The following is a 115,343-nucleotide window of genomic DNA, read 5'->3' as shown; positions in this document are numbered from 1 at the left end:
TGTTGCGGTTTTGAGGGTTTCGCTGGTTTTTGGCCAGCTGGTTGAACTTGAGCTTTTCTCCGGGCATTCACGATCCAGACACGAAGATGCAAATAGAGCTGGTTTTCAGTGTGGCCCTTACCGTGGTTGTTGCGGTTGAAGTCTGCAAGCTGATCGTCCAGCTCTGTCTGGCCAACAGGTGGATAATTCCTTTCGGCCATCAAGCTGTTGAGGTGCTCAAGGTTAGGTACCCACAATGCACTTGCCTGCTCTGCCGTTAAAAACCCATCGGGATTTTTTTTATTTTTTTCTAAAGATATATTATCCCTTTCCCTATCCCTTACTTCTCCCTTTCCCTTAAGAGCATTTTCCGTAGGATTTCCACCGGAACTATTTTTATTTCCAGTGGAATGATTACCGGATTCTTTGGAATTAGGCTTGGAATCTTCGGAAATAGTTTGCCATTCTGCTGGACTTCCTGCGGCAATCCATAATTCAAGCGTTGGAATTTCTACGGATGGCAGTCCGCTTTCTTCCAGTTTCTTATTGGCTTTCCGTAGGCGATCTGCAAATTTAGCGTAGTGATGACGTTGTTTGCCTGCCCAGCTTTCCTGTGCTTTTTCACAGATAACTGGATGATAATAGCGGCCGTCCTCGCATAGTACCCAGCCATGTAGTGCCTCGTCTTTAATATTGAGCCATTCTTTAACGACACGGCCATAGCCGGCCAGATTGGATAACACACGGTCGTCAGCTGGCAGGCTGCCTGCTGGAACCTGGTGCCAGGCTGCACACCACAGCAGCAGGCCTGAACGAAATGCCTCGGCACTGGTGAGCGCGGTAAAGTCACTATCACGCAACCTCACCACATCCAGTGGCATATAGGCAAAGTCCCGCAAATCAATGTTGTCGGGTATTAATGGTGCTGTCATTGCAAACTCCCTACTTGACAGCCTGGGCTGTAAATAAAACGGTTACGCCGCCCTGCTTCTCACATTCCAGAATGTAAGCATCAATGGCTGCGATTTTCTCTAAATTGATCTTTTGGAAATAAGTCTGCTCCCGGAGTTCACGAGCTGATAATGGCCGGGGCTTATTACCTCGACGGGGAATTCTATGGAAGCTCATGCAGCACGCCCCTTGACGCTACGGCAGCGTGCTCGATCTCGCTCGGCCTGTTGGCCAATGGTGAGTTTTCCGGAATTGGTGGCTGGACTAATTTTGCCACCGGTGGCGATAAACTCGTCCACGTGATTGTTGACTGTAGGTTTAATAGGGTGCCTTAGCATTGAGCACCCCCTGGCAAATACTCTGGATCGATGTCACACCAGCACTGGCCAAAACTGCTATACATGAGTGGTGTGGGTGCCCAGATCGGGGTCACGCTATCCATGTGCTGATGAACATACCGAGTAGCTGTGGCTATCTCGAACATGCGGCCGATAATGGCCTGAATGCTGCCCACCTGATTTGTGGCAATACCACCAGCCTGGCCTTTTTGGGTAAAGTTAACCTGGTCGCCCACGTAATAGCGACGGTAGCTATGCGGGATGCCTTTATATTTTTTGCAAGCCTGACAAAAGAATTTTTCGGCCAGTGTCAGCTCAACTGACTTGGCTTCCTCTTTAACTTTTGGGTAAGTGTATTGCAGTGAAAACTCAATGCAATCATGCTGGTGAAGGCTTTTTTCAATTAACAAGGCCTGTTCGTAACCCACCTTGAATTTCTTAACCATCTGTTTGCGCCAGGCATCCCGCAGCACCATGGCATTTTTAACCGGATGGTCATTTTTACGCAGGTTAGCGCGGCAAACTTCCATCATTTCTTCCAGCAGGTTTAAGGCCAGCTGGTGATACTGGTGCACCTCAAGTAGCTGCAAATTGGGTGCTTTAGTCGGCCGTTCTTCATAACGATTCATAGTGACCATCCTTGGCCAGTGGCCATCTGGATAATATTTAGAGCAAAGAAAAATATGGCAGTGGCGCGCCACCACCAGCGGCCATTGCACTTGTTGAGGTTCTGCTCGGCAAGCCGTACAACATGATCCTGGCATGCAGTCAGCAAAACTTTGGTGTTACTGCATTTAGGGCAATCCGGTGTTTTATCAAGATTGGCAGCTGGCAATGATTCCAGCGCTTTATGCAGATCGCGTAACTCGCACTGGGTAGTAAACATGCTGTTGTTTTTGATACCGGCATATTGCTGAATACCCACAAAAGCCCAATGGCCGTCTTGATAAAGTCGGAACCGGTCATCGTAATAATGGGTAATGCGACCACCAGCCAGCTGATACTGGGCGATATATGCAGCGCCCACTGGGGCCTGCTTGCGGATCTGGTGAGCTGCCGCCCGTCCACCCAGATTCGCTATTAATTGACTTGCTTGTATGCTCATGCTGCCCCCTGGCTCACTTTGCCACCTTTAGCAAAAAAGGCTTCCATGTCAGCTGCCAAGCGCTCACTGACTGAATATCTATCCGCATCAGTTGTTGGCTGCTTTAACACCCCGCCTTTTTGCACAGGTTCAGGCTTGGCAAATAATGCAGAATTAATGGCATGCGCTTCTGCTGATGGTTTGGGTGGTGTGCCGGGTTTTTTGGGTGCCGGCACTGGTTGTACTACTGGCAAGGGCTTAGACTTTTGCTCAGTCTTAGGATGCTTGGCCCTATAGGCTTCACGGTTCCTGATCCGGTCACATTCAATACAGGCATTTGTTTTAAAATTACGGACAAAGGTGCCGCATTTCTTACACGGAGTATCGACCACATGCTGCTTGTTGGTGAGTGGACGGATGGTTGATTGACTTGCTTCTATACTCATGGTTAAATTTCCTTTCGACTAGCTGTACTGTTCGTTGTTGACGCAACGAACGTAAAAAGCCCTGTTAGCTTGCTAATGGGGTTTTTTATTGCCTAGATTTGTTGCGGTCGCTGTGCTGCGCATCGTTTTATTCGTTCCCTGTTAAACCAAAAATCTTTTGTCTAACCTTCGTTTCATGTTCGATTTGTTCGAGATGAGGAATGATTAGATTTTCAAAGGTGTACTCACTGGCCCCTTGGCCTGCACGCTGGCAATCAGCCAGACCGACTAAGCGATCCTTTACGCCTTGCGGCATGTGTACGGTGATAGAGGCGTCTTTCTTGCCCCGTGCGACTTGGCGCATGTTGTTTCCCCTGTTGCGGCGACGTCCTTTCCCCATGGTGAATCCTTCCTGTGGATGGTTAGGCGGTGGCTGGTTTTGGCCGACCAATTTCTAGCAAGGTTTCTGGGGCAAGCTGGCCAGAGGTGAGCTCAGAAATTTTCTTTGAATATGTGGTTTCACCTGTGTACTCAGAACGAGGTAAAGAATTTCTGTTTATCCACTTATAAATTGCCCGCTCAGACAAATTTACAGCTTCTGCAACTACAGGAACCCCACCAGCCTGACTGATGACCTCTTTGATAGTTTGCATAATTTAAACCCAATATTGAACTTTAGGTTCAACAATATCAGGAACTGAAAGTTCTTTCAAGATAATTCATGATTGAACCTATGGTTCATTTGAATAAATGAAGAAAAAAGTATTTGAGTATTTTTTATGAAAAGTGAACTTGAAAAAGTCAAAGAGGAATTTGCCAGTCGTCTTAACTTGGCAATGGATGAACAAGGATATCCAGTACGTGGGCGTGCTCGTGTTTTAAGTAAAGAATTTGGTGTCTCTGATAAAGGTGCTGGTAAATGGATTAATGGTGAGGCAATTCCAGAAACGTCTAAGATTCCCCTTATTGCAGCTTTTCTTGGAATTAATGCTGAATGGTTACTTTCAGGTGTAGGTGAGATGCGCCCACTCTCCCAATCCCAAAGCATGGGCAACATGACCCAAAGCCAGTCTGGCCAGTCGCAAGGTCAAATTCAAGGTGAACCATGGAAAAGTCATTTAATGGCCTTGGAGCCATGGGAAGATGGTGATGAACCTGATCCAGATGAAGTAGATCTGCCCTTTTTTGATGATGTGTCTTTTGCTGCTGGTGATGGGTCTTTCCTGATTCAGGTGGGTATGAATGCCCAACGTAAATTACGTTTCCTGCGCGCAACACTGGAAGCAGCTGGTGTGCGAATTGAAGATGCAGCCTGTGCCAAGAATAGTGGCACGAGCATGGAAGATTTGATCCGGGATGGCGCGACCATTGGCATAGACATCAGTAAAGCCCAATTGCCCATTAGGGATGGGAAAATATACGCCATGTTCCATGGTGGCATGTTGCGGATTAAATACCTGTATCGCCTGCCTGGTGGCGGTGTAAGACTGCGTAGCCATAACCGTGATGAATATGAGGACGAAGATTTATTCGGCGATAAGCTCAATGATTTTAGGGTATTGGGCTGGGTATTTTGGTGGTCAACGGTAGATCGCTGGTAAGTTTAGAAATGGGTTACAGGTAAAAGGTTAATTCATTTTTACACAATTGCTTCAAAATTTGGATGTATTAAGCACTTATTTGCAACTAAAATCTAGTTGCAAAACTTACACTTTAAAGAGAGAATAAGTGACCAAAGCTGATAAGTTATTAACTCGCTTTTTTGCTGATCCACCCCCTAAAAACTTTAAGTGGAAAGATTTTGTCACGCTGATGAACCAGCTTGGCTTTACACTTGAGTTTAATGGCCGGGGAAGTTCTCACTGCATTTTCTATAAAGCCGACAACCCCGCCGTAGTTCTACAATTTCTTAAGCCGCATCCAGACGATCAGCTTAAGGTTGAGTATGTCAAAAAAGCGAGAATGTTTCTTAAATCTTTAGGTATCGGAGCATAAACATGAATAACATTTATAAATATAAAGGTTTTACCGGATCTATTGAACCAAGCGTTGAGGATAACTGCCTGGTAGGTGAAATTCTTTATATCCAATCCAAAATACTGTACTGCGGCGATACGATGGATGAACTAAAGGCAGCGTTTAAAGAAGCTGTGGATAGTTATCTGGACTATTGCCAAGGTAAAGGTATTCAGCCAGAAAAACCGTTCAGTGGAAGTTTTAATGTACGTTTAGGTGCCGAATTACATCGCAAGGCCGCTGAAAAAGCCTATCAGGATGGTATCAACTTAAATGAACTGGTGGTTAAGGCGGTCACGACTTGCGTTGAACATGAAATTTTGCATCAACATCACCACCAGCACGTTATTGAAGTCAAGGTACAGGATCAGGCTATGGTTACTTTCAGTGATCAATCACAAAAATTAGGAGTTAAAAATGTCACATTCAGTTAATGACTCTGCTAACGACTCTGTGCCCTCTCTATCTATACAAGAAATTGTTACGCTTATTCTTAAGGCCAAAGGCATACATGAGGGATTTTATGTGCCGCAAATGGAGCTGGGCTTTGGGGCCGGTGCCGAGGAAGTGGATAATATATTTGTACCCGCCATTAAAGTAGCCATAAAACGCATCGGTATTGCTAAAGTTGATTCTGAATTACCTTCAAGTGTAAATGCCGCTTTGGTTAATCCAAGACCAAAGCCTCGCGCTCGCAAAGAAAAAGTAGAATAAAGTTATTATTAAACTAAGCCTGCCTTGTGCAGGCTTTATTATGGAATTAAAAATAAGCCGCGAACCCAGCGCGGCCTTGACTGAGTGGAGAGAATAAATGGCAGCTTACTTAGTAAGTTATGATTTGATAAAAGATAAAGATTATTCCGAGCTTATAGATGCAATAAAGGCTTATCCCAATTGGGCTAAGCCTTTAAAATCTGTATTTATAATCATATCGCAAACAACAGCATCTCAAATACGCGACAATCTCAAAACACATATAGATGCTGATGATGAAATTTTGGTTGTTAAATTATCTACAGATGCTTCAAATTGGGCAACCTATGGCATTAGCAAAGAAGTTACTGACTGGATGAAAAGCAACCTTTAGCTTTAACAGTACCTATTCCATTCTCAAAGTCTTGTTGAGCCTTTAGAACATAATCAAGGCTCTCCTGACTCGTTGCAACTTTGGTATCTTCTAACAGGGTAAAGCGGCAGCCCATAATGCTGACATAACTGCCTGCTGGGATAATTGCCACTTCCTGATCTTGATCTAATTCACTCATATCCTTCTCCTATACCCAGCCACGCGCTGGGTTTCTTTTTTTAATATAGCAGAAAAATAAAATAATTGAACTTTCAGTTCTTGACTTAATTGAACCATTAGTTCATATTAAGTTCACAAGCCAGTAAACAGGCAAAAAGAAACCTCCGCGTTGCTGTCACAACCGGAGGCCTGACCCCAACCAAGCTGGAGTAAAAATATTATGTCACCAATGCAAAAGTTTGTCATCAGTAGCGAGCAATCGCTACTGGCCAAGCGTCACCGCCGTAATGTGTTCCGCGCCCGTATCATTTCTGCATGCAGCGTTAAAAACGTGGTTGCCGTGTTTATTCATGCAGGCCTGATCGTGTTCTTTGTGGTGATCGCTACTGCCCTGTATGCCTTTATGACCACCCTTGTGCGTGGAGGCGCTTAATATGACCACTGCATCTCTCAAGGTTTATCAGGCCATCAATGCAGTACAGCGTGCACTGGCCAAAGAAGGGATTTCAAAAGACCGGCAAGCCTCTGGCTTTGGTAATGGCTATGCGTTCCGGGGCATTGATGATGTCTACAATGCGATTGCTCCGTTGCTGGCTGAGCACAAACTGGTAATCATTCCACGCTGTGTTGAGCGTACTGAAACCCAACGACCCAGTGGCAATAAAACCCTGTATTTTGTCCTGGTCAAGATGGAATTTGATTTTATCAGCAGTGAAGATGGCTCCAAGCACGTGGCCTGTGTATTTGGTGAGGCCATGGACGCGGGCGACAAAGCCACCAACAAGGCCATGTCTATTGCCTATAAGTACGCCTGTTTCCAAACCTTTGCCATTCCGACTGAAGGTGACAACGATCCGGATGCCACTGTGCATGCTCCCGGTAATGCCCAGGCTAAACCTAAACAAGCAACTGACCAGCAGCAACAGCATCAACCCAATCAACCAGCTGGTGAGCAGGCAAAGCCATTGGCCACTATTCTGGCTGATATTAATAAGGCCCGGAATGTGGGTACGCTGGCCATGATCCGCGACTATGTAGCGGCTCGGCAATATAGCGAGTCTGATATTGGCGAGATCAAGCAGGCGCTAAAATCACGCCATGATCAGCTAATGCAAAAACAGCCAGCCCAGGCTAGCCAGCAGCATGGCCAGTCACAAGGATTCAAACCGCTTCAGTCTGTGCTCAAGGACATTCTGGCCACCAAGACGGTTCACGATCTTACTGACATCAAAAACTATGTTTTTAATGTTGGCCATGGTGAGGAAGGTTACACCGAGCATGATTTCCGCATCATTAAAAACCAGCTCGCAGCGCAACACGACAAGCTGGTCAAATACCCGACCAAGGACCCTGCTCCAGCTGTCCGGCCCAACCTGGATGATCCAATTCCGTTTTGATATACCCGCCCTGCTTTGGCGGGGCATCCTGCCCTATTGAAGGATGTAAACATGAGCAATAATTTAAAAGAGTTAAACGATATTCTGTTTGGCCAGTTACGCAGGCTAGATAGTGCAGCAGTTGGCGGCAACTTGGATGCTGAAGTACAGCGTGCTGAAAGCATGACAAAAGTTGCTGAGCCAATCCTGGAAGGTTCACGCCTGGTGCTCGAGGCAACCAAGCTTAAGGCTGAATATATCGGCTTAAAAGGTGACAAGGGTGATATGCCACCTATGCTGGAGGTCAACCAAAATGTCTAAAGGTGCATCTATCAAATATAGCCCTGACGAACTAGCGTTTATTCAAGTCAACGCTACTTTGTCCCGGGCAGCACTTACCCAGCTGTTCAACGCTACGTTTAATCGTGACATTGCAGTGGATAATATTAAAGCCCTATGTACTCGTAAAGGCTGGAAAACTGGCCGTGATGGCCGCTTTCCAAAAGGATCAGTCCCTCCCAATAAAGGTACCAAAGGTTTAACAGGCGCCAACAGTGGTAGCTTTAAAAAGGGGCAACAATCCCATACCCAAAAACCTGTTGGTTATGAACGAATAACAGTTGACGGGTATGTTGAGGTTAAGGTGGCTGAACCCAATAAATTCAGGGCAAAACACCATATCATTTATGAGCAACATTTTGGCACCATCCCCGCTGGCCATGTCGTAAAGTTTAAGGATGGTAACCCACAGAATTTTGCTACAGACAATCTGGTGCTCATGTCACGTGGTGAGCTGGCTGTACTGAATCATCTATATGACCATAAAAATGCGTCTGATGAAGCCAAGCCGGTATTAATTACACTGGCTAAGGTTAAAGCCAAAGTTGGAACCATCAGGCGCAAGGCAACCAGCGAGGTGGCCAGCCAATGACCCATTATTATGCCTGGAAGAACAATGAAAAGCGTGCACAGATGTACGGCAAGCCCTGCCGTATCATTGCACGCGGTACACAGAACAGCCGCGAGATAGAATTTGAGGATGGTACACGCGAAATTGTAAGCGGCAATGCTTTAAGAAAGTTAGGAGGTAAATAATCAATGGGAGCACAAATTAATCAGCAATCAGCAGCAGCTGGCCAGACGGTACAAAGCAGCTACACCACGACAGACCTGTGCATAAAGTTTAAACGCACTGCCCGTACATTTCTGCGCTGGCAATCTGAAAAATGGCCTAACCCCTTCCCTAAACCGATTTCGGCATCAAAGGGTGCGGATAATGTATATAGTGCCAAGGCTGTAGACGCATGGGAAGCTGCTGGCGGCTTAAATGCTCAAGTAGCCACATCCAATGAGTGATTGTTTAAAATCACCTGTAATCGCTCATACCATGCCTTATAGGCCTCTGCCTGCTCTTTTAAATAATCGTACCGGTCATACGTCTGCCACATCTTTGGCAGCGCATGGCCAAGCATGATCTCACACACGTGAGGTGGTGCCAGTTCTGACATATTGGTGCGCATGGTGCGGCGCAAGTCATGGAAAGACCAATGCAGCATTTCATAGTTTTTATGCCGTTTCAGCCACTGAAAAATATTGTTCGGCATTGATAAATGCCCTGATTCTTTCATAGGTTCAGTAGAATTTAATGCTGTGAAAATATAATCAGAATTATAGCTAATCATCATGGCCTGCCGGATCAGGCTCTCAAACTCCGGAATAATCGGCCGCAGTAATGGTTTTTTGGTCAGTTTGCCAGTCTTATGATTTTCAGCCGGTATAGTCCACACGCCTTTTTCAAAATCAAAATCTTTCTTCTTGGCTAGCTTTAACTCACCGACACGGCAGCCATACATCAGGCACAGCTTCATAAATATTTTGTTTTTTACGGCCATTCTGGTTTTATCCAGGGCATGCCAGGACAAATAGATTTCCTGATTAGTGAGTGCTCGCTCAGTGGAATTTTTAATAATATTTAAATCATGCTTTGCTGATATATCTTTTAAGTGATTCACGCTGGCCAGTTCGCGTTTAATCGCCCAGCGGTACACATGATCCGAATTTAACAATATCCTGGATGCAATAGATTGAGAGTGCTTGGTTATATCTTCCAGCAGTAAGACCCACTGCTGAAGGCTGATCTCATCTGCCAGGAACTCGCCAATAATAGGCAGTGCATGAATTTCAAAGGATCTTAAAATCTGGTGATGAGAGGCCTTTTTGGGCTTGCATGAATTTTCATACCACATGTAAAACAGGTCATTAAAATTTTTGGCATTAACAATATTGGCTTTTTCCTTATGCCGGATATTCTTAGGATCGTGGCCCTGCTCCAGCTGGGCACGCAAACGCTGGCCCTCTGCCCTGGCATCCTTCAAAGACATAAGCGGGTATGAACCCAGATCCAGACGCTTGGCCTTGCCGGCATAGTTATAACGCAACTGGAATACAATTTTACCCTTGGGTGACACCCGGACACTGAGCGCATCACGGTCTGCCCGTTCTTCCGTCTTTTCCCGTTCTTTTTTATGGTTGGCTTTTAGCCACGCTTCAGATAATGCCATGATCGACTCTTGTACATAATTTCCAAAAATTGGCCAGCATGTACAAAACAGCCTGATTATGTACAAGGCTATGTACATAATTTTAGTGTCTTGTTGTGGCGCTTGGTGGCTGATTATGTCCTGTAATGTCGCATAGTGGAATACAGAAGCTAGGGAAATAAAGGTTTTTTTGTCGTGTGGTGACGGATGGTGTCGCGTAGTGTCTTATTGTTTATTATTAATATGGGCTATGATAGAAAAATTACGAATGTTGCGAATATCGGTCACAGTGCGGCCAAAATATAAAGTTATTGAAAATGGCGCATTCTAACGCATTTTAAGCAAGAAAACTTGCAGGAAATGAGTGCTTGACGTGATTAAAGTACGATATAGGCTTTTTTAAACTCAGGCGGCATACGGATGGGCCTGCCACTGGAAAGGCGGATGCAAACCCAATGGGTTTTGGCTTCAAATACTAGCTTTTTATCTTGTAAGCGTATGAATTCATACTGCCGATAGAGGTTAAAACCATCCGTTTCTGTAAGCCATGTTTTTAATAACAATTGATCCCCTGTAAAGCAGGAGGCCAGATAGGTCATTTCATGATGACGCGCTACCATTGCAGCATCAAGTTTTTGATAAGCAGTAAAGTCAAGACCCAGCGCCGCAGAATGCGCCCAGGCCACATCCTGCATCCATTGCAAATAAATAATATTGTTCACATGACCAAAGCTGTCGAGGTGTTCCGTCTGCACCACAATTATCATTTCATAATGTGGCAATTAAAATTTAACCTTCTGAGAGGACAAGTTTTGCAGATCCATCGGTGAAATCTGGAGATTAGAAGACTTGGTCATCCAGGGAGAAGCACCATAAAATGAACCATTAAGCTGGGAATAATGCACCAGTGCATAACGGAAACGCCGGTAAGCCAAGCGGTTAACCCGACCCGGATTTTTCCAGAACTGGTTCAGTTCACCCTGATAAGTCAGTTTGGGTAGGTTGTAAATTGCTCGACCAGTAACCTTAACCGGCTTATCGTGAAACAAAGCCTGCAAGCCTGTGGTACTGTTAATTGCAACCAGACCAATACTATGCTTTAAAAGCGTAGGCAGATGTACATCACAAATATAATGCACCCGGTCCATAATGCCTAAGGCCAACGCATGTTTAGTCAACAAGTAATTATAATTACGGTAACCACGATCCATCGGATGATGTTTAAATACCAGGTGCTTATCTGCTGGCGCACTGCTGGCAAATGAAGTTAATACTTCAAGAATAAACTCTTCCACATCATTATAGTCACTATGAACGCGCACCTGACTGTCATTGTGTACCTGTAGTGCGACAATAAAATAATGCTTGTCATATTTTTTGATAATGTCTAAAAAGCGGCGCGGCTCGACCTGATAATTAATTGCACGCCGGATAAACGAGCGCATCCAGTAAAATAATTCAGCCAGCGGAGAAATCTGGCGATGATGCTTATAGAACGGAAACAGCCAGAAAAATACGGTCCACAGCAAATAATACAGGCATGCAGAAAATACCATCTTTTTATAACTGGAATTGACCACCTCAGGTTTATCTGGAAATGGCAACTCATTGGATAAATTTATAAATTTCTGCTTAATGCAGGAAAAGTCATTGACGCCATCACGCTCAAGCGTAATGTAATCCGGCCGAATATAACCTTCCTCAAAAACAAAGAATTTTAAGCCAAGCTCTTCTGTTAAACACTTGGCTTTTTCATGGTAAAAACGGCAGTCTCCAAAACACACTACACTATCAATTCTTTTATCCTGAAGATGTTGTTTTAACCAGATTTTAAAATGATCAAGACGCCCATAATAATTTACCGCATTTCGTCCAGAATAAAAAAACCAGTCACCTGCATTGAAATTAACTTTATGGCATTCAATAGCATAAGACTCTAGCCAACTTCCTAGCTGCTGAAAAAAGTCGCCCATCGGTCCCTGCAGTAGAAGTACTCTACGCGCAGCCAATAACTCATCAACAGGCAAGCTCATACTGCTCCTCAATTCATCCCAAAAGAACAGGATTAAAATTTAACGTTTATAGATTAGTAGCGCTCTTAATCTGGCCAGCCATGATTTTTTCTGCATCAGACTTAACCCAGCATTCATTTGACGCTGTTTAACAATATAATCAATTACATGTTCAGGTGTCGCCAAATAGGCGTTATCGTCATCTGGTAATTTATATAATGGATATGATACTAGAGTTCCATATATTAATTCATCCAGCGTTAATCGTTTTTTACGTCGTTCACATCTGGTACGATCTTCAGTCAATCCCCATCCTGCATAAAAAGGCAATCCATAACAGTATACTTTTTTTTGCCGAAGTAACGCCTCAAAACCTGTTAAAGAGCTAATCGTATGTATTTCATCAACTTTATTCAGACAAGAAGGCATGTCCATTTTATAAATTACTGAATTAGCATATTTATATAACGTTTCATTAACAATTTTACCTGGTCTTAAGCCAGCCTCCACATCTGGATGAGGCTTATAAATGATCCAAGCATTTGGCTTATTTGTACGAACTACTTTTAATAATTCCAAATTAGTAAAAATTCCACATCCACCCAACTGTACAGAAGCATCGTCTTCCACCTGCCCAGGTACTAAAATTACAGTTTTATCATTAGGAATATCAGGCCAGCTTTCCTTCTCTCCAATATTATACTTACTTAAATGCTGGCTTACTATTTTAAACCTTAGCTGTTGGGCACGTTGCTGCTGTTCTGGCAAAAGCTGTATATTATTTAAAATAGTTTCAAGCCGTGAAGGCTGATTAGGATCATAATAAATGCCTTGGTCATCTAATACCAGAGATAATGGCCGGATTAAATTTGCCCCAAGACCAATAGAACGAATAAATCCATCTTCCATACGCCAGACTTTTGCGTGTCTATTTTGCTCTAGCTGCTGCCGTTGCTGTGGCTTTTTATTCCCCCAGATAATGTAGTGCTGATCTGATAGCGCTTGCTTTGGATACCACCATTTAAAAAAAATCCGGTTAGTCGGCTGCGACAAATAACTCTGAATAAAATTTCTTTTCCAGCGGCTAAAACCTAACGCATTTACATTACCACTTAACTGGTTGGCCCAGGATTTTTGCAATATCAGCAGCTCTAAAATTTCCTCCAGCTCACAACGCTTGCCAGTATTGGGATTAACGTAACGGGCATATTGAAAATAGGCGGCACTAAACAACTGGGTTAAACTTCGCTTAACCTGACGCCTGCCCTGCAATATCCCTGTAGGCGCAAAGTCATCATTTGTAAGACCCCAGCCTGCATACCAAGGCAATCCAAAGCAGTGAACGGTTTTACCCAACATTAATGCTTCAAAGCCCATTTGTGAACTAACGACATACACTTCATCCATTTGCTTAAGCAATGCAATCGGATTGCAATTCTGGGCAATAATCTGGATCTGTGGATCATCCCGTAGTTGATTAATATTAAAATGACCCTGCTTCTTGCCTGAAATCACATCCGGATGAACCTTTAACCAGATTACCGCTTCTGGATAATCAGATTTTGCCTGTTGCAGCATTTGCACAAATGATTGTTCACTAGCACCGGAAAATTTAATGGATTGATCACCAAATGTCTGGTCAGCAATTAAAATTTGTTTTTTCCCTAATGGAATATTTAATGCCAATTCAGGCGCATGATTATATTTTGAAATCTGGTAATGCCTAATTTTTTCAATAGCCAAAAGAGCACGGCCTTGATCTTCCTGCCCTATATGAATCAGGTTTTCCAGAGTAGAGATTTGATAAGCATCAAAATAAATTCCTTGATCATCTATTACTAAGGAAAGTGGCTGATATCCCTGTACTCCCAACCCAATGGAACGGATGAAACCATCTTCCAGTGTAATAAGTGGAATATTATGTTTTTTTGAATAATTCTGGGCTCTATAAAAACTAGTCTTACGTCCCCAGCCTGCAATTGCTTTTAACTTTTCATTATTTATATAGCGAAAAAAAACTGTTTCATTACCTAAAAAGCTTTCAAGATGCGAAATATAGTTAATTCCTAAAGATGTTAAACCAATCATATACGTAGAAATATACCTTAATAACAATATACCTTAGAGGATTTACTATAAAATTTAAAAAATACTTTTGTTAATTATTTCAAATAGGATCAATACATTGAATATCTTTAGCCTAAAAATACTCCCTTATGCCTTGCTCCTTCCTGGAGTATTCTTACCAGTATATGCTAAACCACTCGATGAAAGTTTACTACAAAAAGAGATTCAAACTTTACCACAAGCGCAAGCATTCAGTAAGAGCATAAATACTAGTATACCAAAAACGCAGTTTATGCTAAAGCGAGTGGGAGCCGCAAAAAATGCAGTTGTACAAGGCATTGCTATCGACCCCAGAACAAAATATCTTTATACCACTAACGTTACTGGCAAGCCTTCTAAAGGGGTTATTAATCGTTATAAGCTAGACGATAAAAATAATAAAACTGCCCTTGATGCACAGCAGCCTACTGATTATATCGGGCATCAAGGTATTACTGTGGAACCTCAAAGTTCAAAATTATGGGCCTCTGCTGGTCCAGGTATTAAAAACCACGGATGGTATGCGGTACGCTTTGCCTATCAGCCTAATGGAGAAGCTAAAAATATTCAAATCATAAAGCTATTTGATAAAGGTTATAGCAAAGGAACTAATAGCATGCCAACCTTTTCCCCTGATGGTAAATACCTTGTAGCACGGAGTGCGGTAAAAAAAGATGGGCAAAGTTTTAATGTTATTCGCGTATTTGACATGAATAAATTTAATTTAAATATGACTGCTGATTTGAGTAAAAGCTATTTATATGAATGGTCAGTTGATAAATCCCTAACTCCAGCCGGCTTTCCTTTTCAGGGTATGGCAACTGATGGTAAATATATTTATATGATTAGCGGTTATGGTAATCCTAACAATAAAAAACTTCATGTTTACACCTTACAAGGCAAACAAATACAAAACATTCAAAATCTGACATTAGGCAAACATGAAGCCTTTAATGACGGTATTAAAAGTACTTGGGAACCTGAAGGACTTGCGGTACGTACTACGCCACAAAAACAATTAATGGTGATCTTTGCAACCGGTGACAAAGGTAAACGTAATGCGCGGGTTTATTCGATTGATATAATTGATTGATAAAATTTAATTTTAGGCGAATAAAACTCTGCCCTTAGTGTGTATAGACATGGTGACATAGCCACTCTAGGCGTTCATGTAAGGGCATGCTGGCTATATTAGGAAAACTATATCCAAATATGTAATTATAAAACTCATTTACCAATATACTCTGATAATCTGGAATATCTTGTTCATTAAAAATAGCAGTATGCCGATAATAATAATTTAAAAACTTATCATTAAAGTTATACTGCTTCTCTTTAATAAAAGTTCTAACAGGAATAAAACTCGCATAAAGCTGGGCTTCCATGGCGGAAATATCAGTAAATGCCTCCTTAACTGCTATAGGCTGATTTTTTGTTTGGGCCTTAAAAAGGCTTTTAAACTTTAACCTTAAATAATAATCTTTTAAATCAATCTCATCTTTAACCAAGATAATATTAACACCTTGTTGTAGCAGAAAATTTATACCTTTGTATAGTCTATCTTTATATTCTACTACCCGATGTCCGAGATTAGGGTGAGGCTGAATAACTAAAGTTATCAAACCCTTTGTTCTCATATAAGTAAGTAACTTATAAAAAATATCCGGCCATTCCAGACTGCTATAATTTTCTTCTGGTATGCCCCCTTCCCAGGTAGGCGCAAACAATAAATTCTTTGCTCCAGAGCTATACTGATAGGGTGCTTTCCCTGTAAAGGTATTTCCCATCATAATAACTCTGCCATTCTCCACATCCATTTGATTAAATATTTTATGCTCTAAATAACGATTTATCCCCATCCTTCCAGCAGTAACCACATAATCATAAATTCTTATAATAGGTTTGATTGAGGAAATTTTATTACTTTCCCCATGCGTGACAAATATATGTTTGAGACTGCGGTTAGCAACTATCCTGCAATTAGACTGCGCATTAAAAAGATAAAATACTACCGTATTTGGCAGCATTCTAATTTCAGAATATTTTTCAAATGTACAAAATTTTATATGATTGCTAATAAAAATTTTAGAAAATTCAGTAAAACTTTCTTTATACTTTTTAAAATAAATGATTGTGTTATAGCGATCAAATACATCTGTATTAAAATATTGAACAATTTGATAAGCTGTACCAATAATTTTACTGTCTAGATAAATGTAATTAGGCACAACTGATCCTATTATATAAAAAGCCTGCATCAAAAATGCAGGCTTTCACACATATATATAACTGGCTATAAGGCTAGCTAGCGTCCATCTTTTCTCACATCAACAATGATACCAGTTTTATTGCTTAATAGCACTGCCAAACTAGTTTTACCAACTTCATCAGCTGACAGAAGTAAAGAAGGATCTTCCTGCCCAAAATTTGCGGTACGCATAGGTGTACTAGTTCTCTCCGGGTTTACACAATTTACCCGAATTCCGTAAGAACCCCACTCTTCTGCCAAAGCCTGAGTGAAATTAACAATCGCGCATTTGGTTGAAGAATACAACGCATAATACGCACGTCCACGCGTGTAAGAGCTTGATGTAAAGTTTAGCAACATCCCTTTAGATTTCTCAAGAAATGGCTTGGCTGCTATAGCAACATTTACAGCACCCAAATAGTTAATATTAATTAATGACAACACTTCGTCTTGAGATAAATTATCTAAAGGTTTTTTAATTAATAGCCCAGCTGTATTTACCACAGCATCTATATGGCCCACCTGTGAGGTTACATCAGCAAGATAAGTACTTACACTAACTCTATCCGTAATATCTACCGCGTTATGGCTACGACTGGCTACAAATACATTAGCACCATGCAGTATTGCTAAATTTCGCATGGACTGGCCAATACCACTGGTGCCACCGAAAATAACTATATTTTTTCCTGCAAGTTGTTGTAAATCAATATGGTCTAACAGACTATGTGGGTCACCAGACTGTAATAGCTTCTCTGCTATAAATAAATCTAAAGGATGCGTAATTTTTATATTACGCTCCGAACCTTCTACAGTAGCTACCCGAATATGAGGCAACATTGCTCTGATTACACCGCAATCACAAGTAAAGATATACCGATCACGTGCTATCGCTTCTTGGTAAGCTTGCTGAATAGTAGAAAGTATAAATGCCTGAGGCGTTTGTCCTCGACGCATGTTTACCCGGTTAGGAATATTGGCAATACATCCATCATCATATACTTCAACCAAAGTATCACTTGATGGAATCACCACATCAACGGCTTCGAACAAATCAAGTTTATCAATGCAATCTTCAATTATCTTGTTATTAATTAACGGCCGTACTGCATCATGAAAAATGACTTTACTAGTAGGATCATAACTTTTCATGCTATGTAAGGCAGATAAGGTAGAGTCAAAACGCTGATCACCACCCACAATTACTTTAGATACTTTTTTCCAGTTATTATTTTTTATAATGTCCCAAGTACGCTCAATATACTCACCTTTAGATACGATGATAATTTCATCTATTAAGGGCGCATCCTCAAAGATCTGAATGGTGTACTCAATAACAGCTTTTCCAGCAAGTTTGGTAAATTGTTTTGGTAAACTGCCGCCGAAACGTGAACCAGAACCACCTGATAAAATTACACCAACATTTTTCATTAATAAACCTAATTCATCTCAAAAAATTTCTATGTCACATCTTACTGCTGGACAAACATACGCATGTTATCAATCAAATAATTTTTTTCAGCTAATTTTCGTAACTCAATTGCAAATTGGTCTTGAGCAATAGAATTAGCGCTTAAAATATACTCCATTGCTTGCCGCCGACTTTCCCTAAGATAGTCATCGCCTTGCAATACTTGTTCTATCTTTGCTAAAAGCTCAGGAACTGTGGAGAAAGTATAACAATAATCCTCATAGTTCATATCGCTTTGAGAAACATTAATTTCCCTATCCTTAGGTATATAAACAAAAATTGGCGCATCAGCTGCCAAGCATTCTGAGACCACTGCTGAAATATCACAAATAAATAAATTCGAACGTAAAACCAATTCACTAATATTTATAGAGGGTCCATGAAATAAAATCTCTTTACCCTTTGATTCAAGGGCAAGTTGCAATTTTGATTGAATATTTTTCAAACTAGGATCACGTGACCCTGTGACTGGATGTAGTTTTGTACTTACTAGTAGGCCAAATTTTTCAATGATACTTTGAAGCATGACCCCGCTAAGCCGCAATGAAGAATAATTACTTTCTTCATAAACGCCTTCCCAAGTTGGTAAATATAAAACATTATTAACCATTCGCTTATGCCAAGGAGTCTTTGAAACTTCCAAGACACTAGACAAGTTAGGACGTCCTACCTTAACAAAATCAATATGATTAGTATTGAATTGTGCATTTTTAAAGCGGTCTATATGAGCTTGGCCTGCAACCCAGACTTGATCATACACCCGAAAAAACTTGTGAGCACTTGCTGATTTGTCACTATCCCCATGGCCAATAAAGATGTGCTCATAGACATTGAATCTTAAACAGTGAATATTATTTCCTGTATTAGAGGGATAAAAAATTCCCTTTAGAAAGGCCATATTGTTTAATAGATTTTCAATATCTATAGGTGTTTTAGCATAGGCAACATTAATAAAAGGATATTTTTCAACCACCCAATTATATAAATCTACGTTACGAACGATGACAGCAAAAGATATTTGTGTGGTCAAAAAAGTTGGAATCCATAAACTTAAATGTGATGGACCATGAGTCATACCTTCTCCGGTATGTATAATATGATAAATAGGTGACAGGAGATTAATATGACTCAAATTTATCGAGGAAGGTATTATAGTTTTTGCTGCTACTGAATTATCTGCTTTAGTTGAAGAAACAGGTCGCTTAGTCACAGGTACTTTTTTTGCGGGGCTCGGGCTTGTGTCGAAAACTTCTAGTCTATTGCCTAAATTGTCTAATAACATAGGCAAACGCTGGGTCAGAGTCTTGTAAGCCATATCTTTAAAAAAAATGTTAGGTGTGTTAATTAATTTTGTGATTTTACTCATACAACTAATTCCCGCTACGATTGCAAAATTTTAAAAGTTAATTGTAAAACAATTTTGTCTTAAGATTAGTAGTAGAAAGATTACAATATAGTAATGAAAATTTATACATAAAAACTTTGTAATTTTAGCTATTTACAATAATATTTCCCTCTCATGAGGGATAAAACATATATTTTTAGATATAAAGTAAGTGAATTATATTAGGTATCGATATCATTATATAATAATATATTCTAGGGTAATAAATACTTCTAAATTTTACTATTACCCTAAGGAAAATTATTTTTTAATTAATTATCTTAACCTACTTAACTTCTAAAATTAAATTTATATAGTTGCTCCCATTTATTAATTTTTTCTGCTTTAAATAAAACCTCACAACTAGGCTTCACTGTTATATATTTATTATCAATTGATAATGAAAAATAATTGTTATCAGTGAAATAATTTAATAATTGGGCTTTATTTGATCTAAATATTATAATTTTTCCATCTCTATCCACACATAAATATTCTATTTTATAATTATATTCAAAATATAAAAAAGCCTTTGATTCTATATCTACACGTTCTTTATTTATTGCAATTTTCACAATTGAATGTATAGAGGAAGAAATATCCTCTTCTTTTAAAGCAATTACAATATCTTTTGAATGATCATAAACTAAAACACTATGGTGGAAAGAAACTATTTTATGATCAAATACATAGTCTGAAGTAGTCTTGTCCGTAATTTCTAATATATATCCATCATTTAAAATCTTATTAATTTTTTCTTTTGAAAAAACATGCATATATAAATATATATCTAATAAGGCTAATTCACCTTTTTCTTTATAGATACTAATTATATTATTGGTACGTTTGACACTTATCTCATCTAGAAAACCAACATTAAACTTTTTACTAGACCTATTAATAATTTTTTGAGAAAACATCTCAAGTGTTTGAGATTCAAAATGCATAATATTCATATTTTCTTCAATAAATGCATAACCTAAATCACGGTCAAGTGGTTTATTTAAATGACAAGATGGTTGCATTATTTCCTTATTTACCCGAGTAAAAGATTTCCCGGTAACATGGCCGAAAAAACCAGATTTATGATAGATTCCTTCCCTGTCATATATTTTATTCCAATACTCATAGTTTACTTTTTTTCTTGTTTTAAAAAAGTCTGTATCAAATACTTCTTTAAAACTAACTGGAGGATCATCCTTGTAAACCGCTTCAATTGGCATCAATAAAATTGAAAAAATATTATCAGGATACTTATTTAGCAAATTTCCTACGTCTGATCTTGTATATAATAGCTCATCTATATCCATCATAAGCAGCCACTCGGCGTCACTAATTGAATGAGCATGTAGCATATTATGGTATTGACGATATTCTACTAATTCAGGACGCACTCCTTTTTCATATCTAAGCATATGAAAATGTGGCCTTGATTTCCAAAATTCTGGCGTACATTCAATTATTCTTAAACTATCAGCTTTGACTAAATCTTGTGAATTATCAAAGTCATCAGGAGCGTCTAGAAATAAAAAAATTTCTTTAGGATTAAGCTTTAAATGGTGTTCTATAAAAATATTAATATTTTCTGGTAATGCTTTTGCAGTTACTACTATCGACCAAGAATTTTTCATTGCAGAGCCCATTTCTCCAATTTTCATGTTAACTATTTTAATTAAAACATATAATACCAACTAGTTTCGCTATCACACGTATTTAACTGATAGTCCCTATCATAACAAATGTGTAGACACTATAAAGCTTTTTGTTTTATTTGAAAAAGTGTTAATTTTAACAAATGCAAACTACCCATTTTTTATTTCCAATTGATAGAAAGCTTCTATTAAAGATTCTTTATTAAAATATTGGTTAAATTTTGGCAGATAGGCTTTATGTATTAGTTGGCTAATATTTTCCTGACTGATATCGGAGATATTCAAATCGTGCCTAACAATTTTATCATTTTCTAAAATGGAAAAGAAATCATGAAATTTGAAGTGCTTGCCTGAATGAAGGGGTTTATCTTTAATATTCAACCATACCCAAGGTACATTGTAGGCTTGTGCAACTATAATTCCATGTAAAGAAGTAGCAATACAGAATTTAGCATTAGCAATATCTGATACAACCTTATGGGCATCATCTCCTACATTTACTAATTGAATATTATCTATTGAAAGATTCTCAAATAATTTAAATTGACTCCAATGAGGAACTAATACACCTCTATCTTTTTTAATAATGTCAGGTGTAAAGTATTCTGGAAGTAATAAAGCAGGGTCACCGAAAACCTCAGGTATAACATATCCCAGCTTTTGCGTAAGTTCATGGTGAGTATGCCTACCTCTTACTGCCGTAATCTTTTTAATATTAATCTTTGCAAGTTTTTCTCCTAACTTAGGAATACTATTTGTATTGATAAGCCCGCTTCCCCAAATACTAGGGTTAATATGATCTGTATTCATCATATTAATAATTGAACCGATTGAAAAGATAGCATTAGATGACTTACTTCCACGAACATTGACTATAGGCCTTTTAGTCATCATACTAATGAGCCAAGGCCCTAAAATATCTCCAAAATTAGCAACTCCATCCCACCAGAAGACTTTGATAGCTTCCTGTTTTTGCAAAAAATTACTCTCATCAAGCATATATATTTTAGGACTACCATAACAGTTTTTCTTAATTACGAATAAATTTTCTAATTTTAAAAATTCGCTTTTTATAAAATCAGCTATTAAAGCAAATTCATTATGTACTGGAACTTTATAAATTCTTGATTTAGGTTTAGTTAAAAAATCATTGTAGAGAAGCGCTAAAATTTTACGTGTATTAGCGTTACGGGCTAGTAAATCAATAGCATAGTAGCCATGCGATTGCTTGATATCAAAAGCCACACCAAAGTCAATGCACTCAATTACTGCTATATCTTGCTGGTATTTCCATATATGAACATTTTTATAGCCTACAATTGCAAGCATTTCTTGAAGATATTTTATCAGCTGATCCATTTTAGGCCTAAAGATTAACAAAAGAATCTATACTATTAATATAGAGTAAAATTGCAATCTGGTTGCAATATTTTTTACAAAATTAGAAAGATAGAATTTTTAGCCAATTATTCAAGGCCACAGAAATTCCATAAATGTTAATTTGCATTAAATCTATACAGTTCTAATTTTCAAAAATTAGAACTGTACAGATATAGATTTCATAGATAAAAAAGATTCACTGGCTATTTACTTAAATACTTTTTTGCTCTCCTAAACAGTTTTATCAAGTTAGAGCCAGTAGTTGTTCTATGCAAGGGTTTAGCTGGTGGTGAAACAATAGACTTAGGAAATTCTTCCAATAGAAACTGATGAATCTTCTCAGCACTACTTGCTTTAAAAGCAAAACATTCTTGGATGATCTGTTGCCTTACACTTAATAATGGATCATATTTTTGGATAACTACTTGGTTAAAGACGCTTTCAAGCTCTTCAAGGTTATGTACTTTGTAAAATCCATCTGTAAGACGTTTACCAAAATCATTAAACTTCATTTTACTGCGTGCAGATACTAGCCAAATAATTGGTTTACCAGTAGGGAAATACTCCGCCAAAAACGAACTGCTATCAGTTATTAATACGTCAGAAGTTTTAAATAGATCAAAGTAATTCCCATTATCGTAAATAATACTATGATTTGTCGCCCAGCGTCCCAGATAATTTTGATACTGCTCATCAGTCATAATATTATGTTCAGCCACCATATAACGCAAACGCCCATGAGGTTTATATACCCATGCTGTATCTAGATACTTTAGCATTAAATCCTGAATTTTTTGATGATTCCAATCAAAAGTCCCTATCTTTAATAAAGAAGGTCCTACAGAATGATGGGGAGCGTAAATAATTCGACTATGAGCTGACTCAACATTTGTCGGCCAAATTGAATCTAAAGAAGACTGGACTGATACTTGATAAGCATCCATTTTGGCATAGCCAGAAACACGAATTCTCTCTGAAGCTGCTGGGGTAAATTTAATGTGATTAAGTTTATGCAATTCATTTTGTGCGAAGAAGCGCCAAATGAATGGATGAAAATCATCAATACAGTAATCAAGTTTATCTTCGAATATTAAATAACCATAATGAGTAAAACATCCAAGGATTTTAGTATGTAGTGATTTAACCCAATATCGCATTCCCCATGGTTGCTGGTAAAACATTATATCAAATTGATCAGCAATTATATTTATACGGCCCTTCTGATCCATTTCACTGATGTATAAAATATTATTATCAATCTGTCTAAAAAATTCTTTGTTTAATTCATAATCTTGATCATCAAAGCTAGGTAATCGAGCTAGCAGAATCCTTACACTAAACTCTTGACTCTGATTTAAGCTATAATACAGACTTTCATAATTCCATTTTGTTCGATCATTAACGAGTAAACCAACAGAGATTCTTTCTCCCTTGCTACGTTTAGCAATGATTTTACTCGTCAAGGCTTTATTGCCTAGAGTAAACTTTTCATGGTAAGAATAATCATTAAACTTTTGAGTAAACTGCCTATAAAACTCTCCTATATTATCATTTAAATAACTATAAATGTTTGATATAGATTTTCGTTGAACTTTTACTATAACTTTCTGATTTTTTAATTGTGAAGAACCAGATAAATTATTTATAATTTCTTGAATTTCTTGTGTAAAAATACGGAATTTATCGAAATAACGTATCTCAATAGTTTCATTCCCTTCTACTACATCAATAATCAAAGTGGATATTTCATTCTCAAAATGCATAGCCAAAATATTATCTTTATATAGCCATATTTTGCCAGATTTTTTAAATTGTTTCTGAAAAATATCTAATTGCTGACTTAATGACCAATTACTAATAGCTTTAACATTAAGTGTAATACCATTAGATTTACTACTAATTTGGTAAACATGACCACATGAGGTAGCTGTTAGACTCAGGGGCTGGCTAGTGCAAAGCTTTACATTTTTAGTAATACCTTGACAGCAAACTTCAAGATTAAAATGATATATACCTGGCTCTACTATATTAATAAGATGAATTCCATTATTTGTTTTGTAATATGCTTTATCGTATATAACTTGGTCACCATTAAAATACTTTTGTGTTAAATAAGGCCGATTACCTTTATTTAAATAAAAAGAATAATTACGTTGGGCATTTTTTAAATATAATGTATATTTTACATCTTCCCAATTAGCAGCTTCTAGACCTCTTAATAATGCCACACCCTCTATAAATAAGCATTCCTCTTTTAAAGATAATGCTTCAACAGTAACTATAGGTTCTGCTGATTTATCTTTAATACTATACTGATTATTTTCAAATTTTTGGTTGTTTAGATAAACAGATAAATTATCGCTTAATAAACCTAATAGATGTATTAGTAAAGGACTATTATGTCTTATAATATGTTCATGGTTTTTTGCATAAACAGACTCAGAAACAATCAAATTAAAGTTTTGGTATTTACGTAATAGGGGTAATATAGGTTCTATTTCAGTATAATATTGCGGATCAGCCTTGCCTGTTAATAAATAAATATTCTTATTAAGTTGTTGATCTTCTTTTATAAGACTTGGGATCAGATTATCTAGCTGTACTATATGGTGTGCCTGAGGATGCTCTCCTAGCATATGCTTTGCAACTACTGATGCTTTTTTTGCAGTGACTTTTGTTTTTCCTAACACATAAGAAGCAATTTTTATTTGAGGTACTGCACATACAATATTAGAAAAATTATACTTCAAACCATAATACAGAGCTGCACTTCCTCCCTTTGACAATCCTAATAACGTTACATTTTTTTGGTTAAGATTCAGCTCTTTTATTTTTTGTTCAATAAATTGATAAATTATTTCTTCGATGTAAAAATCCATATCTTGGCATAAATAATAACAAGCATGTTCTTTAAAATCGTCTTTGATCCATAATACATTAGCACGGCTTACAGCCAATGAGTTTTCAAAATCATAAGTAAACTCTTTATAAGGCGCAAATCCTGAAAATATAATAATTAAATGTTCACAATCATACTTTTTTTCTTTAAATTTATATTTAATTTCTAGCCCATTTAGAATTAAGGTTTGCTCTTCCATCATGCCCTACATAAATTGATTTAAACTATTGTAAAATTTCGGTTATGAACTTAACAATCATTTGAACGTAAAACTATAATAATAGAATTATTTAAGCAATAAGTACTATTGATCCAGTGTTAAACATTACCTTTAAGATTAAAAATCCTAGATTAGATTCAAAGTCAGGTATACCATACAACGACATGGTACACCTTTAAGGATTTTAAAGATCAAACACAACTTTAGCCGCAATAGCGATTTGATAAATAATCTGCGTTAAACCTCTACCAATTTCAACACTTTTTGTAGAAACTTTTGGCAAGACCATAATTTCATCGCCTTGTTTGATAATATAACTATTACTGACCTGTTCCGCTTCACCATTTTGATGAACAACTATTAACTTGGATTTATTCGATTTCTGTGTATAACCACCCACCTGTTTGATATAATAATCAATTCGTTGATCAGGCTGCCAGCTTAGAGCATTTGGGAACATAACTTCACCATGAACCATGGTAACAGAGGTTTTTTCAGGAATATTTAACACATCACCTTGCTCTAAAATAATATTATCCCAATTATTTTTATTTAAGATAACCTGACCTTTAGGCTGTACTACACGTGCTTTAGTAATAAACTGTTTAATTAACTCTGCATCTTTCAAACGAAGTTCTGCCTCTTCACGGGTAGCCGAACGTACCGATAAAGTCGACTCCTCAAGCTTATCTAACGACAAGTTAAGCATTTCCTTTTGACGTTGCGCGACAGAAGGACGGAACAATTGGATCGCATTAATTTGCGATAATGCATTAGGCTGAATTTGCTGAATAACCTGTTTTAGTGTGGCACCATAAGGCAATACAACTGCATGCGCACCTTGATGGGCTCCCTCTACTCTTACCTGAATAGTGCCAGCATAACGATCTGCTGTTACCGCAACTACATCGCCATCCTGTAATACAACATTTTGCGCTTGTGCAATGCTGTAGTATTCACTACGATACTCTGCACCCTGACGACGGCTGATACTAATGTGTGTTGCACCTGGTTTAAGGCGAGCCACTGATAGTGCCTTGCCTACGGTAAGTTGGGGTACATCAAACTCAAAATCGTAAGCATTGTAGACTTCTCCATTAATAGAAAATGTATGCTTACGTGGGGCCACTACAATTACATCACCATCCTTAAAGGCAAAATTCTGTAACTGCCCGGCCAGCAGGAAATCATAAAGATTAACCTGCTGAACAAATCTTCCATTTCTCAGAATTTGAATATCAACATAACTGCCACGATCTGGATCAACTCCACCTGCACGGTCCAGATATGCCAGTATAGAATCGCTTGAAACGCCACCATAAGAGCCTGGCTGGACTACTGCGCCTGTAACTAATACCTTAACAGGTTGGGCTTGCTCCAAAGCAGCATAGACACCCACATTGGATACATATACGCGGCGTACTGCTTGCTGAACTATATTTTGTAGCTGACCATTGCTGACCCCGGCAACTTTAAGCGGCCCAACGTTTGGTACAAAAATATTGCCTTGAGGGTCTACAGTTAATGTACCAGCAAACTGATATGCCCCCCAAAGTCGCAATTGAATATTATCGCCGGGATTAATAATGTAGCTTGAATTAAACGTACTCCCAGAACTACTGGCAAAAGCACCCTTAAATAACTGGGCACCAAACATACGCGAATTTTGATTTAAAGAAACTGGCCTTGAATTACCAAGATTTAAAATTGCATTTGGTTGCAACATAGCAGCAGCTTGCGCCTGAGCTGTATTTGCCTCTGCAGTATTTAATGGGGTCTGACGGGTAGTATTGGCAGGACCAGCCACGTAGTCATTCGTATCTGGAAGCAAATCGTCAATAACTGCAGCATGGCTATAGGTACTTATAACAATCGCAATACCTAGGAACAAACTTGAATGCTTCATGAGAACTTACTCCCGATGCTCACGGATAATAGAAGCAACCAACTGCCCTATTCCAAATATAATGGTAAAAATTAAGAAACTTGAGAGTAAAATATAGCCCTTGCGTGGATAATACGCATCCTGTGCTAATTGGGGACTTGTAATAATAACGACATTCTTTAATTTACGCACTGCTTCCAATCGAGCTTTTTCCAGGGAACCAAGTGCAAGTTTATAAAGATCCGTGCTAAATTCCACTTTGGCTTTTAATTCTTCAAAATCAGCAGAGCGTCGGTTTAACTTGGTACCGCCCTGCGGTGAAGTTAGCTTGCCTTGCTCTTGGGTTATTTGTTGCTGTACAGCATTAATCTGGCTATGTAATGCCACTACTTGTGATGCCTCTGGATTGAGGTAGCTGAGTAACGTGCGTTCCTGAGTTTGCAAATCTGCTAACTGGCTCTGAAGTTGCATTACTAATCTTGAAGTCGCCAGAGCTGTAGTTTGCGGATCCAGCATCTGATTCCTGTTTTGATAACTAATCAGATTTTCACGGGACTGCTTTAGATTACTAGCTGCCTCTTGTAACTGAGTCTGCGCAAACACCAGCTGATCACGCGCTACTCGCTGTGAAATCTGGTTAATAAAGCTTTCACTAAGTTTTAAAATAGCCTGATTCAATTTTAGTGCAAACTGAGGTGTAAAGCCTTCTGTTTTAACCGTCAACATCGAGTTTTTTTCATCAAACGTTAGGGTAACCCGTCTATTAAAATACTTTACCAAATCCTCTTTGGAAGCATTAGAAGATAATTCAAAAATCGGATCACCTCCATTACCTGCAAATGCTTTACGTAAATTCAACTGTTTATCCAGCGCATAAATCAGGTCAGGAGATTGAATGTAAGCTTTAAGGAAATGTGCATCTTCACTACTGGTATTATTAACCCCTAATAAGATACCTAAACCGTTGGTTTGGCTTCCACCTATATCTCCAATTTGCTTCACCACTACTGTAGAAGTAGAAACATAACGATTTTCAGCTATGGTAAACAAGTAGAAAGCTATAAACAGTAATGGGATGATTACTACTGCAATAAAACTCAACCAGGTAGAATTATTTCTGAGCCAGTGCATATTCTTTATAAACCTCTACTGCTTCCTCAACACTATCAAAATAATAAGCATTGCCTTCCTTAACAAAGAGGGCGACATCACAATGCTCTGTCAGGTCATTTAAATTATGGGACACCATAATAATGTTAGAGTTCTTCTTTAGATTATCTAATAAAACCTTACTTTTGGCTTTAAACTGCGCATCACCAGGAGCGCCGACCTCATCCAGCAAGTAGTAATCAAAGTCAAATGCCATACTTAAGCCAAACCCCAAACGTGAACGCATCCCCGATGAATAAATTTTTATTGGCATATCAAAGTATTTGCCTAACTCGGCAAAGTCTTCCACGTAGCGTACAATATCATCAACTTTGCTTTCTGGGACAAATAATCGGGAAACAAAACGGACATTTTGCCGACCCGTTAAGCTACCCTGGAAACCACCTGCTAGCCCTACTGGCCAAGAAATAGAAGCATTAGAAACTACTTGGCCAGAATCTGCATGATCTATACCGCCAATAATACGTAGTAGTGTACTCTTCCCTGCACCATTTTTACCAATCAAGGCAACGCTTTTTCCACCAGGCAAAGTAATATTTAAATTACGGAAAACGAAATGTCGGCCTTTTTTTGTGGCATAGGATTTTGTCAAATTCTCTAGTTTAATCATTTTGACGTCAACATTATTCTTTCGCGTGATTTATAAATTAAAAGACCAGTAAATAAAACAACTAATGTGCTTATTAATAGATAATTAAAAGATACGTAAGTCACTGGATATTCGGGTGATACGGCATGACGCATAAATTCTAGACAATGTAATAGCGGGTTCCATAATAGATAAGGATGGAATTGCACTGGCACATTATTAATTGAAAACATTACGCCAGACATTAAGTAAAATATAATAAAGAATGAAGAAACAAATTTTGCGACTTCTTTTGAGAAATCACCCAGAGAACACATAATTAATGCAAAGCCAAAAGTAAAAATATAAAGTAAAAACCAGCAAACGAATAAATTTGGTAAATAACTTAGACTAATAGGTTCACCAAAGTAGAGTAAGCCCACCATAAAAAGGCTGTATACCCCAAAATATAATGTCATTTCTACAGATATACGGGCAATTACTGCATCAACTGGCATTACAGGACGATAATTTAACAAGCCCCTATTACTAGATACTGCATGTAGGGATTGCGTTGACGAACGCATAAACATACGAATTGGTAGTACACCATTAACCAGAAAAAGTGTATAGGACATATAAGGAATGGCACGTTCCATGATACCGCCAAACAATACAAGCTTTAAGAATACCAGCATACCTGGTTCTAAAATGGCCCATACATAGCCAAGGCGATAATGTCCAAATCGAGTTTGGAATTCCCTTAAAAATAAGGCCCGGATTGCAGCATACTGTACAGCCAGTCCACTGCGGGGCTTAAGCCGGTATATCGGTTTGTTTACTTCAGCCATAATATCGGTATCAATTAGTCAGCAAGCGCTATTCGTATAAATACGATTTTATTAATAATTCCCGGTGACTATAAAGAGGAACTTTATATTAGTCCATATAGAATTTATAAAACTGAAGGAGCGGTACATGGAAAGCTATACCGCTTGAATCATTTTCATTCAACCCTTAACCCAACAATTGCTGGAACGCCATCGCGCTGAATTGCAACCCGAACCACACGGTTTGAAGGAAGACTACGAATGGCAGTCAGTAATGCTGTGGCTGTTGGTGTTTGGGTATTGTTCAGGCTAGTGATCACATCTCCCGGCAGTAAACCCGCATGAGCGGCCAAACCACCCGGCAATACATCAGTAATAATGACGCCTTTTATTTTTAAACTCTGGCTTTCTGCTGGTGTTAAGTCACGCAATTGCATGCCGAGAGAAGGCCCTTTGCCCTGATCGGTTTTCATGCTTTCAGCAGGTGGTGTATCGTCAGGCGCACTGGTCAATGTGGCACTTAAGGATAACTGCTTGCTATTACGTTGTACGACCATGCTTGCTGTCTGGTTTGGCCGGGTGCGATTAATCAGGTTAATTAGATCGGTAGTGCGATTAATTGGAGTGCCATTATAGGACAGGATAATATCCCCTGCCTTTAAACCTGCCTTGCTGGCTGGTGTGTCGTCAGAAACCTGTGTTACCAGCGCTCCCTCTGGACGTGACAACTCATAAGCTTCGGCAAGGTTTCGGTCGATATCCTGCAACATTACACCCAGATAAGCACGGGACACCTTGCCAGTTTTTATAATCTGATTGGCAACATCCATAGCAACATCAATTGGAATAGAAAACGATAAACCCATATAGCCGCCGGTTCCACTAAAGATGCGTGAGTTGATACCGATTACTTCTCCGTCCCGGTTGAATAATGGGCCACCAGAGTTACCAGGATTTAGGGCAACGTCAGTTTGAATAAATGGCACTGCGTTTTCACGAGACATGGTCCGTGACTTTGCACTCACAATACCTGCGGAAGCAGAATAATCAAAACCAAACGGTGAGCCAATGGCCAGTACAGGTTCACCCACTTTCAGACTGTTGGCATCACCGATACGCAAGGCTGGAAAATCACTGCCTTTTACTTTCAGCACAGCAACATCGGTACGTGCATCGCTACCCACTAGCTCGGCATCAATTTCACGGCGGTCATTTAATGTTATGGTTACCTTGCTGGCATCGGCAATCACATGGTGGTTAGTAAGCAAATAACCATCTTTAGTGATAAAAAATGCACTGCCATAGGCATTTTGTTCCTGTGGCAGACGTTGATTTGGGATTTGCACATTATTACCGAAAAAACGGCGTAATAATTCAGGCATTTGTTGTTGTAATAACTCTTCCTGACTCATTTTTTTAGATACATTAACGCGTACTACGGCAGGACTTACTGTCTGAACTAATGACGAAAAATCAACAGGCGCAGCTGCAATGCTGGGTTGACTAATGACAATAGAACATACTGCTGCAACAACACCCCGTTGAATATAATTGATACTCATTGACTGCCTTCCTAGTGAGTCTATGTAATCAGAAATTTAGTTAACTGTTTTAACAGAGTTTTTAAGGATTTTCTGTTAGCAATCGTTTCTATTTGAGCTAAATCCCCGCTTTAATTGAGATTATGTAGAAAATGTGAAATTTCATACAGTTAAATCTATATTTCCAATCATAATTTTTTTGGTAAAAAGCTTGCGTTTTTTATCATTTTGGCGTGTTATTCGCCTCTGTTTTTTATTCAATTTCAGGCTTTTTACAATGCGCGACCAGAGCCAGGCATCTATTTACGATGTGATTATTGTTGGAAGCGGGGCAGCCGGGTTAACCCTTGCCTTATCCCTTCCTACTCATCTTAAAGTTGCCGTACTGGCAAAATCAGTATTAACAGAAGCAAGTACCTACTATGCGCAGGGTGGTGTTGCTGCTGTGCTGGATGAAACTGATTCTGTAGAACAGCATGTTGAAGATACCCTAATTGCAGGCGCACATTTGTGTCACCCTGATGCAGTGGCATTTACAGTAGAACATGGCCGTGATGCCGTTAATTTCCTGCTGGAACAAGGTGTACGGTTTACGCTGGACGAAGCCGAACAACTACATTTAACCCGTGAAGGTGGTCATTCACAGCGCCGGATTATCCATGCGGCGGATGCAACCGGCATGGCAATTTCAACCACACTGGTCAAGCGCGTGCGTGAATGCCAGCATGTGACGTTGCTAGAAAACTATGCGGCTATTGATGTAATTACCAGCCAGCGTCTGGGGCTTGCAGGCAATAACCGGGTCGCTGGTTTATATGTACTGAATATTCACACTGAGCAGGTTGAAACCCTGCTGGCCCCATTTGTAGCATTGGCCTGCGGTGGTGCCAGTAAAGCTTATTTATATACATCCAATCCGGATATTGCGACCGGAGATGGCATTGCCATGGCATGGCGAGCGGGCTGCCGGGTAGCGAATCTGGAGTTTAACCAGTTTCACCCAACTTGCCTCTATCACCCGCAGGCACGTTCATTTTTGATTACGGAAGCAATGCGTGGTGAAGGCGCGTATTTGCGCTTGCCTGATGGAGAACGCTTTATGCAGCGTTTCCATGAAAGTGCTGAACTGGCTCCACGTGATATTGTGGCCCGTGCCATTGACTATGAGATGAAGCGGCTAGGTATTCGTCATGTCTGGCTCGATATCACCCATCAGCCGGAAGATTTTGTTAAATCCCACTTCCCTACTTTGTACGAACGCCTGCTGGAACTGGGCATTGATATTACCAAAGACATGATTCCTGTCGTGCCTGCCGCGCATTACACTTGCGGCGGAGTAATGGTGGATCATCATAGCCAGACTGATATTGCAGGCTTATATGCTATTGGTGAAACATCCTTTACCGGTTTGCATGGCGCCAACCGTATGGCCAGCAATTCCCTGCTGGAATGTTTTGTTTATGGGATGAGTGCGGCACGCCATATTGCCCAGTTGCACCCAAATACGCAGGCTATTACCAGTGTGCCGAAGTGGGATGCATCCAAGGTGCAAAACCCGGATGAAGACGTAGTGATTTTGCAGAACTGGGATGAGCTGCGCAGCTTTATGTGGAACTATGTGGGTATTGTCCGTACCACAAAACGCCTACAACGCGCGCTAAACCGGATTGAGTTACTCAAGCGGGAAATTGAAGATTACTATCAGGGTTATGTCATCACCAAAAACCTGATTGAACTCCGCAATCTGGTACTGGTTTCAGAAATGATTGTGCGCTGCGCCTTGCAACGTCATGAGTCCCGGGGCTTGCACTATACGCTGGACTATCCGGAAATCTCTACTGAAATCCGTGATACCGTTCTGCTACCACCGGACTTTGTTGCACAGTCACCAATCGTAGTTTAAAGCAACCTTAAAAAATACAGTAAAAAACTGCTGATAGATCTAAAGGCAAACTCAGGTTTGCCTTTATTTTTTGGTTTTCACGTTTCAGTTTGCTGTCAGCAGTTGATTTTGCCTGAGCACTGCAATGGCCTGCTCCAGAATTTGTGCTGGCGTTTGGCTAGCATCTAGCCGTACAAAACGTTCCGGTTCTCCGTTGGCCCGGTTTTGGTAAACTGCACGCACTTTTTGAAAGAATTCCAGTTTTTCCTGTTCAAAACGATCCAGTGCTCCGCGTTTTTGCGCGCGTTGCATCCCAAGCTCTACTGGTGCATCCAGCCAGAAAGTCAGATGTGGCATTACAGGTACAAATTGCTGGCGCAGTAACTCAATCGTGTCTACATTCAAGCCACGGCCACCGCCCTGATAGGCAAAACTGGCGTCAACAAAGCGATCACTCAGCACCCATCGGCCTGCATTGAGTGCCGGTTGAATCACCTGTGCAATATGCTGGGCACGTGCAGCAAAGATCAGCAACAGTTCGCAGTTTTCGCTCATAGCTTCATCCAGCGGGCTCAGCAATAACTGACGGATTTGTTCAGCCAGTGGAGTGCCACCAGGTTCGCGTGTCAAAACCACTTGCTTGCCCTGTTGCTGCAAATAATTTACCAGACTTTTAATCAGGGTGGTTTTGCCTACCCCTTCCGTACCTTCAAAACTAATAAACATCAGGGGCTACTCCTGCTGGATTGCTAGCTGGATTGGCATTAGCCGCACGTTTCTGGCGCAAGACTTTCAGGTAATTGGCCACGGCCTGATTATGCTGCTCCAGTGAGCTGCTAAATACATGCCCACCAGTGCCGGTTGCTACAAAGTACAGGCTGTTTCCTGTTGCCGGATGCAAAGCTGCTTCGATAGAAGCCTTGCTGGGCAATGCAATCGGTGTTGGCGGCAAGCCATCAATGGTATAGGTGTTATACGGCGTTGGTGTGAGCAAATCCTGACGACGGATATTGCCCTTATAGTTATCTCCCATGCCATAAATAACTGTAGGGTCGGTTTGCAGGCGCATGCCCACTTTCAGGCGGCGCACAAATACGCCAGCGACGTCCTGTCGCTCACGCGGAATGCCGGTTTCCTTTTCCACAATTGAAGCCATGATCAGGGCTTCATAGGCATTTTTATACGGTAAATTGGGCGCGCGTTTTTGCCAGGCTTCATCTACAATCTTTTTTTGCGTGCGATATAAATGCTTTAAAATTGCGGCGTCGGTTTCGCCCTTGGCAAAATAATAGGTATTGGGGGCAAACCAGCCTTCAGGATGCGACTGGTTAATCTCCAGCTTTTTCAGCAGTTGCGGGTTATCTAGTCCTTTTAATGTATGGGTGACATTCGGATCACTGTCCAGACGCTTACGCAATTGACCAAACGTCGTGCCTTCAATCACCAAGACCCGGTTTATCTGCGCCAGCTTGCCATTACTCAGCATTTGCAAGAGTTGCTGAACCGTTGTGCCTTTTTCAACCTCATAAACACCTGCTTTTAAGGTATCGTGAATAAACAGGCGCTGGTAAATTTTGGCCATAACGGGGAAACGAATCTGTCCTTTTTCGCTCAACTCGGCAATCAGGCCTGAATAGGTTTGTCCCTGTTTGATATTGAGCATCTGGCTCTGGGTACGCATGGGAATTTCACGCCAAAGCCCTTGCCACAACAGTAGCCATAACCCCAGCAAGCCGACAATCATGATAATGACTAAAAATCGTAGACCTTTAGACTGCAAAATGCCTGCCCCGGATGGCGCTGCTTTGGTTTTATAGGCCCCACTGGTTTTGGGTTTTGCTTTCGTTTTAACAGGACGTTTTGCCATAACCGATTGATGCTGAACAAAGGTAAGCAAGCATAGCAGAACTTGATGGCAAAATTGAGCGGTTCAGATTGCTGCCTGCCCAACTCATTCAGGAAATCATTGGAAATCGCAAAAAATTTAATATCACAAGCCACGCAATTTTTGTTTTAACTGTTCGACAGGCTGAGTGGTTAACGCACGTCCATTCAGGCTTTTGACTGGCACAATACCGCTTAAGGCATTACAGAAAAACAGTGCTTCAATCTGGTCAACCACAGTTTTTGGAATGTGGGTAATTAAATGCGGGATATTGTCGCTTAGCATTTGTGCCAGAATTTCGGCACGCATGACGCCTGCAATGCCTGCCTGATCCAGCAACGGGGTGTACCACTTGTTATCCATATAAAAAAAGCAGTTACTGTAAACGCCTTCAATCAGGTTACCCTGAATATCAGACACCAGTGCTTCAGGCCATTTTGTTGCTGCCAGCTCCTGCCGGAGTAAAACCTGCTCCATACGGTTCAGGGTTTTTAAGCCTGCAATGGCAGGCATCACATGACCCAGCGTAAGCTGTAATAAACCGCTATCAATAGGCTGCGCTGACTGAGCCATAATTTCCGGTTTCTCAGCAGGGAAAAACTGGATATAAATATCGGCACTTTGTTCGGGTGGCAGATAGCCACGTTCGCCCAAGCCACGGCTAATGATAATTTTAACCGTACCAAAAGAGCTGTCGTGGTTTTTGAGAAAATCCTGAACCTGCTGCTCTAGTATTTCAATGTCCAGGTTAAAACCCAACTGATCGGCACACTGAATTAATCGTTCGATATGGCGCTGCCACAGGCAAAGCTTGCCCTCTTCCAGCCGGATTGTGGTAAAGAAGCCATCACCGTATAAAAAAGCACGATCCTGACAGTCAATATGCTGACAATAATTGCCATTCTTAATACTGATCATAGTTATTTCCCAAACTGGCTTCACGAGTGATAAGCCTCACTAGTATTTCCTGAATTGCTATTTCTTTAAATCACATTTTTTCATAAGAATTGCTTTTTTTATTGTTTTTTTATTTTTACAGAAATTTTTATCCTTATTCCAATGATTGATGAAGAACACGTTTTTCATCTCAAAAAGTGCAAAATTCTGGAGAAATAAAATGGCAATTCGTTTTAGCACCGCTTTGACCGCTGGTCTAGCTGCTGTCCTGTTGAGTGGCAGTGCGCTGGCAGCAGCCCCTATCAATTTTTTAAATGTGTCGTATGACCCAACGCGTGAACTATACGACGATTTTAATAAGTCTTTTGGCAGCTACTGGCAGAAAAAAACCGGACAGGAAGTTAATTTCCGTCAGTCACATGGCGGTTCTGGCAAGCAGGCCCGTTCAGTCATTGATGGTTTGGAAGCTGATGTGGTGACATTGGCACTGGCTTCTGACATTGATGCGATTGTTGATAATACTTCTTTAATTAAAAACAAAAACTGGCAAAAACAGTTTCCACAGAATTCCACACCTTATACCTCAACCATTGTTTTTCTGGTACGCAAAGGTAATCCAAAACAAATCAAGGACTGGGGTGACATCGTAAAACCCGGTGTTGAAATCATTACACCTAATCCAAAAACTTCTGGCGGCGCACGCTGGAACTATCTGGCAGCATGGGCATGGGCCAAGCATCAAAAAGGCGGTAATGACACGTCAGCGCGGGAATTTGTTCGTCAGGTTTACCAGCATACCAAGGTGCTGGATTCTGGGGCGCGTGGTGCCACCACTACGTTTGTAGAGCGTGGTATTGGTGATGTATTGCTGGCCTGGGAAAACGAAGCCTACCTGGCTATTCGTGAGCAGCCGGACAAGTTTGAAATCATTACCCCTAGCCTGTCTGTGCTGGCTGAGCCACCCGTAGCCATTGTTGATAAAAACGTGGAAAAGCATGGCACCCGCAATCTGGCCACTGGCTACCTGAATTATTTGTACTCTCCTGCCGGGCAGGAAATTGCAGCCAAAAACTTTTATCGTCCACGTAATGCACAGGTTCTGGCCAAATATAAAAATGTGTTCAAGCCTCTAAAACTGGTCACGGTGGACAAGGAATTTGGCGGCTGGAGAAAAACCCAGAAGGCGCATTTTGATAATGGCGGTGTTTTTGACCAGATCGTGGCTCAGAACTCAGGCAATCAATAATTCCAACTGGTAGGTTTAGCAAGCAAAACTTGGGCACACTTTGGAGTAATGTGATGAAACGCTTGATTGTTCCAGGTGTTGGCGGCAGTGAAGCACAGCACTGGCAAAGCTGGCTGCAACAAGTTTTGCCAAATGCCGAACGCGTTGAACAGCAAAACTGGCATCAGCCGATATTGCAACAATGGGTAGCTCAATTGGCCAAGGTTTTGCAGCAGCAAAATAAGCCTGTGCAAATTGTTGCCCATAGTTTTGGCTGTCTGACCAGCGTGGCTGCGCTAAAACAGCATCCAGAATTAGCTAGCGCTGTTGATTCCCTCATTCTGGTTGCGCCTGCCAATCCTGAGCGGTTCTCCAGCACTGGTTTACGCCAGTCAGGTCAGGCCAGTATTGCTGATTTTTTACCCAACGCACTTGCTGGTACTAGCTTGCTGATTGCCAGCCAGACTGATCCGTGGCTGGATTTTAAGTCTGCCAAAGCGCTGGCCAGCCAATGGCAATCTGCTTTGGTTGATTTGGGTAATGCCGGGCATATCAATGTGGCTTCCGGGTTTGGTGCATGGCCACAATTGTTGCCCTATCTTGACCTAATAACATCAGGCGCCACTCCTTTTGCTTCAGGCCCTGTACGCCCCTCATTAAATCATAACCCCCGAATGCGGGACTTAACGCCACTACAGCAATTTCAGTTTTCCCGTTCGTTTTAGCAGTTTATTTTGAGGTTATTTATGGCAAATGTTAGGGCTAAACAAACCCGCGTCCTGCCAGGTTTTGGGCTATCACTGGGTTTTACCCTGCTGTATTTGTCACTGGTGGTACTGGTGCCATTATCGGCTGTGTTTATCCGTTCAATGGGTATTGGCTGGGATGGCCTGATTGACATTCTGACTTCCGAACGAATTTTAAAAGCCCTGCAACTGAGCTTTAGTACTGCATTAATTGCGGCGCTGGTGAATGTGGTGTTTGGCCTGTTACTGGCATGGGCACTGGTACGTTATAGCTTTCCCGGCAAGCGCATTGTAGATGCACTGGTTGACCTGCCATTTGCCCTGCCAACCGCGGTTGCCGGCATTGCCCTGACCACACTGTATTCCAAAAATGGCTGGCTGGGTCAATACCTTGAGCCTTTAGGTCTTCACATTGCCTATACAAGTATTGGCATTACCCTGGCGCTGACTTTTATTGGCTTGCCCTTTGTGGTACGTACCGTACAACCTGTACTGGCTGATCTGGAAACTGAACTGGAAGAAGCCGCTGCCGCTTTGGGTGCGTCACGCCTGCAAACCATTACCAAAGTTATTTTTCCCATACTTTTTCCGGCATTGCTTACCGGTTTTGCGCTGGCCTTTGCCCGTGGTGTTGGCGAATATGGATCAGTTATTTTTATTGCAGGTAATCAGCCCTATAAAACTGAAATTGCCCCGCTACTCATTATTTCCCGGCTAGAAGAATATGACTATGCCGGAGCAACCACCATTGCCGTGGTGATGCTCATTATTTCATTTGCACTATTACTGCTGATTAACTTTTTACAGGCTTGGGCCAGTCGTCGTACCGGGAGGGTTGCATCGTGAGTTTGTCCATTACTAACGGAAATGCCCTGTCAGACCGCCTGCAATCGCGTGATGCTACTCGTGAATCACCACTGGTACGCTATATCGTTTTAACTATTAGCCTGATTTTCTTTGCAAGCTGCCTGTTATTGCCGCTCATTTTGGTGTTTGTTGAAGCCTTCAAGCAAGGCGTTCAGGTGTATGTTCATGCCCTAATTGACCCTGATACTCTGGCTGCCGTCAAACTGACCTTACTAACCGCAGCCATTGCTGTGCCAGTAAATGTGATTTTTGGTATTGCAGCAGCATGGAGCGTGGCCAAGTTCAGGTTTCGGGGCAAATCCATTTTAACTACCCTGATTGACCTGCCGTTTTCTGTATCCCCAGTGATTGCCGGTTTAATGCTGGTATTGCTATTTGGTGCACAAGGCTGGTTTGGGGAAAGCCTGCGGGATCATGACATCCAGATTTTGTATGCAGTGCCTGCCATTGTACTGGCCACCGTGTTTATTACGGTTCCCTTTGTGGCACGCGAACTCATTCCCCTAATGGAAGCACAAGGCACTGAAGAGGAAGAAGCGGCAATTGTACTGGGTGCGAATGGCTGGCAAACCTTCTGGCATGTCACCCTGCCCAATATTAAATGGGGCCTGCTGTATGGCGTGATTCTGTGTAATGCACGCGCTATGGGTGAGTTTGGTGCGGTATCCGTTGTGTCTGGTCATATTCGCGGTGAAACCAATACCCTGCCGCTGCATGTTGAGATTTTATACAACGAATATACCTTTAGTGCCGCATTTGCAGTGTCATCCCTGCTGGCACTACTGGCAATTTTAACCCTGATTCTTAAGGTGTGGATTGAATCCCGTACCAATCGTCAGGACAACCGTACCGATTCGACTGGCTAAGGCCAATTAATTACGGCGAACTACGCTTCTCCATTATCGTACAGATGTAATTACAGGATTATCATAGGACATTTGCCATGAGCATTCAGGTTAAAAATATTGACAAGCACTTTGGCAATTTTCATGCCTTAAATAACATTAGCCTTGATTTTCCCGAAGGTGAACTGGTGGCGCTGTTAGGGCCGTCCGGCTGCGGCAAAACCACCCTGCTGCGTATTATTGCCGGACTCGAATCAGCCGATGGCGGGCAAATCCTGCTGGAAGGTGAAGATGCCACAGATACACATGTACGCCATCGTCAGGTTGGCTTTGTGTTTCAGCACTATGCGCTGTTTCGTCACATGACCGTGTTTGACAATGTGGCTTTTGGCTTGCGCGTGCGTCCCCGTAAAACCCGTCCTTCTGAAGCAGAAATCAAGAAACGGGTGAGCAAGCTGCTTGATCTGGTACAACTGGGTTTTCTGGCAGACCGCTTTCCTGCCCAGTTATCCGGTGGTCAGCGCCAGCGGATTGCACTGGCTCGGGCGCTAGCCGTTGAACCGCGAGTGTTGTTACTGGATGAACCTTTTGGTGCCCTTGATGCGAAAGTACGTAAGGAACTGCGCCGCTGGCTGCGCAGCCTGCATGATGAACTGCACATTACCTCAATTTTTGTGACGCATGATCAGGAAGAAGCGCTGGAAGTAGCCGACCAGATTGTAGTGATGAACAAAGGCAATATTGAACAAATTGGTAGCCCACGTGAAGTCTATGACCATCCGGCAACCCCTTTTGTGTTTGACTTTTTGGGCCAGGCCAACCGGCTTGAAGGCCAGCGTCAAGGCAATCGGATCGTATTTTCAGATGATCAGCTTGTGTTGCCACAGCACTATCAGTCTCAACTGCCTAAACAATCTCAGGAGCGCAGTCAGGATAATGTGATTGTGTTTGCACGTCCCAATGAGCTGCATATTCATACACAGGCACCTGTCGAACCAAGTTTGCAGGCCAAAGTAATTCGTGATGTCTGGCTGGCAGGACAAATCCGGGTTGAGCTTCAGGATCGGCAAGGCCGCTTGCTTGAAGTTGCCCTCACACCGGAGCAGCAACTAAGCCTCACCTTACAGCCGGGGCAAACGGTCTGGGTGACAGCCAGTAATTTGCATCTTTTTGATGATTATGCCGCTTAACTCAGGCCATTAACTTAGAAAGTTAAATCAGGCAGTTAAATCACTAAACAATGAATTGACTGCTTAATTCAATTTATTGCTAAGGCATTGTGATTTATCATTCAGGCGTTCATAAGTGCCTGTTTGACTATCAATCATCCTGTTTTATACCGCAAAAATGACAGAAAATCTGGAGATAATCGACAATGAATTTTCAACAATTACGGATTATTCGTGAAACAGTACGCCAGAACTTCAACCTGACTGACGCTTCCAATGCCCTGTTTACCTCTCAATCCGGAGTCAGTAAACACATTAAAGACCTTGAAGATGAATTGGGCGTGCAACTTTTTATTCGCAAAGGCAAACGTATTCTTGGCCTGACAGAACCCGGACAGGCTTTATTGGGTATTGTGGAACGTATGCTGCGTGATGCCGACAATATCAAACGCTTATCGGATGACTTTAATCGTGTGGATCAGGGTGAACTGATTATTGCCACCACGCACACTCAGGCACGCTATATCCTGCCGCCAATTGTGGCCAAATTTAAAAAAGCCTTTCCCAAAGTACACCTGATTTTGCAGCAGGCCAGTCCGGTTGAAATTGCTGAAATGCTGATGCATGGCGAAGCCGATATTGGCATTGCTACCGAATCCCTCACGCAAGAGGAAAGTCTGGCCAGTGTGCCTTATTATCACTGGTATCACAGCATTATCACCCCACAAGGTCATCCCCTGTCACAACAGCAAACGGTAACTTTGGATGAACTGGCAAAATGGCCACTGATCACTTATCACGGCGGATTTACTGGCCGTTCTAAAATTGACTCAGCCTTTAGCAATGCGGGTTTAAGCCCGGATATTGTAATGTCTGCACTGGATGCCGATGTGATTAAAACCTATGTAGAACTGGGCATGGGTGTGGGTATTGTGAACTCCATTGCCTATGATGCCGACCGTGATCGCCGCTTAAATCAGCTACAAATTGATTTGTTTGGTGAAAATACCACCTGGATTGCAGTGCGTAAAGGTCACTTGTTACGCGGCTATGGTTATGAGTTCATTTCCCTATGTTCGCCAGATGCAGATATTAAAGCGCTGAAAAAAGCAGCACAGCCTGAGGTTTAATCTTGGGCTGTTAATTTTGGAACTATTTCAAAAATTTTAGTTTTTAAGCCATAAAAAAAGCAGACCGAAGTCTGCTTTTTAATTTTACAGGAGGCCTGTAGATTAGAAGCGGAAGCTTAAACCTACTTTACCAACTGGCATCCACTTGTATTTGTCATCATTGCGGATATCGCGCTCTTCTTCATCCAAGGCAGCACGCAGGGTTTGACCGTTATTACCAGTAGCTAATGGTGTATCAGTGTCTAAATGAACTTCTGGGTTCCCATTATAAAAAGCACCTACCTGAGCGAACAGGCCAATGCGGCTGGTGATTGAAGGAGATACGCCAAAGCCGATGTATGGAACGATATCATTTTTATAGTTGATACGGCCACGAACGTTGGCAGTAGCGTTATCAAACTTGGTACCGTTAATAGTAATATCACCACGGTTGTTACGGGTGCTTACTTTATATTCGTTGTCGTTATAGGCTGTACCTAACGCAACATGGAACCAGTTGCCAAACGGACGAATTTCAGCGTTCAGGTAAGCAGTATTGTTATCCTGCTCCAGATCGTATTCAACGCCATTATATTTTACTTCACCGCCAACCAGATCAGCAGCGTCACCGCCGTTATAACCCAGTACCACATCAGTATACTGGTTTACGCCGTAAGCAATCGCACCACCGTAACCTGTAGTACCACCCTCAATACGTACAGAAGCAGGCTTAAAAAAAGAGAAAGTAGCAATACCTTCATCAGTTACTACTTTTTCGTCAGCAAATGCTGGGCTGGTTACTGCAAGTACAGCAGCAGATACTGCTAAAACACGTAAAGTTTTCATATGATTAACTCCTCAAAGGATTTTTGCGTCTATCTATCGGTCAAGTGCTATTAAACACAGGTTGAAGATGAATTTCAGTCACCGAATTCACTATTTTTATAGAGTTTCTGTAAAGTTTTGACACAATTTATAAAAAGTGTTTAATTTTCAGTAGGCTATTTTTTATTATGAAAGCCAAGCAAACTTCATAATTCCCTTGTGTTTGTTACCTTACATCAAAATTATGCGCTAAAAGTGCTTATTTCTCAATTTTTTAACAAAACCCTTCCGTTTTAGATTTTTAATTTATTTATTTCTTCTGTAAGTCTTGGAACTGCGTTAACAATTGCGTAAAATTGGCGGGTCTTGAGGGGTGCTGCAACAGTAAAACCAATATACTGCCAGGCTCAAGCACGTCATTTAGTGAACGGCATCCGCGAATTGATTGATCTTAAGGAGATCCTCATGAACGCGGTTAGTGCGTCTTCTATTTCAAATTCCTCTGAATTTACTGATTACAAAGTTGCTGATATTCGTCTAGCCGACTTTGGTCGCAAGGAAATCTCGCTGGCTGAAGCAGAAATGCCTGCCCTGATGGGTCTACGCCGTCGTTATTCCAGTGAAAAGCCACTTGCAGGTGCCAGGATTCTGGGTTGCATCCACATGACGATCCAGACTGCGGTATTAATTGAAACCCTGATTGATCTGGGTGCCGAAGTACGCTGGACGTCCTGCAATATTTTCTCGACACAGGATCATGCTGCTGCTGCCATTGCTGCCAGTGGTGTGCCGGTATTTGCCTGGAAAGGTGAAACCGAAGCTGAGTATGAATGGTGTCTGGAACAGCAGATTCATGTAAATGGCACAGATGAGTTGTGGCCAGCCAATATGATTCTGGACGATGGCGGTGACCTGACGGGTTTAATCCATAAAAAATATCCGCAACTGCTGGACAATATTCACGGTGTGACCGAAGAAACCACCACTGGTGTCATGCGTTTAATTGAAATGCATCATGCGGGTTCCCTTAAAGTACCTGCCATTAATGTGAATGATTCTGTCACCAAATCCAAGAATGACAACAAATACGGCTGCCGTCATTCCTTAAACGATGCCATTAAGCGCGCTACCGACATGCTGCTATCTGGCCGTCGTGCGCTGGTGATTGGTTATGGTGATGTAGGTAAAGGCTCTGCACAGTCTTTGCGTCAGGAAGGCATGATTGTACGTGTTTCTGAAGTTGATCCAATTTGTGCCATGCAAGCCTGTATGGATGGCTATGAAGTGGTTTCTCCCTATAACAACGGTATTGTTACAGGTATAGAAGCAGACATTAATCAGGCGCTGCTTAGCACAACTGACCTGATTGTCACCACGACAGGTAATGACAAAGTGTGTGACAGCGCCATGTTAAATACCCTGAAAAAAGGTGCCGTAGTTTGTAACATTGGTCACTTTGATACCGAAATTGATACCGCTTACCTGCGCAAAAACTATCGCTGGGAAGAGGTGAAGCCGCAGGTTCATCAGGTATTCCGCTCTGATGCCAGCGATGATTATCTAATTCTGTTGTCTGAAGGCCGTCTGGTAAACCTCGGTAATGCAACAGGTCACCCTTCCCGTATTATGGACGGCTCTTTCGCCAATCAGGTACTGGCACAAATGCACCTGTTCAAGGAAAAATTTGCTGATTTGCCAAGTGATCAGAAAGCTGGCCGCATTCGTGTTGAAGTTCTACCGAAAAAACTGGATGAAGAAGTCGCAGCTGCTATGGTTGCAGGTTTTGGTGGTGTACTCACCCAGTTGACCCAGGCACAGGCTGACTATCTGGGCGTTCCGGTTGAAGGGCCATTCAAGACTGACAGCTATAAGTATTAATTTTAAAATAGCTACTCTGTTTTAAAGTTACTGTCTTTTAAAGTCACTATGTTTTAAAGACAACATGCCGCCAGCAGTCATTTCTGTCTGGCGGTTTTTAAAATTCGTATTTATTTTATCAATGGTTGAGACATGGCAACTTCAATTTCTTTTGAGTTTTTCCCGCCCAAAACTGATGTAGGCGCCGAAAAGCTGATTGTGGTGCATCAGGAGCTGCAACAGCTTAATCCACAATATTTTTCAGTCACTTATGGTGCTGGTGGTTCTACCCGTGAACGTACCTTGTCTACCATTGATGCACTGCATGGTCAGGGTGCGCCTGTAGCGCCTCACCTGTCCTGTATTGGTGATGATAAGGCACGCATTGCTGAACTGCTGGACATTTATAAGGCCAAAGGCATTAACCGTCTGGTGGCATTGCGGGGTGATTTGCCATCTGGTCAGGTTGGCTTGGGCGAACTGCCTTATGCCACTGATCTGGTACGTTTTATCCGTGATCATTCAGGCGATTATTTTCATGTTGAAGTGGCAGCTTACCCTGAAATGCATCCGCAAGCGTCCAGCTTTGATCAGGATATTGAGCGCTTTGCTGAAAAAGTCCGGGCAGGAGCCAATGCGGCGATTACCCAGTTTTTCTTTAACACAGACAGCTACTTTTATTTTATTGACCGCATCAAGCAACTAGGTATTGATGCGCCAATCATTCCCGGCATTATGCCCATTACCAATGCCAGCAACCTGATCCGTTTTGCTGATTCAACGGGTGCCGAGATTCCGCGCTGGATTCGCAAGCAACTGGCCGCCTATGGTGATGACAGTGCCAGTATTCGTGCATTTGGCCATGAAGTTGTGGTCAAGTTATGCCAACGCTTAATTGAAGGCGGTGCGCCTGCGCTGCATTTTTACACCATGAACCAGACCGAACCAACGCGTCAACTGGTCAAGGATTTAGGCTTGGCTTAACAGTAAATCAACTGATCAATGTGCCTTTCAAATATTCTCAAGGTATTGCGGCTTACATGCGGCATTACCCTGATGATATTTGGCCTGTTGCTCATGCTATTGATGATTGTATTGCCCGGTTTGGTCATGGTTGTTCTAGGTACAGGACTTATAGTCAATCAGCTATTGCGCTGCATCCGGTTGCTGGCTGCGCTGAGCGCATTGCTTATTTTTTATCAGTTTATCGTTAGGCAGTCTCACTCTCTTACATATTCTCTGCTATGGTTTGGGCTGGCACTAACTCTGATGCTATATGCCTTATTTGCCCTAAAACTTCAGCACATACTTAGCAAATCAGCTCATCAGTTTTTCAAATCCCGATTTTATTGAAAAGACCCGCTATGCAAACCTCTGCACGCTCTTCTGCGCTTTGGCATCCTTGTACCCAGATGTACCAGCAGGATATTAATCCTGTACCGAAGATTGCCCGCGCCAAGGGAGCTTACCTGTATCTGGATAATGGTGAGCCGATACTGGATGGCATTAGCTCATGGTGGGTGAATCTACACGGGCACAGCCATTCGGCAATTAATGCAGCCATTACTGATCAACTGGAACAATTTGAACAAGTGATTCTGGCGGGGTTTACCCATAGTCCTATTGAACAACTGGCTGCTCAATTGGTTGCAGTCACTTTACCACCGCTGACCCGTTGCTTTTTTGCCGATAGCGGCTCGGCAGCAGTGGAAGTGGCGCTAAAAATGAGTTTGCAATTCTGGCATCAAACAGCAGGGCCTCAAACTGTAGGACATAAATCAGGACAACCTGAGCGTAATACCTTTATTTCCCTTGAAAATGGCTATCATGGTGAAACACTCGGCAGCCTGAGCGTGACCGATATTCCGCTGTTTTCCAGCCAGTATCGGCCTTTACTGATTCAGCATTTGCGTGCACCTACCCCAGATTTATCTTTAAAAGCCCCTAATCAAAGCGATGAAGAATTTTTAGGGCAACGCTTTAGCGCGCTTAAAGCACTGGTTGAGGAAAATCAGGGACGCATTTGTGCCATTATTGTTGAACCGCTGGTACAGGGTGCGGCTGGCATGAAAATGTATCCGCCAATATATCTAACCTGGTTGCGGCAACTCTGTGATGAGCATCAGATTCACCTGATTCTGGATGAAATTGCGGTTGGCTTTGGCCGTACCGGTACCTTGTTTGCCCATGAGCAGGCTGGCATTTGTCCTGATTTTCTTTGCTTATCCAAAGGCTTAACCGGCGGCTATTTGCCCATGTCCTGTGTAATGACCACTGATGAGGTTTATCAAGCATTTTATAGTCCGGATGTGGCCAAGGGCTTTTTGCATTCTCACAGTTTTACCGGCAATCCACTGGCAGCCCGTGCGGCACTGGCCTCGCTGGCTATTTTTGCACAAGAAAATACCTTACAAAAAAACCAGCAGCGCATTCAGCAGTTTAAGATCAAACTGGCGGAACTGGCCACCCATCCTCATGTGGCACATTGCCGGCAAACAGGCATGATTGCAGCCTTTGATCTGATACAAGCCAATGGTCAGCCCTACCCGGCAGTACAGCAACGCGGACGCCTGATGGCACAATATGCTTTGCGACATGGCTTATTGATTCGCCCAATTGGCAACCATGTTTATTTTATTCCACCCTATTGTATTACTGCTGATGAAATTGACCAGATGTTTGACATTACAAGCCGCGCTATTGACTGGGCGGTTCGTCAATCGGTTTCATTGGCTGAGACATCAATGCCTGCTATGTTTAACCTTCCGTAAATTTCATTCTTGATTACTGTGACCCGACACCTGATTCCCGAAAATAGAGCTGCTCATGAACCGTTTTTATGTTGATCTGCCTTTAAGCCTGAATGAAACACTGAGCCTGCCTGAAAATGTATTTCACCACTGGGTGCGAGTGCTTCGGGCACAAACTGGCGAACAGGCGATTTTGTTTAATAGCCAGGGCGGGGAATATATTGCAACGCTGACCGATGTCCAGAAAAAGACAGCCAGCGTGCTATTGGCGCAGTTTAACGCAGAGGATCGCACACCGGGTTATCAGGTTACGCTTGGTCAGGTGATGAGCAAAGGTGACCGGATGGATTATGCCATTCAGAAAGCCACGGAACTGGGTGTGCATGCGATTCAATTGCTGGTGAGTGAACGCTGTGAAATGCGCCTGAAATATGAACGCGACCAAAAGAAAATTGAACACTGGCAGCAGGTGGCCATTGCGGCGTGTGAACAATGTGGCATGAACCGGGTTCCACAAATTTTGCCACCTTTGTCATTACAGGAATGGTTTATCCAGCTTGAATCCATTGAAGCACGCAAGCTGGTTTTAGCCCCAGCCCGCAATCCTGTAAGTTTTACCACACCTTTTCCGCAGTCGTTATATTTGCTGGTGGGGCCGGAAGGTGGGTTAAGCAGCGCAGAAATAGAACTGGCCAGTTCCAACAATTTTGAATGCTGGACACTGGGTGAGCGAATCTTAAGAACAGAAACTGCGCCCGTGGCTGCTATGTCTGCGCTTTTATTTGCTTATTCTTCCTGCAATCAGGCAAAACAGTTTTAAAAATTACATCATTTGCGGAGAGTTTATGAGCATAATGATTGAAGTTCGTTAATCAACAAGCTATGTTATAGTCAGGCGGTATGGTAGGGATTACCAGAAATTGATCTGTTCGTTATCGCGTTCAAAATCAAGAAGCACTATTTAGGATAAACATGTTTAAGTCAGCGCCAGAAAATCGGATTTTAAATAAATCATCCCTTCATTCAGCAGGAATGTCTGGAGCTTAATCAGGATGATTGAACAGCGCCTCGACAAGGATCTCTATCAGCGTATTTTTAATATGCAGATTACAGAAACCCAGCAGCAGCAAAACCTGCAACTTCTGGGCGCTGTAGGTCTCATTCTTATTACTTATCTGTTTTATAAGCAATCTTCTTTGGTGAATTATAAACACCTCACCACATGGTGTATGGTGTCTACCCTGGTGGTGGCCCTATCAGCCATCATCAATGTTCAGCTCAATGCCAAAACCTATAAACTCAAGGCTGCCTTTGCTGATTTATACCTGCAAATCAATTCGTTTATTTTTGGCTTGATCTTTGCCTTTGGGCAAATCATTATGGGCCTGCGGTTGATTGATGTACCAACCAACACTCCGCTTGAACCTAATTTTTATGTGTTTTATACCATTGTGGTATTTGCGCATGTTCTCGGCCTGATTAGCCTGACCATCCGTATTCGCTGCTTTTATCTACTCGTTCTGACCAGCATGGCTCCTATCCTGACCATGCAGCTGAGCAACTGGCCCAGTTTTTCATTAAATGACCCGTTTTATCTGATTAATGACATTTATATTCTTTTTATGCTGTTTTGCGGCCATCACTTGTACAAAACCCGTGACCGCTTAACCTGGCTGGTAATCCGCAATGATAATCTGGTTGAGCATGCCGAACACCAGCGCAGTATCACTGAACAGGCGTATCAGCAACTGGAACAGGAAATGCTGGAACGCCGTGCCGTAGAATGGAAACTGCAACAAACCAACCAGCGCCTTGAAGAAAAAGTCCGTGAACGCACCTTTGATATTCAACAAATCAACTCCAGCCTGGAGCGTTCCAAGCAAAGTCTGGAAATGGCGCACCAAACCGCTGGCATTGGCAGTTGGGACTGGGATATTAAAAGCAGAACCATTCAGACCACCAACTTTGACCAGATTCTGGGTTATCAGAACGAAGAAATTAATGATTACAGCGGCAATATTCGCCGGCTGATTCACCCGGAAGACTTCCCCAAGGTAAAAGCTGCTATTTCTACCCATTTACGCAACCACAGTGACCGCTACGAAAGCGTGTACCGCATTCGACATAAAAAAGGCTACTGGGTGTGGGTGCATGACATGGGCCGCGTGATCCAGCGTGACTCCAAAAACCAGCAGCCATTACGTATGGTTGGTATTCGCCGCAATATTAATGATGAAAAAGTAGTAGCCGAACGCCTAAAACTGTCTGCCAGTGTGTTTGAACGAGCGGCTGAAGGGATTTTCATTCTGGACAGCAAACTGCATTATCTGGATACCAATCCACGCTTTGAAGAAATTATGGGACTGCCCCGTGACTATTTTATTGGCAGTCATGTGTTCAGCTATCAGCATAATGGTGAAAAAATCCAGAAACAGCATGCAGAGATTCTTAAGGCACTCATGCAGACTGGCGAGTTTGAAGGCGAAATTGTTGAGCGTGATGCCAAGGGTGAAGAGCTACCACTGTGGATTCATATCAATTCCATTAAAAATGAAGATGAACGCATCACCCACTATATTGGGATTTTATCTGACCTGACCCAGCGCAAAAATGATGAGCGCCGCCTGTCTTATTTATCCAACTATGATGCGCTCACAGACCTGCCCAACCGCAATCTGTTCAAGACCCAGCTGCATCAACTGATGATTGGCAGCCATGACAAGAAAGAAAAATTTGCCCTGATACGGCTTAACATTGACCGCTTCCGCTTTTTAAATGATTCACTACAAAATGATGGCGGCGATATTTTGCTGCAACAGGTGGCCAAACGCCTGCTCACCCTCAATGGTGATTCCATTATGGTGGCGCGTCTGGGCGGTGATGATTTTGCCATTATTTATGAGAGCAACCGCTTTAGAAACTCTGATATTAAATCGCAGTGTAAAAAAATTATGCATGCGTTCGAGCAACCGTTTATGGTGCAGGATCAGGAATTGATTGTTACCCTGTCCATCGGAATTGCCATGTATCCAGATCACGGCCGTCAGGTGGATAGCCTGTCTAACCATGCTGAAAAAGCCCTACAGGAAGCCAAACGGCTGGGCGGCAATACTGCGCGTTTTTACACCAAGGATGAGCGCGTTCCTGCCAGTAACCGGGTTAACCTTGAAAATGCGCTACGCAAGGCACTCATTAATGATGAATTTGTGGTGTATTACCAGCCCAAGATTAATACGGCAACAGGCAAAATCACTAGTTTTGAAGCACTGGTCCGCTGGCAGCATCCGGAACATGGTCTGGTACCACCAATCCAGTTTATTCCACTGGCTGAAGAAACTAGCCTAATTTCTAATATTGGTGAAGTGGTGCTGAAAAAAACCTGCCAGCAAATCAAGGCATGGCTGGCACTGGGATTTCATGACATCAAGATTTCTGTCAACGTGGTGGCGCAGCAGATCCAGCGCGGTAATTTGATTGATGAAATAGATGATATCCTGAGCACCTACCAGATTAGTCCAAGCTCGCTGGAGCTGGAAATTACTGAGTCTTCGCTGATGGATGATTCGGAAGTGGCCAGTGAGGTGTTGCAGCAACTCAAGGCACGTGGCATCACTATTGCTTTAGATGACTTTGGCACGGGCTATTCCTCGCTGTCTTATCTGGGTCAATACCCGATTGATGTGCTCAAGATTGACCGTTCATTTGTTTCTAAAATTGGCGCCCACTCCCATCAGGAAGCCATTGTCAGGGCTATTCTGGCTATGGGACATTCACTCAATATGGAAGTGGTGGCAGAAGGCGTGGAAACTGAAGCACATGCCAACTTCCTGATTCATGAAGGCTGCGATGTATTACAGGGTTATCTGATCAGCAAACCACTGAGTTCAGCAGATGCAACTGCGTTCCTGCAACACTCACATTCGCTTGATCACTTCATGACCGCAGCGCGTACCTAAGTCGCTCAGGTCAATGTTTTAAGGCAGTCATTCACAGAAAGCTGTTCGGAATAAATCATCCATAATAATTTGCGTTAGCTAAAAACTGACCAGTAAACAGATAATTGTGTATAAGTCCTGACATCAGTCTGATCTAATGCTATAGTTTCGCACTTGTTTAACCGTGTATACCTAGCCTTTAAGTGGCTAGCCGATACCCTTGCGAAACCAGAGAACGAGATGGATGATCAAGCATTAAAAAAAGCTGCGCTGCATTATCATGAATTCCCACAGCCTGGCAAAATTAGTGTCACTCCAAGCAAACAATTAGTCAATCAACGTGATCTGGCACTCGCCTATTCGCCTGGGGTCGCAGCACCCTGCCTTGAAATTGAACGTGATCCTTCAACCGCTGCCTTATATACTGCCCGTGGCAATCTGGTGGCAGTGATCAGTAACGGTACTGCCGTACTGGGCCTGGGTAATATTGGCCCGCTGGCGTCCAAACCCGTAATGGAAGGCAAAGGCGTTCTGTTCAAAAAATTTGCCGGTGTCGATGTATTTGACATAGAAATTGCCGAAAATGACCCGGACAAGATTGTCGATATTATTGCAGCACTGGAACCCACTTTTGGTGGAATTAACCTTGAAGACATCAAGGCACCTGAATGTTTCTATATTGAGCGCAAACTGCGTGAACGCATGAATATTCCGGTGTTCCACGATGACCAGCATGGCACTAGTATCATTGTGGGTGCCGCTCTGCTTAATGCACTGGAAATTGTTGGTAAAAAAATCGAAGACATTAAAATTGTAGCGTCTGGTGCAGGTGCCGCAGCCATTTCCTGTCTGGATTTGTTATGCGCTATTGGCGTGAAGCGTGAAAATATTACCGTTGCAGACTCGCGTGGCCTACTAACCACGGCACGTCTGGGCAGCATGGATGAAAGCAAGGCACGTTATGCCCAGGATATCCAGCAAACCCAGCTGCATGAAGTGATGCAGGATGCGGACATGTTCCTTGGCCTGTCTACTGCTGGCATTCTGACTCCGGCAATGGTCAAGCAAATGGCCAAAGATCCGATTATTTTTGCGCTAGCCAATCCAAACCCTGAAATTCTGCCGGAACATGCGCGTGAAGCCCGTCCGGATGCCATTATTGCCACTGGCCGTTCTGACTATCCAAATCAGGTCAACAATGCGCTGTGCTTCCCGTATATTTTCCGGGGTGCTCTGGATTCTGGCGCTACTACCATTAATGAAGCGATGAAAGTTGCCTGCGTGTATGCCATTGCCAAAATGGCACATGTAGAGCCTGATTCCAGTACCTACGGCGAAAATGCACAAACATTTGGCCGTGAATATCTGATTCCGGGGCCACTTGACCAACGTCTGATCATGGAAATTGCGCCTGCCGTAGCCAAGGCTGCCATGGAATCGGGCGTAGCAACTCGCCCAATTCAGGATTTCTCGGCTTATCGCCAGCGCCTGTCTGAGTTTGTCTATAACTCGGCTTTCCTGATGAAGCCCATTTTCACTCAGGCCAAAACCGATCCAAAATGTATCGTGTTCTGTGAAGGCGAAGATGACCGGGTATTACGTGCCGTACAGATTGTAGTGGATGATGGCTTGGCAAGACCAATTCTGGTGGGTCGCCCAGCCGTGATTGAAAGCAATATTGCCCGTCAGGGTTTACGCTTAAAAGCCGGGGTCGATTTTGAAATGGTGAATCAGGATGATGATCACCGCTACAAGGATTTCTGGCAGCATTACTACAATATCATGCAGCGTCGTGGCATTGGCGTAGAGCTGGCCAAGCGTGAAGCCCGCCGCCGTACTACCCTGATTGGTTCGCTGCTGGTGCATTTTGGCTATGCCGATGGCATGATTTGCGGCACCTTTGGCTATTATGACCTGCATCTGGGCTATGTCCGTGATGTGATTGGTACCAAGTCGGACAGCAAAAACTTCTATGCCATGAATGTGGTGATGCTGGGTGACCGTAACCTGTTTATTGCAGATACCTATGTCAATCCAAATCCAACTGCTGAGCAATTGGCAGAAATGACACTGCTGGCTGCTGAAGAAGTTAGACGCTTTGGCATGACACCTAAGGTGGCATTGCTGTCGCATTCCAGTTTTGGCAGTGCACATGATGACGCCAGCGCCGAGAAAATGCGTGAAGTCTATCGCTTACTGTCTGCTCAGGCGCCAGAGCTTGAAGTGGAAGGCGAAATGCATGGTGATGCAGCCATTGATGAATCCATCCGTCTGGAACAGTTTCCAAACTCGCGCTACAAGGGTTCAGCCAATCTGTTGATCATGCCAAGTCTGGATGCAGCCAATATTGCCTTCAACCTGCTCAAAGCAACAGCAGGCAACAATGTCACTATTGGGCCAATTCTGCTGGGTGCAGCCAAGCCGGTTCATATCCTGACACCTACTGCAACCACACGTCGTATTATCAATATGACTGCCTTAACCGTAGCTGAAATTCAGCATGCAGAAAAGCACCAAAATCAGGCAAAAGGCTAATTAATACCCTTTTTGCCTTGTCAAAGCCCCTATTGTCCTGCATTCTGTAGCGGCATATAGGGGCTTTTTAATGCAAGTGTATTTGGTAGGTGGTGCTGTTCGTGACCAGCTTTTGGGCCGGACAGTGGTTGAGCGTGATTATGTTGTGGTGGGTGCCACCCCCGAGCAAATGCTGGCTGCAGGCTACAAGCCGGTTGGCAGTGACTTTCCGGTATTTTTGCATCCGCAAAGCAAGGAAGAATATGCCCTGGCCCGAACCGAACGCAAGTCCGGTGTGGGTTATGGGGGTTTTACTTTTTACACCTCCCCTGACCTGCCGCTAGAAGAAGACCTGATTCGCCGTGACCTGACTATCAATGCCATGGCACTGGCTGAAGATGGCAGCATTATTGATCCTTATGGCGGCCAGCAGGATTTGCACAACCGCCTTTTACGTCATGTTTCACCTGCCTTTATTGAAGACCCGCTACGGGTGTTACGGGTTGCGCGCTTTGCGGCCCGTTATGCGCCACTGGGCTTTAGTGTCGCGCCGGAAACGCTGGCGTTGATGCAGGAACTGGTCAATCAGGGCGAAATTAATCACCTGACACCGGAACGGATCTGGAAAGAAACCCAGCGTGCGCTACTCGAAGACCGTGCAGATGTGTATTTTGAAGTGTTGCGTCAATGTGGCGCGCTACAGATCATCATGCCAGAGGTCGATGCCCTGTTTGGCGTACCCCAGCGACCAGAATATCACCCGGAAGTGGATACGGGCATTCATACCCTGATGACCCTGCAACGTGCCTGTGAAGCACACTATAGCGACCGGGTACGCTTTGCTACTGTCATGCATGATCTGGGTAAGGCGCTTACCCCTGCTGACCTGCTGCCACGTCATGCCGAGCATGAAGCCCGTGGTGTCGAACCGATCCGCGCACTGTGCCAACGTCTGAAAGTACCCAGCCAGTATCAGCAACTGGCGGAGCTGGTTTGCCGCGAACATTTGCTATGCCACCGGGTGATGGAATTACGTCCCGGAACTATCTGGCGACTATTGCAAAGACTGGATGTATTACGCCGTCCAGAACGGGTAGAAGAATTTATACAGGCCTGTGAATGTGACGCCCGTGGCCGGCTTGGGCTGGAAAATCGCCCCTATGAACAAGCCCATTTTATGCGTGAGGCGATTCAGCAGGTGAGGAATATCCGGGCTATTGATCTGCCGCCGCATATTCAGGGTGCAGACATTGGCGAAGCACTGATTGAGGCACGCATTGCTGCCATTACTGTACTCAAGAATAACTACACTCAACAACAACTGCCTGACTAGTTAAGTTAGTCTAATGGGTAATAGATGAGGTTTAACTTTCCGTATTTAAGGCTGGAAATTTTACTTCCATAAGTCTTCATAATCAGGTTGTAGTGTAGCAACAGGTAAAATTCAACTGATTATATTTAAACCATATATTGATGGCCTTAATATCACTGCTGCAATAATTATTTATTTTTTCAATATTTTTAGTTTTTCATATTAATATTCTTGCTCAAACAATAATCAACTTCATTTTTTTGAAAATTTACTTCATCGCAACAGATAATCCAGACAGTGAATTTATTTTCATATAACTAACCTATTGTTACTGTTGTAGAGCCGTTTTAATCGCTCCTTGTAAGGAAACACATCAGACCGGAATGTCTGGTGTCTGTTCTTTAGCTGGCTTTTAAGCATGAAAGCCAAGAGACGGAGCTTTAGATGAAATTGAATAAACTCATGATTCCCCTGTTAGGGTTATCCATTCAACATACTGCCTTTGCAGATTCTTCCTTGTTCAGTATTAAAGACGGTGATGGCTTTAAGCGCTTTGCCGTATCTGCTGGCTGGCTACATGTCATGCCTCAAGGCAAGCCCAACAATTTTACCAATAAAACCGTTATTCCTGAGGGCTATGAAGCCGGGGTTGGCCGTATTCGATTAAATGATATTACCGAAAATGCGGTTGATAAAAATGGTTTAACTGCCCTACTAGGTTTACTGGATGATACGCAGATTACGGGTGGCTATTTGCCCGATCTGGGCTTAAAAGCCAATGTTTACGGCCTGGAGCAATGGCAATCATCCAATACCGGTCTGGAAGCGCAGGATGTTGATACGCTGGGTCTGGTGTTTAATTATTACTTTACCGATCATGTGTCCGTAGAGCTGGTGGGAGGTATTCCGCCCAAAGTGGATTTAAAAGGCCTCGGTAATGTCACTGCCCCTTTGTCTACGCATACCAGCGTACTTGGCCTTGCCGATCTGGATCTGCAAAAAGACCTGCAAATTACCAATCTGGATTCTTATGACAAAGCTGCATCAGTACGTGCCTGGACGCCGGCTGCTACCCTGCAATATCACTTTGGCCAGACAGGCGTTAACAAATTCCGTCCTTATATTGGCATTGGCGCCATGTATGCGTGGTTTGATGACATCAAGCTCAACAAGGGTGTAGAAGCTGACCTGATTGCTGCGGGTCACCAGATTCAGAATGTTCTGGATGGCAAGGCGGGTGCAGCACTGGCAGGCGAAAAATCATCTATCAATCCCTATATAAAAGTTAAGGCTGATACTGGCATTGCACCATTTGCCACAGCAGGTTTTACCTATGACTTTAATGAGCGCTGGTTTAGCACTGCATCCGTATCCTATGCAGCGCTAAACAACAAGGCCAAGATTCTGGTGCTTAGTGACAAGGATCAGTCCGAGCTAATCCGCTCGGAAACCAAAGTGGACATTAATCCGGTGATTACCTATCTGGGTATTGGCTATCGTTTTTAGCCAGCTTTTTCCACCGCTGACAACCACAAAAATCCTGCCGCTTGCACTTCCTACCGATCAACTTTTCCTCCTTCGTTGATCGGTTTTTTTATTTTCAACTGTAAACCCGCATAACACTATTTTTAAGGTATGAGGCAAGGCACTTAATGCAACATTGCTTTTTTAGAACAGCCGGTTCATGCCATTGAGTGCCGCCACCCGATAGGCTTCTGCCATGGTGGGATAGTTAAAGGTGGTATTGGCAAAATAATGCAGGCTGTTGTTGGCCTGACTCAGCATGGCTGCCTGCCCAATATGGATAATTTCAGCTGCATTATTGCCAAAACAGTGAATACCCAGAATTTCCAGCGTTTCACGGTGGAAAAGAATCTTGAGCACGCCTACGGTTTCACCGGTTATTTGCGCACGTGCCAAATGCCGGAAGGAAGCCTGACCGACTTCATACGGGATTTTTTCATCGGTAAGCTGTTGCTCGGTTTTACCAATCGATGAAATTTCCGGAATGGTATAAATCCCGGTTGGCACATTCAGCACGGGCTGTACATCCTGCTCGCCCACCATATTGGCTGCTGCACAGCGTCCTTGGTCATAGGCCGCCGAAGCCAGTGAGGGCCAGCCAATCACATCGCCCGCTGCATAAATATGCGGCACATCGGTCTGATACTGGCTATTAACAGCCAACTGGCCACGACTGTTTGGTGCAAGCCCTACGTTTTCAAGGCCCAGACCATCGGTATTGCCGGAACGGCCATTACACCACAAAATCGCATCTGCCTTGATTTTCTTGCCACTTTGCAGGTGCAATACCACATAATCATCATGCGTTTCCAGATGGTCAATTTGCTCGTTATGCCGAATCAGTACACCCAGCTCACGCAGGTAATAGGACAAAGCATCGGCAATCTCATCATCCAGATAATTCAGCAATTGCGCCTGCGTATTGATCAGGTCGACCTTGTAGTCCAGCCCAATAAAAATGGATGCATATTCGGAACCAATCACCCCTGCTCCATAAATAATAATTTTATGAATTGGATAGTTCAGGGTCAGGATTTTATCGCTGTCAAACACCCGGGGATGGTTAAAATCCAGACCTTCGGGCTGATACGGACGGCTACCAGTCGCAATAACCAACTGATCAAAACTCAAGGTTTCACTGCCGCCATCCAGCATGTGCACAATGACAGTATGCTCATCCTGCAGGTATGCACGGCCATGGTGCACATCAATCTGGTTACGCTCATAAAAGCGGGTATGGGTGTCAACCTGTGCTTCAATGACCCGGTGTGCATTACGCAATACTTCCGACAATGGCACCTGCTTCCATTCCCCCACTTTCTGGAATAACGGGTCTCGCTGGTAGCGCATAATATTAAACACGGTTTGCCGCAATGCCTTGCTGGGAATTGTTCCCACATGGGCACAATTGCCGCCGACCTGATGGCGCTGATCAATGACTGCAACCTTCTTGCCGGATTTGGCCAGCTTCATGGCAGCTCCCTCACCGGCAGGGCCAGCGCCCAGCACAATGGCATCATACTGGTAAGACTGCTTTTTGGTGGTTTTTTCCCGGCGCGCCATCAACTGATCTCCTGATGAATGCTAAAATGACAACTCTTTCTGGTCACTGATTTATGCTGACTGGATTCAAGCAAATGCAGACGTTTAGGCTATGGTACGCCAATTGCATTGGCTTGCGATGCAAAATTTTGAGTTCAAGCTACTACTTTAGTCGGTTGTACGCCACTAACTCTGCAATATTTATGCAAAAATGATACAAGCGTCCTACGTCAGCCTGTGCATCACTTGTCGTGCATTCAGACCAATTGACGTATACTGTACGCCTGAATTTTTCTGACATTCTTCTGCTCAAAATGCAGGGCTCGGCTGAAAGCAGCAGCTTTATTTTGACCCTTGCAAGGAATAGGCATGACCTCATCCAATGCTCCTATCAATACGACTGGCCAGCGCGCCGTTCAGGGGGAAAAGCTCCGTGGTGCTGAAAAAGTAGCGCGCATTCCCATCAAGATTATTCCCACCGTTGACATACCACGCAAGCCTGACTGGATTCGGGTCAAGATGACCGCACCAGCCGAGGTACAGCGCATTAAAGATACTTTACGTGCGCAAAAGCTGCATACGGTGTGTGAAGAAGCGGCCTGCCCCAACCTGCCGGAATGTTTTGGCGGGGGCACAGCAACCTTTATGATTATGGGTGATATCTGTACCCGTCGATGCCCGTTTTGTGATGTGGCACATGGCCGCCCCAATCCACTGGACGCTAATGAACCGCGCCACATGGCAGAAACCATTGCTGGTCTTGGTCTTAAATATGCGGTCATTACTTCGGTAGACCGTGATGACCTGCTGGACGGCGGTGCGCAGCATTTTGTTGATTGTATTCTGGAAACCCGTAAAACAAGCCCAAATACTTTACTGGAAATTCTGGTGCCGGACTTCCGTGGCCGCATGGATGTTGCCCTGCGCATCATGAGCGAATGCCCACCAGATGTGTTTAACCACAATATTGAAACCGTGCCGCGCCTCTATCGTGCCATGCGCCCAGGTTCGGATTATCAGCATTCACTGAACCTGCTGAAAAAATTCAAGGAAGTGTGCTCAGATATTCCCACTAAGTGCGGCCTGATGGTTGGCCTTGGTGAAACCGAAGAAGAAGTCATTGAACTGCTCAACGACCTGCGCGCACATGATGTGGATTACATTACCATTGGTCAGTATTTACAGCCATCCAGAAATCATGCGCCTGTAGACCGCTTTGTCACCCCAGAAGAGTTTGAGCGCTATGCCGAACATGGGCGCAACCTGGGCTTTCGCAATATCTGGTCTGCGCCAATGGTTCGTTCCAGTTATTTTGCAGATCGCCAATATTATGGTGAACCCTGCCCGCCAGTGCGCCGTGGTGTTAAGGCGGTTGAAGCCTGATATTTAGTGCTGGCTCTGTTTTTCCATTATTTTTCAGGATTTGATTTATGCTATCGACTGCTTTAAAAAATAGCTTGTTTAAAACTGGCCTGCTGAGTCTGGTATTTAGCATTGCAGCCCCTGCCACAGCTTTTGCAGCCGATAATCCGCTTAGTGTGCATGTGCTTAACCTGCAAACTGGCTTGCCTTCTGAGAATGTAGCCGTCATCCTGGAGCAGCAAAACAAGGATGGCTGGAAAAAACTCAACGAAGGAATAACCAACCAGCAGGGCCGTATTACAGCGCTTTACCCTGCAGATCAAAAACTGGCCAAAGGCATTTACCGGGTCACCTTTAAGACTGGCGACTGGTTTAAGGCACATCAGCAGCCGTCATTCTTTCCTGAAGTGCCAGTGATTTTTGAAGTGGATGGCAGTGTACTGCATTATCATATTCCACTGTTGCTCAGTCCTTATGGCTATTCAACTTATCGCGGCAACTAGTTACGATAATGAGGGCTTTCCCAACTTCTTGCTTCTGCTTGCTTCCATTTAGTGCTTAAAATTATTCTGAAAAAAGAGATGTAGCAGGTTGCTTTTTAGGAACCTGTTTTTTTGCCATAAAATTAAACTGGTCACTCAGGATTAACCCACCCTTAATGACTTAGTTTTTCCTGAGTTCTGCATTTCATGTATAATCAGCCCCAATTTTAAATCACAACATGGATTTTTAAATGAGCCAACTTGCCCAGCTTATTGAACAAGCCTTTGAAGACCGCATGCAGTTTTCACCCACCAATGCCCCAAGCGATGTGCGTCAGGCTGTAGAAGAAGCACTGGCTGGCCTTGATAACGGCAGCCTGCGCGTTGCGGAAAAAATCAATGGTGAATGGCAGGTCAATCAGTGGCTTAAAAAAGCCGTGTTGCTGTCTTTCCGCCTGAATGACAACGTGCCGGTTGATGGCGGTGAAGGCTTGCAGTATTTTGATAAAGTGCCGACCAAGTTTGCCGGCTGGACTGAACAGCAGTTCAAGGATTCTGGCATTCGGGTTGTACCACCTGCCACTGCCCGTAAAGGCAGCTTTATTGCGCGTAATGTCGTGCTGATGCCGTCTTATGTGAACATTGGCGCTTATGTTGATGAAGGCTCCATGGTAGACACCTGGGCGACTGTAGGTAGCTGTGCACAGATTGGTAAGAACGTACATTTGTCTGGTGGTGTTGGTATTGGTGGCGTGCTGGAACCGCTTCAGGCCAACCCAACCATTATTGAAGACAACTGCTTTATTGGTGCGCGCTCTGAGATTGTGGAAGGTGTGATTGTCGGTGAAGGCTCGGTAATTTCAATGGGTGTTTATATCGGTCAATCCACCAAAATCTTAAACCGTGCGACTGGTGAAGTGACCTATGGCCGTATTCCGCCATACTCAGTCGTAGTTTCAGGCAATATGCCGTCTGCTGATGGAACACACAGCTTATATTGCGCAGTGATTGTTAAAACTGTTGATGAAAAAACCCGTTCCAAAACTGGTCTGAATGAATTACTGCGCATTGATTAATTAAAGTAGGGATTAATTAATCCACGTTTATTCATGGTTTATGCGCCTTGTTTTGCTAAAGTTATAATATGGCAGACAAGGCGTCATTTTTTGCTAAATAGTTTTATGCGGTTTGCTAAAAGTTTTGGTTTATAGTTTGATATCGTTTTCTGCGGTATTTTCATCCATTTTCAGGTCTTGACACCCCATATGCGTTCTGCACAAATTCCTGTTACTGATCCGGCTGCCGGCCTGCGCCTGACCGAAATCTTTTATTCGCTGCAAGGTGAAGCCAACGAATCAGGCTGGCCATGTGTGTTTGTACGGCTTACTGGCTGCCCGCTGCGCTGTACCTATTGTGATACCACTTATTCCTTTGAAGGGGGTGAACGGGTGTCGCTGCAAGCCATTATGGATCAGGTCAACGAATTTGGTGTCAGGCACGTATGCGTAACTGGTGGCGAGCCGCTGGCCCAGCCGAATTGTATTCCCCTACTTAAGCAGTTATGCGATGCAGGCTTGCATGTGTCGCTGGAAACCAGTGGCGCGCTGTCAGTTCAGGCGGTTGATTCACGGGTTTCCAAGGTGATGGATCTCAAAACCCCATCCTCGGGCGAACAGCACCGCAACCTGATGGATAACCTGAATTTTTTAACCCCGCACGACCAGATCAAGTTTGTCATTTGCAACCGCGAAGACTACGACTGGGCCAAACAGCAATTGCAGCAGTATCAACTGGATAAGCTGGTGAGTACGGTATGGTTTTCACCTGCTTTTGCCATTGATAAGACCAAAGCCACACTACCTGCCTTTGCCTGGCAACTGGCAGACTGGATTGTGGCAGACCGTTTGCCCGTGCGTTTTCAATTACAGCTTCACAAGCTGTTATGGAATGATGAAAAAGGCCGTTAAGCCACTCACCCAGCTCATAACGGCTAAGGTAATATTATGACTCAGTCTTCTTCTGATAATTCAACCTCCCCTATTTCTCAAACTACTGCGCAAAAGCCGCGGGCGATTGTGCTGCTATCTGGCGGACTGGATTCAACCACCTGTCTGGCCTGGGCACAGGCACGCTATGAATGCTTTGCCTTGAGTTTTTCCTATGGCCAGCGTCACTCCAGCGAACTGGATGCAGCGCGGGCACTGGCCAAGCGTGCCGGTGTGGAACATCGCATTATTGATATTGACCTGCGCCAGCTGGGCGGTTCTGCCTTAACTGATGATTCTATTGCCGTGCCGCAGGACTGTGAAATTGAAAGCCAGTCAGAAAACTACCGGCAAAATCAGCCTGGTGCTATTCCGGTAACGTATGTGCCTGCACGCAATACTATTTTTATGTCTTATGCACTGGCCGCAGCCGAAGTAAAAAATGCTTCAGCCATTGTGATTGGCGTGAATGCGGTTGATTATTCCGGCTACCCGGATTGCCGCCCGGAATATATTGATGCCTTTGCAAAAATGGCAGCGCTGGCCACCAAGGCAGGCGTCGAAGGTAACCCAATTACAATAGAAACTCCATTATTACATTTAACAAAAGCAGCTATTATACAGCTGGGTCTGGAACACGGGGTAGACTACGCGCAAACCATTTCCTGCTATCAGGCGGATGACAACGGTTATGCCTGTGGTCGTTGTGACAGTTGCCGCTTACGTCGTCAGGGTTTTATTGATGCAGGCGTTGAAGATCCTACCTTATATCAAGCAGTTATCAACTAAGATTTAGGCAATTAACATCAAGGATTACTATGATCAAATTTTCTGCTGTGCGTTTAGCATTCATTGCCGCTGTTATGGCATCTTCCAGCATGAGTTTTGCTGCACCAACGGATATCAAGTCTGCCATGATTGAGCGCTGTGCTGATGAAGCAGTACAGTTGAAAATGACTGACTCTGCCAGTGCCAAAAAGGTGTGTAGCTGTACCATCAATGTTCAGGCCAGCCAGCTTAAATTAGGCGAGTTCTGGGATATTCAAAGTGCTGCCATGAAAGGCCAGAATCCCAATAATCTGCCTGCATTAAAACGCATTAAGGGTGATCTGGATAAATGCCGCGCTGGTGTCAAAATGAGCGAGCCTCAATTCCCTGCTGCCAGCAAAAAATAATTCGCCTTTTCCAGGCTCAAAGTTATATTTTTTAAAGCCCGTTAAAATGAACGGGCTTTATTATTTTAAGTGTTAGTGTTTTATACTCGCTATTATTTATCTGGTTTCCTTTAAAAAAGCTTATGTCAACTTCTATTCCTGTCAGTACGCCTGACGAAAAAAACTCATCCGAACAACCATCTAAACTGCCTAATTTAATGGTCGATAGCACGCAAGGCAGTTTTAACCTGCAAACACTTCAGGGCCATTACACATTACTGTATTTTTATCCGAAAGATTTAACCGCAGGCTGCACCACACAGGCACAGGATTTTCGTGACTTGTTGCCTGAATTTGAAAAACTGGGCGTCAAAATTTATGGGGTGTCACGCGATAGCCTGAAATCACATGATAAATTCACCTTAAAGGAAAGCATTCCATTTGCATTAATTAGTGATCCCGATGAAATCCTGTGCCGCCATTTTGACGTGATTAAAACCAAAAATATGTATGGCAAGCAGGTTCAGGGCATTGAGCGCAGCAGTTTTCTGTTTGACCAGCAAGGCCAACTGCTTCAAAGCTGGCGTAAGGTAAAAGCAGCAGGCCACGCTGCACTGGTCTTAAATTTTATTCAGCAACACATCTGATTCAATAATTATTTTTATTGTTTAAGCGATTTAGCTTTCATAAAAAAAGCAGAGCACGCCGGGTATCGTCTCTGCTTTTTTAACAACAAATTTTTAAAAACACTGAAGACTTAAAGCGGATTTAACCTCATTAAAAGACTAACTTTCTGCGCTCAGCTTGGCCTGAATATTGAGGTCAACCTGATCAGACGCCAGTTTTGAATAACCATTCATGCCCCACTGACTGCGCTTGATACTGGTATTGGCAGTAAAGTGCAATTGCTGGTCATTACTACGGGCTGGATCAATTTGCATATTCCAGCTTACCGGTTTGGTTACGCCATGCATGGTGAGCAAGCCATCAACTTTTACTGCATTGCTGGATTTTGGGGTAACCTGGGTACTGCGGAAAGTCAGCGTTGGATAATCATCCACATCAAAGACTTTATCACCCTTATAAATGGCTGTTTTAGCACCAGCATTGATACTGTTGCTATCAATCACAAAATTGATTTTCAGGTCTTTTAGACTGTCCGGATTATAGTTGGCCGTGCCCTCAAACTTGCTAAAGCTTCCGCTGGCACCGCCTACACCTTTTACCTGAAACGCCACACTGGTCTGGGCTGGGTCAACTCTTAAAGTGGCAGCCTGTGCAGTGGTTGCTGTCAGGCTAATCAGCAATGGCAGGGTTACAGCAAAACAGGGAATTTTCATTTTCTGCGCAATCATATATTCACCAATATAGCTGTTAAGTACAGTTATACCTTAAGCGATTGCTGCGCCTGTTGCTGTAACGCTCGATAGCTTGATGTTTGCTGGAAATTCATTAAGTAGCTTAATGTGGAGGCTGGCACCTGAGTTAACGTGGGTAAATGGCCTAACAAATATTGCTCACGAATCGGGGTTGCGGACAAGTGAAAATAATTGTCCAGCTCAACTAATGACCACTCGGGAAATAGAGCTAAATAATACGAACTTTGATCCTTGAAATGACCAATTAACCCTATTTTATTTTGAATGTCTGAATTATCAGACTGGCTGCATTGCTGAACAATCTCCTGTACTGCCTGCTTCACCATGGCTGTCCATTTTTTATCATTAAAAACATCGACTAAGCCGGCAAAATGAAGCTGGCTTTGTTGCTCTGGCGCAAAAGCAGCCCGGATCATTTCTTCACGCTCATTTGCTGTAAAAATATTCTTGAGCGTACGGGATGAGCATAGCTCTACCCTTGTGTCAGAGCGAAATGATGTGTCACTGAATCCTTCCTCAGGTTGTGCCGAACCCAACAGAATAATCACCGATTTGCTGTGCTTAAATGCTTCCTGAATTACGGCCTGATGAGCCAGATGAAATGGCTGAAAACGACCAATAAAAATCAAAAAATCAAACACATGCAGCCCCTAAAAAATAATGAAGGCACCTTAGCCCTATTAACAGGACTGTGCTTACAGGCGGACATATTATTTTAAATGAATTTAACGTCTTTACTGTCAAAAAATTATTTTTTCTTAATAATATGAAGGCCTGCCCTATTCTAGTACAGGCATTATGGTGATGAATCCACTATACAAATAATGTTTTACAGCCTCTACCACGAAATGAGCTGGATCACATCAAAGGCAGGGTGCTCGTAAGGATGAGATTCTTTCATGACTTTTAAAACCTTGGCCAGCTTGTCACGTGGCAAAACCACCTCGACGCGCCATTCAGGCACCAGCTCAATCTTGCCTACTTCACCAATATGCGGATTAGCCCCTTTCAACGGGCGAAACTGCCCCTGCCCCAAGACCTGCCAGGCGCAACATTCATAGTCCCCGACTTTGCCAGCCCCTGCCGCAAATATGGCTTCTTTCACCTCATTGACATGGGTGTCCGGAACAAAAAAAACCAGTTTGTACATCCATCATTCCTTAACTTTTAATGTGCAAAGTTGTGGCTAATTTGTGCAAATGACGCTGCAATACAATGTACAGATAATCATCATGCGACTTTGCATTGACTAATATGCCTTATTGTTTTGGCACAAATACCAATTATTATGTGCTTTAAAGATAACGTTAAAATATAAGCACGTCTATTTATTTTCACCTGAATAAGGCCAAAATTTGTATAAAAAAGCCGCATCATCAGATACGGCTTTTTATACAACGCCTATTTTACAGCTAAACTTTATTCAACCAGTTTACCCAGCCATTATCCCACAAAGCGACGTGCATTGCGGAATAAGCGCATCCACGCCCCATCATCCTGCCAGTCTTCCGGCTTCCATGAGTGCTGCACGGCACGGAATGTACGCTCCGGGTGCGGCATTAAAATGGTCGCACGGCCATCCAGACTGGTTACTCCGGTAATACCATCCGGTGAGCCATTTGGATTGAGTGGATAATGCTGGGTTGGATTGCCCTGACTGTCCACATAGCGTAAGGTAATTTGTTGCTGTGCTGCCAGACTTGCCAAGGCATCATCACTGGCAACCACACGGCCTTCACCATGTGCTACAGCAATCGGTAAAATCGAACCAGCCATGTCTTCCAGCAGCACTGAACGGGATTTTTCAACACGCACATTTACGGTACGTGCTTCAAAGCGCTCACTGGTGTTCTGGTAGAAACGTGGCCATTCGCTAGCGCCGGGAATCAGGTCCTTGAGCTGTGCCATCATCTGGCAACCATTACAGATGCCGAGGCTAAAGGTTTCCTCACGCTGGAAGAAACGGGCAAACTGGTCGCGCAAGCGAGTATTGAACATGATGGATTTGGCCCAGCCACCGCCAGCGCCTAACACGTCACCGTAACTAAAGCCACCACAGGCCACTAAACCTTCAAAATCATTCAGATCAATATGGCCTGCCAGCAAATCGCTCATGTGAACGTCAACACTACAAAAACCCGCTTTCTCAAACGCTGCGGCCATTTCCAACTGGCCATTAACACCCTGCTCACGCAGAATGGCCATTTTTGGCTTACGCACATTGATAAACGGCGCTTCAATCGGCTCATTCAGGTCAAAGGTTGGCTTGGCAATCAGGCCCTGGAAGTCCGGGTTGTCAATCAGGCTAAACTCCTGATCTGCACCTTCGCTATTATCCCGCAAACGCTGGATTTGATAGCTTACTTCAGCCCAGGCCTGCTGCATTTCTACACGGGACAAAGTCAGGCCAGCCACAGTTAACTGGTCGCTAGAATTGACGGTACCAATTTGTACAATGGCATCCTGTAACAGATGGCCTTGTAACTCTTGCTGGAGCTGTGCCCAGTTGCCAGCAGTAATCTGCACAACCGCACCAATTTCTTCGGCAAACAGTTCAGCCAGTACATCATTGCCCTTTAGTTGCAAGTCAGCGCCAAGACGTGAAGCAAACATCATTTCACTGACAGAAGCCAGCAAACCACCATCGCCAATATCATGGTAGGCCAAGAGCAAACCACGCTGGTTCCAGTCCTGAATTAAGGCAAAGAAGGCCTTGAGGTCATCGGTTGAATCAAGGTCAGCCGTGGTTTCACCCAGTGCCTGATATACCTGTGCTAAAATGGAAGCACCCAGACGGAACTTGCCACGCGACAGATCCAGACGTACCAGCACTGTGTCTTCAACCCGCTTGAGTTCTGGGGTCAGGGTCTTACGTACGTCCTGCACCGGTGCAAAGGCAGAAATAATGGCAGACATTGGCGAAGTAACGGCCTTTTCTTCACCCGTTTCTGCATCCTGCCAGGTAGTACGCATGGACAATGAGTCCTTGCCCACCGGAATAGCAATATCCAGTGCCGGGCAAATTTCCATACCGACAGTTTTTACCGCTTCAAACAGCGCCTGATCTTCACCCATCTGGCCAGCCGCAGCCATCCAGTTGGCAGACAGTTTAATGTCACTGAGCTGCTTGATCCGGCTGGCACTAATATTGGTAATTGCTTCTGCCACAGCCAGACGCGCTGAAGCTGCCGGATTAAGCAAGGCAACCGGTGGACGCTCACCCATACTCATGGCTTCGCCAGTATAGGTTTGATAGCCAGTGGTAGTAACCGCACAATCGGCCACAGGAACCTGCCAGGGGCCAACCATCTGGTCACGCGCCACCATACCGGTAATTGAGCGGTCACCAATGGTAATCAGGAAAGACTTGCTGGCTACCGATGGATGACGCAACACACGGAATATTGCATCTTTTAAGTCAATTGTGCTGGTATCAAAAGCACTGCCCTGACGGGTCATAGTGTCATAACTGCGCTGCATGCGTGGTGTGCCACCCAGCATCACCTGCATGGGAATATCAACCGCCTTATTGTCAAACAGCGGATCTTCTACCGTTAAATGACGGGCTTCGGTAGCTTCACCCAGTACCGCAAATGGACAGCGTTCACGTGCACACAGTGATTCAAACAGTTCGAGCGAATCAGGGCGAATGGCCAGCACATAACGTTCCTGTGCTTCGTTTGACCAGATTTCCATCGGCGACATGCCGGTTTCCAGTGATGGAATCTTGCGCAGGTTGAGTGTTGCGCCCAGCTTATGGTCATTCACCAGCTCAGGCATGGCATTGGACAGGCCACCCGCGCCCACATCATGTACCGATACAATCGGGTTGGCATCTTCCATTCCCCAGCATGCATCAATCACTTCCTGACAACGGCGTTCCATTTCCGGGTTGTCACGCTGTACAGAGGCAAAATCCAGTTGTTCACCCATGGTGCCACTGTCCACACTGGACGCTGCACCGCCACCCAAGCCAATTAGCAAGGCAGGGCCACCCAGTACAATCAGCAAATCACCGGGTTCAATCGGGTTCTTTTCCACATGCTCAGGGCGAATGTTGCCATAACCGCCAGCAATCATGATGGGTTTATGGAAACCTTTCACCTCAACGCCTTTGAGCGTTGGAATCGCCTGCTCAAAGGTACGGAAATAACCACACAGGTTTGGGCGGCCAAATTCATTGTTAAATGCGGCAGCACCCAGCGGGCCTTCAATCATGATTTGCAAGGCAGAAGCCATACGTGACGGCTTGCCATAGGGAACTTCCCACGGCTGTTCAAAGCCGGGAATATTCAGGTTGGATACAGTAAACCCAGCCAGACCGGCTTTGGGTTTGCCACCACGGCCTGTTGCCCCTTCATCACGAATTTCACCACCGGAACCCGTGGCTGCACCGGCAAATGGCGCAATGGCTGTCGGGTGGTTATGGGTTTCCACCTTCATCAGAATATGTACAGCCTGATTGCGGTAGCTGTACTCATGCTGTCCATTTTCAGGCTGATACTGCTGGTAAAAACGCGCGGCATCGAAACCCACAATCACCGAGGCATTGTCTTTATAGGCAGACAACACATCATTAGGCGATTGCTTATAGGTATTTTTAATCATCTGGAACAGGGACAATGGCTGCTTTTCACCATTGATGGTCCATTCCGCATTAAAGATTTTATGGCGGCAATGCTCAGAGTTGGCCTGCGCAAACATCATCAGCTCAATGTCGTGCGGATTACGGCCAAGCTGGGTAAAGGCGTCAGTCAGGTATTCAATTTCCTGCATCGATAAGGCAAAGCCAAATTCCTGATTGGCCTTAACCAGTGCATCCTTACCATGACCCAGAATATCTACTGATTGCAAGGGTTTGGGCGCAGTTTCACTAAACAGCGCGGCACCGGATTCAATCGTGGCAAAAATGGTTTCGGTCATGCGGTCATGCAGTAGCGCAGACACATCGGCATTGAGCTGGTTCAAGCCGCGCAGGGTATATAAAATCCCACGCTCCAGCCGATGAACCGGGGCATTACAGTTTTTGAAAATATCAGTGGCCTTGGATGACCAGGGCGAAATTGTGCCAATCCGGGTGGTGACCAGCACCTGCACATCGCCAGATTCAGCGATAGTCAGGGCATATTTCTGACCATCGTTAAGCAATTGATCAGCAACTGTTTGCTGATGCTCGCTCAACTCCTGATCGAAGAGATAAACAAATTGGCTTTCTATCGTTGTAACAGTGTTTGCAACTGAGCTAAGCGCAGAAATACGGGATAAAAGCTGACGCTGCTTGAAGGCAGAAAGTGCTGACGCACCGGCCACAATAAACATGCTGAAACTGGCTCCATGGGCTTGTTACAACTAACAAAACCACAATGTTTGAAAGAAGCGCTATATGATACGCGCAAATGATCAAATCAGCTAGGCTTTCATGTATTGCGGTCACATTTTAAACATTTTATTTTACTTCTTTTAGAGGTTGCCTTTTCCCTTTTTCCATACAAAAAAGAGAACCGAAGTTCCCTTTTTCATGGACTTTTGTGTTTATGGAATTTCAGGAGATGGATACTGAGTGATTCATCGCATCCCAAAATCTTCAGTTCAATTAACGCGCATCAACATGCCCATTTCCAGCAACGCCTGCCTTGCCCACACCTGTATCAACATTCGTCTGGTGATTAACATCTACAGTTGCCGCAGGGGTATGAACCTGTTGCTTGGTTTTGGTTACACCTGCATTGACTTTCTGGCTGGTTTTACTAGCCAGTTTCTTGCTGCCATTTACGGTTTTGTCATAGGCTTTTTTGCTGGTGGATTTTGTGGTATTCACTATATTTGCACTGGTGTTGCCTGCTTTATCGGCTACTGTTTCACCCGCCTGTCTGGTCTTATCCCAGCCTGATTTTACGTTATCAGTGGTGGCATGCGCTGCTTTACTGGTATCCGATTTCACATTGCTGGCTACACTGCTACTCACTTCTTTGGTTTTATCCCATGCTGCCTCGGTTTTGTCACCCACATAACTGGTGGCAGATTTGGTTTCATTCACCACAACGCCACCTGCTTTTTCAAGGCCATTTACGGCACTGTTACCCAGACTTTTAATTCCAGTCAGTACACCACTCCCATTTGCTTCTGTATTGGCATTAGCATTGACAGAAACTCCAGCATTGGTATTTCCCACTTTAACAGTGGCATTGTTCTGGCTGTCAAGGCTGGCAGCAAATGCTGAACTGGTAAGGGCTAAAGACAGGGTTGAAACGGCAAATAATGTTTTTGTACGGAACAGCATAGTTTGACTCCACTTTTTTAACTTGATCAATGCATTGAGATAGATGCAAATACCTTATCTCGATTTACTGATCGCTTTGTGAAACCAGCATGCCCTATTGCATGGCCGCATACCGTAATGAAATACATTGGTTTGTCATCAAATTCTTATCGATAGCGCTAAAAACTGGAAAAATGGGTAGGCAGGCCGTTTTTTAGAAATGTTTATCAGTAGAATAATATTGTTTTGTTAACAGAGCCTATGGTTAGCATCCTGCTGTCTATAAAAACTCTAGCTTAAGTACGTCATATTTTGACGCCCCATCTTATATAGGCCTCGCTTAAACCGATAATCTTTGGCATGATCGGTTATAATTAATAACCTGAATAATACTCTAGATTCTATGCAAGCAATGCGTTGGGCACAGCTACTTTCTCCCATTCGGCTGGGCAGTAAAAAAAGTCACTCACAGCATGGCAGCAGTGAACAGGGACGTACAGCTTTTCACAAAGACTATGACCGGATTATTTTTTCCAGCAGTTTTCGGCAATTAAACCGCAAGACGCAGGTGCATCCACTCACCCAGAATGATGGGATTCATACCCGGCTCACCCACTCGCTGGAAGTGTCTTGCATTGGCCGCTCGCTGGGCATGCTGGCTGCTGAAAAAATCAGGGATGAATTGCCAGCGTGGATTGATCCAGCAGATGTGGGTGCCATTATTCAGGCAGCGTGCCTTGCGCATGATATTGGCAATCCACCGTTTGGCCATGCGGGTGAATATGCCATTCGCGACTGGTTTGAGCACCCGAAGCATCAGCATTTACTAATTTCACTGACCCCGGAACAGCGCGCCGATGTGTGCCAGTTTGAAGGCAATGCCCAGGGTTTACGGGTATTAAGCCGTCTGGAATATCACCCGGATGACGGTGGTATGCGCCTGACCTATGCCACGCTGGGTGCGTATTTAAAATATCCGTGGCTGGCCAAACCACTTGATCCGGCCAGTTTGCATCCTTCCCACAAGCGTGCCAAGTTTGGCTGTTATCAGAGTGAAAAAGGCATTTTGCTGGAAATTGCCGAGCATCTGGGCCTGATCCAAACCGGTGATTATCAGTTTTGCCGACATCCACTCACCTATTTGCTGGAAGCTGCCGATGATATTTGCTATGCGCTGATTGATCTGGAAGATGGCCTGCAACTGGGGATGCTGCATTACCATGAAGTGGAACCGCTGTTTTTAACCCTGATTGCCGATTACGGCGCACCGGATGAAATTAGCCGTAATGTCCCCATTCCACAAAAATTGGCGGCGCTACGTGGGCGTGCCATGAAACGGCTGGTGGATGAAGTCACGGATGCGTTTAAGCGCCAGCATGAACAAATTCTGGCTGGTCAGCTAAAAGGCAGCTTGCTCGATCATTGTCCACCGGATTTGTGTCATGGCGTGGAAGCCGCCAAAAATCTGGCACGGACACGGATTTTTACCCATCCACAAAAGGCACGGCTGGAGCTGGTGGCCAATTCCAGTTTGCATGTGCTGCTGGATGCCTTTATGCCGCTGGCGGTTAAGCAGCATCATTTAAGTTTTCGCGAGCAACGCCTGATGCATATTTTGCATGCGCATGGTGCGGTATTGAAAGAAGAACCCAGTTTTCATTATCACAACATTATGCAGATTCTGGATATGCTGAGCAGCCTTTCAGACCATCAGGCCTATGCATTGTCACAGGAATTGCAAGGCAATCGGGTTACCCTGTTGTAGTCGCTCTGCTTTAGCAAGCTGGCTTTAACGCGCTTAGTCCAATAAACCATTTTGTTGATCACATTCATTTTTAGTTTTGAGTATTTGTATGATTGGTTCTCTGACTGGTGTCGTACGCGCACTGGAAGCGCCGGTGGTTTTACTGGAAGTCAACGGTGTGGGTTATGAAATTGATACGCCACTGTCCACTTTCTGCCAGCTCAAGCCTGGACAAAACGTGACTTTATGGACGCATCTGGTGGTGCGTGAAGATGCACATTTGCTGTACGGTTTTTCGGATACAACGGACAAGGCACTGTTTCGTACCTTAATTAAGGTGAATGGCGTTGGCCCAAAACTGGCTTTAAGTATTTTATCCAGCATGAGCAGCGCCATGATGATTCAGGCCATTGATATGCAGGACGTCACTACCCTGACCCGCATTCCTGGCGTAGGCAAAAAAACTGCCGAGCGTCTGGTGATTGAGTTGCGTGACCGCCTGCAAAGCCTGAGCACTAGTGGTAGCAGCGATGGCAGCAGTCTGGGTACTCATCAGTTTGGTATTACCAGTATTTCACCCGTAGCCGAAGCCGAAGCCGCACTGGTGTCTTTAGGCTATAAACCGCTTGAAGCGCAAAAAGCCATCGGGGCAGTAAAAAGCGAATTTACCGAAACGGCTGACCTGATTCGCGCTGCGCTAAAGTCGATGATGAAACAGTAATTTACTCAGTAAGCCTGCCTGTCCGATTCAACCCTGCAAAGCTGATTTTTATTGACAGCATAGTGCAAGCAGCCTGAGTAAAATTTAAGCAAAATTGAGTGAGGAATCATGCAAGATCGATTAATTACGGCAACTGAAAAGCCAGAAGACCATTTTGATCGTGCGATTCGTCCTACCAGTCTGGAAGACTATGTAGGGCAGCCAGTTGTGCGTGAACAAATGGAAATTTTTATTCATGCCGCGCGTACCCGTCAGGAAGCGCTGGACCATACCCTGATTTTTGGGCCGCCAGGACTGGGTAAAACGACGCTGGCCAATATTATTGCACGTGAAATGGGTGGCAATCTTAAATCCACCTCTGGCCCGGTGCTGGAGCGTGCCGGTGATCTGGCGGCGCTATTAACCAACCTTGAACATGGCGATGTATTGTTTATTGATGAAATTCATCGCCTGTCGCCTGTGATTGAGGAAATCCTGTATCCGGCCATGGAAGATTACCAGCTGGATATCATGATTGGTGAAGGCCCGGCGGCGCGTTCTATTAAGCTGGACTTGCCACCGTTTACACTGGTTGCTGCAACCACCCGTGCTGGTTTGCTGACTTCGCCCCTGCGTGACCGTTTTGGGATTGTGCAGCGACTGGAATTTTATTCGGTTGCTGACCTCACCCATATTGTGCATCGTTCGGCCAGCCTGATGGGCATTCCCATGACCCCGGAAGGCGCGCAGGAAATTGCCCGGCGCTCACGCGGTACGCCCCGTATTGCCAATCGCCTGCTACGTCGCGTGCGTGATTATGCAGAAGTTAAAGGCAATGGCGAAGTAACGCAGGATATTGCCCAGCGTGCACTTGACATGCTGAACGTGGACAAAAACGGACTGGATACGCTGGATCGGCGTTATTTGCAAATGCTGCTGGAACGTTTTAACGGCGGGCCTGCTGGTATTGAAGCACTGGCTGCTGCTATGGCAGAAGATAGTGGTACGCTAGAAGATGTAATTGAGCCATACCTGATTCAGCAGGGTTTTGCAATGCGTACCGCGCGTGGCCGTATTGCGACCAATCAGGCTTATTATCAGTTCGACATGGTTCCGCCTGAGCGAGGATAAGCGGAACACTGTTCCGCCCGAGCGCAAGAGAAAAATCTGTGATTTTTCTGGAGAGGATAGAGCAAAGCCACTTCGTTTCACTACGTCTTGCGGAACGTTGTTTCTCATTTGCCGCGGCGCAAGACGAGAGCTTTGCTCGAGTGCGAGGATAAGCCTTGTGAGGCAGTGCCTCTCATGTTTCACCCGAGCGCAAGAGATGAAGAACACTGTTCTGCAAGAATGATTTTTCTTGTGGGGAAATAGCAGCGGTTAAGAATTGCTGGCCTGAATGACAAGAACTAACCTTGTGATTCAGGCCTTTTGGTTAAATGGACGTGCTACAAAATAGCTTATTAATAAGATTCAAGTTTAGTCATAAAAATATCTGTGAAGTAGCTCACATTTAAGCCTGCTATATTCTTATTTTTTCTATTTCTCCCATACCAACCCAATAACACTTCTATTAGAATGTGTGCGCTTTGTTAACTTAAGTAAAGCAAAATTACAATTTGGGGTGAAAGATGAAAAAAATTGCATTAGCAAGCTTACTTGCAATCCTTGCTTCCGGGTGTACTACTCAAACTTATCTCATGGCAAATGGCGGTAACAGCACAGCGTCATACGACAAAATGCAGCCTTTCTTTGTTTCTGGCATTGGCCAAGAGCAGGAAGTAAACGCGGCTGAAGTCTGTGACGGTGCCGACAAGATTGCCAAAGTGCAAACACAACAGACTTTTTTAAATGGTCTGCTGGGTAACCTGACTTACGGTTTATTTACCCCACGTCAAATTCGTGTTTACTGCAAATAACTGGAGAATAAGTCAATGAAAAAAATTCTATTAGCGGTTTTCATGGGCAGTACTTTATTGGCCAGCGGTTGCGCCACCCAAACTGGTTTGATCAAGAAAAATTCACAAACTGTTCCCAAGCATTCTGAATCCCAATCGTTCCTGTTCTGGGGCATTGGTCAGGAAAAAACCCTAAATGCTGCACAAATCTGTGGTAGTGCAGATAAAGTAGCAAAAGTACAAACTGTACAGGAACCGATGGATATTATTCTGGGTGTAATTACCATTGGTATTTATGCACCGCGTACTGCCAATGTCTACTGCCAGTAATCGTTGTTAGTTATCCATCGCGTGTAAGTAAAATCAAAGGTTGTCATATCAAGGGCAGCCTTTGTTCATTTAACCTTAGTCAATTTAAAATTTCATTTGCTCGTGTATTTTAAGGGCTATGCACTTTGCCAATATCTTGCTTATTTAAGATAAATGTTTTTAGTCTTTTCTTTAATGAATTATTAACAAGTTAATCCTTGCTGGCTGCAAAATTCTTATAATATGTTAGCGACTTATATTCTGCTTTGACTGCATCCCATTTTTAAGCAGCGTAGATAATACCCCGTCGGCAAAACAAAGGAGCTTGTCTTGACCACATTCCGGTTTCCCATTCGGGTTTATATTGAAGATACGGATGCCGGTGGTATTGTGTATCATGCCAATCATATCCGTTACTTTGAGCGCGCTCGTACTGAATGGCTACGCGCCCAAGGGGTTCAGCATTACTGGGACCAGCATGATTATTCATTTGTAGTACATCAAATCAACGTGCAATACCATAAGCCCATTTTTATGGACAATTTACTCAATGTGACGGTTGATGTGAGTTCGTGTAAATCAGTATCATTTACCTTGCAGCAAAATATTTACCGTGATGAAATGCTGCTGGCTTCTGCAAGCGTTACACTGGCCTGTCTGGATGCCCAGTTAAAACCCAGAAGAATTCCAGAATTTATCCATGATCTGATTGTAAGATCAGTCCCTTAGCGTCATTATCCTTTTTATTTTTGTGAAATTACCATGCCAACCACTGCAACTCCAACATCACTTAACATTTCTGATTTGATCCTGCATGCCAGTCCGGTAGTTCAGATTGTCATGCTGATTTTATTTCTGGCATCCATTTATGGCTGGTTTTTAATTGCCAAACTGGAAATGGCATTTCGCAAAAGCAACCAGCAGGATAATAGCTTTGAAAAGATTTTCTGGTCAGGTGCAGACCTAAAAACCCTGTATAAAAATGCCCAGACTCATCCGCATCGTCAAGGCATTGAATCGGTTTTTTATGAAGGTTTTACCGAATTTTTAAAACTGAAAAAACGTCAGGCCAGCCGCGAAGACACCATTTCCGGTACAGAACGCATGCTGCGGGTGTCGCTGTCACGCGAACAAAATGTGCTGGAACATGGCGCTTCGACACTGGCCAGCATTGGCTCGGTTTCTCCATATGTTGGTCTGTTTGGTACGGTCTGGGGCATCATGAATGCCTTTATCGGTCTGGCACAGGTGGAACAGGTTACGCTGGCAACAGTAGCTCCCGGTATTGCTGAAGCCCTGATTGCCACAGCCATTGGCTTGTTTGCCGCAATTCCAGCGGTACTGGCTTATAACCGTTATAGTGCAAAATCAGAAGCGGTTTATCAGCAGCGTGCCCTGTTTGCCGAAGAAATGACTGCCCTGTTACAGCGTGAATCCCTTGATGGCACAGCCAGCCAAAGTACCAGCTCCCTGCGCGAGGACGCCTGATTATGGCAATGCAAGGCAGCCCGTTTGGCCGGATTAAAAAGCCCTTAAAAAGTGACATGAATGTAGTACCTTACATTGATGTCATGCTGGTATTGCTGGTTATTTTCATGGTGACTGCACCCATGATTACCTCTGGCATCACTGTTGATTTACCGCAGGCTAAAAACAGTACATTTGAGTCTAAAACTCCACCTGCAATTGTTAGTATTAAGGCAGATGGTGAGTATTTACTTGAGCTTGGCAACAGCAATGATGAAGCCATGACATTAGATGAACTAAAAACCCGTCTGGCCGAAGCCCAAAGTGAGGCGGAACAAAAACAGCAAAAATTGATGATACTGGTCAATGGCGATAAAAATGTTGCTTATGGCAAAGTGGTTGGGTTGATGTCTACCCTGCAAGAAGCTGGTTTGAGTCAGGTTGGCTTGCTGACCGACCAGCCAAAATCCTGAGGTTGGCAAATAAGGTATGTCCATGAAACGGCCTGTGCCATCCTCTTTTAAACAAAATCGCCTACCGCTGGCCATTACCCTGATCTTGCACGCCAGCCTGCTGGGTGGTTTACTTTTTTTTGGAAAAAGTGATCCTTTAATTCCGCCCAAGCCTTTACAGGCTATTCTGATAACTCCTGAACAATTACAGCAAATGCAGGATAGTGCTGCTTCTGCTACCCCACTGCCATCAAATGAAGCGCCAGCAACTGAACCTGTCGCAGAACCCGTAGAAGATCCTATTGCTGAGCCTGTGGCCGAGCCTGAACCGACTGTGGAACCAGAGCCTACCGTAGAACCAGAGCCCGCTACCCTAACGGCAGAGCAATTGGCTGCCTTAAAAGCTGCTGAACTCAAAGCCGTTGCTGACCAGAAAAAACAGCAACAGGAAGCGCAACAAAAAGCACGTGCTGAAGCTCAGAAAAAAGAAGCTGAGCAAAAAGCAGCAAAACAAAAAGAAGCCGAACAAAAAGAAATGCAAGAGAAAGCGGCTGAAGCGAAAAAGCAAAAGCAGGAATTGGCTGCACAAAAAGCAGCTGAAGCTAAACAACAGCAGGCTAAAGCTGAGGCTGAACGCAAGGCTGAGCAAGCCAAGGCAGACACACAAGCAAAGCGTCAGGCCGAACTGGAAGCCAAACGCAAAGCTGCTCAAGATGCAAAACTCAAGGCAGCTGAAGAAAAGGCTGATATAAAACGTAAAGCCGAAGAAGAAGCCAAGACGAAAGCTGCCGAAGACGCCAAACGTAAACAGCAGGATGCCAAGCAGCAGGAAAAGCAAAAAGCTACTGAGGCAAAAAAACGTCAGGTTGAAGAAGCCAAACGTCAGGCCGAGGCTGAGCAAAAGCGCAAAGCTGAACAGGACACTAAAGTAAAAGCCGCTGAAGATGCCAAGCGTAAAACTGAAGCTGATCGCAAAGCCAAGGCAGATGCTGAAAAAGCGAAGGCAGACGCTGAGAAAAAACGGGCACAAGATGCACAGGCTAAAGCAAATGCTGAGGCGAAACGTAAAGCAGACGCGGATGCCGAGGCAAAGGCCAAAGCCAACAGTGACGCTAAAAAGAAAGCCGCAAATGATGCTAGGGCCAAGGCAGATGCCGACGCCAAGCGAAAAGCAGCAGATGCAAAAGCCAAGGCAGACAGTGAAGCAAAAGCAAAAGCTACTGAAGATGCCAAACGCAAAGCAGATGAAGCCAGAGCAAAAGCGGCCGAAGATGCCAAACGTAAAGCAGAAGATGATGCACGCGAAAAAGCTGAGAGTGAGGCAAGAGCTAAAGCCGATGCCAAGGCAGAAGCTAAAAAAGTAGCTGCTGTTTCAACTGCAGGTTTCCAGAACAGAATGAAAAGTGCATGGCGCAAACCAGCAGGCTGTGATGGCAACTCGGCAAAGGCGCGAATTAGCCTAACCGCTAGTGGTCAGATCGCATCCGTGGTCATTACTAAATCAAGTGGCAATGATGACTGTGATGCCAGCATCCGTGCTGCCATTGAACAAGCTGCACCCTATGACATGCCGGATGATCCGGAAGCTCGAAAATTGGCGCAGCGGCTTGAACCCACGTTTAAATAATGGAAAAAAGTTGCTATGGTAGCCCAGTCAAAAAACAGTTACGAATATCCAAGGAGTTGCTAAATCATGCTTAAATCACGCTTGCTTACTGCCTGCATCGTTGCCAGCAGTGCATTTTTGCCTGCTTTAACAACTCAAATTGCCCATGCTGCGCTTACCTTTGAAGTTGCCAAAGCCTTCGAAGAAGCGCCACAAATTGCAGTAGTCCCCTTTGCTTCTGACAATCTGGTGTATTCCATCGTGCAAAGCGACTTGCAGCGCTCAGGCAAATTTAATAGCGCCTCAACCAATTTGCCAGAACGCCCCACCAGCAGTGCCGAAATTAATGTAGGCACATGGCAAAGCAGCGGTATCCCTTATGTGGTGGTTGGTAAAGTTACCCCATCAGGGGATGGCCTGCAAATCCAGTATGAATTGTTTGACGTCAAGAAAAATACCCGCCTGCTGGGCGAAGTGCTGCAAGTTCCTGCTAGCCGTCAGCGTGAAGCAGGTCATTTGATTGCTGATAAAATCTATCAGGCTTTAACTGGTATTCAGGGTGATTTTTCTGGCCAAATTGCCTACGTGTTGCGTAACCGTGAAGCGGGCAAGCTAATGTATACGCTGCAAATTGCCGATACTGATGGCCAGCAACCCAAAACTATTCTGGAATCGCCGGAGCCGATTTTATCACCTACCTGGACACCGGACGCACGTAAACTGGCTTATGTTTCCTTTGAAACCAAACGCCCTGCGATTTATCTACAGGATCTGGCCACAGGTCAACGTGAGGTTCTGGCCCAGTTCAAAGGTTTAAATGGCGCGCCCAGTATTTCCCCAGATGGCCAAAGAATGCTATTTACGGGTTCTATGGATGGCAATCCTGAAGTTTATGAAATGAATATTGCCACCAAGCGCATTACCCGCCTGACCCGCGATACTGCCATTGACACCGAAGCACGTTATAGTCCTGATGGCAAATCGTTTGTCTTTACCTCGGACCGCGGCGGCACGCCACAAATTTATCGCTACAATCTTGATGATGGCAGTACCCGTCGCCTAACCTTTAGCGGGCCATTTAATGCACGAGGCACCTTAAGCAGTGATGGCCGCAGCCTCGCCCTAGTACACCGTAAAGCAGGTAGCCAATATCAGGTTGCTGTACAGGATCTGGCCTCTGGGGTGATTAGTATCTTGACCCCTACACCGCTGGATGAATCACCAAGCTTTTCGCCGAATGGACAAATGGTGGTTTATGCTACCCGTGAAGGCAGTCGTGGCATGTTATCCATTATGTCAGTCGATGGCCGCTTTAGAATGCGTTTGCCAAGTGAGCAAGGTGAAGTGCGGGAACCCGCCTGGGCACCACGTCGCTAAAGACGATAGGTTACTAGAATTACGCTTGCTTAAACTCACCTTAAATTAAGCTTCTCTACAACACTTTGATTCTTTTTTAAAAAATGTAAAAAATCATTGAAATGTTTTAGAGACGCGTTAAGGTAGACCCTGACACAAAATTTGAACTGGAGACACCATGTACCAATCCTCATTAAAAACCATGCATCTATTAATGATTCCGGGCCTTGCCATTGCACTGGCCATGACAGGTTGTGCCAGCCGTAAACCAGCCACTACTACCAATACCACAGCTACTGCAGGTAATGGCACTACAGGTACTGGTACTGGTGCCTCCAGTACTGGCCTTGGCAATAATGGCGATCTCAACAGCAGTGGCATGAATGGCGCCAATGGCCCAATGGATGCAGTTCGTCAGGCACTGGCTGCGCGTGTGGTGCATTTTGATTACGACAGCAGTGATTTATCACAGACCGATCTGGCAACCCTAAACGCTCATGCCCGTTATCTGTCACAAAATAATGGTGCCCGCGTTACCCTGACTGGCCATACCGATGAGCGTGGAACCCGTGAATACAACATGGCACTGGGCGAGCGTCGCGCCAAATCAGTACAAGCTTTTTTAGTCACCAATGGCGCGCGTAATGAGCAGATTGAAACTGTGAGCTATGGCAAGGAACAACCGGTTAATGAAGGCCATAACGATGCGGCCTGGGCAGAAAATCGCCGGGTTGAAATTAATTACAGCGCAGGTGCCCCTAACTAACTTATAATAGCCCCGCTTTAAAGCTGGCTGGATTCACAACAGGTTGCAAAGGCAGCCTGTTTTTATTGAGCCACCTGTTTTTTACAGAGATACCCTACCCGTTTTTTACAAAAGTCGTGTGTCCTATCCTGTATTTAATTTTAGAAAAACTGTCTTGGAACCGCTTGAGGAGCAATCGATGTCTAATATCACCTTGAATCAGTATTTACTGGATCGACAGCAACGTTTAGCACATCTGACTCCTGACCTAACCCAGTTGATCGTACAGGTTTCAATTGCCTGTAAAGCCATCAGTGCAGCACTGCATAAAGGCGCACTGGCCAATATGTTGGGCAGTGCAGGCAGTGACAATGTACAGGGCGAAGTTCAAAAGAAGCTGGACGTGGTATCCAATGTGTTGTTAATGGATACTGTACTAAGTGGTGGTAAAGTAGCCGCGCTAGCCTCAGAAGAAATGGACGAAATGATTGCTGGCAATGACGATGCCAAATATTTGCTATTGTTTGATCCACTGGATGGTTCCAGCAATATTGACATTAACATGAGCGTAGGCACTATTTTTTCTATTTTGCAGCAAGATCATGCAGGTGCCGCGCGTTTTGAAGATTTTATGCAGGAAGGCCGCAAGCAGGTTGCTGCTGGCTATGTGCTTTATGGCCCTTCCACCATGCTGGTGTTAACACTGGGTGATGGCGTTGATGTATTTACACTGGATCGTGATGTTGGCGAATTTATCCTGACAGCCGAACGTCTCAGCATTCCAGAAGACACGCAGGAATTTGCAATTAATAGCTCCAATACCCGTCACTGGGAAGCGCCTGTTAAACGCTACATTGACGAGTGTATTGCCGGTAAAACCGGTGTGCGTGGCAAGGATTTCAATATGCGCTGGGTCGCTTGCATGGTAGGTGACATTCATCGCATCCTCACGCGTGGTGGCATCTTCATGTACCCTTATGATCTGAAAGACCCAAGCAAAGCTGGACGCTTACGCCTAATGTATGAAGCTAATCCAATGGGTATGCTGATTGAACAGGCTGGCGGTGCAGCCAGTACTGGTCGCCAGCCGATTCTGGATGTTAAGCCGAATGACCTGCACCAGCGTATTCCGGTTATTCTGGGTTCCAAAAATGAAGTAGAACGTCTGGTTTCCTATCATCAGGATACTGCTTCAGTTTAATACGCAGCTTATAACTTTATGGACGCTGGCTCACTGCTAAAACTTGTGAATGCAGGGCCAGCGTTTAATATTTTGGATTTTGTTCGATATTAGCTCACCCTTAATCCGGATTATTTTAAAATTAGACGATTTGCCCATGACTTTATCTTTTATTGATATTCACGCTAAAGACAACAATAAGGTTAAACACTTGCGTGGTTTATGCGAGCAGGCTAACTATCGCAAGAAACAACAACAAACCGTTCTGGAAGGCGTGCATTTAATCGAGGCCTATCTTAAAACCGGAAAACCGGTAAATGCATTTTATCTCACGCGTCAGGCACTGGAAAACATGGAAGTCCAGCAACTACTGGATCAGCTTAGCGGCTTACCTGTTTATGTCCTTACTGACAGCCTTTATCAGGATATACGTACGCTTGGACCGGGTATTGATATCATGGCAGTCATTGATACCCCCTCTTCTCCTGCTGAGATTAACCAGAATAGCGACATGCTGGTTCTGGAAAACCTACAAGACCCTGGTAACGTAGGCACTTTATTGCGGACTGCAGCAGCTGCAGGAATCAAACAAATTATTTGCAGTACAGGCACAGCTGCTATCTGGTCACCACGGGTATTGCGTGCTGGCATGGGTGCGCAATTTAGCCTGAGTATTTTCGAGCATGTGGCTTTAAAAACACTGATACCCACACTTTCCCTGCCTGTATATGCCACCAGTTCACATGCCCAGCAATCCCTATATCAGCTTGACCTCAAGCAGCCATGTATCTGGTTAATGGGTAATGAAGGCCAAGGCATTAGCGAAAATTTGTTGCAACACGCTCAGGGAATTGCCATTCCACAACCCGGTGGTCAGGAATCGTTAAATGTTGCCATTGCAGGCGCGATATGCCTGTTTGAAATGGTACGTCAACGACTGACCTAGCCACAAGCATACTTACAGATGTCTTTAGACATTCACCTCCATTTTGTTTAAACTTTTTTGAGTCAAAATTTTTAAATTTAACTTGGTTTGATGTCAACGCACTATCGCGCTTGGACGTTATAGATACATAGAATTGTATTTATATTCCGGCAAACGATGGAGCACATATGGTGACGGGATACTCCATACTCATGGATTCTTTTCCAAAGTCCGATGTACATGCCTCTACTGTTGACTCGACTGAGAGTATTGAGCAGCGTTTAAGTGTATTCATTAAGCAGGTTAGTGGTCGTGCGCTGATCATGATGGAATCTGCGACTGGTCACCATGATGTTGCCCGTGATCTGGTTCAGGAAAGTTTTATCGCGCTACATCAGCACTATGCCAAACGCCCGGCTTCAGAATGGACACCGCTGTTTTATACCATTTTAAATAACCGCTTAATGGATTGGCGTAGACAGGAAACCCGCAAACAAAAGCGGTTTGCATGGCTAAGACCCAGTGTTATAGAGGATGACCAGGAACTGGATTCCAGTTTACTGATTGAAGATGAGCAGAATATTAACCCGGCAGAATTTCTCAATCAGGAATTTACCTTACAGGAAATTCAAAAAGCAATTTCACGTCTTCCCTTGCGCCAGCAGCAGGCTTTTTTGTTACGGGCCTGGGAAAATATGGACACCAAGACCACGGCAAATATCATGGATTGTAGCGAAGGTAGTGTAAAAACCCATTATTACCGCGCAATACAAACCTTGCGCCTTCATCTTTCACAATTCAATCCCGAATAACCATGAGGACATAATGATGACTCCCCATGATCCATTTATTCATAAAATTGTCCAAACACTGGAAAAGCAGGCCCGTCACCATCCTGAAACCAATCAGGTGCTAGAGCATGTCATGGGCACTATACAGCGGCGTCCGGTGGCAAAGCGACACATCTGGGCCATGAGTGGTTTTGCCCTGGCGGCTGCTATTACAGGAATTAGCCTTGCGCCTACCTTGTTATCGCATCAACCCAATGTTGAACCACAAACTGTGAGTACTGCCAAACTTTCACCACAAATGATTGAAGATTTGGAAATGCTCAGTCTGCTGGGTACGGAAACCAAAAAATATGGCAGCTAAATTCACTCCTATTGTTTTGGCAGTGCTGGTTCTGGATTTTTCCCTAGCGTCTGCAATGGCCGCTAGCCCAGTAAAAAAACCAGATGCACTGGTTAACAGCTCAATGCCAGCGAGTTGGCAAAAACTTACTCCTGAAGAACGTGCTGAATTGTTAAAATCCTATCAGGCCTTACGGCAACTGGATGACAAGGATCGGCAGGATTTGCAGCAGCGTATGGAATGGTTTAGCCAGCTACCTAAAGATCAGCAGCAACGGATGCGCGAAGTCTGGCAAAACATGAGCGATAGTGAACGCGAACACTGGAAAGCCCAGCTTAAAACAGCTTCATCCCCTGAGCAGCGTGAAGAATTACGTGAAAAAATCATGCAAAAATATGATTAATCATTTATGAAAGTATAAAGAACAAAAAGCCCATCAATCTGATGGGCTTTTATTTTAGACAAACTTTATTAACTTATCTTGCGACGTATCCATATCAGGCTGGCCAGTCCTAATAAACCAAATACTCCAATGGCTCCACCGCCACCACTTCCTCGGGTATCATCTGAGGTCGTTGCGGTATTAATAATTTTTACAGTTGCCTCTTTGGATTCAGCTTTATCCTGATCAAGTACTTTATAGGTGAATGAATCATTGAATGTAGAGAAGGTACTGTTTGGTGTATAGGTAATTTTTCCACCATAACATGTTTCTTCAGGACGGGTGTTTGAATTGTCTGGACAAGGCTGTTCATATTCAAAGTTTAATTTGCCTAAAGTTGGTTTAGTCACCAGTTTAATATTGGCATAACTTTTATTTATAGGATCCTGATAAAAGCTAGGATAGCCCTTCGGATAACCTGCCATATCGGCAGTGCCATCACCTTCATCCGAGTCATTTTTAAGAATATCTAACTTAATAGGCTGACTAGAACCATACACCAGTTTATATTCATCATCTTCGGCAATAGGCGCGATATTGACAATGCGCGCTTGCACATAACCTTCAGATTTGATCACAGGATTAATCTTAGAGGTAATTGTATATTTGCAATATTCATATTCTCCAGCGGGTGTAGTTGCAGCCAATAGTCCACTATTGTCTGTACGGCGAATTAATACCTGTTTTAAATCCTTATCCCAGCTACAGACAATATTACTATCTTTTGCTTTAATATTAATATCTTTAGAATCCTTTGACTCAATAAACTGATCAGAGCCTCGACCAACTACAGTAACAGTAATATTATAGTTTTTGTCAAAGTCATCACCAAATTTTTTAATCTCAGTATTTAGACCATTAGAAGTAGAAATAAACTGCTCATCCTCGGTACTGCTATCAAGCACGTTAGCATAGGCCTGACGATAGGCACGACTCTTTTTAAAAGCTTCGAGTTCTTTTTTCTCATTATTAATCAGTTTTTTATAACGATTTACCAGTTTGCTATCAAGCGTTTTGTCATTATAAATGTCTTCATAATACTCAATATTATCTTCGTATTGCGTAATTGGTGTAACTAATGAACTATTACTAATTCCCGGTAAATCCGCTGCAGTGAGTTTACTTACCTCAATAGCACCAACATCACAAATATTTACAGTAGTTGTAGCGGTGTTACCTGAAGAAGTATCAATTCTTTGCAATCCCCGTTGATCTGTCGGACTACAACTTCCTAAGCCCTGATCAATTAAGGTTTCACTGGCACTGGCAGTAATTAAAGGGATATAAGCAGGAAACAACCCCTGTTCGGACTCAAGCACTTGCATATCATTATCAAGGTACAATGGCGCCAGTACCCGTGATAAGGAATCAGGCATCAAATCTCTTAATGTTTCATTCGCTCCACTTGAATTTTCAGTTGTCTTATAAAGATGACCTGGTAAATCACATTCTCCAACATTATTACGTGCAGTACCCGGTTTGGTTAATGCATTATAAGTAGCTACAACCTGGCTGCTTTCCAATTTGGCAGCAGCTTTCGCTCCTAAGGCATAACTACAGCTTTTACCAGTATTGATACTATTATAAGCAATAACGCTACCAGCCAAGCTTAACTTACCGACATTGTCATAATACAATGTCGCTGTCCCACTATTTTCTACAATGGTATCGCTTATAAAGTCCAGAGTACTGCTTGGATGTAAGGGATAACTATTGCTATGCACATATTTTATAATATTGCTACTGGATTGATTTTTGGCAATAGTTGAAGCAGTAATCGTACTGACCACAGTGCCGCAATAATCAATAATACTTTGCGTATTACTAGAACCATTACCATATATACTGGTACGTTCAAGCTTAATTGAATGTTGTGTTAATGCAACATTATCAAGGCAGGACATGCCAATTACAGCACCCCGGTTTGCTGTATTACTATCAAATAAACTATCCTTTACAGATAAATTGGCGCTACTGCCTTCAAGGTAAATTGCACCACCCACATCAGTTGCACTGGAATTTGAAATACGTACACGACTTAAGTTAATAGTACCTCCAGCCCTGATAGCTCCACCGCGGCTACTTTTACCATTCTTTAAAATGACTTTATTTAAATCTAAAGCACTACGTGAAGTCGTGCTATCAAATAAGGTAAATGCTAAGCCATCAGCAGGTTGAATAGTAGTTTCCAGCTTACTCCGTGCAGGATATCGTGATACATCCTTAATATAGGGATCTTCTTTTTCAAAATTGGCCGCATCGCCGCCAGTTATAGCCATGTTAGAACCAATAACTAATGGTTTCTTTAAATTATAAGTACCAGCCTTTAACTGAAGTTGATCCGGCAGGTCTAATTGTCCTGCAATACAACCACCATAGGCACGGTTGGTTGTAGCAGCCTGAATGGCTTCACGCAATGAACAGGCATTGGCATTTTCACCATCCTCATCCTCAAAGGTGCTGACATATAGCGTTCGATCTGTAGCCGCTGTCACAGGTAATGCAGCCAGAACAACAAGTGCTAATAACGACTTGCGATACATTATTTTACTCCCTGTAAACGACGACGCATCCATATCAGGCTTAGTAGTCCTACCAAGCTTATAACCCCTGTACTGCCACCTGAAGTTTTAACTGATTTATTTTCGAAATTATTATCAGGTTCCTGTACTACTGTGCCCCGCAAAGTAATACTGCGGTCATTGACCCCTTCTGAAAAACGACTGGTCGTAGTCACGACTTTAATCGAGAAATCATCACTGCCATGAAAATTTTTAAACGACGTATATTTTAGTAAAGCATTTTCGTCCAGAATCAAACTGCCTTTTTTGGCCTCTTTTCCTTCTACAAATTGTAGGCAACCTGGTTGCCAATTGCTATTCACAGGTGGATTAGGCAAATCCTTAAACACATCATTACACTTATCTTTTGGCCAAAGCTGTCCATCACCCAGAAAATCCGTTAAGTCAATTTCAGCAATCTGATCATATTTAATATCCTGACCAATTTTACCTTGATCTTCAATAAGTAGCTCTATGGCACCAACATCACAAAGTACGGTGGTTTCACGAGTTCTACCACGTTGATCTGTACTTTCACAGGTAACAGTTTCCTTAGTAGCATTCTTATTACCAATGAGCTTACTTCCCCGATTAACAATCGGAGAATCCAGAATAGAACTATATTGAGTGAGTAAGCGAGGCTTAAAAAAGCCATTAAAAATTTCTTTTTCGGTAGCAAATGGACATAACAAACCTACAGCAGGCGGCTGGTCACATTTTCCTTCAAGCTTACCGTTAATTCCACTATTGGCAATTAGCTGGATAGGGGTCGTTAGATTATTCAGGTTGGTATTGCGGTTACCTACCTCTCCCTCTCCACAGCCATTGTTATAAACAAGATTATTTGTTACAGCCTTATTTCCTGAAGCAATAATGCAGTCGTTTCCATTACCAGCCACAATACTATTGGACAGGTTTGCCGAGCCAGTTGCCGAGTTTAAATAAATGCCAGCCGTATTTTTAATAATAGTGCTGCTATTGATGACCATGCCATCAAGCAAATTGGCTACACGCCCTTTATTGTCAAAAAATGTAGAGCTGCGAATATTCCCGGTACGCGCTGTGGATGATGTTCCATTGGTTGTCGTGGCATCACCAGCCCGGTTTACAAATATAATCGTTCCAGGATTTTCTTCCTGAGTACCTGTAGCTTTATTATTACGGAATACTGAACCTACTATTTCATAACGTGGCTGAACGCTATAAATTGCTGCGCCTTGAACTGCTTGATTGTCTTCAAATAGAACATTCGTTAAGGTTAAAAGACCTGCTGCTAGGCTCGCATTTGTACCTGTTCCAATTCCTTCATTATAAATAGCACCACCATTGGTATCTGCTATCCCATTTTTTAATCGCGAAAAGCTAAGACTCAGGTTTTCACGGTTAAAGATCAGTCCACCAATAGGTGCACAAGTAGCAGAGGCATCATCTGCTCCGCATCCCACTAGATCAACCTGACTAATAAGAACACCAATATTAGCAATACTTGTACTTTTATCATCAATATTAAAGAGTCGATGGGCACCTTTTGCCTTAATGATCGCGTTATTTTCACCACTATATTTAGTGCTATCGCCTGCCTCATCCAGTACATTAATGCTTAAGGGTTTTGTGATAGCAACTTCTTTATTGAGAATATAGGTTTTGCCGGTTTCAAGCACAATTGAAGAGCTGGCATCTTTACCACTACAGCCGCCAAAGCCTGCTTCTGGAATTTTACCATTCGCGTCTGTACGATTGATAAGTTCAATGGCTTCACGCAATGAACACATGCTATTGGGAGTTTTTTCATCAAACTCATCTTCTGTGGTGTTTACCACAATGTTTGCACTGTAAGCATGACTAGCCATGCACAGAAGACCCAGGCCAATTGTGCGCTTGAGCATAAACGCGACTCCTTCTCGAGCGTTATTATTTTTACAGCCATGTGAACACTAAGTAATCAGTGTATCTCCTTGGCGGTACGATACTTTGGCACACCAGCGGCGAACAGACAAGCTTTTTATTAATGTCCCTTTTAGTTTCAGACGGTTTTATTGTACTCATCAATTAAGGCATAAATTTGCCTGCGGGTGCTATTGGCAAGCTTGCGACGATCACCATGTAGCAGCGCATCCAGTTGCTCAATTGTTTTTAGCAATACAGCGGATTTATGTGGCCCATGATGAATTAAATAATCAATAATTTGCCCATCAAAAATCAGGCCTCGACGTTTTAATACGGCTTCAACCAGTGCCTTGCGGTCTGCAACATTGCTGCCGTCAGGTACTTTAAGACTAACAGCTTGTGTCAGACGTGACTGTAAATCAGGCAATTCAAACCTGAGTTCGGTAGGTGCCAAGCGTGATGAAAAGATAAGCTGACCACCCCCTTCTCCACTGGAATTGATCAAATGAAAAATGGCACGCTGCCAGTGAATCACACCGCTAATGGTTTCAATGTCATCCAGCGCAACGAGGTCATAATTTTCCAGTGAGGTAATGGCATCAATGGGTGCATCCAGTAAATCCAGCAGGGATACCTTGATGGCACTACGCTGCATATCCAGATAGGACTCACAAATGGCAGTAAGTACATGGGACTTCCCAGTCCCCGCTTCGCCATATAAATAAAATCGATTAAGTAGACCTAAATGCATTTGCCGGGCGGTATCGATGACTGGCTTCCAGCCCGGCCCTTCAAAATCACTGATCTGGGCATCAAGATGAGGTTCGATATTTAAACTGATTTGCCGCATTATGAACCGTTATTTCCATGCTTTGATGAATGGTTTAATGGGGAGTTTGAATAATTGGCTGGATGCTCTAATACGGGGCTATGCAAACCCAGTTCGGGTGCATCATCCTGCAATGTCAGGTGAGTTTCCACGTCTTGCTCAGTGATACTGGTTTCAGACAGTTCACTGCTGCTGGCTGGAACCTTTACACTGGCAGGCTGGCGATACCCCATATAAAATACGCTTCTTTCATAAGTATGGTAAGCATGTCGTAATAACACCACCAAAACAGCTGCCACTGGCAACGCTACCAGCATGCCCACGAAACCGTAAAGCTGGGCACCTGCCAAAACGGCAAAGACCACTGCAACAGGCGACAGGCCAATTTTATCACCCAGCAAGAATGGCTGTAACACATAGCCTTCAATTGCCTGGCCAATCATGAATACCACCAGTACCAGTAATAGCTGAACCCAATCCAGTCCATACTGTAATAATGAAGCCGCAAAAGCAGCAATAATACCGATAGCAAAACCCAGATAAGGAATAATACTACACAGGCCTGCAACCAGACCAATGATCAGGCCAACTTCAACGCCAATTAACTGAAGGCCCACAGCATAAACGATACCCAGCAATAGCATCACCAGCAACTGGCCTTTAACAAAGGCTCCCAGTACCGCATGGCATTCACGCGTGATTTGTACCACGGTTGGCTCATAGTGACGCGGAATTAGCAATTGCAGCCGACGGATCATGCTGTTCCAGTCCAGCAGGAAATAAAAAGCAATAATTGGAATCAGTACCAGCAAGCCGCCGACATGAATAATGTTGAGACCGGATTGGGCAATACGGTAAACCATTTGCTGCACGCTATTGGCGCTGTAATTGGTTTGCACATACTCCATAATGGCTGCCGACAGCTCATCGGTATTGATGCGTTCCAGATCAAGATTAAAGTTGTTTTCCAGCCATGGCAGGGCATTATTGTTCACCCAGTTAATGGCAGCAGGAATATTGTCCAGTGCATAGCGTAACTGCTGCCACAGCATAGGCGCCAGATACCATGTCCCAATCCCTACCCCAACAATAATACCAAGAAAAACAATGCTAATCGTTAACCAGCGCGGCATGTTGTATTTGGCCATACGCGCGACCAGTGGATTAATCAGATAGGCCAGAAAGAATGCCGCAATAAAGGGGGCAATAACTGGCATTAACAGGTAAATCACCCAGCCACCCAGCACCAGTGCGGTGAGTATAAATATTCTTTTTAATACGGGGTCTTGCATTTTTGAATTACCCTCTGGCAGTGCCAGGAAACAGGCCTGTTTTGCAATATTTTGCCTTTGATTTGCCAAACATAAGCATTTTATCTGAGAAATACCATAGTCGTTTCGTTTATTCGCGCTATAATCTGCCCCCTACGCGGAGACTTAATCTTATGACCATATCATCTTCACCCCAAACCACCAGTTTAAGCTACAAAGATGCTGGCGTCGACATCGAAGCTGGAGATCATCTGGTTGACCGGATTAAGTCCGTCGCCAAACGTACCATGCGCCCTGAAGTCATGGGTGGTCTTGGTGGTTTTGGCGCGCTATGCAAAATTCCTAAAGGCTATGACGAGCCTGTGCTGGTGTCTGGCACTGATGGTGTAGGCACTAAGTTAAAACTGGCTTTGGCCCTGAACAAGCACGACACCATTGGTATTGATCTGGTGGCAATGTGCGTGAATGACCTGCTGGTGTGTGGTGCTGAACCGTTATTCTTTCTGGATTACTATGCTACGGGCCACCTGAATGTGGATGTTGCAGCGGATGTCGTTACTGGTATTGGTGAAGGCTGTGTACAGGCTGGCTGTGCGCTGGTTGGCGGTGAAACCGCTGAAATGCCCGGCATGTATGAAGGCGAAGACTATGATCTGGCTGGTTTCTGTGTAGGCGTGGTTGAACATGCAAAAATTATTGATGGCAGCAAGGTACAGGCTGGCGATGTGCTGATTGGGGTGGCCTCCAGCGGCGCACACTCAAATGGTTACTCCTTAATCCGTAAAATTATTGATGTTAAAAATATTGCGCTGGATCAGGACATTGATGGCAAAAAGCTGAGTGACGTTGTCATGATGCCAACAAAAATTTACGTCAAGTCTATTTTAGAACTGGCCAAACAGGTTGATATTCATGCAATGGCTCACATTACCGGTGGCGGTTTGCCCGGTAACCTGCCGCGTGTTCTGCCAAATGGTACGCGTGCCCGCATTGATACTGCGTCATGGCAGTGGCCTGCCCTGTTCAAGTTCCTGCAACTGCAAGGTAATGTCGATACCTATGAAATGTATCGTACTTTTAACTGTGGTGTCGGCATGGTCATTGCGGTAGGCAGCGAAGACAGCGAAAAAGCCTTGGCACAGTTGCAGGCTGCGGGTGAAACAGCATGGGTCATTGGAAAAATTGAGGCAGATGCACAGTCAACCACTGATGCAGACGACCAAGTGAGGGTAATTCTGGCGTGATTAGATTTGCAGTTTTAGCTTCTGGGAATGGAAGTAATCTTCAGGCAATGATTGATGCAGTCCAGCAGGGTCGCATTCAGGCAGAGTTGGTCGGGGTTATTTCCAATATACCGGATGCCTATGCCCTGCAACGCGCCAAAGATGCAGGTATTCGCGCCCTGGTAGTTGACCATCGCCAGTTTGCTGACCGCGATGCCTTTGAAGCCGAGATGATTGCCGTGCTGCTAAACTGGCAGGTGGATGTGATTGTACTGGCTGGTTTTATGCGGGTGCTGACTGCCAATTTTGTGAATCGCTTTAGTGGCCAGCTGATTAACATTCACCCGTCGCTGTTGCCTGCTTACAAAGGTTTAAATACGCATCAGCGGGTGTTAAATACCGGTGACCGTTTTCATGGCTGTACAGTGCATTTTGTGACGGCAGAGCTGGATTCAGGCGCGGTGATTGCCCAGTCTGTATTACAGGTTTGCCCGCAGGATAATGTGCAAAGCCTGAAAGCCAAAATCCATGTGCTGGAACATGAGCTGTATCCGCGCATTATGGGCTGGATTGCGGCTGGACGTGTGGCGCTGCTGGGTAATCAGGCCTATCTGGATGGGCAACCCCTGCTTGAACCCGTGCGGTTTATGCATGAACAGCTGATGCGCTGCGTAAAATAAGCCGCTTTTGCTGATTACACATGTGTTTCATGTCTGGTTTAATTTTTATCTTCAGTTTAAATAGATGGCTTAGATTTTTAATTTCAACGGTGTAAAGCACCGGCACAAGCCAAACCATGCCAGTTCTGATTAATGCAGGCTGGCATTTTTAGTTTTGGCTAATGGACTATTTTGAAGCTGCTTATTCAGCTTTGCCCATTTGCATAATAATATCGGCCAATTGATCCAGCGTCATAGGGCCTTCCGGCTTATACCATGTCACTGTCCATGAAATAGCGCCACCAATTAAACGCCGCCAGATAAATGGAGGGTGTTTGATCAGGCCTTCCTGCTGCGCACGTTCCAATACATCCAACCAGATTTGCTCATAGTACTTACGCATATTAAGCAAGTAATCCTGCCGGTCTGGCGTCAAGGCATCCCACTCAAACACCAGCACCGCCATCGCTGTGCCGGTATCCCCGTTGATAGATTCAAGCTCGGCCCGGATCAAGCCCCGAATCTGGTTGAACGTGCCGGTGGCCTGTTGCACCGCCTGCTCCATGCGCGCTGTGTTGTAGCGAATGGCTTCTTCCATCACCGCCAGCAGGATATCATCCTTGCTTTTAAAGTGATGAAACAGGCTGCCGGATTGAATGCCAACCAGCTGCGCCAGCTCCCGAACTGTGGTTGACGCATATCCATTTCGCCGAAACAGGTAAGCGGCTGCCCGCATAACACGTCCACGCGGACTATCATCAAGCCCGCCCATTTGCGGCAATTGCTCCAGACTTTTAATTTCAAGCATTCATTTCAACCGTTAATTCTTACTTAAGCCTGAGCCACTCTGTTCAGGCCCTACTTCTGGTTTACTGTGCTGGCCTGCCGTAACGACTGACCATTTTGCACCACCAAAATGATACATTTTAACAATCACAAACCTAGCGCTTGCTTGGTATGGTTGTATTACGAATGGTACATTGAGTCAGGCAGATGAGCAACCCGGCAAATCATATGGATGCTGAACAACATAAAATTGTGCGAATTGGCTGTGCATCGGCGTTTTGGGGCGATACCAATACGGCTGCTTTTCAACTGGTTCACCTGAGTAATATTGACTATCTGGTGTTTGATTATCTGGCCGAAATCACCATGTCAATTATGGCTAATGCCCGGATGAAAGACTCCAATATGGGCTATGCCACCGACTTTGTTACTCGTGTTATGGCACCGTTGCTAAAAACCATTGCCAAAAAAAATATTAAGGTAATTAGTAATGCGGGTGGTGTGAACCCCATTGCCTGTCGTGATGCACTAAATAAGCTTATTACAGATGCTGGGCTGGACCTGAAAGTTGCCGTGGTGCTGGGCGATGACCTGATCGATAAGCAAAAAGAATTACAAGCCCTCAAGGTTGGCGAAATGCAAACAGGTGAACCATTACCCGCCAGTATTGCCAGCATTAATGCCTATTTGGGAGCCACACCCGTACAGGTTGCACTGGATCAGGGTGCAGATATTGTCATTACCGGGCGTGTGGTGGACTCTGCTGTGGTGCTTGGCCCATTGATGCATGAATTTGGCTGGCAAACCACCGACTATAATCTATTGGCACAAGGCTCACTGGCGGGCCATGTGATTGAATGCGGGGCGCAATGTACTGGTGGTAATTTCACTGACTGGCATCTGGTAAAAGATGGCTATTCCAACATGGGCTTTCCAATTGTGGAAGTACATGCAGATGGCAGCTTTGTGGTGACCAAACCAGAAGGCACCGGTGGGCTGGTAAGCACTGCAACAGTTAGTGAACAAATTGTTTATGAAATTGGTGACCCACAGTCTTATTTGCTGCCCGATGTAGTTGCTGATTTTAGCCATGTGCAACTGCAACAAGTTGGCGACAATCGGGTACAGGTGACGGGTGCGATAGGACGTGCCCCAACCCATCAGTATAAGGTGAGTGCCACGTATGCCGATGGTTTTCGGGTATTGGTCAGCTTTATGCTGGGCGGACGCGATGCCAAAGCCAAAGCTGAAGCTGTCGCTCAAGCCATCTTGGAAAAATGCCAACGTGTTTTGGCCATGCGTAGTGTGCCCGGCTTTAGCTCCACTTCGGTAGAAATTTTAGGAACAGAAACCACGTATGGCGCACATGCACGCCATCAGGATGCCCGGGAAGTGGTGGTTAAAATGGCAGTGGCCCATCCCTTTAAGGAAGCCTGCCTGTTTTTTGCCTCTGAAATTGCACAAGCGGCAACAGGCATGGCGCCCGGCATTACTGGCATTGTCGGTGGCCGTCCCAAAGCGTCCCCTGTGGTTAAACTGTTTTCATTTTTAATTGATAAAGATCAGGTTCCGGTTGAGATTGAATTCAATGGTGAGCGCACTCCTGTTACGGTTAGTGCCCAACCCACACAACTGACTGAACCAGTAGCCAGTGGTGAAGTTGCAAATATTGATGCAGCAAATGATTTGACCGAAGTACCGTTGATTGAACTGGCTTATGCGCGTAGTGGCGACAAAGGCAATCATTCCAATATTGGTGTGATTGCACGTAAGGCGGAATTTTTACCGTGGATTCGTGCCTCGCTGACTGAACAGGCGGTGGCGCAGTACATGGCGCATGTACTGGATGATACCAACAGTACCGTGATCCGTTTTGAGCTGCCCGGTTTTCACGCGCTGAACTTTTTATTGAAAAATGCACTTGGCGGTGGCGGTATTGCCAGCTTGCGTATTGATCCGCAAGGCAAAGCATTTGGTCAGCAGTTACTGGATATGCCTGTCAAGATTCCGGCTGCACTTTTAACCTGAAATTCTATGGCGCATTTAACACTTTAGTGCCAAAACTTTTATTACGGAAAATCTCTTTTAGGAAATCATGATGTCGTATCACTCAATTTTTCGCCATGATGCTTTTTTGGACAAAGTCATTATGGTCACGGGCGGTGGCTCAGGTATTGGCCGCGCGACTGCCCATGAACTTGCCAGTCTTGGCGCACAGGTCATCATTACTGGCCGTAAAGTAGAAAAACTGGATAGCGTTGTCGCTGAAATTACCGAAGATGGTGGTAAGGCCATTGGGCTGATTTGTGATATCCGCGACGAAGCTCAGGTTAAGGATACCTTTGCTAAAGTGATTGAACAGTTTGGCAAGCTGGATGGCCTGGTCAATAACGCCGGTGGACAATTCCCCTCCTCTCTGGAAGACATTTCCTACAATGGATTTGATGCCGTCATTCGCAATAACCTGCATGGCACCTTCCTGATGATGCGTGAAGCCTATAACCAGTATATGAAAAAACACGGTGGTTCCATTGTGAACATGACTGCCGATATGTGGGGCGGCATGCCGGGAATGGGACACTCTGGTGCTGCCCGTTCCGGCGTTGATAACCTGACCAAAACTGCCTCAGTAGAATGGGGTAAATCTGGCGTACGCGTGAATGCTGTTTCTCCCGGCTGGATTATGTCATCCGGGATGGATACCTATCAGGGTGATTTTGCCAAATTTGTGATTCCAAGCCTTGCAGGCAATGTGCCACTTAAGCGTATGGGTACGGAATCCGAAGTGTCCTCAGCGATTTGCTATTTGCTGTCTGAAGCCGCCGCTTTTGTATCAGGTGTGACCTTAAGAATTGATGGGGCTGCATCACTGGGCACACGGATGTATCCCTTGTCTGATGCCAAAAACAGCCATTCCTATAATGGATTTCATCGTGCCTTTATCCCTGATGTTTTAAAAACTAAAGAAGAACAGGGTCAATCCTGCCAGCCACAAACAGAAGACTCACCACGTGAAGAGAGCCAGCTATGAGTATTTTAAACAGTGAGCTGGATGCCAATAGTTCCGGCTTTGCAACCAACCGTACGGCCATGCAAAAAGCGATTGACGAGATGCGCGCAGTGCAGCAAAAAGTGCTGGATAAATCGTTTGAAGCCAAGCCCAAGTTTGACAAGCGCGGCAAGATCCTGCCGCATGAACGCATCAAGCTGTTGCTGGATGCAGGCTCACCTTTTGTTGAGCTGTGTGGCTTTGTTGGCTATCAAATGTTTGATGACAAGGATGGCTCAGATGCTGGTGGTGGCGTGATTTCTGGCATTGGTTTTGTACAGGGCGTGCGTTGCCTGATTAGTGCCGCCAACAGTGCCATCAAGGGCGGTACTATGTCACCCATGGGCGTACAAAAAACCCTGCGCCTACAGGAAATTGCACTGGAAAATAAATTGCCGGTGATTACCCTGACGGAAAGTGGTGGGGCCAACCTGAACTATGCCGCTGAAGTATTTATTCCCGGTGGCAAGACCTTTGCCAATCAGGCACGGCTTTCTGCCGCAGGCATTCCGCAAATTTCAGTCGTCCATGGCAATGCAACGGCTGGTGGTGCGTATCAACCGGGTTTATCAGACTATGTAATTGCCATCCGCAAGCAAACTGAAATGTTTCTGGCTGGCCCGCCACTGCTGCGTGCTGCGACAGGTGAAATTGCTACCAGTGAAGAATTGGGCGGTGCAGAAATTCATGCCCAGATTGCTGGTACGGCTGAATATCTGGCAGAAAACGATGCGGATGGCATTCGCATGGCACGTGATGTGGTTGCCATGCTGAACTGGAAGGAACAGGCGGCGGCCAATACAGAGCATTATCTGGAACCACGCTATCCCATTGACGATGTACTGGGGCTGATTCCTGCTGATCCCAAACAGCCATTTGATATGAAAGAAGTCATTGCCCGTCTGGTGGATGATTCCGATTTTCTGGAATTCAAGCAGGAATTTGACGCACTTACTGTATGTGGCTGGGCAAAAATTGGCGGCAAAACCATTGGCATTATTACCAACAACGGCCCCATTACCCCACAGGGTGCCGTTAAAACTGCCCAGTTTATCCAGCTTTGTGACCAGACCCAGCGTCCACTGATTTTCCTGCATAACACCACTGGTTTTATTGTGGGAACAGACGCTGAGCAAAGCGGCATTATCAAGCATGGCTCCAAACTGATTCAAGCGGTTGCCAATGCCCGTGTACCACGTATTTCCATTGTGGTGGGTGGCTCTTACGGTGCAGGTAACTATGCCATGTCTGGTCGTGGCTTATCGCCGCGCTTTATTTTTGCGTGGCCCAATTCACGTACAGCGGTGATGGGCGGCGCACAGGCTGGCAAGGTATTACGCATTGTGACGGAAGAAAAACAGCGCCAAAAAGGCATGGAACCTGATCCGCAAGTGCTGGATTTCCTGGAACAGGGTACAGCTGCCAAGCTGGAACAGCAAAGTGGTGCATTGTTTAACTCTGCCCGTTTGCATGACGATGGCTTAATTGACCCACGCGACACCCGCCGTCTGCTGGTGTTTTTACTGCAAACCATCCATGAAGCTGAACAGCGTCAACTAACAAGCAGTAGTTTTGGTGTGGCACGGCTTTAACTTTAGGGTGTAAACAATAACTTAATTAAATTCTCGATAGCATATGAATAGAGGGAAGACCTTTTGCAGTTATTCGAGACAGGACTACATCAAATTTGTTGAAGAAACTTAAATAGGCACGATGCAGAAAAGATGATCATTGTTGTCGAGTTCTGCGAAAGGAAGATGGTTTTGCCTACTTTTCCCGAAAGAAAAGTAGGTCGAACCGAAGGTTAAGCAAATGAACTTTAAAAAGTAATTGCTAAAGCCATTTATTAATTCACTTAAAATTTTAAGGAAAGGAAAAGCTATGAAATTTAGCCCAGAACATGACGCCCTACGCCGCAGTGCCCGCCAGTTTGTTGAAAAAGAATTAAACCCGTACATTCCCCAGTGGGAAGAAGCCGGACGTTTTCCCATTCATGAGGTGTTTAAAAAAATGGGTGACCTTGGCCTGCTGGGCATTTGCAAACCAACTGAAAATGGTGGTTTAGGACTGGATTATTCCTACAATCTGGTGGTGGCTGAAGAACTGGGCCGTGCGGCCTGTGGCGGTGTACCTTTGGCGATTGGTGTACAAACCGACATGGCAACGCCTGCCCTTGCCCGTTTTGGTAGTGCTGAACTGCGCGATGAGTTTTTGAACAAAGCCATTACGGGTGAATATGTCGCAGCGATTGCCGTGTCCGAGCCGCATGCCGGTTCAGACGTAGCGGCAATTAAAACCATGGCAAAAAAAGACGGTGATGATTATGTCATTAACGGCACTAAAATGTGGATTACCAACTCGCTGCAAGCTGACTTCTTTTGCTTGCTGGCCAATACTTCCGACGATAAGCCCCACATTAACAAATCCATGATTATTGTGCCTGCCAAAACACCGGGCATTAGTTTTTCTGAACCACTAGACAAGCTGGGCATGCGCTCTACCACTACCGCACAGGTATTTTTTGACAATGTGCGAGTACCACAGCGCAATCTGGTGGGCGTGGAAGGCATGGGTTTTATGATGCAAATGATGCAATTTCAGGAAGAACGCCTGTGGGCAGCAGCCAATGCAATTGGTGGACTGGATCACTTAATTGAGCAAACCATTGAATACTGCAAAGAACGTAGCACCTTTGGCCAGCCGCTCATTAATAACCAGTCAGTGCATTTCCGTCTGGCTGAGTTGCAAACCGAAGTTGAAGCCTTGCGTGCCCTCACCTATCAGGCCTGCGAAGCGCATATTGCTGGTGAAAACGTGACCAAACTGGCATCCATGGCCAAACTAAAAGCAGGGCGTTTAACCCGCGAGGTCGCCGATAGCTGCCTGCAATACTGGGGCGGCATGGGCTTTATGTGGGACAACCCAGCCTCGCAGCTTTATCGTGACGGGCGCTTAGGCTCAATTGGCGGCGGTGCTGATGAAATCATGCTCGGTATTATCTGCAAGCTGATGGATATTCTGCCGAAAAAACAAAAATAGTTGAGAAACAGCAAGCCGCAATCTCAAAAGCCAGTGCAAGGAGCACAAGCATGCGATTTACAGCAGAACACGAGGCCTTAAAACGTACCACTTTGCAGTTTGTGCAAAACGAACTGAATCCTTACGCTGAGCAATGGGAGCGTGAAGGCCAGTTTCCCATGCATGAAGTGTTTAAAAAAATGGGAAATCTGGGCTTGCTGGGAATTTGCAAGCCTGAGCAATATGGCGGGTTGGGACTGGATTATTCCTACAATCTGGTGGTGACCGAAGCGCTGGGAACCATGGTTTGCGGCGGCGTGCCGCTGGCGATAGGTGTGCAAACCGATATGTGTACACCAGCCCTTGCCCGTTTTGGCAGTGAAGAAATCAAGCAGGAGTTTCTGGCACCGGCCATTGCTGGCGATCTGGTTGGCTCGATTGCGGTATCCGAACCGCATGCTGGTTCTGATGTCGCTGCGATTAAAACCACGGCCAAAAAAGACGGTGATGATTACATCATTAATGGCAGCAAGATGTGGATTACCAATTCGCTGCAAGCTGACTTTTTGTGTCTACTGGCCAATACCTCGGATGATTCACCGCATTGCAATAAGTCGCTGATCGTGGTGCCGACCAAAAGCAAAGGCATCAGCTTTTCTGAACCACTAGACAAGCTCGGTATGCGTTCCAGCCAGACCACGCAAATTTTTCTGGACAATGTACGGGTGCCGCAGCGCTATCTGATTGGCGAAGAAGGCGCAGGTTTTCGCATGCAAATGATGCAGTTTCAGGAAGAACGCCTGTGGCTGGCGGCCAATGCACTGGGCATGATGGAATATTGCCTACAAAAAACCATTGAATACTGTCAAGAGCGTAAAACCTTTGGCCAGCCGCTGATTCACAATCAGGTGGTTCATTTTCGCTTTGCCGAACTGCAAACTGAAATTGAAGCCTTGCGCGCCCTCACCTATCAAGCCTGTGAAGCCATGCTGGCCGGAAAGGATGTGACCAAGCTGGCATCCATGGCCAAGCTCAAAGCGGGTCGTTTAACCCGAGAGGTTGCTGATAGCTGCCTGCAATATTGGGGCGGCATGGGCTTTATGTGGGATAACCCGGCTTCCCAGCTTTATCGTGATGGTCGGCTGATTTCAATTGGTGGTGGTGCTGATGAAATCATGCTCGGCATTATCTGCAAGCTCATGCAAATTGCCCCAGCCAAGCGTTAAATTTTTAGGAAAAAAGATTATGTTTGGAATTGAGAATCCACAAACCCTGTTACTCGAGCAAGACGGTGCAGTGCTGCATGTCACCCTCAATCGCCCGGAACTGCGCAATGCCATGAGTGAAACCATGTTGCGGGAGCTGGTCAGCGTATTCAATGCCATTCAAGATGATTTAAACATTCGTGCTGTGGTCTTGCGTGGTGTGGGTGGACACTTCTGTGCTGGTGGCGACATCAAGGATATGGCGGCCTTACGAAGCGAGGCCATGAGTGCTGGCAACCATGACGGTTATATCCGATTTAACCGTGCGTTTGGCACCCTGATTGAACAAGTCAACCATGCGCCGCAAGTGGTGGTTGCGGTACTGGAAGGTGCTGTGCTGGGTGGTGGTTTTGGCTTGGCCTGTGTGTCTGATATTGCACTGTGCCGTGATAATGCCCAGTTTGGCTTGCCGGAAACTGGCCTTGGCGTGATTCCAGCGCAAATTGCCCCATTTGTTGTACAACGCATTGGCCTGACACAAGCCCGTCGTTTGGCGTTGCTGGGTAATCGCTTTGATGGTCAGGAAGCGGCACGCATTGGTATTGTGCATGAGGTGTTAAGCAGTGATGAGGCCTTGAATGATGCGCTAAGCACCACTTTACAGCAAATCCGCCGTACTGCGCCCAATGCCAGCCGTGTGACCAAAGCCCTGCTCCACAACAGTACGCAGGTCAATGATCTAAGCAAGACACTGGACCAGGCAGCTATACAGTTTGCCGCAGCAGTGAGTAGTGATGAAGGCACTGAGGGCACCATGGCATTTATCCAGAAACGCTTGCCAAAGTGGGCTGATTAAACCCATTCAAGTAACCAATATTTTTAATGTTTTTATCTAATTTTTTATAGAAATGGGAGGCCGCATGGCATTCTCCAAAGTTTTAGTCGCCAACCGTGGTGAAATTGCAGTTCGGGTGATGCGCACTGCCAAGGCATTGGGCTACCAGACTGTAGCTGTTTACTCTCATGCAGATGCCAATGCGCTACATGTACAGTTCGCTGATGAAGCCGTTTGCATTGGCGAATCCAAGGTCAGTGAATCCTACCTGAAAATTGAAAATATCCTCAATGCAGCCAAGCTGACTGGCGCGGATGCCATTCATCCGGGTTATGGTTTTTTGTCAGAAAATTCCGGTTTTGCGCAGGCGTGCCAGCAGGCAGGCATTAGCTTTATTGGTCCAACGCCACACGCCATTGAACTAATGGGCAGTAAGCGCTTATCCAAAATTGCCATGATTGAAGCCGGTGTGCCCTGCATTCCCGGGTACGAAGGCGGCGAGCAATCACTGGAACATCTAACCGAGCAAGGCCAAAAAATTGGTTTTCCCTTAATGGTCAAAGCCTCGGCAGGTGGTGGTGGCCGTGGTATGCGTCTGGTCGAAACAGCAGATGACTTGCCTGCTGCACTGGCAACTGCCCGTTCAGAAGCTGAAAATGCCTTTGGTTCTGGCGAGCTAATTTTGGAACGTGCGGTCATTGCCCCGCGCCATGTGGAAGTTCAAGTATTTGGTGATACGCATGGCAATGTGGTGTATTTGTTTGAGCGCGACTGCTCCATTCAGCGCCGCCACCAGAAAGTGGTGGAAGAAGCACCTTGTCCGGTAATGACTGATGACCTGCGAAAGCAGATGGGCAAAGCTGCGGTAGCCGCTGCCAAGTCCTGTAATTATGTGGGTGCGGGTACGGTTGAATTCTTGCTGGACAGCGAAGGCAATTTTTACTTTCTGGAAATGAATACCCGCTTGCAGGTTGAGCATCCTGTCACCGAGCTGATTACCGGTCTTGATCTGGTCGAATGGCAACTCCGGGTGGCCAATGGTGAGCCACTGCCATTACAGCAAGGGCAACTCCAGCTTAATGGCCATGCCATTGAAGTGCGCTTGTATGCCGAAGACCCAAGCCAGCAGTTTTTACCGCAAACTGGCTCTGTATTGCTGTGGCAACCCGCTGGCAGTGATCAGCAACTGCCTAATGTGCGTATTGATCATGGCATGACACAACAAGGCGAAGTGAGTCCCTACTATGATCCGATGATTGCCAAAATCATTGCCTATGGTAAAACCCGTGAGGATGCTGTGCGCCTGCTGGCCCGCGCGGTTGAAGATTCTGTGCTGCTGGGGGTAAATAGCAACAAGCAGTTTTTGGTCAACCTGTTACGCCATCCTGAGCTGGTTGCGGGTAATACCAGCACGGCATTTATTGCCCAGCATTTTAGTGATGATGTGAGTCTCCATCCGGTGAATGCAGACTTTGAATCACTGAGTATTGCAGCGGCACTATATGCCAGTTCAGGTGATGACAATGATCAGGTTTGGCAAAGTGCACTGGATTTACCACGAGTCATCAAGCTGCAAATTGGTGAGCAGACTTATGGCTTACAAGCGCTGGCCAAAGATGATGGCTTGCATTTAAGCTGGAATGAACAACAGGCAACCTTGCAAATACTACATCAGCAAGAAAAACTGCTGACTTATATCTGGGAAGGGGTGCGCCGTCGTGTGGCCTATGTGCAACAAAGTGATACGCTGTATCTGGATCGTGCCAATGGCAACCTGACTATTCAGCATACCACTTATGCGCCGCCTGCCAGTGCCAATACCGCAGGTGATGGCCAAATTCGTGCCCCAATGGATGGGGCGATTGTTAATGTACTAGTGAATGCAGGTGACAGCGTAAGCAAAGGCCAAACCTTGCTCATTCTGGAAGCCATGAAAATTCAGCAGCAGATCAAGGCCGATGTGGATGGCGTGGTTGCCGAGATTATTGGACAAGTTGGCCAGCAAGTGAAGAAACGACAGGTGCTGCTAAAGATTGAAGTTTCTATAGAGTAATCATAATATTAAATAAGTTTTCTTTATCCCCTAAAGGTATATTTGGCAAACCGCTATATATATTTAAATTATAGTAAATAGTGATGCTAATTCATCATTATTTACTATTTTTTCTGCTATTTCAGTATTTACTATAATAAGCATGACCCCATCACTGTCATGCCATGATTTACCAAAAATTAATACGCTCTGTTCATTTTGCTTCTGATTGTAATTTGAAAGAATTCCCTCTAAATCATTAAAGCTTAAATTTTTCAGATCAATATCATTTAATATGGCAAAGGTTGGCATTTCTGCCTGAATTTCAGCAATACAATCTTCAATAGTGTCCTTCCAATCAAAAACATACATGAATGGAACTTTGGTAAAAACATCCCAAATATCAACTATACGAATTCTTCCATCTTTTACCCAACGATGATAGCTCTCTTCACTCGCAACAGCATTTAGCCATAAATGCAACTTATCAAATGCCGATTGTGAAATACTCTCATAATCTATATTCATATAAATACCTAGAACTCTTTGATCAGAAAAGGCTAATTTCTATCTGTTCCAATAAATCATCTTCAATAATTTGAAAATCCCTGATTTTTGCGATATTAGTATTCATCAATGGATGATTGGCATTAATTTCCTCAAGGCCTTCAACCAGTCGTAGTTTATTGATAACATGGATCTCTAATGGTAATAAAGTAAGAGGTGGATTTAAAAATTTTGGTGGAAATTTACGACTATCATTATCAACAGTTTCCAAGCAATGATAGTCACAAATTTTGCGAATAATATTTTCAAGTTCTATTGCTGGCGCGTACCACTGATCCATAAGGTCTTTAAAGAACCCCTTTATAAATAGACCAGTTTCTGTGTTAGAACCCTGCCATCGATAAAATAACCATAAACTAAAATATTCAAAATCCAGTGGAAAGCTTTTTAGTATTGCTTTCTGACTCAAGCAAAATTCCAAGTTATTTTTTAGTTTTATAGCCAGATTTCGATTGTCCATTAAAATCGCCCATAATAACAAACAGGCAAATTCTGAAAAATACTTTTTAAATCTGTGAACCTTCAGACCATTTAATTGATTCTTTTTAAAATCTTCGAGCTTAACCCCTAAACCAACCTCACTATACATTAAGGATAAATTAAGAAAATATAAAGCTTCTACATTTATATTGCTATTCTCAATTAATTGAAAAGATTTTTGAGCATAGGTAATTCCTATACTATTAATATCGTCTCCCAAAAGATGCCGCTTTCCTGATAATGCATCTAACATTCCTGTCTTTCGCATCTGCAAAATCATGTTCATACCAGCATTTTCACGCGTTTTGTAGTCTTCAACATGTGTGCTGATAATTTCACTAGATGTTAAATTCAACTCAGAATTGTAATCTATCAATTTTTTTACAAAGGTTATTTAGATAAGAAAGATAGGCTGAGTATATTACCCAGCACTAAATCAACCAGTGATTCAACTTACTTTTGCTGCTCGACAATCAACTGCTTGACCAAACGTGCCACCTGCTCCGGATGTTCCAGCGGAAACATGTGGCCGCCTTCGGTAATGATATATTCAATACCCAGCAGACGTTTTACGCGTTGCGGGAAACCCCGCTGTAAAAACTGGCTGCTCTGCCCAACTACCAGCTTAACGGGTATTTTGGGCGCCTTGCGCGGCTTAAACCAGAATAGCGATGGATTGGTACGGAAAATTTCTACTTCTGCCATTTTGGGAATGCTTAGGGTTACACCGCCCCGGATCGGATCATCGGTCAGGCCATAACGGATATAATCATCAAAACACTGTGGATCAAAGTTGGCAAAAAATCCGCGTGACTTGAGTTTAGTCGCGGCTTCTTCACGGCTTTCCCAATTATCACGGCGATTAATGGAAATTCCGGCAGGCGTGAGTTTGTCCACATACTTCTGGTTAAACAGCTTGGCCAGATGAATGCCAAATGACGGAAAACCATTAATCAGTGGCGGGTCCAGCATAATCAGTTGCTGAAAAAGCTCAGGACGACGATAGGCTGCCATAAAACTCAGCAGCCCACCCAGTGAATGGCCCATGGCAATTACAGGTCTGCCTTGCGCCTGCCGTTCAATACTGTCAATCACCTGTGTCACCAGATGCGTCCAGTGATTGGAAATGGGATACTTGGGATCAGTCCCAATTTCCGGCAGAAACACCACATCGTATTCATCAGCCAGGGCGTCAAAAAACTTGCTATATACCTTTGAAGGAATCCCATTGGCATGGGCAAAGTGAATCAGGGGTTTCATCGAAGCTCCGCAGTTTGCTGGCTTTCTAGCCGTTGCTGAACAGACATTCCAATTCCTTGTCCAATTGAAGTACCCATGCGTCCCAGCAGGCTTTCCAGTGGATTGGCAGGCAGCGTGTACTCAACGGTTTTATCCAGTTTTAATTCACGAGCCAGCGAACTGACACTGCCGTTATGATCAGCCAGACCCAAAGCAATGGCCTGCTCACCCGTCCAGAACAAACCACTAAACATATCCGGATTTTCTTTTAAGCGCTTACCACGGCCTGCTTTTACCGCTGCAATAAAATGACCATGTACATTATTGAGCAGGTTCTGGATATGTGCCCGCTCCTCAGGGTTTACTGGCTGAGTTGGGCTTAAAATGGCCTTATGCGCTCCGGCTGTCATGGTGCGGTCTTCCACCCCAATCTTGCGCGCCAGTTCCGACACGCCATAGTTGGGCATAATCACCCCAATAGAACCCACCAGACTGGATGGATTCACATAAATCTCATCGGCAGCAGACGCAATATAATAGGCACCGGAAGCACCCATATCGCCAATCACGGCATACACTTTCTTGTCTTTGTGTTCAGCACGCAGTCGTTTGATTTCCTGCCAGATTTCATCGGATTGAACAGGTGAACCACCGGGCGAGTTGATTTTTAATGCAATAGCCTTGCTACCACTGGCTTCAAATGCCTTTTCCAGTGCTTCGGAAACATCCTCACTGTTCACATCGTTGGAACCGGAACCAATGGTGCCATCAATATCAACCACGGCCAGATGCGGTGAAGTACTGCCAACAGACACTGCCCCACCTTCATGCATGCTGCAACCGCGTCCCATGATGATGAACAGCAACAAGATATAGCCAAACGCCAGCAGTTTGAAAAAAATGCTCCAGCGGCGGGCACGACGCTGTTCCTGAACCGATGCCAGTACCGCTTTTTCCAGAACCTGCAAGGCGTCGCCCTGGGTTACTGCGGAATGATGATCTGGTGAGCGTGGGTCTTGTGGAGGTGGGGTATGGGAAGAATCTGGTTTTGGTGGCCAATCGGACATGAAAATAACCTTATAAAATGGTTTTATGCAAAAGTTGCGAACTGTTGACCGGTGCTATTTTGCTTTTAAAAAACGGACAGATCTTTTTTGGAAACCAGCTTCGCCAAAGGTTTAGGGCCAGCCAGTTTTGCCAGTATCTCTGTGCCAAATCATAGCGCATTAATCCTAGGGAGCAAATTGCTTTGTTTCAACAGCAAAAGCGTTAAAACTTTTGCTGAAGGTTTTGGCCAAGAGTGTCTACAATAGCAGCTTACTCTTACCTTAAAATATGGTTAATCTCAACATATGATGATTCAGGATCATCCCCCGGCTGTTTCTGGCTTGAGTCGCACACTGGCAATATTTAGCAAGTTACCGCTAAGGCTGCTGCAATGGTTGGCCCGTCTGGTGGCAACGCTGATTATCACTATGCCATCAGCGAAAGCACTTAAAACCGTCAGCCGTAACCTGCAGATTGCATTTCCTGAATTAGAGCCGGAACAGCGTCATCAACTGGCAAAAAAATCAGTTCAGGCCCAATTCCAGTCCATGCTGGAGTTTGTCAAAATCTGGGGCAGTCCACCGCAATTTAGTATTGATCATATTCATCAGGTACAAGGTCAACAATTACTGATGGATGCCATTGTCAGCAAACAGGGGCTAATTCTGGTGGTGCCGCATTTTGGCAGTTGGGAAATCATGAATGCCTGGCTAAATCAGTTCACCGATATAGTGATCATGTATAAACCCAGCCAGAATCAGGCATTGGACCAGTTTGTCCTTACAGCACGCAGTCGGCTACGTGCCACGCTGGTGCCTACCGATGAAAGTGGGGTACGACAGATTTTTCGAGCACTCAAGCAAGGGGGCGTCACTGCCATTTTGCCTGATCACACGCCTGAAACCACTGGCGGAATTTATTCATCCTTTTTTGGCTGTCCGGTATTGACCAGTACACTGGTCTCGCGGCTGGCACAAAAAACCCGCTGCCATGTGTTGCAACTGTCCTGTATTCGCCTACCGGAACAGGGTGGTTTTTCCATCATGATTGAGCCGATAGACCAGAAGATTAGCAGTCCGGATTTACAGCAATCTGTAGATACCCTAAACCATAGCATTGAACAATTGATCCGGCGCCATCCTGAACATTATCACTGGAGCTACAAGCGCTTTAAGGCCAATCCACAGCTTGAAAATATTTACTATGTGCCAGAAAATCAAATTGCACTTGCCATTGCCAGCGCACGACAGGCGTTTATCAACAAAGATTATTAATGATTCATTGATCAAAAATCCGTTGCAACCATAGATTTTTATCACGATAGCGCTGGGGTTTGAGGTATTTCTGCTGACCCAGCACATACGTTAGTGTGCCGCTATCAATGGTGGAATCAACTGCTATACCTTGCTCATTCAGGCGCGCCAGTACAATTGGTTTTGGATGACCATAACGGTTGAGATAGCCCGCAGAAACCACCGCACGCTGCGGTTGTACACTGGACAGAAACGGGCTGGAACTGCTGTGCTGGCTGCCATGATGACCCAAAATCAATAAATCGGCCTGTAGCGGTATAGCCTGCCGTTGCAGCATAAACTCAGTGTAAAGCCCGGCATCTCCCATAATTAGCACACGCTGTGCCGGAATATCAGCCTGTGCTGGTACCTCAACCATGAGCACACAGGACTTTTCATTTTTTGAGTTTGTAATTTTCCCGGTAGCCCTAAAATGGGCCGGTAATGGTGACAGAACACGAAACTGTACGCCATCCCATTGCCAGCTTTGCCCGGCTTCACATAGATAAGTGGGATACGGCGCAAATGTTTCACTGCTGGTGAGCTGGCTAACGGCTAGTTGCTGCAATATGGCTGGCGCACCACCGCTATGGTCACTGTCCAGATGGGTGAGCATCAGCTTGTCCAGACGTTGAATGCCCTGTGCCTGCAAGGCAGGAATCACCACTTTGTCTCCCATACTGCTGTGACCCAGCTTTGCGCCAGTATCAACCAGCATGGCATGTTTGCGGGTTTTCAATATCACACTTAAGCCCTGCCCCACATCCAGCACCTGAACGATCAAAGGAGCCACAGGCCGCGCCGGATAGCAGGCTGGAATCATTAAAAACACCATCCACCATCGCGGCAGCAGGCCTTTGGGCAATATTAAAACTACCAGCATGGCAAACAATGCCAACAGTTGCAGCGGGCTTAAATAAAACGGTTGCAGGGCTTTTGGAAAAGTAGTTGCTAAGAAACGCAATAGGACATGGAAAATATCAAGCAGCCATAACGCCAGTTGCCAGATCATGTCGGCCAGCGCAGGTGACAGCATGGACACCGCATAGGCCAGTAAATTAACAGGCAATACCACTGCACTTAACAAGGGAATAGCCAGCAAATTGACCAGCGGCGCCAGCCATGAAATTTTCGCAAAGCTCAGTAATACCAGCGGGGACAGCAATACAAACAGTCGCCATTGCAATTGCACAAACTGCATTACTTTTATTTGCCGCTGTTTTATTTGGCTATGCGAAACGCTGGTTTCATGTTGACCCGGTTGTGGCACACTCATACTGAGTAAAATCGCAACCGCACCAAAGGACAACCAGAATGCTGCGGACAAGATTGCCAATGGATCAAGCAACAGTAAAATACTTGCTGACATCAGTAAAATGCACGTGCGGCTCCAGCGCTGACGAAACCATAATAACCCCGCAGCCAGACCAACCATGAGCACCGTGCGCTGTGCTGGAATATCAAACCCGGCAAGGCCTGCGTATAGCATCACCACCAGCATAAAAACGGGTAATAACCAGCGGCGGCGTTCAGCTTTTAAATACAATGCCGGGAAACGATCAAGCAGTTTTTGCAGCAACCAAGTGATGATTAAGGCGGCCAAAATGACATGCGGGCCGGAAATGGCCAGCAGGTGACTAATGCCCATTTGTTGGTAAAGCAAGGTGGTGTCTGCATCAATCAGGCTACGATCACCAGTCAGCAGGCCCAACAGTACGCCTTTGGCCGCATTGTTTTTAACAGCATGATTTTTATCTACAAGGCTTTCATCTACAGGGCTTTCAGCAACAGCATTTTTAGCAGCGTGGCTTAGGTTAGCATCCCACTGAATAAAATGCTGGCGAATGCGCAATCGCTCGCGCTGTAGCACATTTTGTAGCTGCTGTAATAATGACTCAGGCTTTAATTGTAAGTGCTGAAGTTGCTGTGGGGTTAATCGCTGCGCTGTCTGAAGGGTTCCCGTGGCAGTAATATGCTGCTGCAACAGCCACTTTTCCACATCAAATGCACCCGGTGATGCATTACTGTGTGCTGGTTTTAATTTGACCCTAACCTGCCATAATTGCCCCGGCTGCATGTCTGGTGGCGCAATCGATTGGTGCTTAGTCCAGTCAAATGCGCCATACAGCAACCATCTTTCTTGTGACGGTTGTCCTGATTGTGACCGATTCTCTACTGCAACAGTTTCAACCACTTGGCGCCAATCTTCGCCTACGCCATCGCTAATCCCAACCACACGCACAAGTGCAGTTTGTTCAACTGGCTCGCTTAAGCGCTGCTGCAAGGCATGATCGAGTTGCCAGTGCGCATAACCTGTACCGAATATAAAAGCCAGACCAAATAAGGCCAGACTACTCATGGTATCAATCACAGGATGCAAAATCAGGTAATACCGCACAGGAACACGTGTCAACACCACTATCATCAGCAGCAATAAAAAGCCGCTTGATAGCCAGCCAGAAACCGGCAGTAATGCAGAAAAAATATTGTGATAGCCAATCGTTATTACGCCGGCAATAAAGCCCAGCAATATCATCATCACTTGTTATTACTCTAAAATTTCTTATTTTTTATTGCATATAAAAGCCTTGCTCACGCTTTGGATTCGCAAGCAAGGCTTTATGTTTTATAAGGGATTTTAAGGATTAACCCACAAGCCATCCTGCATGTGCAAAATACGGTCTGCCGAATGCGCCAACTGGTCATCATGCGTCACAATGAGCATCGCCATGTTCAGTTCGCTACGCAAGTCTTTTAGCAAATCCATGATGTCCAGCGCCGTGCGACGATCCAGATTACCTGTTGGTTCATCAGCCAGCACCACTGCCGGACTAGTCACTAGCGCCCGGGCCAGTGCCACCCGCTGGCGCTCGCCACCAGACAGCTCACCGGGTTTATGGGTTAAGCGATGCTTGAGTCCAACCTTGGTCAATAGATCAGTGGCACGCTGCCGGGCCTGCTCTACCGTACTGTTTTCACGCAGTAACAGCGGCATGCTAACGTTTTCAATAGCATCAAACTCAGGCAACAGGTGATGAAACTGATAAACGAAGCCTAAATACTGGTTACGCAGGTTACCGCGCTTGGTTTCATTCAAGCGGTTCATGGCGTGGCCTTTGAGGATAATCTCGCCTGAGGTTGGCAAATCCAGTCCACCCAGAATATGCAGCAGGGTGCTTTTGCCTGAGCCACTGGCGCCAATAATTGACACAAACTCGCCTTCATGGATGGAAAAATCCAAGCCCTTCAACACCTCAACCTGATTGCGGCCATCATCAAAAGTCTTGCCCAGACTTTGTGCAGACAACACCACATTGGTTGCATGCTTTTGAGGTAGTTGATTTTGCAGTTGCGGATTATTCATAGCGTAGCGCCTCTGCCGGTTGAATCTGGGCGGCACGGCGTGCCGGATAAATAGTGGCCAAAAAGCTGAGCAGCAGTGAGAGTAACACCACAGTCAAGACATCCTGCCAGCGCAAATAGGATGGCAAATAATTAATAAAGTAGGCATCAAACAAATGCAGGCCAAAGGTATTGTTAATCCAGCCCAGTACATCGCTAATGCTTAAGGCCAGCAAGATGCCCAATGCCGCACCCGCCAGCGTACCAAATGCACCAATGATCACCCCCTGTACCATGAAAATCCGGGTAATGGTGGCAGGTGATGCGCCCAGTGTCCGTAAAATGGCAATATCGGATTTTTTGTCAGTCACCACCATTACCAGTGACGACACAATATTAAACGCTGCCACCAGTACAATTAAAAACAGCAACAGGCTAACCATGGCCTTTTCCATCTGGATGGCGCTAAACAGGTTGCCGTGGGTTTCTGTCCAGTTGGTTGCATAATAGTTGGGCGGCAACTGGTTCAGTAGTTTGCTTGATACTTCCGGCGCTGCAAAAATATCATCCAGCTTCATGCGCACCCCTTGCGCCCCATCTGGCAGACGTAACAGTTTGGCGGCGTCATTGAGGGCAATATAGCCAATCATGGAATCCACATCAGCGCCAATGCTAAAAATCCCAACCACAGTAAAGCGTTTAAAGCGTGGCACCACCCCTGCCGGTGACGGCGAAGCTTCTGGCAATACCAGTGTTACCTTGTCATTGATACGCAGCCCCAATCCATCGGCCATTCCCTTGCCGAGGACAATGCCAAACTCACCATCTTTTAAGTTATCCAGTGACCCGGCAGTCATGTAATCCTGAACAATGGATACCTTTTTCTCAAACTTTGGATCAATCCCGCTCACCAGAATGCCGGAAACCTGTCCTTGCGCAGTTAACATGCCCTGCAACTGGGTAAATGGCGCTGAACCAGCCACATGTTGTTGTTTATCCGCTAATTCGACTAAAGGTCGCCATTCGGGTAAAATTTCTGTAGACGACACAGTCGCTTGAGGTATCATACCCAAAATGCGGTTTTTCAGTTCACGGTCAAATCCATTCATCACGGACAGAACAGTGATCAAAACTGCAACCCCAAGCGTTAGGCCAATGATGGACACTAAAGCAATAAAAGAAATGAAGTGATTGCTCCGCCGTGCTCGAGTGTATCGCAACCCAACAAACAGCGAGATCGGCTTAAACATATAGTCATCCGAGGAAAGAAAATGGAAAATTTACAGCAGGGAGCAGACACAGGTGAACGCCGTCTTATGTCACGCATCAATGCTGCCTTACGTACCAACTATCAACTGATTACCCGTACTGATGCGCTTAAAGACCCTTACGATCCCAGCTTTGTACTGCCGCGCTATTTTTTGCTGCTGGCAGAACTTGATGAGATTGACAGTGTCCAAAGCCAGTTAGCAATCGCACTACAACAGGAAAGCCCAACGGTTGCACGTGTGGTTCAACTGATGAATCAAAAGCTGAATCTTATCACCGGTGCTTTATATGACGCTATGGTTGAAACCATGTTGCCAAGCCCATCGCGGGTGAACATTTCTGAAAGCGGGCTTTCATTTTATGCGCGGGAACGTATTCCACCCGGTTCGCATGTTCACCTGACCTTAAGCCATCCTGAAAATGCCTTTCATCTGGCAGCAACAGCACGGGTGGTTTACAGCGAGGATGAAGATCTGGAAGGTTTTAGAACAGGTGCTTATTTTATTAGCCTGCATCCTAATGACCGCGCCAAGCTGGCTGAAAGTATCAATCAAAAGCTGACTGAAGAAAATGAACTGGATCAGTTCAGGACCATGGATGATTACTAATAAATTTCTACTGAACACTAAGCTTCAGTTAAACTGCCTGCAATTTACCCCTGTTTTTAAGCATGATTACTGATTTATTCTTTTCCGAAAAATCAGTAATCATGCGTTTTTACCTTTCCTGCCATACCCATCAAAATATGCTTCATTAGCACTGCTTTAATGGCTACCTTGCCGCATCACTCAATAGTTATTGCCAGATTAATTTGGCCAAATTAATAAAGAGGCCACTTTAAATCAAAAGCTTAAGCGCAAATGTAAATTTTTTATAATGGTAAGGCCGGGTTAAGAATAAAATAAAAAACGCCCAGCAATACCGCCTGAGCGTTAAACCAGATTGAACCCAAACCCAGATTCAAGCGTAATCCAAAAATTTAAGGCTTATCCAGTGCTGGACTGTTTTGCTGGACTACTTTTCTGGGCACGGCCCTGCTTTAGCCTGGTTGCTTTAAACCCTGCCATCCATTCGCGCACAAAATAAAGAATCAGACCCAGTAGTACCACTACTACGCCCTGAACAACACCCGCACCAATATGCTCATGGTTAAACCAGACACCCCATAGCAGCGCCAGCACCGGCGTAAGCACTGTGGTGAGTGCCACCGTAGACGGGTTAAGCCGCTGCACCAGATCAAAATAGCACAACATTGCAATCACCGACGCCACCACTACGCTGTATAAAATGGCCATCATGGTTAATGTAGATGGCAGGTGTGTTGGCAAATGCTGCCAGAACAAGGGTATCAGTAAGACAATACCAATCGCCGAAACGAGTAGCGAACCCGTCGTTTGTACCAGTGGATGCAGATTGGCCTGTATGCTTTTTACCCAGAACATTGAACCGACGTAGCACAATACCGCTAAAAAAATCAGGCCAATCCCAATCGGCTGCACGAAGGCGCTCTCGCCACTTAAACAAATAAAACCCAGCCCAAGTACGGCAATCAGCATGCCCAGCCATTGTTCAGCAAACAAATGCTGATCCTTGGTCCACACAAACGACATCAGGCCGGCAACCAGCGGTGCAAAGCCAAACAACAGGGAAATTAGTCCGGAAGCTAGATACGGCGCTGCCAGATAAGTCAGTAACATTGCTCCTAGCAGGCTCAAGCTCCCGGCTAGATAACTTTGCAAAGCCAGTTTATGTCGCGGCAATGGCAAACGGATCACCCTGCAAATCGCATAGGCTAATGCAGCCGCCAGTATAAAACGCGCGGTCAACGCCCACATGGGATGCAAGTCCTGCACGCTCCATACCACCGCCAGTGGTGTACTTGACCAGATCAGCACCAGTAAAATATAGCGGCTACCTACCTGCCAGCGGCTCGCACTGTTTTGTGCTGCGGTTATTGTTGTGTTTGCATCA

108 protein-coding genes (2 of these 108 running past the window's edge) are annotated in these 115,343 nt (G+C 44.5%); 61 read left to right on the top strand and 47 right to left on the bottom strand.

The window, feature by feature from the left end; genetic code table 11:
* The 8 genes from Q337_RS18200 to Q337_RS0101135 form a co-directional block, all read right to left on the bottom strand.
* Positions 1-911 carry the 5' portion of a DUF1376 domain-containing protein gene (locus Q337_RS18200; RefSeq protein ID WP_051526470.1) on the bottom strand. It extends 319 nt beyond the left edge of the window, so the window shows 911 of its 1,230 coding nt (coding positions 1-911); its start codon is at positions 909-911; the stop codon falls past the left edge of the window.
* 10 nt (positions 912-921) lie between these two features.
* On the bottom strand, positions 922-1,107 hold the full coding sequence (locus Q337_RS0101165; RefSeq protein ID WP_026470019.1) for a hypothetical protein: 186 nt from the start codon (positions 1,105-1,107) through the stop codon (positions 922-924).
* A complete protein-coding gene (locus tag Q337_RS18720) occupies positions 1,104-1,268 on the bottom strand; it encodes a hypothetical protein (protein ID WP_156935669.1) in 165 nt (54 codons plus the stop codon). The genes Q337_RS0101165 and Q337_RS18720 overlap by 4 nt, the downstream gene beginning before the upstream one ends.
* Positions 1,262-1,897 carry a hypothetical protein gene (locus Q337_RS0101155; RefSeq protein WP_026470018.1) on the bottom strand — a complete coding sequence of 212 codons (636 nt, stop codon included), beginning with the start codon at positions 1,895-1,897 and terminating at the stop codon, positions 1,262-1,264. Before Q337_RS0101155 ends, Q337_RS18720 begins: the two co-directional genes overlap by 7 nt.
* Positions 1,894-2,373, bottom strand: coding sequence for a hypothetical protein (locus Q337_RS0101150; protein WP_026470017.1), 480 nt, complete (start codon positions 2,371-2,373; stop codon positions 1,894-1,896). Before Q337_RS0101150 ends, Q337_RS0101155 begins: the two co-directional genes overlap by 4 nt.
* Positions 2,370-2,798 (bottom strand): hypothetical protein, encoded by a 429-nt coding sequence (locus tag Q337_RS0101145; RefSeq protein WP_026470016.1) that lies wholly within the window; start codon positions 2,796-2,798, stop codon positions 2,370-2,372. Before Q337_RS0101145 ends, Q337_RS0101150 begins: the two co-directional genes overlap by 4 nt.
* A 127-nt stretch (positions 2,799-2,925) precedes the next feature.
* Positions 2,926-3,141 (bottom strand): hypothetical protein, encoded by a 216-nt coding sequence (locus Q337_RS16320; RefSeq protein ID WP_034279301.1) that lies wholly within the window; start codon positions 3,139-3,141, stop codon positions 2,926-2,928.
* A gap of 58 nt (positions 3,142-3,199) precedes the next feature.
* Positions 3,200-3,430 (bottom strand): YdaS family helix-turn-helix protein, encoded by a 231-nt coding sequence (locus tag Q337_RS0101135; protein ID WP_026470015.1) that lies wholly within the window; start codon positions 3,428-3,430, stop codon positions 3,200-3,202.
* A gap of 126 nt (positions 3,431-3,556) precedes the next feature.
* Between Q337_RS0101135 and Q337_RS18195 the strand changes: the two genes are divergently transcribed.
* The 5 genes from Q337_RS18195 (at position 3,557) to Q337_RS0101110 (ending at position 5,880) form a co-directional block, all read left to right on the top strand.
* A complete protein-coding gene (locus tag Q337_RS18195) occupies positions 3,557-4,378 on the top strand; it encodes a S24 family peptidase (protein WP_051526469.1) in 822 nt (273 codons plus the stop codon).
* 127 nt (positions 4,379-4,505) lie between these two features.
* Positions 4,506-4,772 carry a type II toxin-antitoxin system HicA family toxin gene (locus Q337_RS0101125; RefSeq protein ID WP_026470014.1) on the top strand — a complete coding sequence of 89 codons (267 nt, stop codon included), beginning with the start codon at positions 4,506-4,508 and terminating at the stop codon, positions 4,770-4,772.
* Between the two features lie 2 nt (positions 4,773-4,774).
* Positions 4,775-5,227: a type II toxin-antitoxin system HicB family antitoxin gene (locus tag Q337_RS0101120; RefSeq protein ID WP_026470013.1), complete on the top strand. Its 453-nt coding sequence runs from the start codon at positions 4,775-4,777 to the stop codon at positions 5,225-5,227.
* Positions 5,211-5,507 (top strand): hypothetical protein, encoded by a 297-nt coding sequence (locus Q337_RS0101115; protein WP_026470012.1) that lies wholly within the window; start codon positions 5,211-5,213, stop codon positions 5,505-5,507. The genes Q337_RS0101120 and Q337_RS0101115 overlap by 17 nt, the downstream gene beginning before the upstream one ends.
* Before the next feature lie 97 nt (positions 5,508-5,604).
* Entirely contained in the window at positions 5,605-5,880 is a 276-nt protein-coding gene (locus Q337_RS0101110; RefSeq protein ID WP_026470011.1) for a CRISPR-associated endonuclease Cas2, read from the top strand.
* Here the strand turns inward: Q337_RS0101110 and Q337_RS0101105 are convergent.
* On the bottom strand, positions 5,852-6,058 hold the full coding sequence (locus Q337_RS0101105) for a hypothetical protein (protein ID WP_026470010.1): 207 nt from the start codon (positions 6,056-6,058) through the stop codon (positions 5,852-5,854). The two genes, Q337_RS0101110 and Q337_RS0101105, sit on opposite strands and share 29 nt — an antisense overlap.
* A 201-nt stretch (positions 6,059-6,259) precedes the next feature.
* Here Q337_RS0101105 and Q337_RS0101100 point away from each other — a divergent pair, with 201 nt between their 5' ends.
* From Q337_RS0101100 to Q337_RS0101075, 6 genes are read left to right on the top strand one after another with little or no spacing between them, the layout of a single operon-like run.
* Entirely contained in the window at positions 6,260-6,472 is a 213-nt protein-coding gene (locus tag Q337_RS0101100) for a hypothetical protein (protein ID WP_026470009.1), read from the top strand.
* A 1-nt stretch (position 6,473) separates the two neighbouring features.
* The gene (locus tag Q337_RS18190) at positions 6,474-7,436 is read left to right on the top strand and encodes an ERF family protein (protein WP_051526468.1); all 963 of its coding nucleotides are present in this window, start codon (positions 6,474-6,476) and stop codon (positions 7,434-7,436) included.
* A 51-nt stretch (positions 7,437-7,487) separates the two neighbouring features.
* On the top strand, positions 7,488-7,736 hold the full coding sequence (locus Q337_RS0101090) for a hypothetical protein (RefSeq protein ID WP_026470008.1): 249 nt from the start codon (positions 7,488-7,490) through the stop codon (positions 7,734-7,736).
* The gene (locus Q337_RS0101085) at positions 7,729-8,346 is read left to right on the top strand and encodes an HNH endonuclease signature motif containing protein (protein ID WP_026470007.1); all 618 of its coding nucleotides are present in this window, start codon (positions 7,729-7,731) and stop codon (positions 8,344-8,346) included. Before Q337_RS0101090 ends, Q337_RS0101085 begins: the two co-directional genes overlap by 8 nt.
* A complete protein-coding gene (locus Q337_RS18715) occupies positions 8,343-8,510 on the top strand; it encodes a hypothetical protein (RefSeq protein ID WP_156935668.1) in 168 nt (55 codons plus the stop codon). The genes Q337_RS0101085 and Q337_RS18715 overlap by 4 nt, the downstream gene beginning before the upstream one ends.
* A gap of 3 nt (positions 8,511-8,513) precedes the next feature.
* Complete coding sequence (locus Q337_RS0101075; protein ID WP_026470006.1) at positions 8,514-8,771, top strand: hypothetical protein; 258 nt, start codon at positions 8,514-8,516, stop codon at positions 8,769-8,771.
* Here Q337_RS0101075 and Q337_RS0101070 read toward each other — a convergent pair.
* The 4 genes from Q337_RS0101070 to Q337_RS0101055 all read right to left on the bottom strand — a co-directional run bounded on the left by Q337_RS0101070 (position 8,747) and on the right by Q337_RS0101055 (position 14,055).
* Positions 8,747-9,976, bottom strand: a complete 1,230-nt coding sequence (locus Q337_RS0101070; protein ID WP_026470005.1) for a tyrosine-type recombinase/integrase — start codon at positions 9,974-9,976, stop codon at positions 8,747-8,749. The genes Q337_RS0101075 and Q337_RS0101070 overlap by 25 nt on opposite strands.
* Positions 9,977-10,332: 356 nt before the next feature.
* Positions 10,333-10,710, bottom strand: a complete 378-nt coding sequence (locus Q337_RS16305; protein ID WP_211253588.1) for an acyl-CoA thioesterase — start codon at positions 10,708-10,710, stop codon at positions 10,333-10,335.
* Between the two features lie 27 nt (positions 10,711-10,737).
* Complete coding sequence (locus Q337_RS0101060) at positions 10,738-11,988, bottom strand: capsule biosynthesis protein (RefSeq protein ID WP_026470004.1); 1,251 nt, start codon at positions 11,986-11,988, stop codon at positions 10,738-10,740.
* Between the two features lie 39 nt (positions 11,989-12,027).
* On the bottom strand, positions 12,028-14,055 hold the full coding sequence (locus Q337_RS0101055; protein ID WP_026470003.1) for a capsular polysaccharide biosynthesis protein: 2,028 nt from the start codon (positions 14,053-14,055) through the stop codon (positions 12,028-12,030).
* Positions 14,056-14,152: 97 nt separating this feature from the next.
* Between Q337_RS0101055 and Q337_RS0101050 the strand changes: the two genes are divergently transcribed.
* Positions 14,153-15,166 (top strand): phage baseplate protein, encoded by a 1,014-nt coding sequence (locus Q337_RS0101050; RefSeq protein WP_156935667.1) that lies wholly within the window; start codon positions 14,153-14,155, stop codon positions 15,164-15,166.
* 34 nt (positions 15,167-15,200) lie between these two features.
* Here Q337_RS0101050 and Q337_RS0101045 read toward each other — a convergent pair whose 3' ends face one another.
* From Q337_RS0101045 to Q337_RS0100995, 11 genes are all read right to left on the bottom strand, one after another.
* Positions 15,201-16,301 (bottom strand): hypothetical protein, encoded by a 1,101-nt coding sequence (locus Q337_RS0101045; RefSeq protein ID WP_034279297.1) that lies wholly within the window; start codon positions 16,299-16,301, stop codon positions 15,201-15,203.
* 77 nt (positions 16,302-16,378) lie between these two features.
* Positions 16,379-17,752, bottom strand: a complete 1,374-nt coding sequence (locus tag Q337_RS0101040; protein WP_026470000.1) for a bifunctional cytidylyltransferase/SDR family oxidoreductase — start codon at positions 17,750-17,752, stop codon at positions 16,379-16,381.
* Between the two features lie 41 nt (positions 17,753-17,793).
* Positions 17,794-19,158, bottom strand: a complete 1,365-nt coding sequence (locus tag Q337_RS0101035) for a CDP-glycerol glycerophosphotransferase family protein (protein ID WP_026469999.1) — start codon at positions 19,156-19,158, stop codon at positions 17,794-17,796.
* A gap of 308 nt (positions 19,159-19,466) precedes the next feature.
* Positions 19,467-20,834, bottom strand: coding sequence for a glycosyltransferase family 2 protein (locus Q337_RS0101030; RefSeq protein ID WP_156935666.1), 1,368 nt, complete (start codon positions 20,832-20,834; stop codon positions 19,467-19,469).
* 144 nt (positions 20,835-20,978) lie between these two features.
* A complete protein-coding gene (locus Q337_RS0101025; protein ID WP_026469997.1) occupies positions 20,979-22,187 on the bottom strand; it encodes a polysaccharide pyruvyl transferase family protein in 1,209 nt (402 codons plus the stop codon).
* 224 nt (positions 22,188-22,411) lie between these two features.
* Positions 22,412-25,309, bottom strand: coding sequence for an accessory Sec system protein Asp2 (locus Q337_RS18185; protein ID WP_051526466.1), 2,898 nt, complete (start codon positions 25,307-25,309; stop codon positions 22,412-22,414).
* Between the two features lie 202 nt (positions 25,310-25,511).
* On the bottom strand, positions 25,512-27,233 hold the full coding sequence (locus Q337_RS0101015; RefSeq protein ID WP_026469996.1) for a polysaccharide biosynthesis/export family protein: 1,722 nt from the start codon (positions 27,231-27,233) through the stop codon (positions 25,512-25,514).
* A 6-nt stretch (positions 27,234-27,239) separates the two neighbouring features.
* The gene (locus Q337_RS0101010; protein ID WP_026469995.1) at positions 27,240-28,343 is read right to left on the bottom strand and encodes a capsule biosynthesis protein; all 1,104 of its coding nucleotides are present in this window, start codon (positions 28,341-28,343) and stop codon (positions 27,240-27,242) included.
* On the bottom strand, positions 28,324-28,992 hold the full coding sequence (locus Q337_RS0101005; protein ID WP_026469994.1) for an ABC transporter ATP-binding protein: 669 nt from the start codon (positions 28,990-28,992) through the stop codon (positions 28,324-28,326). The genes Q337_RS0101010 and Q337_RS0101005 overlap by 20 nt, the downstream gene beginning before the upstream one ends.
* Positions 28,989-29,801 carry an ABC transporter permease gene (locus Q337_RS0101000; protein ID WP_026469993.1) on the bottom strand — a complete coding sequence of 271 codons (813 nt, stop codon included), beginning with the start codon at positions 29,799-29,801 and terminating at the stop codon, positions 28,989-28,991. Before Q337_RS0101000 ends, Q337_RS0101005 begins: the two co-directional genes overlap by 4 nt.
* A gap of 155 nt (positions 29,802-29,956) precedes the next feature.
* Positions 29,957-31,342: a Do family serine endopeptidase gene (locus Q337_RS0100995; RefSeq protein ID WP_026469992.1), complete on the bottom strand. Its 1,386-nt coding sequence runs from the start codon at positions 31,340-31,342 to the stop codon at positions 29,957-29,959.
* 256 nt (positions 31,343-31,598) lie between these two features.
* On the opposite strand from Q337_RS0100995, the gene nadB reads away from it, so the two are divergent.
* Entirely contained in the window at positions 31,599-33,224 is a 1,626-nt protein-coding gene (nadB, locus tag Q337_RS0100990) for an L-aspartate oxidase (protein ID WP_026469991.1), read from the top strand.
* Between the two features lie 84 nt (positions 33,225-33,308).
* Here nadB and tmk read toward each other — a convergent pair whose 3' ends face one another.
* From tmk to pabC, 3 genes are all read right to left on the bottom strand, one after another.
* Positions 33,309-33,929 (bottom strand): dTMP kinase, encoded by a 621-nt coding sequence (gene tmk, locus Q337_RS0100985; protein WP_026469990.1) that lies wholly within the window; start codon positions 33,927-33,929, stop codon positions 33,309-33,311.
* Positions 33,919-35,070: an endolytic transglycosylase MltG gene (mltG, locus tag Q337_RS16295; RefSeq protein WP_084494665.1), complete on the bottom strand. Its 1,152-nt coding sequence runs from the start codon at positions 35,068-35,070 to the stop codon at positions 33,919-33,921. Before mltG ends, tmk begins: the two co-directional genes overlap by 11 nt.
* A 123-nt stretch (positions 35,071-35,193) precedes the next feature.
* Positions 35,194-36,006 (bottom strand): aminodeoxychorismate lyase, encoded by an 813-nt coding sequence (pabC, locus tag Q337_RS0100975; RefSeq protein ID WP_026469989.1) that lies wholly within the window; start codon positions 36,004-36,006, stop codon positions 35,194-35,196.
* Between the two features lie 205 nt (positions 36,007-36,211).
* Between pabC and Q337_RS0100965 the strand changes: the two genes are divergently transcribed.
* The 6 genes from Q337_RS0100965 to Q337_RS0100940 all read left to right on the top strand — a co-directional run bounded on the left by Q337_RS0100965 (position 36,212) and on the right by Q337_RS0100940 (position 41,967).
* Complete coding sequence (locus Q337_RS0100965) at positions 36,212-37,231, top strand: sulfate ABC transporter substrate-binding protein (protein WP_026469988.1); 1,020 nt, start codon at positions 36,212-36,214, stop codon at positions 37,229-37,231.
* A 53-nt stretch (positions 37,232-37,284) separates the two neighbouring features.
* Positions 37,285-37,935, top strand: a complete 651-nt coding sequence (locus Q337_RS16290) for an RBBP9/YdeN family alpha/beta hydrolase (RefSeq protein ID WP_228133059.1) — start codon at positions 37,285-37,287, stop codon at positions 37,933-37,935.
* Positions 37,936-37,956: 21 nt separating this feature from the next.
* Positions 37,957-38,802, top strand: a complete 846-nt coding sequence (gene cysT / locus Q337_RS0100955) for a sulfate ABC transporter permease subunit CysT (RefSeq protein ID WP_034279141.1) — start codon at positions 37,957-37,959, stop codon at positions 38,800-38,802.
* Positions 38,799-39,689 (top strand): sulfate ABC transporter permease subunit CysW, encoded by an 891-nt coding sequence (cysW, locus tag Q337_RS0100950; RefSeq protein WP_026469986.1) that lies wholly within the window; start codon positions 38,799-38,801, stop codon positions 39,687-39,689. Before cysT ends, cysW begins: the two co-directional genes overlap by 4 nt.
* Before the next feature lie 77 nt (positions 39,690-39,766).
* On the top strand, positions 39,767-40,858 hold the full coding sequence (locus tag Q337_RS0100945) for a sulfate/molybdate ABC transporter ATP-binding protein (protein WP_026469985.1): 1,092 nt from the start codon (positions 39,767-39,769) through the stop codon (positions 40,856-40,858).
* Between the two features lie 185 nt (positions 40,859-41,043).
* Complete coding sequence (locus tag Q337_RS0100940) at positions 41,044-41,967, top strand: CysB family HTH-type transcriptional regulator (protein WP_026469984.1); 924 nt, start codon at positions 41,044-41,046, stop codon at positions 41,965-41,967.
* Positions 41,968-42,069: 102 nt separating this feature from the next.
* On the opposite strand, the gene Q337_RS0100935 is transcribed toward Q337_RS0100940, so the two are convergent.
* Positions 42,070-42,792, bottom strand: a complete 723-nt coding sequence (locus Q337_RS0100935; protein ID WP_026469983.1) for a hypothetical protein — start codon at positions 42,790-42,792, stop codon at positions 42,070-42,072.
* Between the two features lie 444 nt (positions 42,793-43,236).
* Between Q337_RS0100935 and ahcY the strand changes: the two genes are divergently transcribed.
* The 8 genes from ahcY to Q337_RS0100890 all read left to right on the top strand — a co-directional run bounded on the left by ahcY (position 43,237) and on the right by Q337_RS0100890 (position 56,645).
* Positions 43,237-44,649 carry an adenosylhomocysteinase gene (gene ahcY, locus Q337_RS0100930; protein WP_026469982.1) on the top strand — a complete coding sequence of 471 codons (1,413 nt, stop codon included), beginning with the start codon at positions 43,237-43,239 and terminating at the stop codon, positions 44,647-44,649.
* A gap of 132 nt (positions 44,650-44,781) precedes the next feature.
* Positions 44,782-45,612, top strand: coding sequence for a methylenetetrahydrofolate reductase [NAD(P)H] (metF, locus tag Q337_RS0100925; protein WP_026469981.1), 831 nt, complete (start codon positions 44,782-44,784; stop codon positions 45,610-45,612).
* Between the two features lie 380 nt (positions 45,613-45,992).
* Positions 45,993-47,399: an adenosylmethionine--8-amino-7-oxononanoate transaminase gene (gene bioA / locus Q337_RS0100915; RefSeq protein WP_026469979.1), complete on the top strand. Its 1,407-nt coding sequence runs from the start codon at positions 45,993-45,995 to the stop codon at positions 47,397-47,399.
* 55 nt (positions 47,400-47,454) lie between these two features.
* Positions 47,455-48,198, top strand: coding sequence for a 16S rRNA (uracil(1498)-N(3))-methyltransferase (locus tag Q337_RS0100910; RefSeq protein ID WP_026469978.1), 744 nt, complete (start codon positions 47,455-47,457; stop codon positions 48,196-48,198).
* Positions 48,199-48,430: 232 nt separating this feature from the next.
* Positions 48,431-51,334, top strand: a complete 2,904-nt coding sequence (locus Q337_RS0100905; protein WP_026469977.1) for a putative bifunctional diguanylate cyclase/phosphodiesterase — start codon at positions 48,431-48,433, stop codon at positions 51,332-51,334.
* Between the two features lie 219 nt (positions 51,335-51,553).
* Positions 51,554-53,848, top strand: coding sequence for an NADP-dependent malic enzyme (locus tag Q337_RS0100900; protein WP_026469976.1), 2,295 nt, complete (start codon positions 51,554-51,556; stop codon positions 53,846-53,848).
* Positions 53,849-53,918: 70 nt separating this feature from the next.
* Positions 53,919-55,160, top strand: coding sequence for a multifunctional CCA addition/repair protein (locus Q337_RS0100895; protein WP_026469975.1), 1,242 nt, complete (start codon positions 53,919-53,921; stop codon positions 55,158-55,160).
* A gap of 423 nt (positions 55,161-55,583) precedes the next feature.
* Complete coding sequence (locus Q337_RS0100890) at positions 55,584-56,645, top strand: OmpW/AlkL family protein (RefSeq protein ID WP_026469974.1); 1,062 nt, start codon at positions 55,584-55,586, stop codon at positions 56,643-56,645.
* Between the two features lie 162 nt (positions 56,646-56,807).
* On the opposite strand, the gene sthA is transcribed toward Q337_RS0100890, so the two are convergent.
* Complete coding sequence (gene sthA / locus Q337_RS0100885; protein WP_026469973.1) at positions 56,808-58,226, bottom strand: Si-specific NAD(P)(+) transhydrogenase; 1,419 nt, start codon at positions 58,224-58,226, stop codon at positions 56,808-56,810.
* Positions 58,227-58,574: 348 nt separating this feature from the next.
* On the opposite strand from sthA, the gene lipA reads away from it, so the two are divergent.
* The 7 genes from lipA to Q337_RS0100845 all read left to right on the top strand — a co-directional run bounded on the left by lipA (position 58,575) and on the right by Q337_RS0100845 (position 63,835).
* Positions 58,575-59,588, top strand: coding sequence for a lipoyl synthase (gene lipA / locus Q337_RS0100875; protein WP_051526465.1), 1,014 nt, complete (start codon positions 58,575-58,577; stop codon positions 59,586-59,588).
* Between the two features lie 47 nt (positions 59,589-59,635).
* Positions 59,636-60,070: a hydroxyisourate hydrolase gene (gene uraH, locus Q337_RS0100870; RefSeq protein WP_084494663.1), complete on the top strand. Its 435-nt coding sequence runs from the start codon at positions 59,636-59,638 to the stop codon at positions 60,068-60,070.
* A 230-nt stretch (positions 60,071-60,300) separates the two neighbouring features.
* Positions 60,301-61,125 carry a 2,3,4,5-tetrahydropyridine-2,6-dicarboxylate N-succinyltransferase gene (gene dapD / locus Q337_RS0100865; protein WP_026469970.1) on the top strand — a complete coding sequence of 275 codons (825 nt, stop codon included), beginning with the start codon at positions 60,301-60,303 and terminating at the stop codon, positions 61,123-61,125.
* Positions 61,126-61,314: 189 nt separating this feature from the next.
* Positions 61,315-62,016: a 7-carboxy-7-deazaguanine synthase QueE gene (gene queE, locus Q337_RS0100860; protein ID WP_034279140.1), complete on the top strand. Its 702-nt coding sequence runs from the start codon at positions 61,315-61,317 to the stop codon at positions 62,014-62,016.
* A 36-nt stretch (positions 62,017-62,052) separates the two neighbouring features.
* Complete coding sequence (gene queC, locus Q337_RS0100855) at positions 62,053-62,823, top strand: 7-cyano-7-deazaguanine synthase QueC (protein ID WP_051526464.1); 771 nt, start codon at positions 62,053-62,055, stop codon at positions 62,821-62,823.
* A gap of 29 nt (positions 62,824-62,852) precedes the next feature.
* Positions 62,853-63,209 (top strand): hypothetical protein, encoded by a 357-nt coding sequence (locus Q337_RS0100850; RefSeq protein WP_051526463.1) that lies wholly within the window; start codon positions 62,853-62,855, stop codon positions 63,207-63,209.
* Between the two features lie 122 nt (positions 63,210-63,331).
* Positions 63,332-63,835, top strand: coding sequence for a peroxiredoxin (locus tag Q337_RS0100845; RefSeq protein WP_084494662.1), 504 nt, complete (start codon positions 63,332-63,334; stop codon positions 63,833-63,835).
* A gap of 138 nt (positions 63,836-63,973) precedes the next feature.
* On the opposite strand, the gene Q337_RS16285 is transcribed toward Q337_RS0100845, so the two are convergent.
* The 5 genes from Q337_RS16285 to Q337_RS0100820 all read right to left on the bottom strand — a co-directional run bounded on the left by Q337_RS16285 (position 63,974) and on the right by Q337_RS0100820 (position 70,847).
* A complete protein-coding gene (locus tag Q337_RS16285; RefSeq protein WP_051526462.1) occupies positions 63,974-64,543 on the bottom strand; it encodes a YceI family protein in 570 nt (189 codons plus the stop codon).
* A 29-nt stretch (positions 64,544-64,572) separates the two neighbouring features.
* The gene (locus tag Q337_RS0100835) at positions 64,573-65,214 is read right to left on the bottom strand and encodes an adenylyltransferase/cytidyltransferase family protein (RefSeq protein ID WP_026469965.1); all 642 of its coding nucleotides are present in this window, start codon (positions 65,212-65,214) and stop codon (positions 64,573-64,575) included.
* A 191-nt stretch (positions 65,215-65,405) separates the two neighbouring features.
* Positions 65,406-65,717 (bottom strand): Nif3-like dinuclear metal center hexameric protein, encoded by a 312-nt coding sequence (locus tag Q337_RS0100830; protein ID WP_026469964.1) that lies wholly within the window; start codon positions 65,715-65,717, stop codon positions 65,406-65,408.
* A 293-nt stretch (positions 65,718-66,010) separates the two neighbouring features.
* The gene (purL, locus tag Q337_RS0100825; protein WP_026469963.1) at positions 66,011-69,886 is read right to left on the bottom strand and encodes a phosphoribosylformylglycinamidine synthase; all 3,876 of its coding nucleotides are present in this window, start codon (positions 69,884-69,886) and stop codon (positions 66,011-66,013) included.
* A gap of 274 nt (positions 69,887-70,160) precedes the next feature.
* Entirely contained in the window at positions 70,161-70,847 is a 687-nt protein-coding gene (locus tag Q337_RS0100820) for a hypothetical protein (RefSeq protein ID WP_026469962.1), read from the bottom strand.
* Between the two features lie 382 nt (positions 70,848-71,229).
* Here Q337_RS0100820 and Q337_RS0100815 point away from each other — a divergent pair, with 382 nt between their 5' ends.
* From Q337_RS0100815 to Q337_RS0100740, 16 genes are all read left to right on the top strand, one after another.
* Positions 71,230-72,591: a deoxyguanosinetriphosphate triphosphohydrolase gene (locus Q337_RS0100815; protein ID WP_026469961.1), complete on the top strand. Its 1,362-nt coding sequence runs from the start codon at positions 71,230-71,232 to the stop codon at positions 72,589-72,591.
* An 88-nt stretch (positions 72,592-72,679) separates the two neighbouring features.
* On the top strand, positions 72,680-73,291 hold the full coding sequence (ruvA, locus tag Q337_RS0100810) for a Holliday junction branch migration protein RuvA (RefSeq protein ID WP_026469960.1): 612 nt from the start codon (positions 72,680-72,682) through the stop codon (positions 73,289-73,291).
* 108 nt (positions 73,292-73,399) lie between these two features.
* Positions 73,400-74,401, top strand: a complete 1,002-nt coding sequence (gene ruvB / locus Q337_RS0100805) for a Holliday junction branch migration DNA helicase RuvB (protein WP_026469959.1) — start codon at positions 73,400-73,402, stop codon at positions 74,399-74,401.
* 500 nt (positions 74,402-74,901) lie between these two features.
* Positions 74,902-75,189, top strand: a complete 288-nt coding sequence (locus Q337_RS0100800; RefSeq protein ID WP_026469958.1) for a Bor family protein — start codon at positions 74,902-74,904, stop codon at positions 75,187-75,189.
* A gap of 15 nt (positions 75,190-75,204) precedes the next feature.
* Positions 75,205-75,498 (top strand): Bor family protein, encoded by a 294-nt coding sequence (locus Q337_RS0100795; protein ID WP_026469957.1) that lies wholly within the window; start codon positions 75,205-75,207, stop codon positions 75,496-75,498.
* A 309-nt stretch (positions 75,499-75,807) separates the two neighbouring features.
* A complete protein-coding gene (gene ybgC / locus Q337_RS0100790; protein ID WP_026469956.1) occupies positions 75,808-76,206 on the top strand; it encodes a tol-pal system-associated acyl-CoA thioesterase in 399 nt (132 codons plus the stop codon).
* A gap of 33 nt (positions 76,207-76,239) precedes the next feature.
* Positions 76,240-76,965 (top strand): protein TolQ, encoded by a 726-nt coding sequence (gene tolQ, locus Q337_RS0100785; protein ID WP_026469955.1) that lies wholly within the window; start codon positions 76,240-76,242, stop codon positions 76,963-76,965.
* A 2-nt stretch (positions 76,966-76,967) separates the two neighbouring features.
* Entirely contained in the window at positions 76,968-77,417 is a 450-nt protein-coding gene (gene tolR, locus Q337_RS0100780; protein ID WP_026469954.1) for a protein TolR, read from the top strand.
* Positions 77,418-77,439: 22 nt separating this feature from the next.
* Positions 77,440-79,023 (top strand): cell envelope integrity protein TolA, encoded by a 1,584-nt coding sequence (gene tolA / locus Q337_RS0100775; protein WP_026469953.1) that lies wholly within the window; start codon positions 77,440-77,442, stop codon positions 79,021-79,023.
* A 66-nt stretch (positions 79,024-79,089) separates the two neighbouring features.
* Positions 79,090-80,379: a Tol-Pal system beta propeller repeat protein TolB gene (tolB, locus tag Q337_RS0100770; RefSeq protein ID WP_026469952.1), complete on the top strand. Its 1,290-nt coding sequence runs from the start codon at positions 79,090-79,092 to the stop codon at positions 80,377-80,379.
* A gap of 157 nt (positions 80,380-80,536) precedes the next feature.
* Entirely contained in the window at positions 80,537-81,124 is a 588-nt protein-coding gene (gene pal / locus Q337_RS0100765) for a peptidoglycan-associated lipoprotein Pal (protein ID WP_026469951.1), read from the top strand.
* A gap of 178 nt (positions 81,125-81,302) precedes the next feature.
* On the top strand, positions 81,303-82,304 hold the full coding sequence (locus tag Q337_RS0100760; protein WP_026469950.1) for a class 1 fructose-bisphosphatase: 1,002 nt from the start codon (positions 81,303-81,305) through the stop codon (positions 82,302-82,304).
* A 136-nt stretch (positions 82,305-82,440) separates the two neighbouring features.
* Positions 82,441-83,229, top strand: coding sequence for a TrmH family RNA methyltransferase (locus Q337_RS0100755; RefSeq protein ID WP_034279292.1), 789 nt, complete (start codon positions 82,441-82,443; stop codon positions 83,227-83,229).
* Between the two features lie 170 nt (positions 83,230-83,399).
* Entirely contained in the window at positions 83,400-84,020 is a 621-nt protein-coding gene (locus Q337_RS0100750; protein WP_407636758.1) for an RNA polymerase sigma factor, read from the top strand.
* A gap of 13 nt (positions 84,021-84,033) precedes the next feature.
* The gene (locus Q337_RS0100745) at positions 84,034-84,360 is read left to right on the top strand and encodes a hypothetical protein (protein ID WP_156935665.1); all 327 of its coding nucleotides are present in this window, start codon (positions 84,034-84,036) and stop codon (positions 84,358-84,360) included.
* The gene (locus Q337_RS0100740) at positions 84,350-84,742 is read left to right on the top strand and encodes a DUF3106 domain-containing protein (RefSeq protein ID WP_026469946.1); all 393 of its coding nucleotides are present in this window, start codon (positions 84,350-84,352) and stop codon (positions 84,740-84,742) included. Before Q337_RS0100745 ends, Q337_RS0100740 begins: the two co-directional genes overlap by 11 nt.
* A gap of 68 nt (positions 84,743-84,810) precedes the next feature.
* On the opposite strand, the gene Q337_RS0100735 is transcribed toward Q337_RS0100740, so the two are convergent.
* From Q337_RS0100735 to Q337_RS16280, 4 genes are all read right to left on the bottom strand, one after another.
* Complete coding sequence (locus Q337_RS0100735; protein ID WP_026469945.1) at positions 84,811-87,324, bottom strand: CSLREA domain-containing protein; 2,514 nt, start codon at positions 87,322-87,324, stop codon at positions 84,811-84,813.
* The gene (gene rbtA / locus Q337_RS0100730) at positions 87,324-89,228 is read right to left on the bottom strand and encodes a rhombotarget A (RefSeq protein WP_026469944.1); all 1,905 of its coding nucleotides are present in this window, start codon (positions 89,226-89,228) and stop codon (positions 87,324-87,326) included. Before rbtA ends, Q337_RS0100735 begins: the two co-directional genes overlap by 1 nt.
* 137 nt (positions 89,229-89,365) lie before the next feature.
* On the bottom strand, positions 89,366-90,079 hold the full coding sequence (locus Q337_RS0100725; protein WP_026469943.1) for a DnaA ATPase domain-containing protein: 714 nt from the start codon (positions 90,077-90,079) through the stop codon (positions 89,366-89,368).
* Positions 90,079-91,350, bottom strand: coding sequence for an AI-2E family transporter (locus Q337_RS16280; protein WP_084494769.1), 1,272 nt, complete (start codon positions 91,348-91,350; stop codon positions 90,079-90,081). The genes Q337_RS0100725 and Q337_RS16280 overlap by 1 nt, the downstream gene beginning before the upstream one ends.
* 152 nt (positions 91,351-91,502) lie before the next feature.
* On the opposite strand from Q337_RS16280, the gene purM reads away from it, so the two are divergent.
* A complete protein-coding gene (gene purM / locus Q337_RS0100715; protein WP_026469942.1) occupies positions 91,503-92,573 on the top strand; it encodes a phosphoribosylformylglycinamidine cyclo-ligase in 1,071 nt (356 codons plus the stop codon).
* Entirely contained in the window at positions 92,573-93,232 is a 660-nt protein-coding gene (gene purN, locus Q337_RS0100710; RefSeq protein WP_026469941.1) for a phosphoribosylglycinamide formyltransferase, read from the top strand. Before purM ends, purN begins: the two co-directional genes overlap by 1 nt.
* A 181-nt stretch (positions 93,233-93,413) precedes the next feature.
* On the opposite strand, the gene Q337_RS0100705 is transcribed toward purN, so the two are convergent.
* Positions 93,414-94,019, bottom strand: a complete 606-nt coding sequence (locus Q337_RS0100705; protein ID WP_034279137.1) for a TetR/AcrR family transcriptional regulator — start codon at positions 94,017-94,019, stop codon at positions 93,414-93,416.
* A 206-nt stretch (positions 94,020-94,225) separates the two neighbouring features.
* Here Q337_RS0100705 and Q337_RS0100700 point away from each other — a divergent pair, with 206 nt between their 5' ends.
* From Q337_RS0100700 to Q337_RS0100670, 7 genes are all read left to right on the top strand, one after another.
* Positions 94,226-96,025: an acyclic terpene utilization AtuA family protein gene (locus Q337_RS0100700; protein WP_026469939.1), complete on the top strand. Its 1,800-nt coding sequence runs from the start codon at positions 94,226-94,228 to the stop codon at positions 96,023-96,025.
* A 70-nt stretch (positions 96,026-96,095) separates the two neighbouring features.
* Positions 96,096-97,028, top strand: a complete 933-nt coding sequence (locus Q337_RS0100695; RefSeq protein ID WP_026469938.1) for an SDR family oxidoreductase — start codon at positions 96,096-96,098, stop codon at positions 97,026-97,028.
* On the top strand, positions 97,025-98,638 hold the full coding sequence (locus Q337_RS0100690; protein ID WP_026469937.1) for an acyl-CoA carboxylase subunit beta: 1,614 nt from the start codon (positions 97,025-97,027) through the stop codon (positions 98,636-98,638). Before Q337_RS0100695 ends, Q337_RS0100690 begins: the two co-directional genes overlap by 4 nt.
* Before the next feature lie 289 nt (positions 98,639-98,927).
* Positions 98,928-100,085 (top strand): acyl-CoA dehydrogenase family protein, encoded by a 1,158-nt coding sequence (locus Q337_RS0100685; RefSeq protein WP_026469936.1) that lies wholly within the window; start codon positions 98,928-98,930, stop codon positions 100,083-100,085.
* 50 nt (positions 100,086-100,135) lie between these two features.
* The gene (locus Q337_RS0100680) at positions 100,136-101,290 is read left to right on the top strand and encodes an acyl-CoA dehydrogenase family protein (protein WP_026469935.1); all 1,155 of its coding nucleotides are present in this window, start codon (positions 100,136-100,138) and stop codon (positions 101,288-101,290) included.
* Positions 101,291-101,309: 19 nt separating this feature from the next.
* The gene (locus Q337_RS0100675) at positions 101,310-102,125 is read left to right on the top strand and encodes an enoyl-CoA hydratase/isomerase family protein (protein ID WP_034279136.1); all 816 of its coding nucleotides are present in this window, start codon (positions 101,310-101,312) and stop codon (positions 102,123-102,125) included.
* 64 nt (positions 102,126-102,189) lie between these two features.
* On the top strand, positions 102,190-104,157 hold the full coding sequence (locus Q337_RS0100670) for an acetyl-CoA carboxylase biotin carboxylase subunit (protein WP_026469933.1): 1,968 nt from the start codon (positions 102,190-102,192) through the stop codon (positions 104,155-104,157).
* Between the two features lie 63 nt (positions 104,158-104,220).
* Here Q337_RS0100670 and Q337_RS0100665 read toward each other — a convergent pair whose 3' ends face one another.
* The 4 genes from Q337_RS0100665 to sppA all read right to left on the bottom strand — a co-directional run bounded on the left by Q337_RS0100665 (position 104,221) and on the right by sppA (position 107,489).
* Entirely contained in the window at positions 104,221-104,664 is a 444-nt protein-coding gene (locus tag Q337_RS0100665; protein ID WP_026469932.1) for a hypothetical protein, read from the bottom strand.
* A 22-nt stretch (positions 104,665-104,686) separates the two neighbouring features.
* Positions 104,687-105,559, bottom strand: a complete 873-nt coding sequence (locus tag Q337_RS0100660) for a hypothetical protein (RefSeq protein ID WP_051526458.1) — start codon at positions 105,557-105,559, stop codon at positions 104,687-104,689.
* Between the two features lie 77 nt (positions 105,560-105,636).
* Entirely contained in the window at positions 105,637-106,443 is an 807-nt protein-coding gene (locus tag Q337_RS0100655) for an alpha/beta fold hydrolase (protein WP_026469930.1), read from the bottom strand.
* Positions 106,440-107,489: a signal peptide peptidase SppA gene (sppA, locus tag Q337_RS0100650; protein WP_026469929.1), complete on the bottom strand. Its 1,050-nt coding sequence runs from the start codon at positions 107,487-107,489 to the stop codon at positions 106,440-106,442. Before sppA ends, Q337_RS0100655 begins: the two co-directional genes overlap by 4 nt.
* Before the next feature lie 285 nt (positions 107,490-107,774).
* On the opposite strand from sppA, the gene Q337_RS0100645 reads away from it, so the two are divergent.
* On the top strand, positions 107,775-108,743 hold the full coding sequence (locus Q337_RS0100645) for a lysophospholipid acyltransferase family protein (RefSeq protein ID WP_228133058.1): 969 nt from the start codon (positions 107,775-107,777) through the stop codon (positions 108,741-108,743).
* A 4-nt stretch (positions 108,744-108,747) separates the two neighbouring features.
* Here Q337_RS0100645 and Q337_RS0100640 read toward each other — a convergent pair whose 3' ends face one another.
* The 3 genes from Q337_RS0100640 to Q337_RS0100630 form a co-directional block, all read right to left on the bottom strand.
* A complete protein-coding gene (locus tag Q337_RS0100640) occupies positions 108,748-111,300 on the bottom strand; it encodes a DNA internalization-related competence protein ComEC/Rec2 (protein WP_228133101.1) in 2,553 nt (850 codons plus the stop codon).
* 99 nt (positions 111,301-111,399) lie between these two features.
* A complete protein-coding gene (gene lolD / locus Q337_RS0100635; RefSeq protein WP_051526457.1) occupies positions 111,400-112,125 on the bottom strand; it encodes a lipoprotein-releasing ABC transporter ATP-binding protein LolD in 726 nt (241 codons plus the stop codon).
* On the bottom strand, positions 112,118-113,353 hold the full coding sequence (locus Q337_RS0100630; protein ID WP_034279135.1) for a lipoprotein-releasing ABC transporter permease subunit: 1,236 nt from the start codon (positions 113,351-113,353) through the stop codon (positions 112,118-112,120). Before Q337_RS0100630 ends, lolD begins: the two co-directional genes overlap by 8 nt.
* A 21-nt stretch (positions 113,354-113,374) precedes the next feature.
* Between Q337_RS0100630 and Q337_RS16275 the strand changes: the two genes are divergently transcribed.
* Positions 113,375-113,980 carry a PilZ domain-containing protein gene (locus Q337_RS16275; RefSeq protein ID WP_051526456.1) on the top strand — a complete coding sequence of 202 codons (606 nt, stop codon included), beginning with the start codon at positions 113,375-113,377 and terminating at the stop codon, positions 113,978-113,980.
* Between the two features lie 378 nt (positions 113,981-114,358).
* Here the strand turns inward: Q337_RS16275 and Q337_RS16270 are convergent, their stop codons facing one another.
* A protein-coding gene (locus Q337_RS16270) for a DMT family transporter (protein WP_084494768.1) crosses the window boundary here: on the bottom strand, positions 114,359-115,343 show its 3' portion. 17 nt of this gene lie beyond the right edge of the window; only the last 985 of its 1,002 coding nucleotides appear in the window; its start codon lies off the right edge, out of view; the stop codon is at positions 114,359-114,361.

Origin of the sequence: Alkanindiges illinoisensis DSM 15370, assembly GCF_000619845.1 — a bacterium.
Lineage (GTDB): Bacteria > Pseudomonadota > Gammaproteobacteria > Pseudomonadales > Moraxellaceae > Alkanindiges > Alkanindiges illinoisensis.
Note: the sequence above shows the minus strand (reverse complement) of the source record. Positions and strands in the feature narration are given on the sequence as shown.

Bases quoted from the DNA above. Each gene is read 5' to 3' on its own strand.
- Q337_RS0101165 (WP_026470019.1), bottom strand. From the start codon at position 1,107: ATGAGCTTCCATAGAATTCCCCGTCGAGGTAATAAGCCCCGGCCATTA.
- Q337_RS18720 (WP_156935669.1), bottom strand. From the start codon at position 1,268: ATGCTAAGGCACCCTATTAAACCTACAGTCAACAATCACGTGGACGAG.
- Q337_RS0101155 (WP_026470018.1), bottom strand. From the start codon at position 1,897: ATGAATCGTTATGAAGAACGGCCGACTAAAGCACCCAATTTGCAGCTA.
- Q337_RS0101150 (WP_026470017.1), bottom strand. From the start codon at position 2,373: ATGAGCATACAAGCAAGTCAATTAATAGCGAATCTGGGTGGACGGGCG.
- Q337_RS0101145 (WP_026470016.1), bottom strand. From the start codon at position 2,798: ATGAGTATAGAAGCAAGTCAATCAACCATCCGTCCACTCACCAACAAG.
- Q337_RS16320 (WP_034279301.1), bottom strand. From the start codon at position 3,141: ATGCGCCAAGTCGCACGGGGCAAGAAAGACGCCTCTATCACCGTACAC.
- Q337_RS0101135 (WP_026470015.1), bottom strand. From the start codon at position 3,430: ATGCAAACTATCAAAGAGGTCATCAGTCAGGCTGGTGGGGTTCCTGTA.
- Q337_RS18195 (WP_051526469.1), top strand. From the start codon at position 3,557: ATGAAAAGTGAACTTGAAAAAGTCAAAGAGGAATTTGCCAGTCGTCTT.
- Q337_RS0101120 (WP_026470013.1), top strand. From the start codon at position 4,775: ATGAATAACATTTATAAATATAAAGGTTTTACCGGATCTATTGAACCA.
- Q337_RS0101115 (WP_026470012.1), top strand. From the start codon at position 5,211: ATGTCACATTCAGTTAATGACTCTGCTAACGACTCTGTGCCCTCTCTA.
- Q337_RS0101110 (WP_026470011.1), top strand. From the start codon at position 5,605: ATGGCAGCTTACTTAGTAAGTTATGATTTGATAAAAGATAAAGATTAT.
- Q337_RS0101105 (WP_026470010.1), bottom strand. From the start codon at position 6,058: ATGAGTGAATTAGATCAAGATCAGGAAGTGGCAATTATCCCAGCAGGC.
- Q337_RS0101100 (WP_026470009.1), top strand. From the start codon at position 6,260: ATGTCACCAATGCAAAAGTTTGTCATCAGTAGCGAGCAATCGCTACTG.
- Q337_RS18190 (WP_051526468.1), top strand. From the start codon at position 6,474: ATGACCACTGCATCTCTCAAGGTTTATCAGGCCATCAATGCAGTACAG.
- Q337_RS0101090 (WP_026470008.1), top strand. From the start codon at position 7,488: ATGAGCAATAATTTAAAAGAGTTAAACGATATTCTGTTTGGCCAGTTA.
- Q337_RS0101085 (WP_026470007.1), top strand. From the start codon at position 7,729: ATGTCTAAAGGTGCATCTATCAAATATAGCCCTGACGAACTAGCGTTT.
- Q337_RS18715 (WP_156935668.1), top strand. From the start codon at position 8,343: ATGACCCATTATTATGCCTGGAAGAACAATGAAAAGCGTGCACAGATG.
- Q337_RS0101075 (WP_026470006.1), top strand. From the start codon at position 8,514: ATGGGAGCACAAATTAATCAGCAATCAGCAGCAGCTGGCCAGACGGTA.
- Q337_RS0101070 (WP_026470005.1), bottom strand. From the start codon at position 9,976: ATGGCATTATCTGAAGCGTGGCTAAAAGCCAACCATAAAAAAGAACGG.
- Q337_RS0101060 (WP_026470004.1), bottom strand. From the start codon at position 11,988: ATGAGCTTGCCTGTTGATGAGTTATTGGCTGCGCGTAGAGTACTTCTA.
- Q337_RS0101055 (WP_026470003.1), bottom strand. From the start codon at position 14,055: ATGATTGGTTTAACATCTTTAGGAATTAACTATATTTCGCATCTTGAA.
- Q337_RS0101040 (WP_026470000.1), bottom strand. From the start codon at position 17,752: ATGAAAAATGTTGGTGTAATTTTATCAGGTGGTTCTGGTTCACGTTTC.
- Q337_RS0101035 (WP_026469999.1), bottom strand. From the start codon at position 19,158: ATGAGTAAAATCACAAAATTAATTAACACACCTAACATTTTTTTTAAA.
- Q337_RS0101030 (WP_156935666.1), bottom strand. From the start codon at position 20,834: ATGAAAATTGGAGAAATGGGCTCTGCAATGAAAAATTCTTGGTCGATA.
- Q337_RS0101025 (WP_026469997.1), bottom strand. From the start codon at position 22,187: ATGGATCAGCTGATAAAATATCTTCAAGAAATGCTTGCAATTGTAGGC.
- Q337_RS18185 (WP_051526466.1), bottom strand. From the start codon at position 25,309: ATGATGGAAGAGCAAACCTTAATTCTAAATGGGCTAGAAATTAAATAT.
- Q337_RS0101015 (WP_026469996.1), bottom strand. From the start codon at position 27,233: ATGAAGCATTCAAGTTTGTTCCTAGGTATTGCGATTGTTATAAGTACC.
- Q337_RS0101010 (WP_026469995.1), bottom strand. From the start codon at position 28,343: ATGCACTGGCTCAGAAATAATTCTACCTGGTTGAGTTTTATTGCAGTA.
- Q337_RS0101005 (WP_026469994.1), bottom strand. From the start codon at position 28,992: ATGATTAAACTAGAGAATTTGACAAAATCCTATGCCACAAAAAAAGGC.
- Q337_RS0101000 (WP_026469993.1), bottom strand. From the start codon at position 29,801: ATGGCTGAAGTAAACAAACCGATATACCGGCTTAAGCCCCGCAGTGGA.
- Q337_RS0100995 (WP_026469992.1), bottom strand. From the start codon at position 31,342: ATGAGTATCAATTATATTCAACGGGGTGTTGTTGCAGCAGTATGTTCT.
- nadB (WP_026469991.1), top strand. From the start codon at position 31,599: ATGCGCGACCAGAGCCAGGCATCTATTTACGATGTGATTATTGTTGGA.
- tmk (WP_026469990.1), bottom strand. From the start codon at position 33,929: ATGTTTATTAGTTTTGAAGGTACGGAAGGGGTAGGCAAAACCACCCTG.
- mltG (WP_084494665.1), bottom strand. From the start codon at position 35,070: ATGGCAAAACGTCCTGTTAAAACGAAAGCAAAACCCAAAACCAGTGGG.
- pabC (WP_026469989.1), bottom strand. From the start codon at position 36,006: ATGATCAGTATTAAGAATGGCAATTATTGTCAGCATATTGACTGTCAG.
- Q337_RS16290 (WP_228133059.1), top strand. From the start codon at position 37,285: ATGAAACGCTTGATTGTTCCAGGTGTTGGCGGCAGTGAAGCACAGCAC.
- cysT (WP_034279141.1), top strand. From the start codon at position 37,957: ATGGCAAATGTTAGGGCTAAACAAACCCGCGTCCTGCCAGGTTTTGGG.
- Q337_RS0100945 (WP_026469985.1), top strand. From the start codon at position 39,767: ATGAGCATTCAGGTTAAAAATATTGACAAGCACTTTGGCAATTTTCAT.
- Q337_RS0100940 (WP_026469984.1), top strand. From the start codon at position 41,044: ATGAATTTTCAACAATTACGGATTATTCGTGAAACAGTACGCCAGAAC.
- Q337_RS0100935 (WP_026469983.1), bottom strand. From the start codon at position 42,792: ATGAAAACTTTACGTGTTTTAGCAGTATCTGCTGCTGTACTTGCAGTA.
- ahcY (WP_026469982.1), top strand. From the start codon at position 43,237: ATGAACGCGGTTAGTGCGTCTTCTATTTCAAATTCCTCTGAATTTACT.
- metF (WP_026469981.1), top strand. From the start codon at position 44,782: ATGGCAACTTCAATTTCTTTTGAGTTTTTCCCGCCCAAAACTGATGTA.
- bioA (WP_026469979.1), top strand. From the start codon at position 45,993: ATGCAAACCTCTGCACGCTCTTCTGCGCTTTGGCATCCTTGTACCCAG.
- Q337_RS0100910 (WP_026469978.1), top strand. From the start codon at position 47,455: ATGAACCGTTTTTATGTTGATCTGCCTTTAAGCCTGAATGAAACACTG.
- Q337_RS0100905 (WP_026469977.1), top strand. From the start codon at position 48,431: ATGATTGAACAGCGCCTCGACAAGGATCTCTATCAGCGTATTTTTAAT.
- Q337_RS0100900 (WP_026469976.1), top strand. From the start codon at position 51,554: ATGGATGATCAAGCATTAAAAAAAGCTGCGCTGCATTATCATGAATTC.
- Q337_RS0100895 (WP_026469975.1), top strand. From the start codon at position 53,919: ATGCAAGTGTATTTGGTAGGTGGTGCTGTTCGTGACCAGCTTTTGGGC.
- Q337_RS0100890 (WP_026469974.1), top strand. From the start codon at position 55,584: ATGAAATTGAATAAACTCATGATTCCCCTGTTAGGGTTATCCATTCAA.
- sthA (WP_026469973.1), bottom strand. From the start codon at position 58,226: ATGGCGCGCCGGGAAAAAACCACCAAAAAGCAGTCTTACCAGTATGAT.
- lipA (WP_051526465.1), top strand. From the start codon at position 58,575: ATGACCTCATCCAATGCTCCTATCAATACGACTGGCCAGCGCGCCGTT.
- uraH (WP_084494663.1), top strand. From the start codon at position 59,636: ATGCTATCGACTGCTTTAAAAAATAGCTTGTTTAAAACTGGCCTGCTG.
- dapD (WP_026469970.1), top strand. From the start codon at position 60,301: ATGAGCCAACTTGCCCAGCTTATTGAACAAGCCTTTGAAGACCGCATG.
- queE (WP_034279140.1), top strand. From the start codon at position 61,315: ATGCGTTCTGCACAAATTCCTGTTACTGATCCGGCTGCCGGCCTGCGC.
- queC (WP_051526464.1), top strand. From the start codon at position 62,053: ATGACTCAGTCTTCTTCTGATAATTCAACCTCCCCTATTTCTCAAACT.
- Q337_RS0100850 (WP_051526463.1), top strand. From the start codon at position 62,853: ATGATCAAATTTTCTGCTGTGCGTTTAGCATTCATTGCCGCTGTTATG.
- Q337_RS0100845 (WP_084494662.1), top strand. From the start codon at position 63,332: ATGTCAACTTCTATTCCTGTCAGTACGCCTGACGAAAAAAACTCATCC.
- Q337_RS16285 (WP_051526462.1), bottom strand. From the start codon at position 64,543: ATGATTGCGCAGAAAATGAAAATTCCCTGTTTTGCTGTAACCCTGCCA.
- Q337_RS0100830 (WP_026469964.1), bottom strand. From the start codon at position 65,717: ATGTACAAACTGGTTTTTTTTGTTCCGGACACCCATGTCAATGAGGTG.
- purL (WP_026469963.1), bottom strand. From the start codon at position 69,886: ATGTTTATTGTGGCCGGTGCGTCAGCACTTTCTGCCTTCAAGCAGCGT.
- Q337_RS0100820 (WP_026469962.1), bottom strand. From the start codon at position 70,847: ATGCTGTTCCGTACAAAAACATTATTTGCCGTTTCAACCCTGTCTTTA.
- Q337_RS0100815 (WP_026469961.1), top strand. From the start codon at position 71,230: ATGCAAGCAATGCGTTGGGCACAGCTACTTTCTCCCATTCGGCTGGGC.
- ruvA (WP_026469960.1), top strand. From the start codon at position 72,680: ATGATTGGTTCTCTGACTGGTGTCGTACGCGCACTGGAAGCGCCGGTG.
- ruvB (WP_026469959.1), top strand. From the start codon at position 73,400: ATGCAAGATCGATTAATTACGGCAACTGAAAAGCCAGAAGACCATTTT.
- Q337_RS0100800 (WP_026469958.1), top strand. From the start codon at position 74,902: ATGAAAAAAATTGCATTAGCAAGCTTACTTGCAATCCTTGCTTCCGGG.
- Q337_RS0100795 (WP_026469957.1), top strand. From the start codon at position 75,205: ATGAAAAAAATTCTATTAGCGGTTTTCATGGGCAGTACTTTATTGGCC.
- tolQ (WP_026469955.1), top strand. From the start codon at position 76,240: ATGCCAACCACTGCAACTCCAACATCACTTAACATTTCTGATTTGATC.
- tolR (WP_026469954.1), top strand. From the start codon at position 76,968: ATGGCAATGCAAGGCAGCCCGTTTGGCCGGATTAAAAAGCCCTTAAAA.
- tolA (WP_026469953.1), top strand. From the start codon at position 77,440: ATGAAACGGCCTGTGCCATCCTCTTTTAAACAAAATCGCCTACCGCTG.
- tolB (WP_026469952.1), top strand. From the start codon at position 79,090: ATGCTTAAATCACGCTTGCTTACTGCCTGCATCGTTGCCAGCAGTGCA.
- pal (WP_026469951.1), top strand. From the start codon at position 80,537: ATGTACCAATCCTCATTAAAAACCATGCATCTATTAATGATTCCGGGC.
- Q337_RS0100760 (WP_026469950.1), top strand. From the start codon at position 81,303: ATGTCTAATATCACCTTGAATCAGTATTTACTGGATCGACAGCAACGT.
- Q337_RS0100755 (WP_034279292.1), top strand. From the start codon at position 82,441: ATGACTTTATCTTTTATTGATATTCACGCTAAAGACAACAATAAGGTT.
- Q337_RS0100745 (WP_156935665.1), top strand. From the start codon at position 84,034: ATGATGACTCCCCATGATCCATTTATTCATAAAATTGTCCAAACACTG.
- Q337_RS0100740 (WP_026469946.1), top strand. From the start codon at position 84,350: ATGGCAGCTAAATTCACTCCTATTGTTTTGGCAGTGCTGGTTCTGGAT.
- Q337_RS0100735 (WP_026469945.1), bottom strand. From the start codon at position 87,324: ATGTATCGCAAGTCGTTATTAGCACTTGTTGTTCTGGCTGCATTACCT.
- rbtA (WP_026469944.1), bottom strand. From the start codon at position 89,228: ATGCTCAAGCGCACAATTGGCCTGGGTCTTCTGTGCATGGCTAGTCAT.
- Q337_RS0100725 (WP_026469943.1), bottom strand. From the start codon at position 90,079: ATGCGGCAAATCAGTTTAAATATCGAACCTCATCTTGATGCCCAGATC.
- Q337_RS16280 (WP_084494769.1), bottom strand. From the start codon at position 91,350: ATGCAAGACCCCGTATTAAAAAGAATATTTATACTCACCGCACTGGTG.
- purM (WP_026469942.1), top strand. From the start codon at position 91,503: ATGACCATATCATCTTCACCCCAAACCACCAGTTTAAGCTACAAAGAT.
- Q337_RS0100705 (WP_034279137.1), bottom strand. From the start codon at position 94,019: ATGCTTGAAATTAAAAGTCTGGAGCAATTGCCGCAAATGGGCGGGCTT.
- Q337_RS0100700 (WP_026469939.1), top strand. From the start codon at position 94,226: ATGGATGCTGAACAACATAAAATTGTGCGAATTGGCTGTGCATCGGCG.
- Q337_RS0100695 (WP_026469938.1), top strand. From the start codon at position 96,096: ATGTCGTATCACTCAATTTTTCGCCATGATGCTTTTTTGGACAAAGTC.
- Q337_RS0100690 (WP_026469937.1), top strand. From the start codon at position 97,025: ATGAGTATTTTAAACAGTGAGCTGGATGCCAATAGTTCCGGCTTTGCA.
- Q337_RS0100685 (WP_026469936.1), top strand. From the start codon at position 98,928: ATGAAATTTAGCCCAGAACATGACGCCCTACGCCGCAGTGCCCGCCAG.
- Q337_RS0100680 (WP_026469935.1), top strand. From the start codon at position 100,136: ATGCGATTTACAGCAGAACACGAGGCCTTAAAACGTACCACTTTGCAG.
- Q337_RS0100675 (WP_034279136.1), top strand. From the start codon at position 101,310: ATGTTTGGAATTGAGAATCCACAAACCCTGTTACTCGAGCAAGACGGT.
- Q337_RS0100670 (WP_026469933.1), top strand. From the start codon at position 102,190: ATGGCATTCTCCAAAGTTTTAGTCGCCAACCGTGGTGAAATTGCAGTT.
- Q337_RS0100665 (WP_026469932.1), bottom strand. From the start codon at position 104,664: ATGAATATAGATTATGAGAGTATTTCACAATCGGCATTTGATAAGTTG.
- Q337_RS0100655 (WP_026469930.1), bottom strand. From the start codon at position 106,443: ATGAAACCCCTGATTCACTTTGCCCATGCCAATGGGATTCCTTCAAAG.
- sppA (WP_026469929.1), bottom strand. From the start codon at position 107,489: ATGTCCGATTGGCCACCAAAACCAGATTCTTCCCATACCCCACCTCCA.
- Q337_RS0100645 (WP_228133058.1), top strand. From the start codon at position 107,775: ATGATGATTCAGGATCATCCCCCGGCTGTTTCTGGCTTGAGTCGCACA.
- Q337_RS0100640 (WP_228133101.1), bottom strand. From the start codon at position 111,300: ATGATGATATTGCTGGGCTTTATTGCCGGCGTAATAACGATTGGCTAT.
- lolD (WP_051526457.1), bottom strand. From the start codon at position 112,125: ATGAATAATCCGCAACTGCAAAATCAACTACCTCAAAAGCATGCAACC.
- Q337_RS0100630 (WP_034279135.1), bottom strand. From the start codon at position 113,353: ATGTTTAAGCCGATCTCGCTGTTTGTTGGGTTGCGATACACTCGAGCA.
- Q337_RS16275 (WP_051526456.1), top strand. From the start codon at position 113,375: ATGGAAAATTTACAGCAGGGAGCAGACACAGGTGAACGCCGTCTTATG.